Annotated in this window: 99 protein-coding genes and 4 pseudogenes (1 of these 103 cut by a window edge); 55 read left to right on the top strand and 48 right to left on the bottom strand. The window is 61.2% G+C overall.

Annotated elements, in window-relative coordinates; translation table 11 throughout:
• Together BSG20_RS12225 and BSG20_RS12220 are read right to left on the bottom strand one after the other, a co-directional pair.
• On the bottom strand, window positions 1-493 hold the beginning of the coding sequence (locus BSG20_RS12225) for an ABC transporter substrate-binding protein (RefSeq protein ID WP_072375481.1). 668 nt of this gene lie to the left of the window's left edge; the window shows 493 of its 1,161 coding nt (coding positions 1-493); it begins with the start codon at window positions 491-493; its stop codon lies beyond the left edge, outside the window.
• Window positions 494-624: 131 nt separating this feature from the next.
• Window positions 625-1,533, bottom strand: a complete 909-nt coding sequence (locus BSG20_RS12220; RefSeq protein WP_024314917.1) for a LysR family transcriptional regulator — start codon at window positions 1,531-1,533, stop codon at window positions 625-627.
• Window positions 1,534-1,714: 181 nt separating this feature from the next.
• On the opposite strand from BSG20_RS12220, the gene BSG20_RS12215 reads away from it, so the two are divergent.
• Entirely contained in the window at window positions 1,715-2,437 is a 723-nt protein-coding gene (locus BSG20_RS12215) for a hypothetical protein (RefSeq protein ID WP_072375669.1), read from the top strand.
• A gap of 67 nt (window positions 2,438-2,504) precedes the next feature.
• Here BSG20_RS12215 and lysS read toward each other — a convergent pair whose 3' ends face one another.
• The 3 genes from lysS to BSG20_RS12200 all read right to left on the bottom strand — a co-directional run bounded on the left by lysS (window position 2,505) and on the right by BSG20_RS12200 (window position 7,476).
• Window positions 2,505-4,049 carry a lysine--tRNA ligase gene (lysS, locus tag BSG20_RS12210; protein ID WP_072375477.1) on the bottom strand — a complete coding sequence of 515 codons (1,545 nt, stop codon included), beginning with the start codon at window positions 4,047-4,049 and terminating at the stop codon, window positions 2,505-2,507.
• Between the two features lie 11 nt (window positions 4,050-4,060).
• Window positions 4,061-5,518 carry a glutamate--tRNA ligase gene (gene gltX / locus BSG20_RS12205; protein ID WP_072375475.1) on the bottom strand — a complete coding sequence of 486 codons (1,458 nt, stop codon included), beginning with the start codon at window positions 5,516-5,518 and terminating at the stop codon, window positions 4,061-4,063.
• A 188-nt stretch (window positions 5,519-5,706) separates the two neighbouring features.
• Entirely contained in the window at window positions 5,707-7,476 is a 1,770-nt protein-coding gene (locus BSG20_RS12200; RefSeq protein WP_072375472.1) for an SLC13 family permease, read from the bottom strand.
• A 203-nt stretch (window positions 7,477-7,679) separates the two neighbouring features.
• Here BSG20_RS12200 and BSG20_RS37340 point away from each other — a divergent pair, with 203 nt between their 5' ends.
• Window positions 7,680-8,111, top strand: a complete 432-nt coding sequence (locus BSG20_RS37340; protein ID WP_244541318.1) for a hypothetical protein — start codon at window positions 7,680-7,682, stop codon at window positions 8,109-8,111.
• Here BSG20_RS37340 and BSG20_RS12190 read toward each other — a convergent pair.
• Window positions 8,058-8,612, bottom strand: a complete 555-nt coding sequence (locus BSG20_RS12190) for a TetR/AcrR family transcriptional regulator (protein WP_072375469.1) — start codon at window positions 8,610-8,612, stop codon at window positions 8,058-8,060. The genes BSG20_RS37340 and BSG20_RS12190 overlap by 54 nt on opposite strands.
• Before the next feature lie 113 nt (window positions 8,613-8,725).
• On the opposite strand from BSG20_RS12190, the gene BSG20_RS12185 reads away from it, so the two are divergent.
• Window positions 8,726-9,760 (top strand): aldo/keto reductase, encoded by a 1,035-nt coding sequence (locus BSG20_RS12185; RefSeq protein ID WP_072375466.1) that lies wholly within the window; start codon window positions 8,726-8,728, stop codon window positions 9,758-9,760.
• Window positions 9,761-9,818: 58 nt separating this feature from the next.
• Here BSG20_RS12185 and BSG20_RS12180 read toward each other — a convergent pair whose 3' ends face one another.
• Window positions 9,819-10,577, bottom strand: a complete 759-nt coding sequence (locus BSG20_RS12180) for a bestrophin-like domain (protein WP_072375463.1) — start codon at window positions 10,575-10,577, stop codon at window positions 9,819-9,821.
• A 135-nt stretch (window positions 10,578-10,712) separates the two neighbouring features.
• On the opposite strand from BSG20_RS12180, the gene BSG20_RS12175 reads away from it, so the two are divergent.
• Window positions 10,713-11,261 carry a glutathione peroxidase gene (locus BSG20_RS12175; protein ID WP_072375661.1) on the top strand — a complete coding sequence of 183 codons (549 nt, stop codon included), beginning with the start codon at window positions 10,713-10,715 and terminating at the stop codon, window positions 11,259-11,261.
• A gap of 28 nt (window positions 11,262-11,289) precedes the next feature.
• Here BSG20_RS12175 and BSG20_RS12170 read toward each other — a convergent pair whose 3' ends face one another.
• Window positions 11,290-11,946 carry a TetR/AcrR family transcriptional regulator gene (locus tag BSG20_RS12170; RefSeq protein WP_072375460.1) on the bottom strand — a complete coding sequence of 219 codons (657 nt, stop codon included), beginning with the start codon at window positions 11,944-11,946 and terminating at the stop codon, window positions 11,290-11,292.
• A 122-nt stretch (window positions 11,947-12,068) separates the two neighbouring features.
• Between BSG20_RS12170 and BSG20_RS12165 the strand changes: the two genes are divergently transcribed.
• Together BSG20_RS12165 and BSG20_RS12160 are read left to right on the top strand one after the other, a co-directional pair.
• Entirely contained in the window at window positions 12,069-13,271 is a 1,203-nt protein-coding gene (locus BSG20_RS12165) for an HlyD family secretion protein (RefSeq protein WP_072375457.1), read from the top strand.
• 24 nt (window positions 13,272-13,295) lie between these two features.
• The gene (locus BSG20_RS12160) at window positions 13,296-14,867 is read left to right on the top strand and encodes a DHA2 family efflux MFS transporter permease subunit (RefSeq protein ID WP_072375454.1); all 1,572 of its coding nucleotides are present in this window, start codon (window positions 13,296-13,298) and stop codon (window positions 14,865-14,867) included.
• Window positions 14,868-14,912: 45 nt separating this feature from the next.
• Here the strand turns inward: BSG20_RS12160 and BSG20_RS12155 are convergent, their stop codons facing one another.
• On the bottom strand, window positions 14,913-15,758 hold the full coding sequence (locus BSG20_RS12155; protein ID WP_072375659.1) for an AraC family transcriptional regulator: 846 nt from the start codon (window positions 15,756-15,758) through the stop codon (window positions 14,913-14,915).
• A gap of 74 nt (window positions 15,759-15,832) precedes the next feature.
• Here BSG20_RS12155 and BSG20_RS12150 point away from each other — a divergent pair, with 74 nt between their 5' ends.
• Window positions 15,833-16,762 (top strand): phytanoyl-CoA dioxygenase family protein, encoded by a 930-nt coding sequence (locus BSG20_RS12150; protein ID WP_072375657.1) that lies wholly within the window; start codon window positions 15,833-15,835, stop codon window positions 16,760-16,762.
• Between the two features lie 31 nt (window positions 16,763-16,793).
• Here the strand turns inward: BSG20_RS12150 and BSG20_RS12145 are convergent, their stop codons facing one another.
• From BSG20_RS12145 to BSG20_RS12135, 3 genes are all read right to left on the bottom strand, one after another.
• Window positions 16,794-17,543 (bottom strand): TerC family protein, encoded by a 750-nt coding sequence (locus BSG20_RS12145; protein ID WP_072375451.1) that lies wholly within the window; start codon window positions 17,541-17,543, stop codon window positions 16,794-16,796.
• Window positions 17,544-17,645: 102 nt separating this feature from the next.
• Complete coding sequence (locus BSG20_RS12140) at window positions 17,646-18,485, bottom strand: GyrI-like domain-containing protein (RefSeq protein ID WP_072375448.1); 840 nt, start codon at window positions 18,483-18,485, stop codon at window positions 17,646-17,648.
• Between the two features lie 106 nt (window positions 18,486-18,591).
• On the bottom strand, window positions 18,592-19,263 hold the full coding sequence (locus BSG20_RS12135) for a TetR/AcrR family transcriptional regulator (RefSeq protein WP_072375445.1): 672 nt from the start codon (window positions 19,261-19,263) through the stop codon (window positions 18,592-18,594).
• Between the two features lie 155 nt (window positions 19,264-19,418).
• Between BSG20_RS12135 and BSG20_RS12130 the strand changes: the two genes are divergently transcribed.
• From BSG20_RS12130 to BSG20_RS12095, 8 genes and pseudogenes are all read left to right on the top strand, one after another.
• Window positions 19,419-20,615, top strand: a complete 1,197-nt coding sequence (locus BSG20_RS12130; RefSeq protein ID WP_072375443.1) for an HlyD family secretion protein — start codon at window positions 19,419-19,421, stop codon at window positions 20,613-20,615.
• 22 nt (window positions 20,616-20,637) lie between these two features.
• Entirely contained in the window at window positions 20,638-22,230 is a 1,593-nt protein-coding gene (locus tag BSG20_RS12125; RefSeq protein WP_072375440.1) for a DHA2 family efflux MFS transporter permease subunit, read from the top strand.
• A 192-nt stretch (window positions 22,231-22,422) separates the two neighbouring features.
• Window positions 22,423-23,448: a LacI family DNA-binding transcriptional regulator gene (locus tag BSG20_RS12120; protein WP_072375437.1), complete on the top strand. Its 1,026-nt coding sequence runs from the start codon at window positions 22,423-22,425 to the stop codon at window positions 23,446-23,448.
• Window positions 23,449-23,466: 18 nt separating this feature from the next.
• Window positions 23,467-24,921, top strand: a complete 1,455-nt coding sequence (gene xylB / locus BSG20_RS12115) for a xylulokinase (protein WP_072375434.1) — start codon at window positions 23,467-23,469, stop codon at window positions 24,919-24,921.
• Window positions 24,922-24,958: 37 nt separating this feature from the next.
• The gene (gene xylA, locus BSG20_RS12110) at window positions 24,959-26,269 is read left to right on the top strand and encodes a xylose isomerase (protein WP_072375431.1); all 1,311 of its coding nucleotides are present in this window, start codon (window positions 24,959-24,961) and stop codon (window positions 26,267-26,269) included.
• A 261-nt stretch (window positions 26,270-26,530) separates the two neighbouring features.
• Window positions 26,531-26,722: pseudogene (locus BSG20_RS12105) on the top strand (IS110 family transposase); the annotation flags it as partial.
• A 184-nt stretch (window positions 26,723-26,906) separates the two neighbouring features.
• Window positions 26,907-27,125, top strand: a complete 219-nt coding sequence (locus BSG20_RS12100; protein WP_072375425.1) for a hypothetical protein — start codon at window positions 26,907-26,909, stop codon at window positions 27,123-27,125.
• 128 nt (window positions 27,126-27,253) lie between these two features.
• Window positions 27,254-27,724, top strand: coding sequence for a cupin domain-containing protein (locus BSG20_RS12095; RefSeq protein ID WP_072375421.1), 471 nt, complete (start codon window positions 27,254-27,256; stop codon window positions 27,722-27,724).
• A 101-nt stretch (window positions 27,725-27,825) separates the two neighbouring features.
• Here the strand turns inward: BSG20_RS12095 and BSG20_RS12090 are convergent, their stop codons facing one another.
• A complete protein-coding gene (locus BSG20_RS12090) occupies window positions 27,826-28,857 on the bottom strand; it encodes a LacI family DNA-binding transcriptional regulator (RefSeq protein ID WP_024314894.1) in 1,032 nt (343 codons plus the stop codon).
• 170 nt (window positions 28,858-29,027) lie between these two features.
• Between BSG20_RS12090 and BSG20_RS12085 the strand changes: the two genes are divergently transcribed.
• The 3 genes from BSG20_RS12085 to BSG20_RS12075 all read left to right on the top strand — a co-directional run bounded on the left by BSG20_RS12085 (window position 29,028) and on the right by BSG20_RS12075 (window position 32,672).
• On the top strand, window positions 29,028-30,551 hold the full coding sequence (locus tag BSG20_RS12085) for a sugar ABC transporter ATP-binding protein (RefSeq protein ID WP_072375418.1): 1,524 nt from the start codon (window positions 29,028-29,030) through the stop codon (window positions 30,549-30,551).
• A gap of 81 nt (window positions 30,552-30,632) precedes the next feature.
• Window positions 30,633-31,637 carry an ABC transporter permease gene (locus BSG20_RS12080; protein WP_024314892.1) on the top strand — a complete coding sequence of 335 codons (1,005 nt, stop codon included), beginning with the start codon at window positions 30,633-30,635 and terminating at the stop codon, window positions 31,635-31,637.
• Window positions 31,638-31,724: 87 nt separating this feature from the next.
• A complete protein-coding gene (locus tag BSG20_RS12075; protein ID WP_072375415.1) occupies window positions 31,725-32,672 on the top strand; it encodes a substrate-binding domain-containing protein in 948 nt (315 codons plus the stop codon).
• Window positions 32,673-32,736: 64 nt separating this feature from the next.
• Here BSG20_RS12075 and BSG20_RS12070 read toward each other — a convergent pair whose 3' ends face one another.
• Window positions 32,737-34,515 carry an adenylate/guanylate cyclase domain-containing protein gene (locus BSG20_RS12070; protein ID WP_072375412.1) on the bottom strand — a complete coding sequence of 593 codons (1,779 nt, stop codon included), beginning with the start codon at window positions 34,513-34,515 and terminating at the stop codon, window positions 32,737-32,739.
• Window positions 34,516-34,807: 292 nt separating this feature from the next.
• Here BSG20_RS12070 and BSG20_RS12065 point away from each other — a divergent pair, with 292 nt between their 5' ends.
• The 4 genes from BSG20_RS12065 (at window position 34,808) to BSG20_RS12050 (ending at window position 38,146) form a co-directional block, all read left to right on the top strand.
• Window positions 34,808-35,860 (top strand): sugar phosphate isomerase/epimerase family protein, encoded by a 1,053-nt coding sequence (locus BSG20_RS12065; protein WP_024314889.1) that lies wholly within the window; start codon window positions 34,808-34,810, stop codon window positions 35,858-35,860.
• A gap of 97 nt (window positions 35,861-35,957) precedes the next feature.
• The gene (locus BSG20_RS12060; RefSeq protein WP_072375409.1) at window positions 35,958-37,145 is read left to right on the top strand and encodes a Gfo/Idh/MocA family protein; all 1,188 of its coding nucleotides are present in this window, start codon (window positions 35,958-35,960) and stop codon (window positions 37,143-37,145) included.
• A gap of 125 nt (window positions 37,146-37,270) precedes the next feature.
• Window positions 37,271-37,654, top strand: a complete 384-nt coding sequence (locus BSG20_RS12055) for a hypothetical protein (RefSeq protein WP_072375406.1) — start codon at window positions 37,271-37,273, stop codon at window positions 37,652-37,654.
• Window positions 37,655-37,921: 267 nt separating this feature from the next.
• Window positions 37,922-38,146, top strand: coding sequence for a hypothetical protein (locus BSG20_RS12050; RefSeq protein WP_072375403.1), 225 nt, complete (start codon window positions 37,922-37,924; stop codon window positions 38,144-38,146).
• Window positions 38,147-38,244: 98 nt separating this feature from the next.
• Here BSG20_RS12050 and BSG20_RS36420 read toward each other — a convergent pair whose 3' ends face one another.
• Window positions 38,245-38,430, bottom strand: coding sequence for a hypothetical protein (locus tag BSG20_RS36420; protein WP_167371560.1), 186 nt, complete (start codon window positions 38,428-38,430; stop codon window positions 38,245-38,247).
• On the opposite strand from BSG20_RS36420, the gene BSG20_RS12040 reads away from it, so the two are divergent.
• A complete protein-coding gene (locus BSG20_RS12040) occupies window positions 38,429-40,030 on the top strand; it encodes an ABC-F family ATP-binding cassette domain-containing protein (RefSeq protein WP_072375398.1) in 1,602 nt (533 codons plus the stop codon). The two genes, BSG20_RS36420 and BSG20_RS12040, sit on opposite strands and share 2 nt — an antisense overlap.
• Window positions 40,031-40,108: 78 nt before the next feature.
• Here BSG20_RS12040 and BSG20_RS12035 read toward each other — a convergent pair whose 3' ends face one another.
• Window positions 40,109-40,837: an esterase family protein gene (locus tag BSG20_RS12035; protein WP_072375395.1), complete on the bottom strand. Its 729-nt coding sequence runs from the start codon at window positions 40,835-40,837 to the stop codon at window positions 40,109-40,111.
• Window positions 40,834-41,799, bottom strand: a complete 966-nt coding sequence (locus BSG20_RS12030; protein WP_072375392.1) for an acetylxylan esterase — start codon at window positions 41,797-41,799, stop codon at window positions 40,834-40,836. The genes BSG20_RS12035 and BSG20_RS12030 overlap by 4 nt, the downstream gene beginning before the upstream one ends.
• A gap of 319 nt (window positions 41,800-42,118) precedes the next feature.
• Here BSG20_RS12030 and BSG20_RS12020 point away from each other — a divergent pair, with 319 nt between their 5' ends.
• On the top strand, window positions 42,119-44,329 hold the full coding sequence (locus BSG20_RS12020; RefSeq protein ID WP_072375386.1) for a putative bifunctional diguanylate cyclase/phosphodiesterase: 2,211 nt from the start codon (window positions 42,119-42,121) through the stop codon (window positions 44,327-44,329).
• 24 nt (window positions 44,330-44,353) lie between these two features.
• Here BSG20_RS12020 and trhO read toward each other — a convergent pair whose 3' ends face one another.
• From trhO to BSG20_RS12005, 3 genes and pseudogenes are all read right to left on the bottom strand, one after another.
• Window positions 44,354-45,295 (bottom strand): oxygen-dependent tRNA uridine(34) hydroxylase TrhO, encoded by a 942-nt coding sequence (trhO, locus tag BSG20_RS12015; RefSeq protein WP_072375383.1) that lies wholly within the window; start codon window positions 45,293-45,295, stop codon window positions 44,354-44,356.
• A gap of 46 nt (window positions 45,296-45,341) precedes the next feature.
• Window positions 45,342-46,248 (bottom strand): annotated as a pseudogene (locus BSG20_RS12010) (CHAD domain-containing protein).
• Window positions 46,226-46,714 carry a CYTH domain-containing protein gene (locus BSG20_RS12005; protein ID WP_072375380.1) on the bottom strand — a complete coding sequence of 163 codons (489 nt, stop codon included), beginning with the start codon at window positions 46,712-46,714 and terminating at the stop codon, window positions 46,226-46,228. The pseudogene BSG20_RS12010 and the gene BSG20_RS12005 overlap by 23 nt, the downstream one beginning before the upstream one ends.
• Window positions 46,715-46,870: 156 nt before the next feature.
• On the opposite strand from BSG20_RS12005, the gene BSG20_RS12000 reads away from it, so the two are divergent.
• The 4 genes from BSG20_RS12000 to BSG20_RS11985 all read left to right on the top strand — a co-directional run bounded on the left by BSG20_RS12000 (window position 46,871) and on the right by BSG20_RS11985 (window position 49,305).
• Entirely contained in the window at window positions 46,871-47,509 is a 639-nt protein-coding gene (locus BSG20_RS12000; RefSeq protein ID WP_072375377.1) for a 2-dehydro-3-deoxy-phosphogluconate aldolase, read from the top strand.
• Between the two features lie 109 nt (window positions 47,510-47,618).
• Window positions 47,619-48,329, top strand: coding sequence for a tellurite resistance TerB family protein (locus tag BSG20_RS11995; protein WP_072375375.1), 711 nt, complete (start codon window positions 47,619-47,621; stop codon window positions 48,327-48,329).
• 71 nt (window positions 48,330-48,400) lie between these two features.
• Window positions 48,401-49,093, top strand: a complete 693-nt coding sequence (locus tag BSG20_RS11990; protein ID WP_072375372.1) for a GNAT family N-acetyltransferase — start codon at window positions 48,401-48,403, stop codon at window positions 49,091-49,093.
• Window positions 49,090-49,305, top strand: a complete 216-nt coding sequence (locus BSG20_RS11985) for a hypothetical protein (protein ID WP_072375369.1) — start codon at window positions 49,090-49,092, stop codon at window positions 49,303-49,305. Before BSG20_RS11990 ends, BSG20_RS11985 begins: the two co-directional genes overlap by 4 nt.
• A 7-nt stretch (window positions 49,306-49,312) precedes the next feature.
• Here the strand turns inward: BSG20_RS11985 and BSG20_RS11980 are convergent, their stop codons facing one another.
• From BSG20_RS11980 to BSG20_RS11970, 3 genes are all read right to left on the bottom strand, one after another.
• A complete protein-coding gene (locus tag BSG20_RS11980) occupies window positions 49,313-50,392 on the bottom strand; it encodes a nickel/cobalt transporter (protein WP_072375366.1) in 1,080 nt (359 codons plus the stop codon).
• Entirely contained in the window at window positions 50,386-51,027 is a 642-nt protein-coding gene (locus tag BSG20_RS11975) for a DUF1007 family protein (protein ID WP_072375364.1), read from the bottom strand. Before BSG20_RS11975 ends, BSG20_RS11980 begins: the two co-directional genes overlap by 7 nt.
• Window positions 51,028-51,115: 88 nt before the next feature.
• The gene (locus BSG20_RS11970; RefSeq protein WP_072375361.1) at window positions 51,116-52,009 is read right to left on the bottom strand and encodes a LysR family transcriptional regulator; all 894 of its coding nucleotides are present in this window, start codon (window positions 52,007-52,009) and stop codon (window positions 51,116-51,118) included.
• Window positions 52,010-52,578: 569 nt separating this feature from the next.
• On the opposite strand from BSG20_RS11970, the gene odc2 reads away from it, so the two are divergent.
• The 4 genes and pseudogenes from odc2 to BSG20_RS11950 all read left to right on the top strand — a co-directional run bounded on the left by odc2 (window position 52,579) and on the right by BSG20_RS11950 (window position 56,667).
• Entirely contained in the window at window positions 52,579-53,712 is a 1,134-nt protein-coding gene (odc2, locus tag BSG20_RS11965; RefSeq protein WP_072375358.1) for an ornithine/lysine decarboxylase, read from the top strand.
• Window positions 53,713-53,855: 143 nt separating this feature from the next.
• Window positions 53,856-54,446, top strand: coding sequence for a GNAT family N-acetyltransferase (locus BSG20_RS11960; protein WP_072375355.1), 591 nt, complete (start codon window positions 53,856-53,858; stop codon window positions 54,444-54,446).
• Window positions 54,447-55,479: 1,033 nt separating this feature from the next.
• Window positions 55,480-55,569 (top strand): annotated as a pseudogene (locus tag BSG20_RS38620) (DUF6719 family protein); the annotation flags it as partial.
• Between the two features lie 87 nt (window positions 55,570-55,656).
• Window positions 55,657-56,667 (top strand): serine hydrolase domain-containing protein, encoded by a 1,011-nt coding sequence (locus tag BSG20_RS11950; protein WP_072375352.1) that lies wholly within the window; start codon window positions 55,657-55,659, stop codon window positions 56,665-56,667.
• Window positions 56,668-57,220: 553 nt separating this feature from the next.
• Here BSG20_RS11950 and BSG20_RS11940 read toward each other — a convergent pair.
• The 3 genes from BSG20_RS11940 to BSG20_RS11930 all read right to left on the bottom strand — a co-directional run bounded on the left by BSG20_RS11940 (window position 57,221) and on the right by BSG20_RS11930 (window position 60,237).
• Window positions 57,221-58,210 carry a WD40 repeat domain-containing protein gene (locus BSG20_RS11940; RefSeq protein WP_072375655.1) on the bottom strand — a complete coding sequence of 330 codons (990 nt, stop codon included), beginning with the start codon at window positions 58,208-58,210 and terminating at the stop codon, window positions 57,221-57,223.
• Window positions 58,210-59,322, bottom strand: a complete 1,113-nt coding sequence (locus BSG20_RS11935; RefSeq protein WP_072375347.1) for a CobW family GTP-binding protein — start codon at window positions 59,320-59,322, stop codon at window positions 58,210-58,212. Before BSG20_RS11935 ends, BSG20_RS11940 begins: the two co-directional genes overlap by 1 nt.
• A 123-nt stretch (window positions 59,323-59,445) precedes the next feature.
• A complete protein-coding gene (locus tag BSG20_RS11930) occupies window positions 59,446-60,237 on the bottom strand; it encodes a creatininase family protein (protein WP_072375344.1) in 792 nt (263 codons plus the stop codon).
• Window positions 60,238-60,350: 113 nt separating this feature from the next.
• Between BSG20_RS11930 and BSG20_RS11925 the strand changes: the two genes are divergently transcribed.
• The 3 genes from BSG20_RS11925 (at window position 60,351) to BSG20_RS11915 (ending at window position 63,033) form a co-directional block, all read left to right on the top strand.
• Complete coding sequence (locus BSG20_RS11925; protein WP_072375341.1) at window positions 60,351-60,923, top strand: MarR family winged helix-turn-helix transcriptional regulator; 573 nt, start codon at window positions 60,351-60,353, stop codon at window positions 60,921-60,923.
• Window positions 60,924-61,042: 119 nt separating this feature from the next.
• On the top strand, window positions 61,043-62,065 hold the full coding sequence (locus BSG20_RS11920) for a LacI family DNA-binding transcriptional regulator (protein ID WP_072375338.1): 1,023 nt from the start codon (window positions 61,043-61,045) through the stop codon (window positions 62,063-62,065).
• Between the two features lie 20 nt (window positions 62,066-62,085).
• A complete protein-coding gene (locus BSG20_RS11915) occupies window positions 62,086-63,033 on the top strand; it encodes a 2-hydroxyacid dehydrogenase (RefSeq protein WP_072375335.1) in 948 nt (315 codons plus the stop codon).
• A gap of 55 nt (window positions 63,034-63,088) precedes the next feature.
• Here the strand turns inward: BSG20_RS11915 and BSG20_RS11910 are convergent, their stop codons facing one another.
• On the bottom strand, window positions 63,089-63,460 hold the full coding sequence (locus BSG20_RS11910; protein ID WP_072375332.1) for a COG4315 family predicted lipoprotein: 372 nt from the start codon (window positions 63,458-63,460) through the stop codon (window positions 63,089-63,091).
• Window positions 63,461-63,719: 259 nt separating this feature from the next.
• Between BSG20_RS11910 and BSG20_RS11900 the strand changes: the two genes are divergently transcribed.
• Both BSG20_RS11900 and BSG20_RS11890 read left to right on the top strand, forming a co-directional pair.
• A complete protein-coding gene (locus BSG20_RS11900; protein ID WP_072375326.1) occupies window positions 63,720-64,625 on the top strand; it encodes an adenylate/guanylate cyclase domain-containing protein in 906 nt (301 codons plus the stop codon).
• A gap of 353 nt (window positions 64,626-64,978) precedes the next feature.
• Window positions 64,979-66,019 (top strand): fatty acid desaturase, encoded by a 1,041-nt coding sequence (locus tag BSG20_RS11890; RefSeq protein ID WP_177309835.1) that lies wholly within the window; start codon window positions 64,979-64,981, stop codon window positions 66,017-66,019.
• 229 nt (window positions 66,020-66,248) lie between these two features.
• Here the strand turns inward: BSG20_RS11890 and BSG20_RS11885 are convergent, their stop codons facing one another.
• Window positions 66,249-67,028, bottom strand: a complete 780-nt coding sequence (locus BSG20_RS11885; protein WP_072375320.1) for a gamma-glutamyl-gamma-aminobutyrate hydrolase family protein — start codon at window positions 67,026-67,028, stop codon at window positions 66,249-66,251.
• Between the two features lie 295 nt (window positions 67,029-67,323).
• Between BSG20_RS11885 and BSG20_RS11880 the strand changes: the two genes are divergently transcribed.
• Window positions 67,324-68,433 carry a TRAP transporter substrate-binding protein gene (locus tag BSG20_RS11880; protein WP_037119584.1) on the top strand — a complete coding sequence of 370 codons (1,110 nt, stop codon included), beginning with the start codon at window positions 67,324-67,326 and terminating at the stop codon, window positions 68,431-68,433.
• A gap of 54 nt (window positions 68,434-68,487) precedes the next feature.
• On the opposite strand, the gene BSG20_RS11875 is transcribed toward BSG20_RS11880, so the two are convergent.
• A complete protein-coding gene (locus BSG20_RS11875) occupies window positions 68,488-70,029 on the bottom strand; it encodes a TRAP transporter large permease (RefSeq protein WP_072375317.1) in 1,542 nt (513 codons plus the stop codon).
• Window positions 70,030-70,050: 21 nt separating this feature from the next.
• The gene (locus BSG20_RS11870; RefSeq protein ID WP_072375314.1) at window positions 70,051-70,590 is read right to left on the bottom strand and encodes a TRAP transporter small permease subunit; all 540 of its coding nucleotides are present in this window, start codon (window positions 70,588-70,590) and stop codon (window positions 70,051-70,053) included.
• 328 nt (window positions 70,591-70,918) lie between these two features.
• On the opposite strand from BSG20_RS11870, the gene BSG20_RS11865 reads away from it, so the two are divergent.
• The 6 genes from BSG20_RS11865 to BSG20_RS11840 all read left to right on the top strand — a co-directional run bounded on the left by BSG20_RS11865 (window position 70,919) and on the right by BSG20_RS11840 (window position 77,569).
• Window positions 70,919-73,222 (top strand): putative bifunctional diguanylate cyclase/phosphodiesterase, encoded by a 2,304-nt coding sequence (locus BSG20_RS11865; protein ID WP_072375312.1) that lies wholly within the window; start codon window positions 70,919-70,921, stop codon window positions 73,220-73,222.
• Between the two features lie 204 nt (window positions 73,223-73,426).
• On the top strand, window positions 73,427-74,125 hold the full coding sequence (locus BSG20_RS11860) for an N-acyl amino acid synthase FeeM domain-containing protein (protein ID WP_244541317.1): 699 nt from the start codon (window positions 73,427-73,429) through the stop codon (window positions 74,123-74,125).
• A gap of 179 nt (window positions 74,126-74,304) precedes the next feature.
• Entirely contained in the window at window positions 74,305-74,529 is a 225-nt protein-coding gene (locus BSG20_RS11855; protein WP_072375306.1) for an aa3-type cytochrome c oxidase subunit IV, read from the top strand.
• 91 nt (window positions 74,530-74,620) lie between these two features.
• Entirely contained in the window at window positions 74,621-75,769 is a 1,149-nt protein-coding gene (locus BSG20_RS11850; RefSeq protein ID WP_072375303.1) for a Re/Si-specific NAD(P)(+) transhydrogenase subunit alpha, read from the top strand.
• Window positions 75,769-76,167: a proton-translocating transhydrogenase family protein gene (locus tag BSG20_RS11845; RefSeq protein ID WP_024315862.1), complete on the top strand. Its 399-nt coding sequence runs from the start codon at window positions 75,769-75,771 to the stop codon at window positions 76,165-76,167. Before BSG20_RS11850 ends, BSG20_RS11845 begins: the two co-directional genes overlap by 1 nt.
• 7 nt (window positions 76,168-76,174) lie before the next feature.
• Complete coding sequence (locus tag BSG20_RS11840) at window positions 76,175-77,569, top strand: NAD(P)(+) transhydrogenase (Re/Si-specific) subunit beta (protein WP_072375300.1); 1,395 nt, start codon at window positions 76,175-76,177, stop codon at window positions 77,567-77,569.
• A gap of 153 nt (window positions 77,570-77,722) precedes the next feature.
• On the opposite strand, the gene BSG20_RS11835 is transcribed toward BSG20_RS11840, so the two are convergent.
• From BSG20_RS11835 to rpsU (BSG20_RS11815), 5 genes are all read right to left on the bottom strand, one after another.
• On the bottom strand, window positions 77,723-78,205 hold the full coding sequence (locus tag BSG20_RS11835; RefSeq protein WP_072375297.1) for a DUF992 domain-containing protein: 483 nt from the start codon (window positions 78,203-78,205) through the stop codon (window positions 77,723-77,725).
• A 61-nt stretch (window positions 78,206-78,266) separates the two neighbouring features.
• Window positions 78,267-79,925 (bottom strand): sensor histidine kinase, encoded by a 1,659-nt coding sequence (locus BSG20_RS11830; RefSeq protein ID WP_072375294.1) that lies wholly within the window; start codon window positions 79,923-79,925, stop codon window positions 78,267-78,269.
• A gap of 222 nt (window positions 79,926-80,147) precedes the next feature.
• Window positions 80,148-81,212, bottom strand: coding sequence for an NAD(P)/FAD-dependent oxidoreductase (locus BSG20_RS11825; protein WP_072375292.1), 1,065 nt, complete (start codon window positions 81,210-81,212; stop codon window positions 80,148-80,150).
• 24 nt (window positions 81,213-81,236) lie between these two features.
• Complete coding sequence (locus tag BSG20_RS11820) at window positions 81,237-82,100, bottom strand: tetratricopeptide repeat protein (RefSeq protein WP_024315866.1); 864 nt, start codon at window positions 82,098-82,100, stop codon at window positions 81,237-81,239.
• Between the two features lie 136 nt (window positions 82,101-82,236).
• Complete coding sequence (gene rpsU, locus BSG20_RS11815) at window positions 82,237-82,449, bottom strand: 30S ribosomal protein S21 (RefSeq protein ID WP_037119559.1); 213 nt, start codon at window positions 82,447-82,449, stop codon at window positions 82,237-82,239.
• A 446-nt stretch (window positions 82,450-82,895) separates the two neighbouring features.
• Between rpsU (BSG20_RS11815) and BSG20_RS11810 the strand changes: the two genes are divergently transcribed.
• From BSG20_RS11810 to BSG20_RS11765, 9 genes are all read left to right on the top strand, one after another.
• Window positions 82,896-83,105, top strand: a complete 210-nt coding sequence (locus tag BSG20_RS11810) for a cold-shock protein (protein WP_024315867.1) — start codon at window positions 82,896-82,898, stop codon at window positions 83,103-83,105.
• A gap of 454 nt (window positions 83,106-83,559) precedes the next feature.
• On the top strand, window positions 83,560-83,799 hold the full coding sequence (rpsU, locus tag BSG20_RS11800; RefSeq protein ID WP_007527643.1) for a 30S ribosomal protein S21: 240 nt from the start codon (window positions 83,560-83,562) through the stop codon (window positions 83,797-83,799).
• 45 nt (window positions 83,800-83,844) lie between these two features.
• Window positions 83,845-84,072, top strand: coding sequence for a hypothetical protein (locus tag BSG20_RS11795; RefSeq protein ID WP_072375286.1), 228 nt, complete (start codon window positions 83,845-83,847; stop codon window positions 84,070-84,072).
• Window positions 84,073-84,746: 674 nt separating this feature from the next.
• A complete protein-coding gene (locus BSG20_RS11790) occupies window positions 84,747-86,000 on the top strand; it encodes a sarcosine oxidase subunit beta family protein (protein ID WP_024315871.1) in 1,254 nt (417 codons plus the stop codon).
• Between the two features lie 12 nt (window positions 86,001-86,012).
• Window positions 86,013-86,354 carry a sarcosine oxidase subunit delta gene (locus tag BSG20_RS11785; protein WP_072375283.1) on the top strand — a complete coding sequence of 114 codons (342 nt, stop codon included), beginning with the start codon at window positions 86,013-86,015 and terminating at the stop codon, window positions 86,352-86,354.
• A complete protein-coding gene (locus tag BSG20_RS11780; protein WP_072375280.1) occupies window positions 86,351-89,344 on the top strand; it encodes a sarcosine oxidase subunit alpha in 2,994 nt (997 codons plus the stop codon). Before BSG20_RS11785 ends, BSG20_RS11780 begins: the two co-directional genes overlap by 4 nt.
• Window positions 89,337-89,885, top strand: coding sequence for a sarcosine oxidase subunit gamma family protein (gene soxG, locus BSG20_RS11775; RefSeq protein ID WP_072375278.1), 549 nt, complete (start codon window positions 89,337-89,339; stop codon window positions 89,883-89,885). Before BSG20_RS11780 ends, soxG begins: the two co-directional genes overlap by 8 nt.
• A gap of 154 nt (window positions 89,886-90,039) precedes the next feature.
• Window positions 90,040-90,435: a VOC family protein gene (locus BSG20_RS11770; RefSeq protein WP_024315875.1), complete on the top strand. Its 396-nt coding sequence runs from the start codon at window positions 90,040-90,042 to the stop codon at window positions 90,433-90,435.
• Between the two features lie 106 nt (window positions 90,436-90,541).
• Window positions 90,542-91,675 (top strand): zinc-dependent alcohol dehydrogenase family protein, encoded by a 1,134-nt coding sequence (locus BSG20_RS11765; protein ID WP_072375275.1) that lies wholly within the window; start codon window positions 90,542-90,544, stop codon window positions 91,673-91,675.
• On the opposite strand, the gene BSG20_RS11760 is transcribed toward BSG20_RS11765, so the two are convergent.
• The 13 genes from BSG20_RS11760 to BSG20_RS11700 form a co-directional block, all read right to left on the bottom strand.
• Window positions 91,672-92,157: a MaoC family dehydratase gene (locus tag BSG20_RS11760; RefSeq protein WP_072375273.1), complete on the bottom strand. Its 486-nt coding sequence runs from the start codon at window positions 92,155-92,157 to the stop codon at window positions 91,672-91,674. The genes BSG20_RS11765 and BSG20_RS11760 overlap by 4 nt on opposite strands.
• An 87-nt stretch (window positions 92,158-92,244) precedes the next feature.
• Complete coding sequence (gene glgX, locus BSG20_RS11755) at window positions 92,245-94,212, bottom strand: glycogen debranching protein GlgX (RefSeq protein WP_072375270.1); 1,968 nt, start codon at window positions 94,210-94,212, stop codon at window positions 92,245-92,247.
• A gap of 8 nt (window positions 94,213-94,220) precedes the next feature.
• On the bottom strand, window positions 94,221-95,852 hold the full coding sequence (locus BSG20_RS11750) for an alpha-D-glucose phosphate-specific phosphoglucomutase (RefSeq protein ID WP_072375267.1): 1,632 nt from the start codon (window positions 95,850-95,852) through the stop codon (window positions 94,221-94,223).
• A 6-nt stretch (window positions 95,853-95,858) separates the two neighbouring features.
• The gene (gene glgA, locus BSG20_RS11745; protein WP_072375264.1) at window positions 95,859-97,301 is read right to left on the bottom strand and encodes a glycogen synthase GlgA; all 1,443 of its coding nucleotides are present in this window, start codon (window positions 97,299-97,301) and stop codon (window positions 95,859-95,861) included.
• A gap of 3 nt (window positions 97,302-97,304) precedes the next feature.
• Window positions 97,305-98,567 (bottom strand): glucose-1-phosphate adenylyltransferase, encoded by a 1,263-nt coding sequence (gene glgC, locus BSG20_RS11740; protein WP_072375262.1) that lies wholly within the window; start codon window positions 98,565-98,567, stop codon window positions 97,305-97,307.
• Between the two features lie 20 nt (window positions 98,568-98,587).
• Window positions 98,588-100,795 carry a 1,4-alpha-glucan branching protein GlgB gene (gene glgB / locus BSG20_RS11735; RefSeq protein ID WP_072375259.1) on the bottom strand — a complete coding sequence of 736 codons (2,208 nt, stop codon included), beginning with the start codon at window positions 100,793-100,795 and terminating at the stop codon, window positions 98,588-98,590.
• Window positions 100,792-103,254: a glycogen/starch/alpha-glucan phosphorylase gene (locus BSG20_RS11730; RefSeq protein WP_072375256.1), complete on the bottom strand. Its 2,463-nt coding sequence runs from the start codon at window positions 103,252-103,254 to the stop codon at window positions 100,792-100,794. Before BSG20_RS11730 ends, glgB begins: the two co-directional genes overlap by 4 nt.
• 270 nt (window positions 103,255-103,524) lie before the next feature.
• Window positions 103,525-104,760 (bottom strand): TadE/TadG family type IV pilus assembly protein, encoded by a 1,236-nt coding sequence (locus BSG20_RS11725; RefSeq protein ID WP_420884115.1) that lies wholly within the window; start codon window positions 104,758-104,760, stop codon window positions 103,525-103,527.
• A gap of 168 nt (window positions 104,761-104,928) precedes the next feature.
• Window positions 104,929-105,816, bottom strand: a complete 888-nt coding sequence (locus tag BSG20_RS11720; protein ID WP_072375250.1) for a transglutaminase family protein — start codon at window positions 105,814-105,816, stop codon at window positions 104,929-104,931.
• Complete coding sequence (locus tag BSG20_RS11715) at window positions 105,813-108,230, bottom strand: circularly permuted type 2 ATP-grasp protein (protein WP_072375247.1); 2,418 nt, start codon at window positions 108,228-108,230, stop codon at window positions 105,813-105,815. The genes BSG20_RS11720 and BSG20_RS11715 overlap by 4 nt, the downstream gene beginning before the upstream one ends.
• Window positions 108,231-108,243: 13 nt before the next feature.
• A complete protein-coding gene (locus BSG20_RS11710) occupies window positions 108,244-111,564 on the bottom strand; it encodes a transglutaminase family protein (protein ID WP_072375244.1) in 3,321 nt (1,106 codons plus the stop codon).
• 111 nt (window positions 111,565-111,675) lie between these two features.
• Window positions 111,676-113,058, bottom strand: coding sequence for a sensor histidine kinase (locus BSG20_RS11705; RefSeq protein ID WP_072375241.1), 1,383 nt, complete (start codon window positions 113,056-113,058; stop codon window positions 111,676-111,678).
• Window positions 113,055-113,732 carry a response regulator gene (locus BSG20_RS11700; RefSeq protein WP_072375238.1) on the bottom strand — a complete coding sequence of 226 codons (678 nt, stop codon included), beginning with the start codon at window positions 113,730-113,732 and terminating at the stop codon, window positions 113,055-113,057. The genes BSG20_RS11705 and BSG20_RS11700 overlap by 4 nt, the downstream gene beginning before the upstream one ends.
• Window positions 113,733-113,869: 137 nt before the next feature.
• Between BSG20_RS11700 and BSG20_RS11695 the strand changes: the two genes are divergently transcribed.
• Both BSG20_RS11695 and BSG20_RS37335 read left to right on the top strand, forming a co-directional pair.
• Complete coding sequence (locus tag BSG20_RS11695) at window positions 113,870-114,268, top strand: MerR family transcriptional regulator (protein ID WP_093041134.1); 399 nt, start codon at window positions 113,870-113,872, stop codon at window positions 114,266-114,268.
• 36 nt (window positions 114,269-114,304) lie between these two features.
• Window positions 114,305-114,571: pseudogene (locus BSG20_RS37335) on the top strand (IS110 family RNA-guided transposase); the annotation flags it as partial.

The raw sequence follows: 114,571 nt of genomic DNA, 5'->3' as shown, positions 1-114,571 counted from the left end.
AGCTGGTCGGTGCCTTCCCCTTGAAGGCATCGGTGTTATACATCAGCACGTTCGGCCCCCAAAGGTAGGGAACGCCGTAGTGGACGTCGTTGACCGTGTACCAGGGGCCCTTCTGCAGGCGCGGATCGACGTTCTTGAAGCTCGGGATGAGGTCGGTATTGATCGGCTGCACACGCTTGCCGGCGATCAGGCGAAGCGATGCGTCGCCGGAGGCAGTGACGAGATCGAAGCCGCCTTCGTTCATCAGCGAGACCATTTCGTCAGAGGTCGCCGCCGTCTTGACGGAAACCTTGCAGCCGGTTTCCTTCTCGAAGGCAGTGACCCAGTCGTAGCTCTTGTCGCTTTCGCCACGCTCGATGTAACCCGCCCAGGCTACGATGCTGACCGCACCCTCACCGTTGCCCAGCGCCTTCAGCGGCTCTGCGGCGGCAACCTGCGTCACGAAGCTCAGGCTCGCGAGGGCAGCGGTGCACGATTTCAGAAGATATTTCATCGTCTGTCTCCCGGTTGTGCCACTTTTCGTGGCGTTATGTTCCCGGTTGAAAAGGTGCGACGAATTTTCCGGTTTCGCAAATTCATTTATCAGAAAGCCGATATCGGAATTTCCGATATCGTAACGAATCGTCAGCGAGGCCGGCCGGATCGCAGCGCTTCGGCGATGCCGACGAAGTCGCGCGCGGCTTGCGGCAGACTGGAGCCCTTGCGCCAGACCATGCCGACCTGGACGACCGGCAGCGAGCCGGACACGTCGCGGCTCTCGATGCGATCGCCTTCCAGCGACCAAGGGCGATAGACGAGATCGGGTAGCAGCGCCACGCCGGCGCCGGTGGCGACCAGACTGCGGACCGCTTCCACGGAGCGGGTGCGGAAGGCAACATGCGGACGCGCGCCGAGCGCCGACAGCAGCTTGCCGGTGTTTTCCTCGATTTCGTCGACAGTCAGCATAATCAGCGGTTCGCGGGCGATGTCGGCGACGGAAATGATGTCGGCAGAGACGAGCGGATGGCCCATGGGCAGCCACAGCCGGTAGGGCGAGGTTTCCAGGATTTCCGCCTGCAGGGCCATGCGGTCGCGCAGGTTGGAGATGACCATGACCGCCACATCCAACTCGCCGCCGACCAGCAGGTGTTCAAGATAGCCGCCATTGTCCTCGATGGCACTGACTTCGACGCCCGGGCAGGCGCGGCGATAGCGCGCCAGGAGATCGGAGAGGACATAGCCGGCGACGAGCGAGGTGACGCCGATGTTAAGCGTTCCGGAAATCTCGTTCTGCTTGCCGGAAAAGCTGGTGCGAGCATCTGTGACGCTCGCCAGGATCTTCGTCGCATGGCGCAGGAACTGGTGGCCGTTGTGGGTGATCGTCAGGCCGCGTGGATGGCGTTCGAAAAGCTCGACGCCGAGGTCGGTTTCCAGCTCCTTCAGGGCTTCCGTAACCGAGGATTGCGAGATCGAAAGGTTCTGCGCGGCACGCGTCACGGAGCCCTGTTCGGCGACGGCAACGAAATACTGAATCTGGCGAAGGGTGAAGGCCATGCGCCGTTAGAGCATGGCCGCAAGGACGTTGGCAAGCATCGGGAAAGCTTGGACCTTTTTTGGTGCTAATCCCATACTGGCGCAAACTTGGAGGGCTCGTTTAAGTATTCAGAAACGTCATTTCTCTAGCGTTGAAACCACTCGTATTGCGTTGGAGCTTGTCAATGGCGGAGCAGTTGGCGTGAAGGCCCTACTGCGCATCTTCCGGCCTTCCCGGAAATTGGTGTTTATCATCGCTGGCGTCGCCCTTCTCGGGGGCGTCTCCGGCGGTGCCGCGCTTTTTATCGGCAAACACAGGATCCTTGGCCTTTCCGCGGAAACAATGAATGGTCTCTCCTGCACCGACGTCAATCTCGTCACCATCAAGAAGCAGGACCGGGTCTGGGTCCGCAAATATATCAAGACCGAGCCGACCGATGGCATGACGCGGGTCAAGACCGCGCTTCGGGTGGCCAAGGCGATCTACGATGCGCAGAAGCCTGATCTGGTGCAGGTCGTCGTCCTCGATACCAATGGGCCGACGCTGCGATCCGACATTCGCGGCCGGGCGATCGGCGCCGACGTCGTCTACATACCGCATCCCGACGCCGTTCTCGAAAGCGCGCAGGCCAGGACCTACACGGCCCGCTATTACGACGGGTCGGCTGCCGCCAACGGGCTGTTCTTCGGCGAACGCGTCGATTTGCCCGAAGACGAAATCACCGCCCTGAACGCATCCTTCAAGGAATACTCCGACTGTATCGATCCGATCGCCGTCGCTGCCACGAAGGGTGGCGAAGGCGAGAGCAAGGGCGAGAAGGCGGAAGAGGGGAAGGAAGAAAAGCCGGCCGAGGGCGGCGGGCATGGTGCAACGCCTGCTGAACAACCTGCGGCCGAAGAAGCGGCACCGGCTGCCGGTCACTGACGGTTCGAAAGAAAAAGGCGGCGAGCCCATCGGGCGGCCGCCTTTTCTCTATTCAACTGTGCCTGTTTCAGTCAGCCTTGCTACGGCGAGCCGGAAAAAGGATGACGTCGCGGATCGACGGGGCGTTGGTCAAGAGCATGATCAGGCGGTCGACGCCGATACCGAGGCCGCCGGCCGGCGGCATGCCCTGGTCGATCGCATCGAGGAATTCGTCGTCCAGCTGCTTTTCCTTTTCACCGCGGGCATGTGCCTGCTCCAGCTGCTCGACCATGCGGCGGCGCTGCTCTTCCGGATCGTTGAGCTCCGAGAAGGCGTTGCCGAGTTCCCAGGCGTTGCAGTAGGTCTCGAAGCGCTCGACGAGGCGCGGCTCGCCCGGCACTTCCTTGGCAAAGGGCGAGATGTCCTTCGGGAAATGCGTGACATGCGATGGCTGAATGAGCGTCGCCTCGACCTTCTCCTCGAAGATGAAGGCAAGGCATTCGCCCCAGGTCCAGTCCTTCTCGACCGGAAAGCCGGCAGCCTTGGCGGCAGCGCGAGCTTCCTCGTCGGTCTTGAGGCTGAGGAAGTCGATGCCGGTCACTTGCTTGACGGCGTCGGGCATCGGTACACGCTTGAACGGGCCCTTGAACGAGATCGTCTTGTCACCGAAGGGGAACTCCGTCGTCCCGTGGATCGATAGCGCCAGGCTTTCGAACAGCCGCTCGACGAGGTCCATGATGTCCTCGTAGTCGGCATAGGCCCAGTAGCACTCCATCATGGTGAATTCAGGATTGTGCCGGGTCGAGACGCCTTCATTGCGGAAGTTGCGGTTGATCTCGAACACCTTGTCGGTAAGGCCCGAAACCAGCGTGCGCTTCAAGAACAGCTCCGGCGCGATGCGCAGGTACATGTCGAGCTTCAGCGTGTTGTGGTGCGTCTTGAACGGCTCGGCGGTGGCACCGCCATAGACGGAGTGCAGCATCGGTGTTTCGACTTCCATGAAGCCGTCATTTTCCATGAAGCGACGGATGCCGGAGACAATCTTCGAACGCTGCTGAAAGCGCAGTTTCGACTCTTCGTTGGTCATGATGTCGAGGTGGCGCTTGCGATAGCGCGCCTCGATGTCGGTGAGGCCATGCCACTTCTCAGGCATCGGCAGCAGCGACTTGGTCAGCATTTCGATCTTCTGGGCGTTGATCGTGAGTTCGCCGCGCTTGGTGCGACGCACGAGGCCGGTGACGCCGATGATGTCGCCGATGTCGATCATCGGCAGCAGGGCGCGGGCGTCTTCCGGCGTGGTGTCCTTGTGGCTGAAGATCTGAATCTTGCCGCCGGCATCATGGATATCCATGAACATGCCGGAGTTGCGCGAGGAATAGACGCGGCCGGCAACGGTCACGATGTCCTGCGTCTCGACGTCGGCTTCGAGGTCCTTGTACTTCTCGACCAACTCCGCATTGGTGATGGTGCGGTGGAAATGCGCCGGATAGACGTCGCCGATCTGCTCGCGCAGCAGCTCGAGCTTCTGGGCGCGCACTTGAGTGACGTCTGAAGATAAGCCAGTGGATTTGAGCGTATCATCTTGTTCGATGACGTTTTCCGTTGCTGTGGGCTTTTCGTTTTTATCAGTCATGTTTCTAGCCTTCAGTTCTTCGGGCCGACGAGTGACGCCACGGCCTGCGACGCCAGTTTCAACCGCTGACGCACGACCGAGCGGCCGAGGATCGCCATCGAGTCAAATAGCGGCAGCGAGCGCGACGAGCCGGAGACGGCGACGAAGAGCGGCGCCACGACGACCTTCAGCTTCTTGCCCATGCGATCGGCAATAGCGCGCAGTTCGGCCTCGATGGTCTCGACGTTCCATTCGAGGATCTTTTCGAGGTCCGGCTGGACGGTGTTGAGGATCTCGAGGATCTCTTCCGGCGGCGACTTGATCTTGGCGAAGGCCGACGGGTCGAGACCGAGATCGGACTTCAGCAGGAAGCCTGCGAGATCGGGAAGTTCGCCGAGCTTGGAGATACGCGACTGCGACAGGCGCAGGCCGGCCTTCAGCCTATCGTTTTCCATCGCCCAATCAAGCACGCGGGTCTGGAATTCTTCTTCCGACAGCTTCTCACGGATCCAGCGACCGTTCAGCCAATCGAGCTTCTGGATGTCGAAGATCGCGCCGGCCTTGGAAAGGTTGTCCGGATCGAATTTCTCGGAGAGCTCGTCCATCGTCAGCAGCTCTTCGCCTTCGGCGATCTGCACGAAGAAAAGGCCGAGGAAGTTCATCAGCGCTTCGGGGATGTAGCCGAGAGCGGAGTAGTAGGAGATCGAGGTCGGGTTCTTGCGCTTTGACAGCTTCGACTTGTCGGCATTGCGCATCAGCGACAGGTGCATGAAGACCGGTGCTTCCCAGTCGAAGTAGCGATAAAGCAGGATGTGTTTCGGCACCGAGGCCAGCCACTCTTCGCCGCGAGCGACGTGGGTGATCTTCATCAGGTGGTCGTCGATGACGTTCGCCATGTGATAGGTGGGCATGCCGTCGCCCTTGATCAGCACCTGCATGTCGACCGAGTCCCACGGAATGCTGACATCGCCGTAGACGCCGTCGGTGAAGTCGCAGGACCCTTCCGCCGGGATCTTCATGCGGATGACGGAGCTTTCGCCAGCTGTCATCTTGGAGGTAACTTCCTCGGCGGTGAGCTTCAGGCAGAGACCATCATATTTCGGCGCCTTGCCGGCGGCGCGCTGCTCTTCGCGCATCTTTTCCAGCCGCTGGGGCGTGCAGAAACAGCGGAAGGCATGGCCTTTGTCCAACAGCTCCTGGCCGTAGGGCGTGTAGATTTCCTTGCGGTCCGATTGGCGGTAGGGACCATAGGGACCGCCGACGTCCGGGCCTTCCTTCCACTCGAGCCCGCACCATTTCAGCGCGTCCAGCACCTTCTTTTCGAATTCCGGGGTCGAGCGCGTCGCATCGGTGTCTTCGATGCGCAGGATGAACTCGCCGCCGTTCTTCTTGGCGAAAAGATAGTTGAAGAGAGCGATGTAAGCAGTGCCGACATGCGGCTCGCCGGTCGGCGAGGGAGCAATGCGGACGCGGACGCCGGAAGCTGTCATTTTATGTGCCCGTCAAATGATGCCGGACGGCTTTCTTGAGAAAGCGACGTTCGGCCGGAAAGAATGCAGATAACTGGATCAGGAAACCGGCCGGAAAAGGGCACTGCCCCTGTTCGTCGCCGATTGCCCATTTGGCTGGCCTTAAGGCCATATTCGACCGCGCGCGTCAAGGAAAATGGGCAATAGCGTCAGTGAACTGGCCAGACATGGAGCAGTGCGGGCACGCTGACGAGGACGATGATGAAGGACAACGGCAGGCCGAGGCGGGGGTAATCGCTGAAGCGATAACCGCCGGGCCCGAAAACCAGCGTGTTGCACTGATGGCCGATCGGCGTCAGGAAATCGCAACCGGCGCCGATGGCGACCGCCATCAGGAAGGCCTCGGGTCTATAGCCGAGTGCTTGGGCAAAGCTCGCCGCAATCGGCGCCATGACCAGGACCGTCGCCGCATTGTTGAGAAACGGTGTCACCGCCATGGCGGTGATGAGGATCAGCGCCAATGCGCCGAAGGGCGGCATCTGGGCCGCAAAGTGCCCGAGCCATCCGGCGATCAGATCGCTGCCACCGGACGTTCGCAGTGTGTCGGAGACAGGGATCAAAGCTGCAAGCATGATCAGGATCGGTCCGTCCACGGCCTTGTAGACCTCGGCGAGCGGAATCGCCCGGAAGACGACCATCGCCAGTGCGGCGCAGAAGAAGGCGACCGAGACCGGGACCATTCCGGCTGCCGTCACGGCCATCGCGGCCGCGAGGATCAGCAGCGGCACATAGGCCCTGCGCGGCGTGCCAAGCATGATGTCGCGCTGCGCCAAAGGAAGGCAGGAGAATTCCTGCAGGAAGGCCGGCAGGTTTCGGCGGCTGCCCTGCAAAACAAGAACATCGCCGGCGCGCAGTGTCACTTCGCTCAGCCGCTCCGTCAGCCGGTGGCCATGGCGGCTGACGGCAAGCAGGTTGATCCGACGGCGGTTCCACAGTGAGAGCTGGCGTGCAGACCAGCCGATCAACATGGATTCCGATGAGATGACCGCTTCGATTGAGGTCACGTCTCCTTCGGCTTTTGCTTCGGGAATCGGCTTGCCGGAAAGCTTGAGCTTGGCATTGGAAACGACGCGGTCCAGCGCTTCCGGGCGTCCCTCCAGCAGGATTGTATCTCCTGCCTTTAGAAGGATGTCAGGGAATGGCGAGAGACGCGAATGTCCGCGCAGGATCGCAGTTGCGACCACTTCTCCATCGCCGAGCTGCAGGATCCCGTTCAGCTCCTTGCCTTCAAAGCTCGAGCCCTCCACCACGGTTGCTTCGGAGAAGTAGTTCTTGAAATCCAGCGCTTCCTCCAGCGACGGATTCTCGTTCTGCCGCTCGGGAACGAGCCGGTGGAAGAAAATCAGGAAGACGATTCCGACCAGAGTGAGCGTCGCGCCGACGGGCGTAAAGTCGAACATGGTGAACGGCGCCCCGGTAATTTCGCCGCGAAGGCGCGAGACCACGATGTTCGGCGAGGTGCCGATCTGGGTCATCAGCCCGCCGAGAAGGGCAGCAAAGCTCATGGGCATCAGGTAGAGCGATGGCGATCTCCCGGTTTTGCGGGCAAACTGGAAAGCGACCGGGATCATGATCGCAAGTGCGCCGATGTTCTTGATGAAGGCGGAAAGAACCGCGACGACAATAAGAAGCAGGGCAAGCTGCGCATGCAGCTTGTTCAGGTTGGGGAAGAAGCGCTTGATCGTCGTATCGACGATTCCCGAGCGCGCGACGCCGGCGCTGACGATGAGCGCACTGCCGACGATGATGACGATGTCATCGCTGAAACCCGAAAATGCCTTGTCGAAAGGGACGATGCCGACCGCCACCGCCAGGACGAGAGAACAACAGGCGACCACGTCATAGCGGAACCGATCCCAGATGAAGACTGCCATCATCAGGCCGATGACGCCAAAGGCGAGGATCTGATGCGTTGTCATGCTCTTCCGGAAACAGAGACTGGGCGGCAGAAAACTCCTGAAGGATAACTGTGCCGCGCCGGCGGCTATTCAATCCCGCTGCGCCAGCAAAACTCTCTGCGTGCAAGTGGGCGCCGTGGTCCGTCGTCCAGGACGCGGGACGATGGCCGTCAAGACGCGAATGTCCCATCGATGGAGGTCATCTCGAGTTAAACCGCTCTCAAGTGTTGGCCCCGACGGACTGGGCGACTACTACAGCAAAGTTTTACCGCCGGGCGTGCCGCCTTGATCGGCGGCAATGTCCCGGTTCGCTGCGCCGCGACCCTTTCGAAAAGGCCCAGCACGATTCCAATACTTATAACGACTGGTTCCTCGACCGTGCCTTCGTCCTTGTGCCGATCCAGGGGTTGGCGGCGCAGTTGACGACCATGAAGGAGTATCCGCCACGTCAGATGCCTGGCTCGTTCAACCTCGGCAAGATCGAGGAGGGGTTCAGACAGTCTGGCGGCAATGGACCGCAACCATCGCCGGCGATCGCCCCCTCCGGCCATGGCCGATGGCCGGTGATGGTTCAGCGGCTTGAGCACCGCCCACCGCAAGGGCTAACGATTGCTGCCGATTATGCGGATCGTTTCTGCGAGGATCTCGTCGGATAATGCCTCGTCATCGACCGCGCGTGCCATGACGAGGGCGCCGACGAGGCTTGAGAGATCGGCAATCGCCTTGCCGCGATCAGCCTTGCCGCCGGTTTTTTCCTGCAGTGCCTCGACCTGTCCTATGCGCTTCCTGATGTAGCTGGCGATTACACCGCGCTTGCCGCTTGGCAGACGCGCAAGTTCGGGGCCGAGCGACGCCACCGTGCAGCCATTCTCGGTTTCGTCTCGATGCGCCTTTGACAGGTAGGTCTCTGCGAGGGCCGCGAGCGAGGGGTAATCCTGCTCCGATCTCAGGCTTTCGTCCATGGCGTGGCTCAGGGCCTCCGCGGCGAGGTCGCCCTTCGATTTGAAGTGGCCGTAGAAGCCGCCATGCGTCAGTCCGGCGCCCTTCATGACGTCGTCGACGCCGACGGCATGAATCCCCTTCTCGCGAAACAGCTTGCCGGCCGTGTCGATGATCCGCTGGCGGTTTTGATTTGCCTGTTCCTTGGTCGGGCGCATGTTAGGCTCTCATGATTTACGCTTGACAAGTTATATGACGTCCGTCATTTAAATGCAAACGAATGACGATCGTCATTTAAAAATAGATGAAGGACACAAGAAGGGCGATGACAATGCGTTATAGAATCTTTGGCCGGACAGGCCTTCGCGTCTCCAGCATGGCGCTCGGTACCGGCAACTTCGGAACCGGCTGGGGTTACGGGTCGAGCCGCGAAGATGCCAAGGCGATGTTCGACGGCTATCGCGCCGCCGGCGGTAATTTTCTCGACACAGCGGACCAGTACCAATTCGGTCAATCGGAAACGATGCTCGGCGATTTCATCCAAAGCGATCGCGACGATGTCATCGTGGCCACCAAGTACTCCCTTGGCGACACCCATGGCGCGGGGCTGCACCGCACCGGCAATAGCCGCAAGGCCATGGTCCAGTCCGTCGAGGCAAGCCTGAAACGGCTTCGCACCGATCGCATCGATCTTCTCTGGGCGCATATGCCCGACGCGGTGACGCCGATCGATGAGATCATGCGCGGCTTCGATGACCTCGTCCGATCGGGCAAGATTCTCTACGCAGGCCTTTCCGACTTTCCTGCCTGGCGAGCGGCAACCGGGGCCACCCTTGCAGAGCTTCGCGGCTGGGCGCCGCTTTCGGCCCTGCAGCTCGAATACAGCCTCGTCGAGCGCACCGCCGAGCGTGAACTGCTTCCGATGGCGGCAGCCTTTGGGCTTGGCGCCGTTGGCTGGTCGCCGCTTGGCGGCGGACTGCTCACCGGCAAGTATCGCAAGGGAGAGACCGGCCGGCAGCAGGGCCTCGGCGTCGTCATTCACGCGGAGAGCGATGCGCGCAAGACCGCAGCCGTCGACACTCTGATTGCCATTGCAGAGGAAACCGGAATGTCCGCCGGCCAGATCGCCATCGCATGGGTGCTGCACAAGGACACGCTGCCGATCATCGGCCCCCGCACACCTGCTCAGCTGTCCGACAACCTCGCAGCGCTCGACGTGAAGCTTACTGACGAACACGTCCGGCGGCTGGATGACGCGAGTGCCATTCCGCTTGGTTTTCCCCATGATGTCGTCGCCCGCAGCCGCGATACGCTCGCCGGCGCCAAGGCCGATCTCATCGCGTGGCCAGCGGTTGCGGTTCGCTGAGCCTGATGAGGCGTCGCGCCGTGCTGTCTGTTCTCGATGGCGCGGCGATCGGGCGCTGCTACTGTTGAAGCTCAGCCAGCGCCCTGCGGAGAGGCGTGTCGGAAATCTGGATCCAGCCCGCGAACGGAACATCCATGTCGAGCACGACGAAGATCGATAAGGATATCAGCAGCGCAGATATGAAGAACATCAGCACAACGATGACGTTCCTGGGCGCGCGATAGCCGAAGCTGGCAAAAATCAGCGTCAGCCATGCCGTCAACATCGTGATGAGCGGCCGGGGGATGACGCCCTCCGACTGTTCGACGATGATCCAGCGCTGCTCGACGATCCTTTGATACTGCTGGCGGGCGTCGTTCCACAGCACAACATGCCCCGGGTTGGATGGTGCGATCAGCGCAAGACTGTCGCCGACCGCGTTGAGAGCAAGCTCGCTCGTGCGGTCGCTTTTAACCAACGGATCCGGCGCCCGAACTGGATTGCTAAGGGCGTTTTCGACGTAGTTTTCCAGACGCTTGCGGGTTTCGTTGGCCTCCAGGCCGTAGGTGCGCAATGTCCGGTCAAGAAGGATGATCTGCGTCGCGAAGGCGTGAACGTTCTTGTCAATCTCGGCGAAGGTGTTCTTTGAGGAATTGATCATCAGGCCGAAGACGAGCGAGGTCATGACGACGAAGATGTTGGCGACCAGCCGGACGACGGTGTTCGTTTCGTCCTGGCGGTGATGGACCGGCAGCTTCGAATAGGTCAGCATCGTTCCGATCGAGGCTGTCATGAGCAAGGCGAAGACAACGACCGCCACCAGCAATTCCAGCACCATCTTCCGTCGCGCCCTCCCGTGCTCTCGGGGCAAACTAGCTGTTTTAATTGATTTTGCCAGTGGACTGCGTTTGCCCGCTGGACAAACGTCTGGGTGGGTATAGCTTCCGCAGCGAAATTCATGCTGGAGATGGCGATGACTGATATTTTGAATGTACCCTTGAAGCTGGCTGATGGTCGCGAGACGACATTGAACGATCACCGTGGCAAGGTGATGCTGGTCGTCAATGTCGCCTCCAAATGTGGTCTGACCGTCCAGTATGAAGGGCTTGAGAAGCTCTATGAGGACAAGCGCGAGCGCGGCTTCGTGATTGCCGCCTTTCCGGCAAACAATTTCAAGGGGCAGGAGCCTGGCACGGATGCCGAGATCGTCGAATTCTGCACCCTGACCTACGACGTGAAATTCCCGATCTTCTCGAAGATCTCGGTAAAGGGCGAGGACAAACATCCGCTTTACCAACTGCTGACAGCCGCTGCCGGTACTGCCATTGGCGACGGTCCGATGCGGGAGCGGCTGCGCAACAACGGCCTGGCGAGCGGCGACAACAGTGAAATCCTCTGGAATTTCGAAAAGTTCCTGGTCGGTCGCGACGGCAAGGTGGTTGCGCGGTTTGCGCCTGATGTCACCGCCGAGGATCAGCGGCTGGTCTCGGCGATCGACAAGGAGCTTGCAAGGACCGCCTGACGCCGGTCTTCGCGCTTAGGCGCGGCTTCTATGCCGGAACGACTGCCGCACCGTTCATAAACAGATCTGCGCACATTTTTGCCCGCGCGGCGATCTCCTCGATCCCGGGGGCCGGCTGCTGGCGCAACATTGCGGCGCGCTGGGGCTCCATGGCCATCATGCCGCGCAGCATCCCGCAGGCGGCATGCGGGTCGGCGAGGGCGATGACGCCGCGATCGACCTGCTTGCGCAGCCATCCCTCCATCAGCGCATTCGTTCGGACGATGGCGTTTTCATAGAACGAAGCCGCGATCTCGGGGAAGCGGTCGGACTCGCCGATCACAAGGCGCATCATCGTGATGGTGTCTTCGGAGAGCGTCAGCATGCCGTAGGCCATCAGCATCCGCTCCAGCCCCTGGCGCAGATCAGCCGCCGCAAGCGTGGTCGGGTCGAGGGCCAACAGAAAGCGGCCGATGCGATCGGAAATCAGATCCGAGAAGAGGTCGGCTTTTGTTGGAAAGAGCCGGTAGAGCGTCTTCGTCGAGACGCCGGCTTCCTGCGCGATCGCCGCGATGCTCGCCGTCGCATATCCATTCTCGTGAAACTGCTTGTTCGCAGCCTCGATGATGACGCTCCTGGTGTCCTCGTCGCACCGCGCCTGCGGTCTGCCACGGGGCCTTCTCTCGATCTTGTGATTTGGGACCATCACGATTTTCCAAATTCATGTTGACATCGATTTTATAGAGCATATTTTGGAAAACGTCAATTTTCCTTTTTATGCATCAGGCGCCGCAGCCCTCCCGACGGCGGCCATGATCGGAGAAAACAATGACCGCCCAGAAGCTGCATGCTCTGAACAACAACAGCGCCCCGACCACTGAACCGGTGATAGAGGCGGCCCCGGAAACGCTTGAGGCCGGCAGGCCACTGCAAGCGGAGGCGCCACGCACTGCCGCCAAGGCGCCGCCGCAATCGCGCGAGCGCCCGGGTCGGTCGCTGCTGCTTGGCGCGGCGGCCCTCGCGATCGTGGCCGCGGGCGCCTATTACGGGCACGATTACTGGACGGTCGGTCGCTTCCATGTGTCGACCGATGACGCCTATGTAAAGGCGGATAACAGCACGATCGCGCCCAAGGTCTCTGGCTATCTGGCCGAGGTGCTTGTCAATGACAATCAGCCGGTGAAGGCGGGCCAGCCGCTTGCGCGGATCGATGATCGCGATTTCCAGACGGCGCTCGACCAGGCAAAAGCCGACGTTTCCGCCGCTGCGGCCACGCTCAATGCCAAGCAGGCGGCCCTCGCTATCCAGCAATCGACGATCGCTGCCGCCCGTGCCACCGTCGAGGTCGACGAGGCCAACGAGACGTTCGCCGAGCAGAACAACAAGCGCTATTCGAGCCTTGCCACCAACGGCTACGCCCCGGTCCAGACCGCCCAGCAGGCGGCCTCGCAGATCGCCGCGGCACAGGCAACGATCGCGCGCGACAGCGCAGCGCTCGATGCGGCCGGAAAACAGGTCGATCTTCTGAACGCTGAGCTTGCTCAGGCAAAAGCTGCTCTGGCCCGCAGCCAGGCCGTCGAGCGTCAGGCCGAGCTTAATCTCTCCTATGCCACGATCGTGGCACCGGTTGACGGCACCGTCGGCAACCGCACGCTGCGCGTCGGTCAGTACGTTCAAGCAGGTACGCAGTTGATGTCGGTCGTCCCGACGAATGCGGCCTATGTGATTGCGAACTATAAGGAAACGCAGCTGACCGACGTGCATGCCGGCCAGCCGGTCGACATCGAAGTCGATACCTTCCCCGGCCGCACATATCACGGTCATGTCGACAGCATAGCGCCGGCCAGCGGCCAGGAGTTTGCGTTACTGCCACCTGATAACGCCACCGGAAATTTCACGAAGGTCGTGCAGCGTATCCCGGTCAAGATCGTACTCGACGGCAATGGTGCCGCCAGCGGCGACCTTCGTCCTGGCATGTCGGTGCAACCGAGCATCGACACCAAGGCCGTCAACGCGACCCATGGGGCCTGATGGGCAGAAGATGAGGATCTTGTCATGTCTACCACAATTGCTGTCTCCCAGCCGCGTGCCAGCATGAAGGATTGGATTGCCGTACTTGCCGGCATGATCGGCGCATTCATGGCAATCCTCAACATCCAGATCACCAATGCTTCCCTCCTCGACATCGAGGGCGGCATCGGCACAGGCGTCGACAATGGTGCCTGGATTTCAACCTCGTATCTGATCGGCGAGATCGTCGTCATTCCGCTGACGGCGTATTTCAGCAGCGTCTTTTCCTTCCGCCGCTACATTCTCGTCAATTCGGTTCTCTTCCCGATCTTTTCGATTGCCTGTGCGTTCGCCCATGATCTCGGGACGATGATTCTGTTGCGCGGGCTGCAGGGATTTGCCGGCGGCGTGCTGATCCCGATGGCTTTCACCATGGTCTTGACCAAGCTGCCGAAGGTACAGCAGCCGCGCGGCCTGGCGCTCTTTGCCCTATCCGTTACCTTCGCTCCGGCCATCGGCCCCACGATCGGCGGCTTTCTCACCGAAAATTACGGCTGGCAGACCATCTTCTTCATCAACGCCGTTCCAAGCGCCGTCATGGCGATCGCGCTTGCCTTGACGCTCGAGAAGCAGCCGATGCAGCTCCACCTGCTGAAGGAGGGCGACTGGGCTGGCATTTTTACCATGGCAATCGGCCTTTCTGCCCTGCAGACCGTGCTTGAGGAGGGCAACAAAGAGGATTGGTTCTCCTCGCCTTTCATCGTCAAGCTCAGCATCGTGGCTGTTGTCTTCCTCGTCACTTTCGTTTGGATCGAACTGACGGTTGAAAAACCCCTGGTGAAGCTGCGTCTTTTGAAACAGCGCAATTTCGGTATCGGCGTTGCAGTCAATGTGCTCGTCGGCGTCGCCCTGTTTGGCACTGTCTACATCCTCCCGCAGTATCTGGGTCAGGTGCAGAGGTACAACGCCGAGCAGATCGGCAATGTGCTGGCCTGGACCGGATTGCCGCAACTGCTCCTCATCCCGCTGGTCCCACTGCTGATGAAGCGCTTCGACGCCCGCTATATCGGCTTCCTCGGCATTTCGATCTTCGCGATCAGCTGTTTCATGAACATCACGCTGTCGGCAGACAACGCCGGTGATCAGTTCTGGATTCCGAATATCGTGCGCGCCATAGGCCAGGCCCTTGTCCTGACCCCGATCACCGCCATCACGACGGCCGGCATCGCGGCGTCGGATGCTGCGGCTGCATCGGGCTTGACGAACATGCTGCGCAACCTCGGCGGCGCCGTTGGCACGGCATCGCTTGGTACGATCCTGACGAAGCGCGAGCAGTTCCATTCGAATATCATCGGTCAGTCTGTGACGCTTGCCCGCGACGAGGTTCGCGACCGCCTCAGCCAAACGACGAATTATTTCCTGGCGCACGGGGTCTCAGACCCGGCGGTCGCCAGCAAGAAAGCCATCGTCGTCCTGGGCCAAATCGTCAAGCGCCAGGCGCTCATTCTTGGCTTCAGCGACACTTTCGCCGTCATCGGAGTGGTGCTTGCCATCGCCGCGTTCGCGCTGTTGCTCACCCGGAAGTCGCAGGCAGGTGGTGGTGCCGGAGCGCACTGAGCCCGCCACTCGTCACATTGCGAAGACCGGTTGATACGGCTGCGCTCACAATCTGCAGTGCTGGCGGCGAAACTCGCTTGGCGAACAGTGTTCGCGATCGTGAAACATTCGGGAAAAGTAGAATGCGTCGTCAATGCCGACGGCATTCGAAATCGCCTCGATCGAGAGATCGGATGTCGCCAGCAACTGCTTGGCCCGATCGATGCGAAGGCGCTGCTGGAAGGCCTTCGGTGAGAGGCCGATGGCCGCCTGGAAACGCCGCCGCAACGTTGCCGGCGACATGCCGAATTCCTGCGCGAGGGACTGCATGTCCGTCGGCTCGAATGCGCGACGCTGCAGGGTCTCGATCACCAACTCAACGTTTACGTCGCCGGCATCGTTCCTGCGCGTGGTTGCCTGGCGGGCGCCTTGGACGGCGATGCGGTGAAGCGTCGCTGCTGCCGATGCAAGGCTGAGCGGATCGCCTGCTGCAAAGTCCGAATGAAGCGCGCTGAAGAGATGCTGCATCTCGCGAAGATTGTGCAGCCGCACCAGCGGAGCTGCCGCCGATATCAGCCGCTGACGGATCAGGTCTGCCGTCAGCGTTCCCTCGAAGAGAGCCCATCGTTCCTCCCAGCTCTCTCCGTTGGTCGGGCCATAGGAATGCAATGTGCCGGCGGGCAGCCAGAAGAGCGATGGCCCACGGATCTCCTGAACACCTGCCTTCACCGTCTGCAAGGTGCCATGCCCGGCTTCCACGAGAACGACGGCGTGCATCGGCAGGCGGCGGTCGGCGATACGTGTTCCAATGCGTTGCCGGCCGAACCCCGTGACGGCGAGCGCCGTGCCGCCGGCAGAGGGTGAGCGATAGAGCGCGATCGGCGTTTCATGATGAGCGAAAAATCCAGTCATTCTTTCCATCCATGGCAAGTCTGCTTTCTTTCCTCCAGATTTTCCAACGTCTATTCGCTTTGGGAGTGATCGAAATGTCAAGTCTTGCTCTGGATCGCAAGCCCGGTCAGCCGGCGACCGACCTGGGCGCTAACGGGAAGGTCCTTTCGACTGCGGCGAACCGCTTGGGTGGGCTCGTGCCGACGGATCCGTCGATCGGCGTGGAGGCGATCCGCAGGCTTTATCACGAAAACGGCTATGTCTGGTTGAAGCGCTTTCTCGATCCCGAAGCGGTGAATGCGTTTCGCGGCTGGGTTTTCTCGCATCTGGCACGCGGCGGGCTCGTCGCACCCGGCTCCGATCCGATGCTCGGGCTATCGGCCGGCACGGGCTTAGACAAAGGCCAGGTCGATCGCATTCTGATGTCGCTCGTCCGCTCGGTCGCCTTTGAGGGTTTTTGCGCGCAGGCGCGGCTTGCGGGGTTCATGGACGAGTTCCTTTGCGGAATCTCCTACCTGCACAAGCGCAAGATCATGCGTTTCACCCAGCCCGGCACAGCGACGGCAACCCCCGCGCATTACGATCTCGTCTATCTGCGGGGCGGCACCAACCGGCTGGTGACCGCCTGGATTCCAATCGGCGATACGCCGGTCGACATGGGCGGGCTCGTCTATCTTGAGGGATCGCATGCCCTCGGCGTGCGGATGGAAGAGGAATTTTCCAGGAAGAGCCTCGACCTGTCGGCAGAGGAAAGGATCAGTGCATTCAACCGCAACATGACCGAGGGCGGCTGGGTTTCGAAGGACCTCCCCGAGATGGCGGAGCGCTTCAATACGCGCTGGCTGGTCGCCGACTACGAGGCCGGCGACGTCGTATTGCACAGTCCTTACATGATCCACGCCTCGACCACGAACCAAAGCGCCTCGAACCGGATCAGGCTATCGACGGACGTCCGTTATCAGAACGTCGATGACGAGATCGACGCGCGGTGGGGCAATCATTGGAGCCTGGGGGACATGCTTTAGGGCGCGGCCCGCAGCCGCGCCGTTTGGTGGTTCAGTGGCCGCCTTGCTTTTTCCGCTGGCGAGCATTGCGGGCGAACATGTTGAGCACCTCCACCAACGCCGAGAAGGCCATCGCAGCGTAGACGTAGCCCTTCGGCACGTGGAAGCCCATGCCCTCGGCGATCAGGGTCGTGCCGATCATCATCAGGAAGGCAAGGGCCAGCATGACGATGGTTGGGTTCTTCTCGATGAAATTCGCAAGCGGCGTGGCGGCGACCAGCATCACGGTCACTGCCGCAATCACGGCGACGACCATGATCGGCAAATGCGGTGTCATGCCGACGGCGGTGATGATGCTGTCGACCGAGAAGACGAGGTCCAGCAGCAGGATCTGACCAATGGCGGCTGCAAAGCCGGCCGTCGCTGCCGTGCCAATGAAATCCTCGTTCTGATCGACCGGATCGACGTTGTGGTGAATTTCCTTCGTCGCTTTCCACAAGAGGAAGAGACCGCCGGCGATGAGGATGATGTCCTTCCAGGAGAAGCCGTGGCCGAACAGTTCGAAGATCGGTGCCGTCAGCTTTACGATCCAGGCAATGGTGCCGAGGAGGGCAAGTCGCATCACAAGGGCGAGGCCAATGCCCACCTGGCGTGCTTTCTCGCGATGCTCGGGCGGCAGCTTGTTGGTGAGAATAGAAATGAAGATGAGGTTGTCGATCCCGAGGACCACTTCCATCACCACGAGGGTGACGAGGGCCACCCAGGCGGCCGGGTCCTGAACGAGCATCATGATGTCTTGCATTGGCGTATATCCCCTTGCGCCACATAGATTTGACGCTCGCAATGTACGGACGCAGCCTGCCTTGGCAAGCGCGCAAGGGGATATACGAAAGCCAGACGCCTTTTATTCCCTGATGGGAATCCAGATTTCCGTCAGGCCCATGCCGGTATAGGGGTCGAAGCGCTCGTCGTAGCGCTCGAACATGTCGGGCATGTTGCCGAATTGAATGCCGGAGTTCGGCATCCAGTTCCCGAAAATCTGATGCATCGTTGCGGGAATGCCAGAGACATGGCCGCGATGAGCAAAGACCGCGTAGCGCTGGCCGGGTATCTTTAGCGTGGTAAAGCCGTCCGGCAGGTCGCTGCTGTCATCGATTGCCACTGCCGCCATGTAGCGGAACGTCTCGGCCTCGCCCTCGATATGCGTGCAGACGCCATAGGCGACATTGCCGATCTGGCCGGGAATGTTGCCGAAATGAACATTGAATTTTTGCCACAGTGAGGGGATCGCGGCGTTGCCACCGTAGGGATATGTCTCCTGCAAACCGGCGAAGAGCATCGGCGGCAGGGTTTCGAAGCGCGGCGGTTCGAGTTCGGGAAGACGGGCGGGGTCCATGCGGATCGGCTCCAGAAGTGCGAGGTTGCGCGTGTGCCCCTGCTTGCGGACGGCCTCAGGTGTTAGACCGAACTGATCGCGAAAGGCACGGGTGAATGCCTCGTGCGAGCCGTAACCCGCGTCGAGAGCAACCTCGAGAATGTTGGCCGGTTGATCGAGCAGCGTCCGTGCCGCACCGCTCAGGCGGCGGGCGCGGATATAGCTGCTGATCGAATGCCCGGTGACAAGCCCGAAGACGCGCGAAAGGTGGTAGCGCGAAAGCCCGGCAACGTCCGAAATCTCTTGCAGAGTGATGTCGTTGCCGAAATGACTTTCGATAAACCAGATCGCTCGTCCGACGGCGCTCATTCCTTCTCCCTTGGCTGCACGCCTTTCATAGCGAAAGGCAGTACGTCGCGTTTGATCCGGGTTGCGGAATTCTGGCGCCGACGGAGGAAGAAATCAAAGGGCGGGTTCAGGACTGCTTCTTGGCGCCATAGGCTGCCGTGAAGACGCGGATGGCGCCATTGACCACGCGATCCATCTCCTCGCGCGGAGGAGGGGCGTCCATGTCGCCGAACAGGCGCAGCTTGAAGAAACTTCCACCGCAGAGTTCCAGGAATTGCCGGGCGGCAAGCTCGATGTCGTCGATCTCGAAACGGCCAGCCTCGACCTGGCTCGTCAGGAAATCCTTCAACACCGTCCGGATGTTCTCCGGGCCGGTGAAAAAACGCTGACAGAGGTGCGGCATGCGGTCGCGTACACCGATGACCGTGCGCATTGCATTGATGACCTTATCCTCGGTCAGGTGGCTGACAAAGGTCATGCCGAAGTCGTGCAACGCGACGTCGGGATCATTGGATTTCTTGAGAGTATTGCGCACGCTGGCGACGAAGGCCGCTCGCTCGCTCTCCATCATCGCGGTGAAGAGCTCTTCCTTGTTGGCGAAGTAGACGTAGAGCGTTCCCTTTGAAACTCCGGCCTCGCGCGTTACATCGTTCATGCTCGCGGCATCGAAGCCAAGTTTCATGAAAACGCGTCGGGCGCCGTCGAGAATTTGTTTGCGCTTGGCAGGGTCTTCGCCTGCAGCCCACCGGCCGCCAGTCGAGGGAGAGTCGTCCACGCGCGTATCGGAAAGCTCTGTCATCGCTCCTTAACCATATCCGCATCAGCGAATTTTTCGTTAATAAAACCGAACCAACCGGTTCGATATATCTTGATATGAATGGAAAAAGGTTCTATGTCAACTGAACCGAACCGTTCAGTTCGATTAAATTCCACTCGATTTACCGGTAGCCGCCCATGTCGTCCAGTCCAAAAGCCAATGTTGCCCGCATCGTCAGCGAGCCTGCTGATGCCGAGGGCAAGGCTCAGGAAGCCGCAGTCCCCACCGCGGAAGCACCGCGCGCGCCGCAAGCTCCTGCTGAGACGCAGGCCGTTCCCGCAGAGAAGAAGAAAAAGCGCAGTCTCGCTCTGCCGATCATTGGCCTTGCGCTGCTCGCAGGCGCTGCCTGGTACGGCTACGATTGGTGGACGACGGGCCGTTTCCTGGTCTCGACCGATGACGCCTATATCGGAGGCGACATCGCGACGATCTCGCCGAAAGTCACAGGCTACGTCGCCAAGGTGAATGTCGTTGCCAACCAGAAAATCAAGGCAGGCGACGTCTTGGCATCGCTCGACGACGGCGACTACAAGCTCGCCCTCGATCAGGCGATGGCGTCCCTTGATACCGAAAAGCTCTCGCTGCAGCGCATCGACGCGCAGATCGCCGGTGGACAGGCAAGCCTTGATCAGGCCAAAGCCCAGAAGACCGCCTTGGAAGCCACTGTTCGCGGTGCACAGATCACGCAGACCCGTGCCGCAGAACTGCAATCCAAGTCTGTCGGCACCACCGCCAACCTCGACGCTGCGAACATCGCGCTCGATCAGGCAAAGGCGAACCTCATCGGTGGCGATGCGGCGATCGCATCCGCGGAGGCAAACATCACGCTCCTGCAGGCGCAGCGCCGCGAAGCTGAGGGCACGATCCGCCAGCTCGAGCTTTCGCGCGACAAGGCTGCCCGTGACCTCTCCTTCACGGTTTTGAAGGCGCCTTATGACGGCGTCGTCGGCAACCGTTCCGTCCAGGAAGGCGATCTTGTGTCGCCCGGCCAGCGTCTGATGGCGCTCGTCCCGGTCCGCCAGCTCTTCATCGACGCGAATTTCAAGGAAACGCAGATCCAGCATTTGGTTCCGGGCTCGAAGGTTAACGTCCACGTCGATGCCTATGACGATCGCCCGATCGTCGGCACGGTCGAATCGATCTCGCCGGCATCCGGCTCCGTCTTCTCGCTGCTGCCCCCGGAAAATGCGACGGGCAACTTCACGAAGATTATCCAGCGCGTGCCGGTTCGCATCTCGCTGCCGCAGGACGCCCTCGATAGCGGCCGCCTGCGTGCTGGCCTCAGCGTTGTCGTTGATGTCGACACGCGCACAGCGCCGGACGCCGCCAAGTAATATCGTCTGACGAGGTAGCCCCATGGCCGCGAGCGCAACAATTGGAACCGTTCCGGTCACTCCGGCTGCCACGGATCATATGGATCCCCGCAAGCTCATCGCGTTCTTCGCGATGGTGCTCGGCATGTTCATGTCGATCCTCGACATTCAGATCGTGTCGGCGTCGCTTGCCGAAATCCAGGCGGGCCTCAGCGCCGGTTCGGACGAGATCGGCTGGGTGCAGACATCTTACCTGATCGCTGAAGTCATCATGATTCCGCTGTCGGGTACGCTCGCACGCATCGTCTCGACGCGATATCTGTTTGCCGCCTCGGCTGCGGGGTTCACCATGGCGAGCGCGCTTTGTGCGACGGCGACCAACATCGACCAGATGATCGTCTACCGCGCCATTCAGGGCTTCATCGGCGGCGGCATGATCCCGTCGGTCTTTGCGGCCGCATTCACGATCTTCCCGCCCTCCAAGCGTAGCATCGTGTCGCCGATCATCGGCCTGATCGCCACGCTTGCCCCGACGATCGGCCCGACCGTCGGCGGTTATCTCAGCCATGCCTTCTCCTGGCACTGGCTGTTTCTGGTCAATATCGTGCCCGGTATCATCGTGACGATCGTCACCTGGAACTTCATCGATTTCGACAAGCCGGAATTCTCGCTGATCAAGAAGTTCGATTGGTGGGGATTGCTCTCCATGGGCATGTTCCTCGGCGCGCTGGAATATGTACTGGAAGAAGGCAATTCGAACGACTGGTTCAACGACACCCACATCACCATGGGTGCCGTCGCCTCGGCGATCGGTTGCGTCGTGTTCTTCTACCGGGCATTCAAGGTGGACTTCCCGGTCGTCGATCTCAGGGCCTTCAGCAACCGAAACTTTGCCGTCGGCTCGCTGTTTTCCTTCGTCATGGGTATAGGCCTCTACGGACTGACCTACATCTATCCGCTCTATCTCGGGCGCATCCGAGGCTACGATTCGCTGATGATCGGCGAGACGATGTTCGTGTCGGGTCTCGCGATGTTTTTCACCGCGCCGATCGCCGGCAAGCTGTCGACCAAGATGGACCTCAGGCTGATGATGGTGCTGGGCTTCATAAGCTTTGCTGCCGGCACCTACATCATGACCGGCATGACCACGGACTGGGATTTCTACGAGCTGTTCATTCCGCAAATCCTGCGCGGGTTCGGGCTGATGATGTGCATGGTGCCGATCAACAATATCGCTCTCGGCACGATGGCGCCGGCGCGTATGCGCGGCGCATCCGGTCTCTTCAACCTGACGCGTAACCTCGGCGGCGCCGTGGGGCTTGCCGTGATCAACACGGTGCTGACGAACCGGCAGGACGTGCACTATCAGCGGATCCGCGAGGGTCTGGACTGGGGCAATCCGATGGCGCTCGATCAGATCAAGAACATGACGTCGAACTATGATGCCTATGGCATGGATGGGGCGGTGGTCGCGATCAAGCAGATGGTCGGTCTGGTAACGAAGCAGGCCATGGTGATGTCGTTCGCCGATATCTTTATGTTGCTGACCGTGCTGTTCCTCGCCATGATCGTCGGCATTGTGCTGATCGACAAACCCGCTCCGCAGGGCGGCGGCGGGGGTGGCGGCGGCCACTGATTTCTCCGATGAATGCATTGTGACGCCGGCCTTGGAACCAAGCCGGCGTTGTTGCATTTTTCCTTCCACGCCATCGCACATCACGCTTCAAGCCGTGAAAAATTACCGGCTGATCTTCGATAGAAAAATGTGCTTGCAGATTTTGATTTACGTACATCAAATTTGGAGCTAAAGGTCTCGTCAGGAGGAGAGATGAGACCTACAGTTCACGATATCGCTGCTGCGGCAGGTGTCAGTCTGGCAACCGTCGACCGGGTCTTGAACCAGCGACCGGGCGTGCGCCATGTGACGCGCGAGAAGGTCGAGAATGCCATTCGCGAGATCGGTTACATCAGGGATGTCGCTGCTGCCAACCTCGCCAAGGGCCGCACTTATCCGCTCGTCTTCATCCTGCCGGCCAGCGACAATTCCTTCATGCACAGGCTGAACGCCGAGGTGCGTGCGGCTGCCGCGCGTTCGTCCGTGGAGCGAACGAATATTCGCACCCTCGAGGTGCCAGCCTTCGATCCTGGCGCGCTCGTGAAGGTTCTGGATGAGCTTGGCGAGGAGCGGCCTTCGGGAATCGCCCTTGTAGCCACCGATGCGCCTGAAGTGCGCGACGCCGTCGACCGGCTGGTGAAGGACGGCATTCCCGTCGTGACGCTGGTTTCGGATCTCACCGGCTCGCAGCGCCATCACTATGCCGGTGTCGACAATATTGCAGCCGGTCGCACGGCCGCGCGGCTGCTTGGGCGTTTCCTCGGCGGTGCCAGGGGCGAGATCGCGGTGCTCGCCGGCTCGATGCTGGTGCGTGACCATCGCGAACGCCTCGAGGGTTTCGCCGCCGTTATAGCGGCGGAGTTTCCATCGCTCTCGATCCTGCCTGTCATCGAGGGGCGCGACGATCCGGAGATGGCCCATATGCTGGTGGCAGATGCGCTGTCGAAGAACAGCGGCATCATCGGCATCTACAGCCTCGGTGCCGGCAATCGCGGCCTGATCAAGGCGCTGAAGGAAAAGGCGATCGATCGCTCGCTGACAGTCATTGCCCATGAGCTGACGGCGCATACACGCGCCGCGCTCCTTGATGGAACGATCGACGCAATTCTGAACCAGGATGCGGGTCATGAGGTTCGCAGCGCCATCCGCGTCCTCAAGGCGAAGGCGGACGGACTTTCCGTGATCGACGCGCAGGAGCGCATCCGCCTCGACATATTCCTGCAAGACAATCTGCCGTAACGGCAAGGGGAGAAACACATGTATCTTGGTCTCGATCTCGGAACCTCCGGCGTCAAAGCCATGCTGATCGACGGCGATCAGAAGATCATCGGTTCGGCCAACGGCGCGCTCGATGTCTCGCGTCCGCATTCGGGCTGGTCGGAGCAGGAGCCGTCGCACTGGATCCGTGCCACCGAAGAAGCCGTTGCCGGCCTGAAGGCAAAGCATCCGAAGGAACTCGCCGCCGTCAAGGGCATCGGCCTCTCCGGCCAGATGCACGGCGCGACGCTGCTCGATGCCAACGACAAGGTGCTGCGCCCCTGCATTCTCTGGAACGATACCCGCTCCTACGTCGAAGCGGCAGCGCTCGATTCCGATCCGCGGTTCCGCAAGCTGACCGGCAACATCGTTTTCCCCGGCTTTACCGCGCCGAAGCTTGCCTGGGTCGCCAAGCATGAGCCCGAAATCTTCGCCAAGGTCGCCAAGGTGCTGCTGCCGAAGGACTACCTGCGTCTCTGGCTGACCGGTGAGCACATCTCCGAAATGTCGGACTCGGCAGGCACCGCCTGGCTCGATACCGGCAAGCGCAAATGGTCATCGGAGCTTCTTGCAGTCACCGGCCTCGATGAAAAGCAGATGCCTCATCTGATCGAAGGAACGGAGCAGGGTGGCACGCTTCGCAGCGAGCTGGCCGGCAAGTGGGGTATGTTGGAAAGCGTCGTCGTTGCCGGGGGCGCAGGTGATAACGCAGCTTCGGCCTGTGGCATGGGTACGGTCAGCGATGGCGCTGCCTTCGTGTCGCTCGGGACCTCGGGCGTTCTTTTTGCCGCCAATGCCGCCTATCTGCCGAAGCCGGAAAGCGCCGTGCATGCCTTCTGCCACGCACTGCCTGATACCTGGCACCAGATGGGCGTCATCCTGTCGGCGACGGATGCGCTGAACTGGCATTCCGGTGTCACCGGCAAGTCGGCGGCGGATCTGACCGCCGAACTTGGCGAAACGCTGAAGGCGCCATCGGGTGTTACCTTCCTTCCCTATCTCTCGGGCGAGCGCACGCCGCACAACGACGCCGTCATTCGTGGGGCCTTTATCGGCCTCGAGCACGAGAGCAGCCGCGTGGTGCTGACCCAAGCCGTGCTGGAAGGCGTCTCCTTCGCCATCCGCGACAATCTCGAAGCACTGCGCTCGGCTGGCACGGATATTTCCCGCGTCACCGCGATCGGTGGCGGCTCTCGCTCGCGCTACTGGTTGGCCTCGATCGCCACGGCGCTCGGCGTGCCGGTCGACCTGCCGGCGGACGGCGACTTCGGCGCCGCTTTCGGCGCCGCGCGTCTCGGCCTGATCGCCGCGACCAGCACCGATCCGGTTGCCGTCTGCACACCGCCGAAGACGGCCGGCACGATTGAGCCAGTCGCGGCTCTCAGCGGCGCCTACGAGGATGCCTACAAGCGTTACCGCGCTCTCTACCCGGCGATCAAGTCGCTGCAGCACTGAACCCAGAACAACAATCTCAAACCCGAGGAGACACGAGATGAGCACCGGATTTTTCGGCGACATCCAGAAGATCAAGTATGAAGGCCCGGACAGCACCAATCCGCTGGCCTTCCGCCATTACGACAAGGACGAAGTCGTCCTCGGCAAGCGCATGGAAGACCATCTGCGCTTTGCCGTTGCCTACTGGCACACCTTCACCTGGCCGGGCGGCGACCCCTTCGGCGGCCAGACCTTCCTGCGCCCATGGTTCGAAGACACGATGCAGGCTGCGAAGCTGAAGGCTGACGTCGCGTTTGAGTTCTTCTCGCTGCTTGGCGCTCCGTACTACTGCTTCCACGATGCCGACGTGCGTCCGGAAGGCAAGAACTTCGCCGAGAACACGAAGAACCTCAACGAGATCGTCGACTACTTCGCCGAGAAGCAGGCCGCGACCGGCACCAAGCTGCTCTGGGGCACGGCGAACCTCTTCTCCAACCGTCGCTTCATGTCGGGTGCCGCGACCAATCCGGATCCGGACGTTTTCGCCTTCTCCGCGGCGACGGTGAAGACCTGCATGGACGCCACGCAGAAGCTCGGCGGCGAAAACTACGTGCTGTGGGGCGGCCGCGAAGGTTACGAGACGCTGCTCAACACCGACCTGAAGCGCGAACTCGACCAACTCGGCCGCTTCCTCAACCTCGTCGTCGAATACAAGCACAAGATCGGCTACAAGGGCACGATCCTGATCGAGCCCAAGCCGCAGGAGCCGACCAAGCACCAGTACGACTACGACGTCGCGACCGTCTACGGCTTCCTGAAGAGGAACGGCCTCGAGAATGAAGTGAAGGTCAATATCGAGCAGGGCCACGCGATCCTCGCCGGCCATTCCTTCGAGCACGAGCTGGCACTTGCCAACGCGCTCGGCATCTTCGGCTCGATCGACATGAACCGCAACGACTATCAGTCCGGCTGGGATACCGACCAGTTCCCGAACAATGTTCCGGAAATGGCACTGGCCTACTATCACGTTCTGGCCGGCGGCGGCTTCAAGACCGGTGGTACGAACTTCGATGCCAAGCTGCGTCGCCAGTCGCTGGACCCGGCAGATCTCCTGATCGGCCACGTCGGCGGCATGGATTGCTGCGCCCGCGGCCTGAAGGCTGCCGCCAAGATGATCGAGGATAAGGCGCTCTCCCAGCCGTTGGAAGACCGCTACGCCGGCTGGGGCACGGCGGAAGGCCAGAAGCTCATCCGCGGCGAATACTCGCTGGAGCAGATCGCCGAGTGGGTCGAAAGCAAGGACATCAACCCGCAGCCGAAGTCCGGTAAGCAGGAACTGCTCGAAAACATCGTCAACCGTTACGTCTGATCGGCGGTTGATTGTGGAGGAGAGGGCCGGGGAGCGAAAGCTTCCCGGCTTATACATTGAGAGGCCGGACATCGGATATGATGTTCCGGCCTCGTTTGTCATTGGGTGGTTGCAACACCTCAATGGCGATGCGCAAAGCGGTTGATTCTTGCCCCGCCTGAACTTTCGTTCGGAAAAAAGCAGAAGCCTTTGCCGCATTTCGAGGCTTCGTCGAACCGTTGAGAGAGCTTCGCGCTCGCGTATAAGGGAGACTAGCGCCTCATGTCCTATACTGGCCGTTTTGTCGGCATCGACATATCAAAATCGTCCTTCGACATCTGCATTCTTCCCGAGCAGCAGTCGCTGACCTTTGCCAACACGGCTGCGGGCATCGCCGCGTTCATCGCGTTCCTGGCCCCAGTCGAGGGGATCGAGCGGCTGATCCTCGAGCGGCCGGAAGCGGGAGAGCGATTGGCGTTTAAAGACAGCCGATAATGGTTGACCGCTTACGCCGACCGCGATGGGTGAGTCTGACTGGGGCGCCTACCTCGTTTGCGAGCACCCGCAGTGGTCGTTACAGAAATCGGCCGATCATCATGGCTTGCGCAGCACGCGCTGACGAGCGTAGACCGGTTTCCTGCAAACAGGAGGCCGATACATGGGCGACAGCGAACGTGATTGGACTGCCCTCGTGCAGTCAGTCGCCGACAGCCCCAAGCGCGACAACAGCGCCTATCACAAAGCAATGGCCGAGGCCCGGCACGCGTTTGATGCAGCCGAGGCTGCTCTTGGCGGGCCGGTCCAGGTCAAGACGAAAACGAAGATGAAGCGAAGCGGCGAATACGTCGTGAAATGGATTTTCAAGCGGGTGAAATGACTTGCCGACATTCGATCGGATGACCGAGGAGCGCTTGCTTAGAGATGGTCCGCGGACGTATTCTTCGCATTCGCGAGCCTGCCCCAGCGTGCAGCCGAGGTGAAAGGCCCGGCGAGAGGGAGGATATCATGAAAATCGCATCGATATTCGCAGTCGGTTGGATTGGATTCTGCGGGACCACAGCCTTTGCCTTGGCCGAGGATGCGCACGCAATATTCGCTCCCGGCGATGTCAAGTGGATCGAGGCTCCCAAAACGCTTCCTGCCGGAGCCCAAGCGGCGGTCTTGTTCGGCAATCCCACCAAGAAGGGCTTGTTTGCCCTTCGGCTCAAATTGCCGCCGGGCTATACGATCCCACCGCACACGCATCCTGGCTATGAAGTGGTCACCGTCATATCCGGGGCTGCCAAAATTGGCATGGGCAAAACCGCCGATCGGAGCGCCACGAAGGCACTGCCCGCGGGCAGTTTCTTTGCCTTGCCGCCGGGCACGGCGCATTTCGTCTATTTCGACGATGAGACTGTCGTCCAAATCAACACCAACGGCCCGTGGAGCATTAAGTACGTCAACCCGGCGGACGATCCTCAAAAGTCGCAGTAGCCAATAGCAGTTGCGGCACGAAGGCCAACCGCTCCCGCCGCCCCCAAGCGTGGCGGGACGTCCATGTCGGTGTCGGGTGGCTAAAACATCTGTTAGCGGCCTCAGCGCTTCGTCCATCGCCGCGACGGTGCGCCCACTGAATTGCGCACCACAAGGTCCGGGCGCAGCAGGATTTCGGTCTCCGCCGGCTGGCCGTCGGACAGGAATTCCAAGAGGAGCGCCATGGCCTGCTTGCCGATCGCTGTTCGCGGCTGGCGGATGGTGGTGAGCGGCGGCGACATGAAAACAGCCTGTGGCACGTCGTCGAAGCCGGTCACGGAGAAGTCCTTCGGAATGTCGTAGCCGCGGGCGCCGAGACCGATCATCACGCCGATCGCTGTCTGGTCGTTCACACACATGAAGGCCGTCGGCAGCGTGTCGCGCATGAACAATTGCTCGACGGCGTGGCGGCCGCTTTCAAGCGTTCCGTCGCCTTCGAGCACGATGCGCTTGTCGGGCGCAACGCCTGCCGCATCGAGCCCTGCGTCATAACCCTCGCGACGTCTGGCGTAGGCGAGACGGGTGCGCGAATCGCCGATGAAGGCGATCTTGCGATGTCCCTCGGCAAGCAGCAGGTCGACTGCCTTTCTGGCCCCCTCCACATCGTCGACGCCGACATAGGGGATGCCGCCGTTGAAGACCGGCTCGAAGACGCCAACGCTTGGCGGCAGGCGGGCGGTCATGGTCTGATGACCGAAAGGCAGAATGCCGGTAAAGAGAATCAGACCGGCGGCCTGGTTGGAATTCAGGAACTTCAGATATTCAAGGCCGCGCTGCGCATCATTTTGCGTATGGCCGATCAGAACACCGTAACCATGGGCGCGCGCTTCGTTCTCGAGGCCGACGAGAATGTTGGAAAAATTCGGGTCGCCGATGTCGGGGGCCACCACGAGAATCATGTTCGACCGGCCGAGCCGCAGGCTCCGCGCCATGGCGTTGGTGGTGTAACCGGTGATGGCGATCGCCTGGTTGACCTTCAGCCGCGTCGAGTTGGCGACCTTCTCCGGCATGTGGATCGCCCGCGACACCGTCGCGATCGAAACCTCGGCGATCCGAGCGACGTCTTCTATGGTTGCGGGCGTGGAATTCGACACTGCGTCCTGCCTTGGGATGCCTTCGCCGCGACACTACACAGACTTGTCGAGAGGTCAAACGCCGGAGCCGGCAGATCTGTGTGTAACGATGATGTAAACCTTTACATGCGTCGTGTAAAGGTTTACATATGGCGTCCAGCGGATGGGAGCCGCAGGGAGGAAGCCAGTCAATGAGTGTGGATTCTGTCGACGCCGCGCCTGTGGTGTTGTCCGCGCGGCGCATCTGCAAGTCGTTCAGCGGCGTGCAAGTTCTCTTTAGTGTCAACTTCGATCTGCGCGCCGGCGAAATCCATGCTCTCATGGGCGAAAACGGCGCCGGTAAATCGACTTTGGTCAAGGTCATGTCCGGCTTCGAGCAGCCGAGTTCGGGGGAGATATTGCTCGACGGTGAGCCCGTCGTGCTGCCGGCCAACGGTGCGGCGGAAGCGCTCGGCATCGTTCTCATCCACCAGGAATTCAATCTCGCCGAACATCTGACCGTCACCGAGAGTCTCTATCTCGGTCGCGAAGTCACGCGTTTCGGCATCCTTGACCGCAAACACATGCGCGCCGAGACCCGCAAGGCGCTCGATCTTCTTGGTTCGCATGTCGACGAGAATGCCATAATCGGCACATTGTCGATCGCTGACAAGCAGATGGTTGAAATCGCCAAGGCAATCAGTCGCGATGCCCGGGTCGTCATCATGGACGAGCCGACGGCCGTGCTGTCGCGCGAAGAGACGAACTTCCTGTTCCGGCAGGTGCGCAAGCTGCGCGACAAGGGGACGAGCTTCATCTTCGTATCGCATAAGCTCGACGAGGTGATGGAGATCACCGACCGGGTGACCGTGTTGCGCGATGGGCAGTGGGTCAAGACGGCGCCGACCGCAATGCTCGACGGCGAATCCATCGCCCAGCTGATGGTCGGGCGCGAGCTTTCAAGCCTCTATCCGACCAAGGTCGAGCCCAACGTCGACGAGGAAATCGTCCTCCGGGTCCAAGGGGTTTCGACGGCATATGTACAGGATGCGAGCTTCGAGGTCCGCAAGGGTGAGATCATCGGATTTTCCGGCATGATCGGGTCCGGTCGCACGGAGCTGATGGAGGCGATCGCCGGGTTGCGCGCCCGCGCATCCGGCGAGGTCGTCATTCGCGGCGAGACCGTGCTTTCGGGCGATGTGCATGCCGCCAACCGCGCCGGGCTTGCCTACATGACAAAGGATCGCAAGTCGAAGGGTCTTCTCCTGCGTTCCGGCATGATGACCAATCTGACGCTTCAGTCACTCGGCCAGCATTCGCGGCACGGCTATCTCAGCCCGAGCAGTGAGGCAAAGGCGCTTGCCACGGCGCGGCGACGTTTCGATATCCGCGTGCGCGACACCAATATCGTCGCCGGTCGCATGTCGGGTGGCAATCAGCAGAAGCTGCTGCTTGCCAAGGTCATGGAGACCGAGCCTGAGATCATCATCATCGACGAGCCGACACGCGGCATCGATGTCGGCACCAAGCAGCAGATCTATCATTTTATCTCGGCGCTGGCGCGCGACGGTCGATCGATCATCGTCGTCTCTTCGGAGATGCCTGAGGTGATCGGCCTCTGCACCCGGGTCGCCGTGATGCGAGAGGGGCGCATTGTCGGCGTGCTCGAGGGCGAAGAGATCTCCGAGCAGGAGATCATGCGCTATGCAGCCGGATTGAAGAAGAAAGCCGCCTGATGCTGGCGGAGAGGCGGCTGCGCTCAGCGGGCCGCGCAGGTATGATGCCCATCTAATTTGGGGCGGGAGGTCGGTTTGGAGATGAGTGTGAACGAGGAGACCAGGGAAATCAGGCGTCGCCCCTGGCGTGATATCGATCTGCGGGCGGTTGCGCCCTTTGCAGCCCTGATATTGCTCTTGATCGTGGGGGCGATGGTCAACCCGAACTTCATCGGCATCACGAACCTTGCAAATGTCGCGACGCGCTGTGCCTTCATCGCCATCATTGCTGTCGGCGCCACCTTCGTCATCTCGGCGGGGGACCTCGATCTTTCTGTTGGTTCTATGGTGGCTTTCGTCGCCAGCCTGATGATCCTGTTGATGAATTCCGGCGTGATTGCCGATCCGACGTTGATGCTGGTCGCCGCCGTCCTGTTTACGCTTGTTGCCGGCGCGCTCTGCGGGCTTGCCAATGGTCTGATTACCACCGTCGGCAGGATCGAGCCATTTATCGCCACGCTCGGCACCATGGGTATTTATCGCGGCCTGACGACTTGGTTGTCGCAGGGCGGGGCGATTACGCTACGCTCGCCCGATATTCAGACGCTCTACCGTCCGGCCTATTTCGGCAGCATTCTCGGAGTGCCGGTGCCGATTGTCGTGATCCTGGCCGTGACGGCCGTTGCAGCCTTCATCCTTTACCGCACGCGTTACGGTCGCCATGTCGTCGCCGTCGGCTCGAACAGCGATGTCGCGCGCTATTCCGGCATTGCAGTCAATCGCGTGCGCACTATCGCCTTCGTCATCCAGGGGCTCTGCGTGGCGATCGCCGTGCTGCTCTACGTGCCGCGCCTCGGCTCAACCTCGGCAACGACAGGTATTCTGTGGGAGCTACAGGCCATCACTGCTGTCGTCGTCGGCGGCACGGCGCTCAAGGGTGGTGCCGGCCGTGTCTGGGGTACGATCTGCGGCGCCTTCATTCTCGAACTCGTCGGCAACATCATGCTGCTGTCGAACTTCATCAGCGAATATCTCATCGGTGCAATCCAGGGTGCGATCATCATCATCGCCATGCTGGTACAGCGCTCGCTGGTCCGCAAATCATAGCGGATAGGCTCCAGGAATTGGCCGGGATCACAGGGCGTCCGGTTGACGGGTAGGAAAAGTCCCTGACGTTTATTGGGAGGAAATAGAATGCGCAAACTCATGTTGGGTCTTGCGGTTGCGGCCGTCACGCTGGCGGGTACCGCATACGCACAGGACAAGAAGTTCACCATCGGTGTGTCCATTCCGGCCGCCGACCATGGCTGGACCTCAGGCGTCGTGTTCCATGCCGAACGCATCGCCAAGAAACTGATGGAAGAGCATCCGGGCCTGAATGTCATCGTCAAGACCTCGCCGGACGCTGCCAGCCAGGCCAACGCCGTACAAGATCTTGACACGCAGGGCATCGATGCACTCGTCATCCTGCCGTCGGATCCCGATCCGCTCGTCAACGCCATCAAGGAAGTCAAGGCCAAGGGCAAGTACGTTGCTCTTGTCGACAGAGCTCCATCGACCAACGATGACTCCGTCCGCGACCTTTACGTTGCTGGCAACAATCCGGCGCTCGGTGAAGTCGCCGGCAAGTACATCGCTTCTCAGACGCCGGATGCCGAAGTGGTCGTCATCCGCGGTCTGCCGATCCCGATCGATCAGCAGCGCCAGGACGGCTTCGACAAGGGCATTGCCGGCTCCAAGGTCAAGGTTCTCGACCGCCAGTACGGCAACTGGAACCGCGACGATGCCTTCAAGGTCATGCAGGACTACCTGACGAAGTATCCGAAGATCGACGTGGTCTGGTGCCAGGATGACGACATGGCTGTCGGCGTGCTGCAGGCGATCGAGCAGGCCAAGCGTACCGACATCAAGTATGTCGTCGCCGGCGCCGGCTCCAAGGATATGGTCAAGAAGGTCATGGACGGTGACAAGATGATCCCGGTTGACGTTCTCTATCCACCGGCAATGGTCGGCACGGCAATGGAACTGACGGCCGCTGGTCTCTACGACCAGGTGCCGGTTCGCGGCACCTTCGTCCTCGACGCGACCCTCGTCACGAAGGACAACGCCAAGGACTTCTACTTCCCGGATTCTCCGTTCTGATCTGAAAAGCCTAGTGCGGCGCCCGTTCGACAGGACGGGCGCCTTTCTTTGATGGTGTCGCTTGCTAGCCGGGTAGGCCGGCGCTGGCGAGATCGGCGATGAAGCGGTTTATGAAGGCTTCGGTCATCACCGGATTGTCGCCGAAATAGAATTCCCGCCGGGCGTCGGCGCAGTTCATTCCCGGCCTGAAGCGATGAAGCCTGAAAATCGCTTCTCGAGCCGCGTCCGTTTCACCTTGCCTTCCGAGGGTCGCAACCAGAACGATCGCCGGCCAGAAGGTGGCATTCGGTGAGCGGAGCGATGCGCGCGCTGCCTTGGCCGCTTCCGCCATGTCGCCCAATTGATAGTTCGCGATGGCGAGAACGTTATGGAAGGTCCAAAGATGCGGATCGCGAGGACTGAGCCGGAACGCTTCCTTGATCTCGGCAATGCCTTCCGCGGGCCGCTCGACGTAGCAAAGTACCTGGCCGAGCGCGAAGTGAGCTTGCGCGAAACTCTGATCCAGTTGCAAGGCGTTATGCAGATGCGCAATTCCCGCCTCCGTCGCCCCGTCAAGCGCAAGCGCTCTGCCCAAGGCGAGGTGCGCGGCGGGTTCCTTCTGGTCCAGTCCGATCGCCCGTTCGGCAAGCTCGATCGCCTCGCAGATGCGCTCACCACGCTCGTCAAGGGGGCCGTACCAGCCGAGCTGAATGTGAACGTAGGCCAAGCGGGCCTTTGCCTGCGCGAACGTCGGATCAATACTGATCGCCTGTTCGAAAAGCGCCTTCGCCGTCTTCAGTTCGTCAAGCGTGAATCGGTAGAGATGCCAGAGACCCTTCAGGTAAATCTCCCAGGCGTCCATGTCGAGCACGGCGCGGCCGCGAAGAGCGGCGAACTCGATGGAGCCCAGTTCCGGCTCGATCGTTCCGGTGATTTCGGAGGCGAGCTGGTCCTGGACTTCGAAGATATCCGCCAGCGTTCGGTCGTAGCGTTCCGCCCAGAGCAGCGTGCCATCCGTGCCGCTCAGCAATTGCGCGGTGATGCGAACGCGATCGGCGGCGCGGCGCACGCTGCCTTCGAGCACGTATTTGACACCAAGATCCTCGGCGACCTGTTGTGCATTGGCCTTCCGACCCTTGTAGCTGAAGGAGGAATTGCGGGCGGCGACCAGCAGCCAGCGACAGCGCGCCAGCGTGGCGATCAGCTCGTCCGTGAAGCCGTCCGAGAAATGCTCCTGTTCCTCGATGCTCGACATGTTGCTGAAGGGCAGCACGGCAATCGAGGGGCGATTGCGCACGGGCCACGCGGCTTCTTCCTTCCACTCGGACGGCGGTGGTCGCTGTTCATCATCTTCCGGCGTCCAACGCCAGACACGGATCGGTCGCTCGATGTTCTTGAGCCTGCGGTTGCCGAAATCGATTGCCCGGAAGTCAAGCTTCGACCGGATCTGGTCATTGACCTGCTGGGAGACGCAGATCCCACCTGGAGGCGCCAGAGCCTGCAGGCTTGCGGCGACGTTCACGCCGTCGCCGAAGATGTCGTCGTCCTCGACGAGCACGTCGTCGACATGGATGCCGATCCGCCACACCATGCGTCGATCCGGCTCGATGGCCTCGTTGCGCTGAAGCAATGCTGTTTGAATTTCCATGGCGCAGCCGATAGCATCGACGACGCTTGCAAATTCGGCCAGCGTGCCGTCGCCGACAAATTTGACGACCCGTCCGTGATGCCTGCCGATGCTGGGGACGATGACTTCGCTGTTGTGCGCTTTCAGCTTCGCGAACGTGCCGGTTTCGTCAAGGCCCATCAGCCGGGAAAAGCCGACAACATCCGCATCCAAGATTGCTGCCAGACGCCGCGTCATGCGCCAACCTCCTGGTCCAAAGACAGTAGCACGGCACGGCGCGATGTCTACCGCCGCCGGCCGCGGCAGGTGCTCGGATCGCAGCCAGGTGGTACAGTCGCGACGTGGTGGACAGGAGAAATGCGGTACGTACATCTTGCGGCCGGAGACACGCCGTGATTAAGTCAGCCGCCTTTGATTTACGCCCGTTGGGGCAAATTTGCAGTTTCGCCGAAATCGGCTTGCAGACTGCAAATCGCGTGCTAGAACACTGCCAGAAACGTTTACGGTCATCTTTTAGGGAGGAATTGACATGAAAACGATCAAGGGTCCGGGCCTTTTCCTTGGACAGTTCGCGGGCGATGCCGCGCCGTTCAACTCGTGGGATTCGATCACCAAATGGGCGGCCGACATCGGCTACAAGGGCGTGCAGGTTCCGACCTGGGCGGGCCAGCTGATCGACCTCAAGAAGGCGGCTTCCTCGAAGGATTATTGCGACGAGTTCGCTGGCAAGGCGCGCGAAAACGGCGTCGAAGTTACCGAGCTTTCCACCCACCTTCAGGGCCAGCTCGTGGCCGTTCACCCAGCCTATGACGAAGCCTTCGACGGTTTTGCCGCACCTGAGGTGCGCGGCAATCCGAAGGCGCGCCAGGAATGGGCTGTCGAACAGGTGAAGATGGCGCTGACGGCCTCGAAGCATCTCGGCATCAAGGCGCACGCGACCTTCTCCGGCGCGCTTGCCTGGCCGTTCGTCTACCCGTGGCCGCAGCGCCCTGCCGGCCTCGTCGAAACAGCGTTCGACGAGCTTGCCCGCCGCTGGAAGCCGATCCTCGACCATGCCGACGAGAACGGCGTCGACGTCTGCTACGAAATCCATCCCGGGGAAGACCTGCACGACGGCATCACCTACGAGATGTTCCTGGAGCGCGTCGGCAACCATCCGCGCGCCAACATGCTCTACGATCCGTCGCACTACGTCCTGCAGTGCCTCGACTATCTCGACAACATCGACATCTACAAAGACCGCATCAAGATGTTCCACGTCAAGGACGCGGAGTTCAACCCGACTGGCCGACAGGGCGTCTATGGCGGTTACCAGGGCTGGGTCGAACGTGCCGGTCGCTTCCGTTCGCTCGGCGACGGTCAGGTCGATTTCGGCGCGGTCTTCTCGAAGATGACGGCCAACAACTTCGACGGCTGGGCCGTGGTCGAGTGGGAATGCGCGCTGAAGCATCCTGAGGACGGCGCGCGCGAAGGCGCCGAGTTCGTCAAGGCGCACATCATCCGCGTTACGGAAAAGGCGTTTGATGATTTTGCATCGGGCGGTACGGACCAGGCGGCCAACCGCCGCATGCTCGGTCTCTAAGACACCCGCGCTTGTTAACGGGAAGGGCTGATTGGAACGCAGCAGGAAGGGGTCATCCCTTCCCAGCCCCGCCCCCCACGCATTTCAGGAGGAACCAATGGCAATTGAAGCATCTACAGAACCGGCGCGCGAACCGCGTATCCGCCTCGGCATGGTCGGCGGCGGCGCGGGCGCATTCATTGGCGCGGTCCACCGCATCGCTGCCCGCATCGACGACCAGTACGATCTGATCGCCGGCGCGCTGTCGTCGACGCCGGAAAAGGCGATGGCGTCCGGCCGCGACCTCGGCCTCGATCCGTCCCGCACCTATTCGAGCTACCGCGAGATGGCGATTCGCGAAGCGAAGCTGAAGAACGGCATTGAGGCCGTCTCGATCGTCACGCCGAACCACGTGCACTACGATGCCGCCAAGGAATTCCTGCGTCGTGGCATCCACGTCATCTGCGACAAGCCGCTGACATCGAACCTTGCCGACGCCAAGAAGCTGAAGAAGGTAGCCGACGAGAGCGATGCGCTCTTCATCCTGACCCATAACTATACCGGCTACCCGATGGTCCGTCAGGCCCGCGAGATGATCGCCAACGGCGAGCTTGGCGATATCCGCATCGTCCAGGCCGAATATCCGCAGGACTGGCTGACGGAAGCCGTCGAGCAGACTGGCGCCAAGCAGGCCGTCTGGCGCACCGACCCGGCACAGTCGGGAGCGGGCGGCTCGACCGGTGACATCGGCACGCATGCCTATAACCTCGCATCCTTCGTTTCCGGCCTCGAACTCGACAGCCTCGCCGCCGATCTCGACAGCTTCGTCGAAGGTCGTCGCCTCGACGACAACGCCCATGTGATGCTGCGCTTCAAGGCGGAGGGCAACGAAAAGCCGGCCAAGGGCATGCTCTGGTGCAGCCAAGTGGCGCCCGGTCATGAAAACGGCCTGAAGGTCCGCGTCTATGGCACCAAGGGTGGCTTGGAGTGGGTCCAGGCGGATCCGAACTATCTCTGGTTCACGCCGTTCGGTGAGCAAAAGCGTTTGATCACCCGCAACGGCGCCGGTTCCGGCCCGGCCGCTGCCCGCGTTTCACGCATTCCCTCCGGTCATCCGGAAGGTTACCTTGAAGCCTTTGCGACGATCTACACGGAAGCCGCCCATGCCATCAACGCCCACAAGAAGGGCAAGGCCGTGGACAAGGCTGTCGTTTACCCGACCGTCGATGACGGCGTGAAGGGCGTTGCCTTCGTTGAGGCCTGCGTGGCTTCCTCGAAGAAGAACGGTGGTTGGGTCAAGGTCTGATCCTCACTCCGCCAGGCTGAATGATACAACTATTGAGCGCGCTTCTTACAATATTAGGGAGGGCGCTCATTGTCGTTTAACAATGTTGTGGCAGAAATAAGCGCAGCCAGATGGAGAGGCGTCCGATGAAATCTTCCGCTAGAGGTCTGACCTGCGCATTCGCGCTCGCCGCCTTTCCCGCGTTGTCGCAGGAAGTCCCCAATCGCATGCCGAACTTCTATGCCGGCCAGCGTGTCCCCGGCACGGTGAACGTGCAGACGACGGTCTCCCTGTCGGTGCCGGTCGAGGCCGGGCAGGAAACTGGCGAGCAGATCAAGGCCGCCCAGAAAGGGTTCTACCTGATGGCGGGCGGGCAGTGCGATCTCATTCTGCAGACGCTGGCGGAGAGCTGCCAGATCACCAATCTCACGAGCAGCGCGGATCTCAATCGCGGTTCGCGTAACGACATCGTCGTGCGGGGCACCGTGACGATGGCGGTGAAGCTCAAGGATAGCCAGCAGAAGCCGTAACCGCTCCTCGGCATTGTGGTCGAAGCGGCAAATCTGCCGCCTTGAGCCGACCGCCCCATTAGGCCGCGGCCTGCTGGCGCTTGGTCAATGCATCGATGCTCAAGGCGCCGCCGAAGGGTCTCTATCGTGAAACGAATCGATTCAGGGCCCGTTGCTTCACATTGCGATTCCTGACCGTCGTCATAATCGGACTTGCGCTGATCGCCCCTGCCGCGCACCGCCTTGTGCTGCGGAAACAAAATCGGACTGCCGAAAGCGGATTACTTTGTGGTGCAGCAGATCTATCGCGATTGGTGGATCGTCAGCCTTTTCCTGCCGTTAGAGTGGCTCGCCAATCTCGGGAACGCCATAGCGGTTAGAGACGACAGGACGGCGATGGTGCTTTCGATCGCGGCGGCGGTGCTATTGGCGCTCAACGTCATTATCCTTTGGCCTTTCACGCAGCCAGCAAACGCCGGCCACGCAGCATTGGACCGTTCAGCCTCACAATAGGCAAGCGCTGCGCACCTGATGGGAGTACTCGCACGCAGTCAATGCGGCGGTAATCCGCATTCTGCTGCGGTCGCCGCGTCGATCCGCACATAGCGACGTTACTCCTGTTCGATGGAACGGTTTGGATCGGCAAGGGCAGCTGCAGCGGCAGGTCTTCCCTTGATTTCAGCGTCCTGCCTGCCTAGATTGCGATCGTCGCCAACACCAACAGGATGTGTGCAGCAATGGATTTCACCTCGATCGCAACGCCAGTTCGCCTTGCCATTCGGGAGTCCTTTATCCATGCCTGCATCCATTACCCTGTCCAATCTTTCGTGGTCCACGCCTGACGGGCGCGCGCTTCTTTCCAATCTCGACCTAAGTTTCGGCGCCGAGCGAACCGGCCTCGTCGGCCGCAATGGCGTCGGCAAGACGACGCTTCTGAAGCTCGTCGCCGGCGAGTTGCCGCCGCAATCCGGAAGCAGCGCCTTCGGCGGGCGGCTCGGCTTCCTGCGCCAGGCGGTGCAGGTGGAGGAGAGTGCGACGGTTGCCGATTTCTTCGGGGCCAGCGATGCGCTGGCCATCCTGCGCCGTGCCGAGGTCGGCGAGGCGACTGCCGAGGAGATCGCCTCGGCGGATTGGACCATCGAGACACGCATAGCCACGGCACTGGAGCGTATCGGGCTCGACGCCCAGCCGGAAACCCTGCTCGCCTCGCTATCGGGCGGGCAGCGGACGCGCGTCAGTCTCGCTGCGCTTATCTTCTCCGAGCCCGATTTCCTCATCCTCGACGAGCCGACCAATAATCTCGATCGCGACGGGCGCGAGGCTGTCATCGCATTGCTGGCCAGCTGGCGTGCCGGTGCTGTGGTCGTCAGCCACGATCGCGAACTGCTGGAGACCATGGATGCGATCATCGAGATTACCGCGCTCGGCGCCCGGCGATACGGCGGAAACTGGAGCGCGTTCCAGGAGCGCAAGGCCATTGAACTGGCTGCCGCCGCGCACGATCTCGCAGACGCCGAAAGGCGCCTCACCGATGTCGTCCGCAGCGCCCAGGTCACGGCGGAGCGGCAGGCACGCAGCGATCGCGCCGGGCGCAAGAAGGCGGCAAGGGGGGATATGCCCCGCATCGTCGCCGGCGGCCTCCAGCGGCGGGCGGAAAATACCAGCGGCAACAAGGTTCGCCGCGGCGAAAAGCGCCGCGAGGAAGCGATGGAGGAGGCGTCAGCGGCGCGGGAGCAGATCGAGATCCTTCAGCACTTCTCGGCCCAGCTTGCGTCGACGGGACTGCCGTCGGGCCGGGACGTCCTTAGGCTGGATGGCGTCACCGCCGGCTATCAGCCGGGTGAGCCCATCGTCCGAAACCTCTCTTTCGGCATCACCGGTCCTGATCGCGTGGCGATCGCCGGGCCGAATGGCTCGGGCAAGACGACGCTGCTCGCGTTGATTTCAGGCACACTGCAGCCATGGTCCGGTACGGTATCCGTCATGACCGGCTTTTCGCTGTTCGATCAGAGCGTCAGCCTGCTCGATCGAGCGCTGTCGATCCGCGAGAATTTCCGCAATCTCAATCCGCGAGCGAACGAAAATGCCTGCCGCGCGGCGCTGGCGCGTTTCATGTTCCGGGCAGACGCCGCTCTGCAGCAGGTCTCGACGCTCTCCGGCGGGCAGCTGTTGCGTGCCGGCCTCGCCTGCGTGCTCGGCGGCGCAAAGCCGCCGCCGCTCCTGATCCTCGACGAGCCGACCAACCATCTCGACATCGATTCCATTGCTGCCGTGGAGGCCGGCTTGCAGGCCTACGACGGCGCGCTGCTTGTCGTTAGTCACGACGAGGTGTTTCTGGAGAATATCGGCGTTGCAAGACGGCTTCAGCTACCTCTTGGCGAAGAGATCATTCTGTAAACGGCAGAGGAGAAGGTCTGAGAGGGCTCGGGGGCGTCTTCGGCGAAGCCCGCCAGGGCGTCCACGCCGCACTGAGGGTCAGATATAAAGCGCTGCCATCTTCCGCCAGGCGCCGGCACGATGGGCTCGCCCTTCCCAGACGTGTAGATGGTGGCCGACCTGCTTTTCGGAAAGCAGCCGGCTGAGGTAGTGATTGTTGTCGAGAAAGGGATCGGCTTCGCCGATCGTCAGAACGATCTCGAGTTGGCGCAACTTCTCCAGCTGGAAGCCGCCATCAAGCCCCGGCAGGAAGTGCGTCGGAGTGTGGAAATAGACTGTATTGTCGTAGTAGCCGTCGAACAGATCGCCGAAGGATTCGACCTTGATTGTCAGATCGTAGCGACCGGAAAAGGCGACGAGTTTGCGAAACAAATGCGGATGGCGAAAGACCAGACTGGCGGCCTGGAAGGCGCCGAGGCTGCAGCCATGCACGATGGTGCAATCATGCGCATTCCTCGAAGCCATCAGCGGCAGGACTTCATTCAGGATATAGTCTTCGAAGGCTGCATGGCGGTGAATGCGCTCGGCTGGATGCCGATCGAAGCCGTAGAAGGTCTCGGCGGCCAGCCCCTCGATGCAATAGAGCTGGAGTTGGCCAGCCTCCAGCTTGCCGGCAAGGCTTTCAACAAGGCCGAGCCTTTCATATTCCCAGAAGCGTCCCTCGCGCGTGGGAAACATCAACACCTTGGCGCCGGCATGGCCGAACACGAGCAGTTCCATGTCGCGATGCAAGCGCGGACTATGCCAGCGCAAATATTCTCGGTTCATAACACCTTGAAAAAACGCCGGACCTTTTCACGGAGAAGCGCATTCTGTTCTGTGCTACCAGGATAGTCGAAGTGCCCGGCATCGAGGATGAAGGTTTCATTATATTTTGATGTCGGCAAAGCATTCGCCACCGCAAACTGGCAGGGCGGTGCGACGGCAGGGTCGAACAGCGCGACAACAGCAAGCATCGGCACCTTGATCCGGATTGCGGCACTTGCCGCATCGAACATGCGCAGGACCTCGAGCACGCTTCCATGAGTCTTCTGGTAGGTCTGGACGGAAGCGGCGCTGCCGACGGTCGGCAGTGTCAGCCATCGCTCTCGGTCGCCAAAGGTCGGAACGACGAGGTGGCCGCGATTGATGCGAAGATCGAATGGCATCGCCAAGGCGCCGATGCCGCCGCCGAAGCTGACGCCGCTATAGCCGATGTGACCGGCAAGCCATGGATAGAGCGACAAAAGCGTCGAAACGGCAAGCCAGAGGTCATCGACGCAGCCGCCGATGATGTAGTCCTCGGGCTTGTCGATATCCTGGAGAACATGCCCCGATGCATCCGGCGGGATTGCTGGATGGGGGCTGAGCGACAGGCCGCGAAAGCAGGGAAAGAGGACCGCCGCGTCTTCGACGGGCAGATCGAAATCCGGTGCGTCGCGGCCACCATAGCCGTGACCCACCACCAGCCCGCGGCGCACCGGCCGGTCGCGCGGCAAAAGCAGCCAGCCGCCGATCCTGATCCCGCCGGTCGAGGTGTAGACGATGTCGAGAACCTGCCAATCGGGATGCGTCAGCTTGCTGATCCGGAGCACCGGCTGCGGGTCCGTCGCGATCGCCCTTTTGTATCGGGTCTGCCAAAACGGGTCGAAGCCGGGCGGCGCCTGAGGTGGCACGATCGCCTGAAGGTCGGGGAGCTTCATGCCGTAGGTCGGGTCGAAGGCAAATGGGTGTGTTACGGGAATGCCCATGCAAGGGTTGTTTCGCGAAAAGACGCGCAATGCAAGGCAATGACTTTGGCAGCGCGCGGAACGGCGCGGAAGGCGCGACTGAAACGTTACAGCGCTGTCATTTCCACTCTGTACAACATCAGTCCGCTTGGGCTAAACCGCCTTCGAAACCAAAAGAACGGGATTTCCATGATCGATCCGAAGACCCTTGCTGCCCGCTTCCCGGGCGATTTCACCTTTTCTAGCGCTCTTGCAAAATCGCGATGATTAATCGTTACATCGATCTTTAACCGTTTTTTGAGCCCTTGGCTGGCAGACTTCCGTGATCGGGGAGCAGCGAATGCAGGCAATTTTCGGGGGTAGCAAAAAAGTCTCGGGCTTCGGTCGTCATGCGACCGTCGCTGGCGTGCTTTTTTCCTTTGCAATTGTCGTCGCGATCGTCACCGTCATGGTGCTGAGCGCGCTCGAACGCGTTGCAGACCGATCGAATGTGCTGGACGACGAGCGCTCGCGGGAAACCATGTCCGGCGCCCTCAAGACCTTCGAAATGCAATTGAGCGCGACGCTCAACGATTACGCAGCCTGGGATGATGCCGCAGCGAACGTCTATGCGGCCGATGGCATGGCCTGGACGATCAGCAACTACGGCGAGATGTCGGTCAACAGTTCTCTCTTCGACATGGCGATCGTGATCGATGACGAGAAGAAGCCGATCATGGTTTATCGGCAAGGCAAACCGATGGACGGCGCGCTGGATGATTTCTTCTCCCCGTCGCTCTGGACGCTCTTCGACAAAGTGAATGCGGCGGGGCCGCAGGATAATCCCGAGGCGACGGGCTTCGTTAACACGAAGGCCGGTATAGCAGTCGTCGGTGTGGCGCTGGTACGCGAGAAATCCGGTGCGCTCGACGTCAAGGCAGGAAAGCATCGCTATCTCATCTTCGCGCGACATCTCAGCACCGACAAAGTTGCCGAGCTTGGTGCGACCTATGTCATCGACGGATTGAAGCTGGTCGCTCCGGATTTCCAAGCTCCCTATTCGGTGGCGATCGCTGACGCGCAAGCGGTCATTCTCGGCAAGCTCGTCTGGGTGTCGCGGGCGCCCGGCGATATCGGCTATGGCGAAGTTCGTCCGATGGTCGTCAAGGCGCTTGGACTTGTTGGCCTGTTCTTCGTCGTTCTGCTCATCATTGGCTGGCTGGCGCTACGGCGCCTCAAGGCAGAAGAAATCAATGCCCGGGAGGAAGCAAACCGCGATCGGCTGAGCGGCCTGCTGAACCGCGATGGGCTTGGATCCGCCATCGACATATTCGTTGCCGAAGCGGCGCAAACACGCCGCAACGTGCTCATCCTTTATCTCGATCTCGACGGTTTCAAGGAAGTCAATGACGCTTATGGCCATGGCACCGGCGACCAGCTGATCCGCGCTGTCGCCGCCGGTCTCAACGTGCTCATTCCGGAGGGCGCCGTTCTCGCACGTATCGGCGGCGATGAATTCGCCATCGCCTTTGTTTCCGAAAGCGAGCACGCCGTTGCCCTGCAGCTATCCGAGCAGATACTGGACTTCCTGGCAGAGCCGCTGGAGATTGGCCGACGCGTCGTCGTCATTGGCGCGAGCATCGGTATTGCCATGTCGGAAGGCGGCATGATCGACCGCGAAGAGCTGGTGCGTCGGGCCGATCTTGCCATGTACAAGGCCAAGGAAGCTGGCCGTGCACGCATGACGCTTTACGATCCGGCGATGGACGCAGACCGCGGAGAGCGCAATGCGCTGGAACTCGATTTGCGGATGGCGATCGAAGGCGGCGACCTGCAGATTGCCTATCAGCCGCTGATCGATGCAGCGACCCATGAAATGACCGGTGTCGAAGCATTGGTGCGATGGAACCGCCCGGGACACGGTCCGGTCTCGCCCGAAGTATTTATCCCTATCGCGGAAACCAGCGGGCTTATCGAGGCGCTGGGGCTTTTCGTTCTGCGCAAGGCCTGCGAAACCGCCAAGCAATGGCCGGAACTGCGTATCTCGGTGAATGTTTCTCCCGGGCAGTTCCGCAACCCGGCCTTTGCCGACTATGTCCGTTACGTGCTGAAGCAGACGGAGATCGAGGCAAAACGTGTGACGCTTGAAGTCACCGAAGGCTATATGATCCAGAACCCACAGCGAACCCGGCAGGCGATCGAGCGGCTGAAGGCGCTGGGCGTCAAAGTGGCGCTCGATGATTTCGGCTCGGGCTTCTCCTCCATCGGCTATTTGCGCCAGTTCGGCTTCGATCGCATCAAGATCGACCGCTCGTTGGTCATGGATATCCTCGAAAGCGATCGTCAGCGCGAGATGCTGCAGGCGACAGTGGCGCTTGCCCGCTCGCTCGACATTCCGGTCACTGCCGAGGGCATCGAGACTGAGGAACAGGCCATTGCGGTGCGGCTCTTCGGCTGTGATACGCTACAGGGCTACTTCTTTGGCCGGCCGATGCCGGCCGATCAGATCACCGAGCGGCTGATGCAGGCGCGCGCGGCGAAGGTCACCACCCGCCGTACCAATGCCGCCTGAAAACAGGTCGGCCGACGTCGCGCTTTAGCTTCCGATGTGCTTCTGCCCGCGCTTCTTGGCGAGCGCAATCTGGTGTTGCCGCTGGCGGTAGCGCAGGCGGTCGTCTTCGCTGCGCGTGTGGTAGCAGTTGCTACAGGAGACGCCTTCCTCATAGTAAGGTGAGGTGATCTCCTCGGCCATGATCGGATTGCGGCAGGCGTGGCAGAGCTTATGTTCGCCTTCCTTCAGGCCGTGCTCGACCGACACTCGTTCGTCGAAGACGAAGCAGGCGCCGTCCCAGAGGCTTTCTTCGCGCGGGATTTCCTCGAGATATTTCAGAATGCCGCCCTTGAGATGGTAGACCTCGTCGAAACCTTGCTCTTTCATGAAGGCGGTTGCCTTCTCGCAGCGGATGCCGCCGGTGCAATACATGGCGATTTTGGGCTTGTTGTGCAGGCCGGTATTGTCGCGCACCCAGTCCGGAAATTCGCGGAAGGTCTTCGTCTTCGGGTCAACAGCGCCACGGAAGATACCGATCGCCGTCTCGTAGTCGTTGCGCGTATCGATGACGATCGTGTCCGGATCGGAGATCAGAGCATTCCAGTCCTGCGGTGCCACATAGGTGCCGACCACCTTGTTGGGGTCGATGTTGTCGACGCCCATGGTGACGATCTCTTTCTTGAGCTTCACCTTCATGCGAACGAAGGGCATCTTCGATGCGCGGCTTTCCTTGTGCTCGAGCGCGGCAAATTCCGGCTGGGCACGCAGATAGGCAAGCACCATCTGAATGCCCGCATCCGGGCCGGCGACCGTACCGTTGATCCCCTCATGCGCCAGAAGCAGCGTACCCTTCACGCCATTTTCTTCGCAAAGCGCCTGCAGCGGCTCGCGCAGGCTGTCGAAGCGCGGCACCGAAACGAAATGGTAGAGAGCCGCAACGAGGAAGGGGCTCGTCGCAGACGTCGGTTGTGTGAGCGTGTCTGTCATGCGGCTGCAAATACAGCTTTCGGGTCTTCTGCGCAATTGGGGCGTTTTACCTCACCTGAGCCCGCCACAGCAACTCGATCCGATCCGCTTCCTCTTGCGGATCATCGGCGAAGACGTCCTCTGCCCGTTCCAACGCCGCATGTCGGTCCTCCTGCTGGCGGAAGATGATCGCATCTAGCAGATGTGCGAGGTCGTCGGCATTTGAAAAATGTTGCGGCTCGGCCTCCACCAGTGCGCAGAGCACGTCGAGGTCGTGGATATGGCCGAGCAGATCGATCAGGCTGCTCGTCACCTCGTATTTCGCCTTCATCGCCGTTGGCTAGAGCGGTCGAAGCAGCCGTTGGTATGCCCGGGAGTCCTGTGCCCGTTTGCGCAATGTGTGAAAGGTTTCCGCCGAGGCTTCGGCCTGGCAATGCTCGATGGCTTTCCTCGCCTTCAACATTGTCCTGCGCCAGCCCTCGGCGACAAGCCGCGCATTCCGACGCGGGCCGCCGTTGAAGTGGACCTCTTCCACCGCTGCAATGGCGTCCCTCAGCACCCCCGGCGCTTCGGTGAGCTTCCTGTCGATATCCGCCTCGGCATCGGCCATGTGGTCGCGCCGGCTTTCCAGTGCCGCGACAATGCGGCCAGTGCTTTTGCCTCTCTGGCGTCGCGGGCTTTTTCCTTGAGGTAGGCGACGGTCTCGATCAGCGCTGTCGCGTCTCGGATCGCCGACGGGGACTTTGCCACATCACGAAGCCGAGCGTTCTCGCGCTCGCAAAACTCCGGCACTTCGCTGGCCACGAGGCGGTAAAGGGAGCGCAGGCGCTTCAGGTTCTTGCGAAAGGCGTGGATCGCCTCGTGCTTGCCGTCAGGCCTCTCTTTAAGCGTGTGGATCGCATGAGAGAGCTGGCCGCCAGCGGCCTTCCTGAACTCGCGGTGAAACTGGGGTCAGGCCGTATGCGAAAGGGCATGCCGGTCGCGCTCGTATTCAGTGGCAAGCGCCTGGTTTGAATAGCGGAAATCGCCTGTCACCTCGCGGCCGATCCATGAAGGCAGCGCCGGGTTGTCGCTCTCCGAGCGCATTTCCACTTCGGCGATCACCAAGCCACGATGCTGTCCGGCAAACACGTCGACCTCCCAGACGAAACCGCCGTGGGGGACGCGATAACGTGTCTTCTCGATGATAATGCCGATCGCGTCATCGAGCAGTTGTTCGGCGTCGGCGACGGGGATATCGTATTCGAATTCCTCGCGGGTCATCGTGCTGCGGCCGATCTTGACCGTCAGCCGTGCCTTCATACTGTCGAGCACCCGCACGCGCACGGAGCGATCATCCATCGAGGCGATATAGCCTTGTTTTAAAACGGATTTCGTCTCGGCTCCAGAGCGCCAGGCATCGCTGTGCACCAGAAACTTCCGCTCGATTTCTTTCGCCATTTCCGGTGAACCTTGTGTGACGATTTAATTACGCTAGCCTAATTTTATCGCCATGGGTACCCATTCTATTCCAAAGATCGGTTTCGGCTCGACAAAGCTTACCCTTGGGGTTATTTCGGGTCCCGAATTCAATCGGTTCAAAAGGATCACGCGGCCATGGGCGAGAAGACAGAAAAGCTCCTTTCCATCCTGACACTCCAGCCAGTTGTCCCGGTCCTGATCGTCGATGACGTCAAGTCTGCCGTCTTGCTGGCACGCGCTCTTGTCGCAGGTGGTCTGAAGGCAATCGAGATTACCATGCGCACGTCGGCCGCACTCGATGCTGTCCGCGCCGTTGCCGACGAGGTCGAAGGCGCCGAGGTCGGTGCCGGAACCATCCTCAATGCCGCTCATTGGGACGCCGCGATCGCTGCCGGCTCGAGGTTCATCGTCAGCCCGGGCGCGACGCAGGAACTGCTCGATGCCGCGCGCAGTTCGTCCGTTCCCCTGCTGCCGGGCGCTGCGACCGCAAGCGAAGTCATGGCGCTGCGCGAAGAAGGCTATCAGGTGCTGAAGTTCTTCCCGGCGGAGCAGGCCGGCGGCGCTGCCTATCTCAAGGCGCTGTCCTCGCCGTTCGCCGGCACCGTTTTCTGCCCGACCGGCGGCATCTCGCTGAAGAATGCGATGGACTACCTGTCGCTGCCGAACGTCATCTGCGTTGGCGGCTCCTGGGTTGCGCCGAAGGAACTGATCGCCGCTGGCGATTGGGCCGGCATCACCAAGCTCGCGTCGGAAGCGGCAGCGTTGAAGGGTTGATTTCGGGGCAGACCCATCATTCGATGCAGGTGGATTTCCCGCCTGGATTTGTATTTCCGTCGCCAATACCTATCTCCCATCTGGCCTCTAGACAGGGAGATGATGAGGAATGTTCGACGCGAAGAAGCTTCTTGAGCAGTTCTTGGGTTCGCAGGTGCCGGGTGTCGGCGGTTCTGTCCGGGACCGGGCGGGTGACGCGGTCCAGATGGCCAAGGACAATCCGTGGAAAGCCGGCGCGCTCGCAACCGCGCTTCTGGGAACCAAGACCGGCCGCAGCATTGCCGGCAATGCACTGACCATCGGCGGTCTCGCCGCAATCGCCGGCCTCGGCTATCAGGCCTACAGGAATTACCAGGCGGGGCAGGCGCCGGCGACGCCGTCCGACGCGCCGCCGCCGAAGACGGCCGTGCTGCCACCGCCCGCCGAGTCCGGGTTCGGCGCCGCTTCGCCCGCTCAGAGCAACGAATTCGTGCTCGTTCTAGTCCGCGCCATGATCGCGGCGGCGAAGGCAGATGGCCACGTCGATGATGGCGAACGCGCGCTCATTCTCGACAAGGTCAGGGCCGCCGATGTGAGCGGCGAGGCAGCCGCCTTCATCGAACGGGAGCTGTCGCAGCCGACGGATATCGATGCGCTGGTCGCAGCCGCAGTCACCGAGGAGCAGCGGGTGGAACTCTACACCGCCTCGCGCCTGACCATCGAGCCGGATTCGCGCGCCGAGCGCGGCTACCTCGATCTGCTGGCCGGCCGCCTCGGCCTTCCCGATGCGCTGGTCGATCACATCGAGGCGACGGTTTCCTCCGCCAAGGTCAGTTTGTAAAGGGCATCCTCCGGCCAGTTGCCTTTCCCGGGCGGCTGGCCTAAGCCATGGCTCCTTATCTGGAGGAGCGCATGCGCGATCTATCGAATTTCAAGGGTTGCCCGGCACCACGGCCGGTAACCCTCAAGGGCCGTTTCGTCACCGTTGAACCCTATGTCCGCGAGCAGCATCTGCAGGCCTTGTGGGATGGACTGGGTGGCATGCCTATCAACCCGCTTCTGCGCTATTTCGCCCAGCCCGACTTCACCGGCATGGAGGATTTCGCCAACTGGCTTCATTCGGTCGCAAAATCGGGCTGGCTGACGCACATCTTCCGTGACAACAGCTCCGGCAAGATCGTCGGCATGGCGAACTACATGCGGGCAGATCCGGCCAATGGCGTAATCGAGGTCGGCGGCGTTGCGCACGGTCCCGACATGAAGCGCTCGCCGCTCTCCACGGAAGTCCATTACCTCATGGCCAAGCATATCTTCGAGGCGCTCGGCTACCGGCGCTACGAGTGGAAATGCGACAATCTGAACGAGGCAAGCAAAACGACCGCGGCCCGCTACGGCTTCACCTTCGAAGGCGTGTTCCGACAGCATATGATCTCCAAGGGCCGCAACCGCGATACCGCGTGGTTTTCGATGATCGATTCCGAGTGGCCCGTCTTGAACGCCGCGTTCGAGGCCTGGCTGTCGCCTGACAATTTCGATTCGGACGGCAAACAGAAGCGCCGACTGGAGGATATCCGCGCCGGGATCAGCAAGGAGCAGGCGGTATGACGGATCCGAAATCGGAAAGCCGGTCGCAGGCGATTGCCGCGGCCGTCATCCTCGTGGCGGCAGGCCTCGTGCTCTATTTCATGCCGACCATCGTTCTCAAACTCGGCAGCTACTCGCCTTATCTGGCGGCTGCCGTCGGCGCCTGCCTGGTTTTTGCTTTCTTTGTCGTCTTCTGGCTAAGGGCGCGATACCAGCGCGGCCGCGGCAAGTAACGCTTCCCTAACCCTGCAGCGAGGCGCCGAGCAGCAGCGCGCCCATGGCAATCACGAGCAGCGCGCCGAGAATTTCGATCGCATTCCCGATCCAGATCGAAGCGGCAGAGCCGCGGCCGGCAAACCGCATCGCGGTGCTTTTGGCGGTGACGGCAAGCGTCGCCAGGATCGCGACTGTTATGGCGGTGCCAAACGACATGGCGATCACCGACAGCACGCCGCCGAGATAGAGGCCGTTCAGCAGCGAGAAGGTCATGACCAGCAGCGCGCCGGAGCAGGGACGCAGGCCGACCGCGATGATGGCCGACCAGGCTTCCCGGATATTAAAGTTCTCCGCGCCGAGCAGGGACGGGTCGGGCATGTGCGATTGCCCGCAGGTCTCGCAGGCCATGCCCGCAATGAACTTGTGCCCGGTTTTGAGCGCTTGCGCCTCGCCCAAGGCGTAGCTTGCCCCCTGCTTCTGTGCCTCGTTGTCCCTCCAGTCCAACATCATGCTGACGGGTCCGGAGGACGTTGCCATGACTTCGCGGCGCGGCATGCCGGCGACGATCGCGCGCAGCTTGCGAAACAGCAGCCAGCAACCGAAGAGGACGACCATGATGAAGCTCGCGATCTCCATCGCCTGTGTCGCTGCGGTCAGGGTAATGCCGGTGCCGCGCAACACCAACCATGCCCCGCCGACGAGCGTGATCGCCACGAGCCCTTGTAAGAAGGCGGACACGAAGGAGATCGACACGCCGCGTTTCAACTCGATTTCGTTCGCGATCATGTAGGAGGAAATGACAGCCTTGCCGTGTCCGGGACCGGCGGCATGGAAGACGCCATAGGCGAAGGAGAGGCCAATCAGTGTCCAGAGATGCCAGGTGTCATCCCGCATGGCTTTGAGCGCGCCGGTCAGCGCGCGGTAGAAGGCTTGCTGTTGCGCATTGACGTAAAGGAGAATGGGCGCGAGCGGACCGCCGGTCGGCTGGAAGCTTGGCTCCGACGTGCCGATGCCGAGCGGCGATTGCGCATGCGCGACCGCTATGCCCGCGATGAGCGCGAGCGCTACACCCAGGGCAAGCGGTCGAAGCCGGTGCCTCAGCATGTCACATCCAGCCGCGTCGCAAAAAGCTTCGACATGTTCGTCCCCGTCGGGTCGCTGAAGAAGGCGTCGGTCAAGGACTGCTTGTTCTCGGCGATCACCTGGTCCGCATCGGGGCGGACGACCTGGTGTTTGCAGCTTTTGAAGCTGTCTCCGACCAGGACCAGCTCGTTATCGCTCGGAAAGTCGATCGACGTGTAGAGCGTCGGGTCGTAGACGCCGAAAGTCAGGCGGCCCTTGAGCGGCATTTTTTCCGCCGGCTTGACCGCGAAGAACATCAGGAGCTGGCCCTGCTTGTAGTCCACATGGATCAGATCGGGCTTCTCGACCTTGATGTTCTTACCGTTCATCGTGAGGTTCATGTAGTAGTCATAGTCGACCAGCGAATCCCGCACCGTCTTACCGACCTCGGCCAGCTCGTTCGGATCGAGCTTCAGGTCGGTGTTCTTGTCGAAATCCAACACGACGGATGAAGAGAAGACCTCGTCGAAACGCCAGACGTTGCGCAGTTCGGCAACATTGCCGTCATCGTCGGCGACGACCTCCAACCGTGCCTCGACGAACACGTGCGGGTGCGCAAGGGCGGCGGCTGGCAGGAGCGACAGCAGCGACGCCATCAGGAATGTCGATTTCTTCATGCGTGCTCTTACTGCGGGATCCCATTGTTCATCTGAGTCCTTGCCAGTAAATGGGACGGAATTGGGACCGGCTGCGTCGACAAGGTGGTCAGGGGTGCTTCCTGAACCAATTGTGAAGATAGTCGACGAAGATTCGCACCTTGGCCGGCAGATAACGGCGGTGCGGGTAGACGGCATAGATGCCGCGATCGGTCGGAATGTAGTCGTTGAAGAGCGTCACCAGCTCGCCGTCTTCGATCGGCTTGCGGGCGATGAAATCGGGGATCAACGCAACGCCGATGCCGGCAAGGGCGGCGCGCAGCGTCGCATGGGGGCTGTTGACTTCCATGGGTCCGGTGACGGCAACCGCGAAGGAACTATTGTCCGGATTGTAGAAACGGATGCTGCCCTGGCTGCGCGCGTTGGTGTCGATGATGAAGGGGACGTTGGCGAGGTCAGACGGGTGGGCGAGCTCGGGATGGCGTTCGACGAAGTCGGGCGTTGCGCAAAGATGGACGCGGAAATCCGAAATCTTGCGGGCGATCATGCCGGAGTCCTCGAGCTTGGTCACGCGGATCGCGACGTCGAAGCCTTCCTCGATGAGATCGACGAACCTGTCGTCGGCCGCGATATCGAGGGCGAGATCGGGGTTTTCCTTGGCGAAATCGATCAACGACTGCCCGACATCGGCATCGACGAAGGTGCGCGGCACCGAGACTTTCAGCCGGCCCTTCAGCTGCGCGTTGTTCTCGCGCACGAGATCGGCAAGGTTGTCGATTTCTTTGAGGATGTCGGAAGCGGTACGATAGTAGGTGTGCCCGGCTTCGGTCATAGAGAACTGGCGGGTCGTGCGGTTCAACAGCAAGGCGCCGAGTTCGTCCTCCAATTCACGCACATATTTGGACAGCAGCGCCTTGGAACGGCCGGTGCGCCGCGCCGCGGCCGAAAAGCCTTCTGCTTCAACGACATCGATGAAGGCGCGGATGCGGGTGAGGGTGTCCATGGCTGTTGTCTCCGAGCGCGTCGAACCGGGAGTCAAATCAATCGCTTGCCTGCCGTTTCACCACGTTGAACAAATTGCGGTGTATTGTTCAAATATTTTCTGCCGGGAGATGCGAAAAAACCGCTTGATTATGACGGCGAATATTCCTATCTCGTCTTCAGCCCAAAGTCGCACGTGCCCATGGGTGTCCGCCGAACCCTCGAATTGGTGAGGAAATCGGTAAGGTACCTGGAATTAACCCCTCCAGTCGCTATTCCGGCCAACCGGAAAATGCGAGGACGCCTGAAGCAACGACGGTGCGGGCCTTTTTGTTCTCTCCCTGCTTTCCATCAGCGGGGGTTACTGAAGAGGCACACCTTCATTGCCGGAAGTGCGGTTGGGATTCTCCCTCCAATCCATGGCAGACAAAGCCGGATCCATGTCGCTTAAGCGGCGTTGATTCATCATTCGCGCGATCCAAGCGCTTGCTAAGGTTCCGGGGTCTCCACCGGCTGGTTCCTATGCGAGTGATTGGTTGCCCTTTGTCCTCCGGGTTTTCCCGGAGCTCTGGAATTGGAAGAGGGATTGATATGACCACTCAGCGCATCCGCGACTTTCTCGCAACCCGACGTCCCGATGGTCCCTGCCTCGTGGTCGACCTCGACGTCGTGCGCGACAACTTCTCTGCTTTCCGTCATGCGATGCCGGACAGCGCGATCTACTATGCCGTCAAGGCGAACCCGGCTCCTGAAGTCCTGAAGCTGCTCGCCAACATGGGTTCCAACTTCGATTGCGCGTCTGTCGCTGAAATCGAAATGGCGCTCAACGCCGGTGCGACGGCTGCCCGTATTTCCTACGGCAACACGATCAAGAAGGAACGCGACGTTGCCCGTGCGCATGCGCTCGGCGTCAGCCTCTTTGCGGTCGACAGCCACGAGGAAGTCGAGAAGATCTCGCGTGCTGCTCCCGGCTCCCGCGTGTTCTGCCGCGTTCTGACGGATGGCGAAGGCGCGGAGTGGCCGCTGTCGCGCAAGTTCGGCTGCGTGCCGCAGATGGCTGTCGACGTTCTCGTCTACGCTCATCAGCTCGGTCTCGAGTCCTACGGCGTGTCGTTCCATGTTGGTTCGCAGATGACCAAGGTCGATGCCTGGGATTCGGCTCTGGCCGATGCCAAGCGCGTCTTCGTCCAGCTGGCCAAGCAAGGCATCCACCTGCAGATGGTCAACATGGGCGGCGGCTTCCCGACCAAGTATCTGCGCGATGTTCCATCGGCGGAAGCTTACGGTCGTGCAATCTACCAGAGCCTGCGCAATCACTTCGGCAACCAGCTTCCGAAGACGATCATCGAGCCGGGCCGCGGCATGGTCGGCAATGCCGGTGTCATCAAGACGGAGGTCGTGCTGATCTCGAAGAAGTCGGACAACGACGCTGCCCGCTGGGTGTTCCTCGACATCGGCAAGTTCGGCGGGCTCGCCGAAACGATGGACGAAGCCATTCGTTACCCGATCCGCACCGAACGTGACGGCGACGAAATGGACCCTTGCGTGATTGCCGGCCCGACCTGCGACTCGGCCGACGTGCTGTACGAAAAGAATCTCTATCCGCTGCCGATCTCCCTATCGATCGGCGACGAGATCCTGATCGAAGGCACCGGCGCCTACACGACCACCTATTCGGCGGTCGCGTTCAATGGCTTCGAGCCGCTGAAGGCCTACGTTATCTAGCACATGACCCCTCAGATCTTCTGATCTGAGGAAAGCCTCATGGGCCGAGAATCGACTTTGCCTGCCCCGTAGCCAGCCGGAGCGGCACCCTCACAATTCATATCAATCGCCGCTCATAACGGTTTTGGGTACGGGAGGCCACGATGGCCGCTGTTCTTGAATCTGTCCGCGCATACTTTGCGCCGTCTGTCTTCACCATCGACGCCGAAAATCCCGGCGATGTCGTGGCTCGCGAGAATTTGCTCGATCGCGCCATGGGTCCGAACCGCCGCAAGAAGTCCTCGGAGAAGATCCGCCGCGGCCGCGTTCCGGCAGACGGTCTGGCGCTGGTTGCGCGCGATCGCGATGGCCATGTGATCGGCACCGTGCGTCTGTGGAACGTCGAGGCCGGCGTCAATGCTGAGGGCACGCCGATCGATGCGCTGCTGCTCGGACCGCTGGCGGTCGTTTCCAGCTTCGAAGGCAAGGGCGTCGGCTCGGCATTGATGCGGGCTGCCGTTCTGGAAGCCAAGAACCGCGGGCACGGGGCGATCCTTCTTGTCGGCGATGCCCCCTACTATGAGCGTTTCGGCTTCTTTGCCGAGAAGGCTCAACATCTCGTCATGCCAGGGCCTTTCGAACGCTCCCGCTTTCTGGCGCTGGCGTTGATCGAGGGCTGGCTTGATGGCGCGGCCGGCATGATCGTCCCCTCGGGACGCATGCTGGCCACCGCGCCGGTCCGCAGGGCGGCGTAATCGGCATGGCCTCTCCCCGAAAGGGGAGGGGCTTTTTTGTTGTCCCGTTTTTCCGGAAATCAAGTTTAGGAGCGCCGGAAGACCCGGCGAACGCGTAGCCTAAACTTTTACGACTGCTTGCCCCCTTAGGCTTCAATCATTTGACGACGCTTGCGTCGATGAATTGAGTTCCGGCAGTCTGAACGACATTTTCAGGTATAGCGGCGATGAAGAACATCGTGAAAGCATAAACCGCGAATATAGTCGCTGCGGCAGTGGCCCTTAGAATCATTCATGCACTCCTATTCTCAGGAGTTCAATGTGGGCTCAAAACGTGGCTTTCCAAAGAGTTTTCTGAACGCCAGATGAACAAAAAACCGTGAGAGCAAAAATTAATGATATTTTAGCAACACCTGAGTTTCGCCCTTGGGAGCCAGAATTCCCGGTTTGTTCCCATGAATATGCAATAATTTCAATCATATAGATGAAAGTTTAGGCAGACGTTTTCCACTCCTGCCACAGGTTGTTATTCGATTGCCCGGTCAACGGGCAGGGAGCCGGGTTCATGAACCGGTCCGCCTTCCGTTCATATTTCGGCGCTCGCTGATGGTTGCCAAGGCTGGGTCGGATGCCGTCAGAGTTGATGATCCATCGGGGAACCGGGCTTCGGGAGACGCTCCTGCCGATCGTGAAAACCCGGAAAGCCGGTGCGATCGGGCAGGCGATGCAGCCTGACATCCCACTCCAATATCCTATCGCCTGCCCATTCCCGTCAGCCAAACAGTTGCGAAGCAAGCTTCGCGCGGCGCGTTGGGGCGCCTGCGCGATGCCGGCTTACGCCTTTCGGATTCGTTGCGTCGACCTTCATTCTGTAAGATTGTAAATTAGCAATGCGATATATGAAGGCGCGCAAATGACACGTTCAACTTTGATCCTGGTGTGCATTTCATTGCTTTTCGCGATTTCCAGTGTTGCACCGGCAAGCGCCGAGATCCAGACCGTCACATCCAAGCCAACCGTGGAGTCGCTAGCGCCCGGCTAATCAGTACTCTTTGACGACAAGAGGTGTCCGAGCGGAATGATCGCCAAGTTCACCAAGGCGCAGAAACGAACCTCCATGAAACGTAGCTGCGTTCATCGGTGACGGCATGGCGATCATAAACTTTCACGTCCGCGTGAGCCGCGCGGGGCGGGCGATGACTTTGCGGTGCGCCGACGCTAGCTCAGCGGGATGATCACGCGCCTCGTTTTCTTCGTCGTTCTTGTGCTGTCCCCATTCGCTGCCACCGCCCAGCAGGAAAACGGGCGGACGACAGCTCTCCTGGAGAGCTTGTCTTCACGCGAGGATCTAAAGCCGCTTAAGACGGTGATCGTCGCCAGGGATGGGCGGACTGTGGCGGAGCAAGGCTATCGCGGCCACACAGCGACCGAATCCGTCAACATCAAGTCCGCGTCCGAATCGATCATCTCGAGCCTCGTCGGTATTGCCATCGAAAGGAAATTGCTCGAAGGGCCGGAGCAGAAGATCGCTCCCATCCTGAGAAACGATCTGCCCGCCCATCCCGATCCGCGGCTCAACGAGGTTACTATCGGCGACCTGCTCTCTATGCAGGCAGGACTTGGTCGGCTGTCTGGTCCCAACTACGGCCGCTGGATCTCCTCCCGCAACTGGGTGCGTTTCGCGCTTGCTCAGCCCTTCGCCGACGAGCCCGGCGGTCAGATGCTTTACTCGACCGCTTCCACTCACCTTCTCTCGGCGATCCTGACAAAGGTTGGCGGGAAATCGACGTTGGCTCTGGCTCGCGAATGGCTCGGGCCTGTCGACGGTTTCCGAATCGGCGCCTGGGAGCGCGACCCGCAGGGCATCTATCTCGGCGGCAACCAGATGGCGATGACGGCGCGCTCGCTGCTGGCTTTCGGCGAACTCTACCGCAACGGCGGCAAGACCGCTGGCGGCGCGCAGGTGGTGCCGGCGGACTGGATCGCGCAGTCGTGGCAGCACCGCACCAATTCCCGCTTCTCCGGCGACGACTATGGCTACGGCTGGTTCTCGCGGCAAATCGGCGGCGAAGAGGTCCACTTCGCCTGGGGTTACGGCGGCCAGATGCTCTACATCGTGCCCTCATTTGGCATGACGGTCGTGATGACATCGGACGAGAGCGGCCCATCCGCGCGCACCGGCTATCGCGATGCGCTGCATCGGCTTCTGGCCGAGATTATTGCAGCCAGTCGCGCAACCTGATGAGCGATTTCGGCACATCAAAAAAAGCAAGCGACCTGTAAAATTGAAATTCAATAGCGCGGTTCTAAGTGCGCCAGCCATAGGTTGGAGAGTGCCCGGAAATGATGCTGGACCTGAGAACGATCTACGTCGTTTCGGCCATGAGATGTCTGGTCCTGGGCAGCGTGCATCTCGCGGCGCATCGGAGCGGCCGCTCTGGACGCTGGCCGGCCTGGTGGGGTGTCAGTAATCTCCTCATCGGTATCGGCTCCTTCCGCGTCTCCCTGCGCGATCTCCCTCGACGCCGGCAACGTCTTGACGATCGCAGGCTACCTCCTGACGTTCTTTGCCGTTCGTGTCTTCGCCGAGCGGCCGGTCGGCAAGCGCTACTGTGTGCTTGCCATCGCCTGCATCAGCCTGCCCGTTCTGATGTCCACGGGAGATCCCGCCGCGGTATCGGCCCGCATCCTCGATGTTCAACCGTGTGCTGCCTCTGTGATCTTGCAATCCTGCGGGAAGGCCTCGCCATTCACCGGCGCGAGAAGCTGTTCTCTGGACGGCGCGCTCTTGCTGCCTAAGCCGCGATATCGACCACGCCGCAATCGCCGGCTTCGGACGCGAAGGCCAGCAGCTTGCCGTTCTTGCTCCAGCTCATTGAGGTGATCGCGCCTTTGCCGGGACGGCGCAGCAGCGCTTCCTTGCTGTCGGCAACGCGGACGGCGAGGATCATGCCGTCGATGAAGCCGATGGCGAGAATGTCTTCGACGGGGTGGAACCTCACTGACGTCGCCATGATGTTGGCGCGGGTACCGAGTTCGAGCGGCGCCTTGCCCATCGGGCCGTCCTTGCCATGGAACGGCCAGACGATCGCGGCCGGCGCGCCCGAGGAGGCAAGCCACTTGCCCTTCGCCGACCAGGAGAGTGATTTCACCTTTGCAGGATAGCCGGTCATGCGCATGTGCCGGGTCTCGGCGCCGGCCTTGCTGTCGAGCTTCCAGCCGTGCAGCGCGTTCTCCTGCATCATGGTGACGAGGAAGTTGCCATCCGGCGAGAAAGTCACGCCGGTGTGGGCGCCCTTCCATTCGAGATCGACCGGTTTGGCGGCTGTGCCGACCCAATGTAGCGACACGCCATTATAGCGCGCAGCGGCAATGCGCATGCCCTTCGGGGCAAAGGCGAGGCCTTCGACTGTGCGCTCTTCGGTAAATTCCTTGGTCGTGCCGTCTGCGAGACGGACGAACGCACTCTTGCCGTAGGAATAGGCGACGGCACCCTGAGGACCGGCGGCAAGCTGCGAAATCCACTTGCGCGGTGCGCTGGCAAGCTCGGTCACGCCGGCGTCAGCCGCCATGCGCAGCACCTTGCCGTCCTCGCCGCCGGATATCAGGCTCTCGCTGTAGGGATCTCTGATGCAGCTCAGCATGCCCTGATGGGCCTCCGTGACCTTCTCTCCACCATCGAGGCGGTGGAAGGTGCCGGCGGCATTGGCGAAGAAAGGGGTGTCACCTAAAAATTCGACGGCCAGGATATGGCCGTCGAGATCAAACGGGGCAACTGTCGGCATCAGGCTGCCGCCTCGCACGCCTTAAAGGAGGCTTCGAGCTTTTCGCTGTCGAGTTCGCGGCCGATGAAGACGAGACGGGTCTCATGCTTCTCACCGTCCCTCCACGGACGCTGGTGATCGCCTTCGACGATCATGTGGACGCCCTGCACGACATAGCGTTCGGGATCGTCCTTGAAGGCGATGATGCCCTTGAGGCGCAGGATGTTCGGCCCCTGCGTCTGCGTCACCTTCTGGATCCAGGGGAAGAAGCGCTCGGGGTTCATTTCGCCGCCGCGCAGCGAGACCGACTGCACCGTCACGTCGTGGATTGGCGACATGGCGCCATGATGATGGTGGTCATGGTCATGGTCATGGTCGTGGTGATGGTCATGATCGTGGTCGTGATCATGCGCGTGGTGATGGTGGTCGTGATCGCAATCCGGACCACAGACGTGGTCGTCGTGGTCATGATCGAGGAAGTGCGGATCGTTCTCCAACGCGCGCTCCAGATTGAAGGCACCCTGATCGAGAACGCGGGCGAGATCGACGCCGGAACGGCTGGTCTTGTAGACGCGAGCCGATGGGTTGATCGCTTGCACGATGTCTTCGATCTGCGCCAGCTCTTCGGGCGTCACTAGGTCGGTCTTGTTGATCAGGACGACGTCGGCAAAGGCGATCTGGTCTTCCGCCTCGCGGCTATCCTTCAGGCGCAGGGGCAGGTGCTTGGCGTCGACGAGGGCGACGACGGCGTCGAGTTCCGTCTTGGCGCGCACGTCGTCATCCATGAAGAAGGTCTGGGCGACCGGCACCGGATCCGCAAGGCCCGTCGTTTCGACGATGATGCCGTCGAAGCGGCCGGGGCGGCGCATCAGGCCTTCGACGACGCGGATCAGATCGCCGCGCACCGTGCAGCAGACGCAGCCATTGTTCATTTCATAGATCTCTTCGTCGGATTCGACGATGAGGTCGTTGTCGATGCCGATCTCGCCGAATTCGTTGACGATGACCGCATATTTCTTGCCGTGGTTCTCCGACAGGATACGGTTGAGCAAGGTCGTCTTGCCGGCGCCGAGGTAGCCGGTCAGAACGGTAACGGGGATTGGCTTCTGCTGGGTGGAGATCGCGTCGGTCATGAGAACCTCGAGAGATGGCGCCCGGGGGCGGGGCTAAGAATTCGTCGGTCTCATATAAGGAGTTGCGAGCGGCAGTTCAAAGGGTTTTGTATGTTATAAGATCACATCGCAAGGGCGATGGTTTCAGCCAAGCTGTGTTGCATCGAACGCGTCAACGTCCTCGAGCAGTTCCACCAGGCCTTTTACGGAATGTGCGATCAGTGCCTCGCCTTTCTGCGCCGTTGCGAGTGCTGCGTTGCCCGCGACGCCTAACGGGCTCAGGTCGGGCATCTTCCATCCGAAGGCGTGCGGGCCGTAGGCGCGCAGATGTTTGAAGCGGGCAGCAAAATCAGACTGGCGGGAAGGGAAGTCAGCGGCCTTGCTCATATCGACCCTATCAGGGTGAAGCGCCAGCATGACGGAGGTCTCGATGTCCCCGCCGTGGATGTCGATCGCCTTCGCCTCGGGCGAAATGGTGTCAGGCGGAACACCGAAGCGTGTCCAGCTGGTCGCGACGGCAAGCATGTTGAAACGGACGCGGGCCTCCGTTGCAACGATCGTCATCAGCGGCGAGTTGCCGCCATGCGCGTTCAGCATCACCAGCTTGCGAATGCCCAGGTCGGAGAGCTTTCGGGCAATGCCCAGCCAGTGCTCGACGGCGTCGCCGTATGTCAGCGTTTGCGTACCGCTCGCGTCCATGTGCTCGATCGAGTAGCCGATCTCCTCCGTTGGCAGGAAAGTCACCGGCAGGGCAGCGGGAAGGGTGGCCTTAAGCCGGGCAACGATACCCTTGGCGATCAGCGTGTCAGTCTCGAAGGGCAGGTGAGGGCCGTGCTGCTCATGCGCGCCAAGTGGCAGAACAGCGATCCACTCGCGGCGGTCTTTGGGCGTCAGGTTCGGATCGTTATCCTCGAAGTCGCGAGAAGGCTCCGTCATCCGGCTAAGACCTCTTGTTTATGACGAAATGATGCGCAATGTCATAACGCAGCATTCTCAATGCTTAGCGCATAAGCCCTTAAACCGAAATCGATTTAGGGGCGATGATATGAATGTTCCGGCTCGCTTGCAGGGCGAGAGATGCGCAACGCAGCAAAGTCAAAGGGATGGCGATGGGGAAGAAGCACAAGGATGGAAAGAGGCAGAAATCCAAAAAGAAGGACCAGACCGAATATACGGTCGTCGATCTTTCGCCGGCTTTGACGCAGGCGGCCCGGTCGATGCGCACCGTCTTGTCGCGCAACCTCCTCGAAAGCGGCCTCTATGCCGGCCAAGACGGCGTGATCGTTTTGCTTGCGGAAAGTGACGGCATGACCGCCGGCGGACTGGCGCAGAAGCTCGGGGTCAAGGCGCCGACCATGACGCGCACGATCGGGCGCATGGAAGCGCAAGGCTTCCTCGAGCGCAAGGCGGACGCCGAAGATGCGCGCCTGACGAAAGTCTATCTGACCGAACTCGGCCGCGGCAGCGTCAAGGCAATCGAGATGGCCTCTTCGGCCTGCGACCGGATGGCAACCCAGGAGTTTTCCGAGAAGGAAATTCGCAACCTTGTCCGTCTGTTGAAGGCAATCGACGGCAACTTGCAGTCCGCTGCCATTCCTCTCGATGAGCCTGAGGAAATCTGACAGATTTGTGAAATTACGAATTGCCTCGCTGCGTTTAATCTTTTAATTAAACATTTTAATAACGCTCGACTCTTCTAATTGTCGGGCGCGTAGAAACCGCGCGTTGCTGGGGAGGACACGTGGCTCAGAAGATCAAGCTTTCGACGATCGCCGAAACGCTCGGCATTTCAACAGCAACCGTATCTCTTGCCTTACGCGACAGCCCGCTGGTGGCTGGCGCCACCCGCGACAAAATCAAGGAACAGGCGCGCGCGCTCGGCTATATCTACAACCGCCGTGCCGCCAGCCTGCGCACGTCTCGCTCCGGCATCATCGGTGTCGTCGTGCACGACATCATGAACCCGTTCTACGGTGAAATCCTGAAGGCAATCGAAAGCGAGCTCGATCGCAGCCGGCACACTTTCATTCTGTCGAATCATTACGATTCGGTCGAAAAGCAGCGCACCTTCATCGAAACGCTGCTGCAGCTTGGCGGCGACGGCGTCATCATGTCGCCGGCGATCGGCACACCGCAAGAGGACATGCAGCTTGCCGAAGACAATGGTATGCCGGCGATCCTGGTTGCCCGCTCGTTGGACGGATTGGACCTTCCGACCTATCGCGGTGACGACAGCTACGGCATTTCGCTTGCCACCAACCACCTGATCGGGCTTGGCCATCGCTCGATCGCCATGATCGGCGGCACCGACCAGACCTCGACGGGACGCGATCGCTACCAGGGTTACGTCAACGCGCTGCGCAAAGCCGGCATCGATGTCGATCCGGGCCTGCGCATTCCCGGCCCGCGCTCGATGCAGGGCGGCTTCGAAGCGGCGGTGCATTTCCTGTCGCTTCCGCAAAAGCCGACGGCTGCCGTCTGCTGGAATGACCTCGTCGCGATCGGCCTGATGAACGGCATCGCCCGCGCGGGTCTCGTCCCGGGCAAGGATATCTCCGTCACCGGCTACGACGATCTCGAGGAAGCGTCGATATCGATGCCGGCGCTGACGACTGTCTGGAATGGCCAGGCCGAAGTCGGACGCCTTGCCGCCCGCGCGCTTCTCGATCGCCTGGCCGGCAGCCACGAGCCTGACGGTCTCCATCTGATCAAGCCGGAGATGCGTATCCGCCAGTCGACGAGCCCCTACCGACCGCGCCCGTGAGCAAGCCAAGAGGAAATGCCATGTCCCGCATCGCTGTTCTCGTTCCCGGGAAGGTACACGAACGCGTCCTGACGCGCCTGCGGGAGAGCTTCGATGTTATCGAAGCCGATCCGGTGGCGCTCGATGCGGAGGCTGCAGGGAGAATTCGCGGCGTCGCCGTCTCGGGCACCTTCAACGCCGCCGCGATCGACAGCCTTCCGAATGTCGAGCTCATCTCCAGCTTCGGCGTCGGCTATGACGGCGTCAATGCAAAGCACGCGGCCACCAAGGGCGTCATCGTCACGAACACGCCCGACGTGCTGAATGACGAAGTCGCCGATACGGCGATCGGACTGCTGCTCAACACGATTCGCGAGCTTCCGCGTGCCGAGAACTGGCTGCGTGCCGGCAATTGGAAACCCGGACAGAACTATCCGCTGTCGCGCTTTTCCCTGAAGGGCCGGCATGTCGGCATCTATGGTCTTGGCCGCATCGGCCAGGAGATCGCCAAGCGCCTGGAGCCGTTCAAGGTGAAGATCAGCTACCACACCCGCACGCGCCATGCCGATGCGCCATATGGCTACTACCCGTCGCTGAAGGACCTTGCCGAGGCGGTCGATACGCTGATTTCCATTGTTCCGAAAACGCCGCAAACGCACAAGACGATCAATGCGGAAATCCTGTCGGCGTTGGGACCAAACGGGGTCTTCATCAATGTCGGACGCGGCTGGACGGTCGACGAGGATGCGCTTGCGGCGGCCCTGAAGTCTGGAACAATCGGCGCTGCCGGCCTCGACGTCTTCTACGACGAGCCTGATGTGCCGGCCTCCCTGCTCGATCTGCCGAACGCAGTGCTTCTGCCGCACCTTGCATCGGGCTCGGTGCCCACACGCAACGCGATGGCGGACCTGGTGGTCGACAACCTGATCGGGTGGTTCCAAAATGGCAAGCCGATGACACCGGTGCCGGAAACGCCGGTCAAGGCGTAACTGCGACGGAGCGGGCGCGATTGCGGATGCGCGCCCGTCCAAATTGGCCGCTCAGCTATTTGGCGACATGCCACACGCCACCCACGCCATCGCCTTTCATGTCGCCTGCCATCTTGTCGTCGACAAACATGTAGAGCGGCTTGCCTTCATAGGCCCACATTTCCTTGCCGTCCGCGGCCTTGACCAGCGTCCACTCGCCTTCCGCCTTGGCCTTGGCGGCGGCATGGAAGGCTGGCCATTTCTTCAGGCAGGCCTTGTCGCAGTTCGATTTGTCCTTGGCATCCTTGTCGAAGGTATAAAGGGTCATGCCCTTTTCAGTTGCCAGGATCTTGCCCATCTTCGTATCGACCATTTTGGCCGGCTCGGCTGCAAATGCCGGAAGCGCGGTCGCGGCCAGCACGCCTAATGAGACCAGCAGCGTTTTCATGATTTTCCTCCCACTCGGGAGTGCCGGCGAAATGCCGGTAGTGCCCGATATGCCTCATGGAAACGTTCTATCGGCAAAGCTGTTCCGCGGTCTTCCTGCCGCGGCAGAATGTCGCGACCGGTGGGCGACACCGATGAAGGGACGTGAGCGGGAGGTTTTTCGGCAACGTTTGTTCGCGTCAATTTACATCAATCACAATCGCGCATATTCATTTCGCTTCTCGAACGGCCTTACGTTGATTGGGTAAAAGCGAGACATCATGAACGAAACTCGGCGCAAGCTGACCACCATCTTCTCCGCTGACGTGCAGGACTACACGCGGCTGATGGGGGCCGACGAGGAAGGCACGCTTGCGATGCTGAAACGCTCGCGGGAGGCGATGTCGGGCCTGATCGTCGCGCATGGCGGCCGGGTGATCAATACCTGGGGCGACGGTCTGATTGCCGAATTCCCGAGCGTGGTCGAGGCGGTGCGGGCTGCCGTCGATGTTCAGAACGAACTTGCAGGGATGAATACAGCCCGGCCTGCGGACGGGCGGATGCTGTTTCGGATCGGCATTAATCTCGGCGATGTAATCGCCGAGGGCGATGACATCTATGGCGATGGCGTCAACATTGCCGCCAGGCTTCAGGCCTCGGCTGTCGCCGGCGGCATCGTAATTTCCAATACGGTCTACGACCAGGTCCGCAACAAGGTCGCCGTCGGCTTCGATTTCCTGGGACCGCTCGCGGTCAAGAACGTCGCCGAGGCTGTGCCGAGCTACGCCGTCAGGATCGGCGAAGGCGTGGATAGTTCATCGCAGCGGCCCGTGAGCGCCGTGCCGGCGGGGACCGTCTCCACGCCAGACGCAGGCCCGCGGAGCACGAAAGCGCGAAAGATGGGCGCTCTCTACGCAGTGGCTTCGGCCGCATTGGTGGTGATCAACCTTCTATCATGGCAGGGCGTTTTCTGGGCGGTCTGGCCGATTCTTGCTTTTGCCTTTGTAGCGGCGATGACCTGGGTTCGCAGGCAGAACCGCATCGACCGACGCATCGCCGCTCTTGCCGTTGTCGGACTGGGCATTGTCGCCATCAACCTTCTGTCGTGGCATGGAACATTCTGGGCGATATGGCCGCTTCTCGGCATCGCTGTTGCGGCCGGTATTCGATGGGCAATGCGCAGCTAGCACCGGCGATGGGCGCTTTGAGCGGCGGCTGGAATACATCTTCCGGTTCATCCACCAACTAGAATTCCATCTTTTCCGATCTCATTTTCCGGCGTGTCGTAGATGGAGATTGTTATTTTCTGTGATTTTTTCTCCAGATTATATTTCTGGGCGCTTCTATCAACCGATGGCAATCGCTGCTATCTAGGCCGCATTACGCTGCGCCGCAGAAAGATCCTCATGACATACCCCCCGCTTCGCGACCGCGTCGTCATTCGATGCGTCGAAAATGAAACCCAATGCAAGGGCAGGATTTTTGCCGTCGCAATAGCCCTCGCCTTCTCGGAATTCATTGCTGTTCGCGGAATTGTTCTTTGATTGAGTCCCTTCAGCGCGACCTAAGCCCACCCCTTTCCGACGAAAAGGCTTGGCTCAAGATCCTCGCCAAATATCGCCAGCCGCATCTCAGACGCAGCGTTTTCGAACTTGCGGTAACGGCCATTCCATTTGCGTTTTGCTGGGCTGGCGCCTTGGCAGCGGTTCACTACGGCTTCTGGGCCGGGCTGATACTGATTGTTCCCGCAGCCGCTTTTCTGCTTCGCTTGTTTATGATCCAGCACGATTGCGGCCACGGCTCTTTCTTTGCGCGTCGGCGCGTCGACGATTGGACGGGCCGCGTGATCGGTGTCCTCACACTTACGCCCTATGACTATTGGCGCCGGGCGCATGCGGAGCATCATGCCTTGGCGGGAAATCTCGAGGGTCGCGGCGTTGGCGATATAACAACGCTGACGGTGTCGGAGTATAACGGCCGCTCCTGGCCCGGTCGGCTTAACTACCGCCTGTACAGGCATCCGGCAGTCATGTTCGGCATCGGCCCGGCATGGCTGTTCCTGTTCAAGCAACGGCTACCTTTTGGCATGATGCGATCCGGTTCCTTGCCCTGGATATCCACCATGGCGACAAATCTGGCGATCGCGATTATCTCCGCGACATTGATGTGGACAATCGGAATCCTGCCCTTCCTGCTGGTGCATCTGCCCATCGCCCTACTGGCGGCAACCGCGGGCATCTGGCTCTTCTATGTGCAACATCAGTTTGAGGAAACCCATTGGTCAAGAGAACCGGAATGGCAATTTCCACATGCGGCCCTTCATGGTGCATCGCATTACGACCTGCCGCTGGCGCTTCGCTGGATCACTGGCAACATCGGGATCCACCACGTTCACCACCTGTCGAGCAGGGTACCCTATTACAGGCTTCCGGAAGTGTTGAGAGACCACCCAGCATTGGCCGGTCTTGGCCGCATCACCATGATGGAGAGCCTGCGTTGTGTAAAACTGGTCCTGTGGGATGAGCAAAGCCGACGCCTGATCTCGTTTCGCGATGCCGCGAAGCTGCGGCACGCACAGTAGTCTTGTCAGTCAAAACCGCAATGTGCCGTTCGGAGCGGATCGGCCTTTTGGATAGTTGAAGGTGATATGACTGTAGACGAAGTCGCAGGTACCATTGCATCTCTACGACGCAGCCAACAACAGTTGGCGCCTGCGTCCTCGGTCGCCGCTCCTTGACCCATTGGAGAACAATATCGGCCGACAGCAGTCGCCCGTTCGGGGCCAAGCGACATACGCTCATGACTGCCCTTCAGGCAAGCGCCTCATTCTCGGCCTTGGACAGCTTGCCGCTCGCATAGGCTCTCACCGCATCGCCGAAGGCCGTGAAGATCTGGTTCGAAGGCTTGTCGGTCTCGGCCCAGTATTCCGGGTGCCATTGGACGCCAACTGCAAAGGCTGGAGCATCGATCACCGAGACTGCCTCGATCGTGCCATCCTCGGCGACCGCCTCTACCTTTAGGCGCGGAGCCGTCTTGGCGATGGCCTGGCGATGCAAAGAGTTCACCTTGATCTCGCCCGGGCCGACGATGCCGGCAATGCAGGAGCCCTCTTTGACGAAGACGCTCTGGCGGATTGCGTACATACCGTCGCGGTCGACATCCGCCGGCTTGCGGTGGTCCCATATGCCCGGCTGGTCCTGGATCTCGCTCGCGAGTGTGCCGCCCAGTGCGACGTTGAGCTCCTGGATGCCGCGGCAGATTGCCAGCAGCGGAATGGCGCGGTCGATGGCGCGGCGGATCAGCGGCAGGCTCGTGGCGTCACGCGCGATATCGAAAGGCCCGTCGGCGTCGGTCGCCGTTGCGCCGTAGTAAGACGGATGGACGTTGCTGGCCGAACCCGAGACGAGAACACCGTCGACGCGGTCCAGAATCGCGTCCGTGCCGTAGCCTTCCTCGAAGGCTGGAATGATGAAGGCCATGACCCCGGCGGCGTTCAACGCAGCGCGCACATATTGATGCTGGACGGCGTGCCAGCTGGCGCCGTCGAAGGTGCGGATATCGGCAGGAACGGCGACGATCGGCTTCGTCATTTTCACCCCGGTCGGAAGATGCAGTCATTATTGTGAGAGCCGAGAATGGCTTGGAAGTCAACGTCTCGGCGCAATCACGGGCGGAATTGCGGCATTGTCGGCCCGTGGCTCCGGCCTGTCTTGCCTAACTCGCTGATTTTGATGCAAATGCGCTTGACGCCATATTGCCGTCGTGATGCCAAAGACTAATGGCACGGTGCTTGAAACACGGTTGCCACCGTGCTTAGCTTCCAGCTATTGCTGCGGGCAGAGATGAGGGTTCGCCTCGCAGTACCATCTATACGGGAGGTTTTTGATGGATCGTCGTTCATTCATGAAGAAGGCAGGAACCGCAGGCGCCGGTGCGGTCGCTGCTGCCGGTGCGCTGGCGGCACCCGCCATTGCACAAGAGAACCCTAAGATTTCCTGGCGCATGACGTCGTCATTCCCCAAGAGCCTCGATACGATCTATGGTGCGGCAGACGATATCTCCAAGCACCTTGCCGCGGCGACCGACGGCAATTTCACCATCCAGCCGTTTGCGGCAGGCGAAATCATTCCGGGGCTGCAGGCCGCCGATGCCGTCAGTGCCGGCACGGTCGAGGCAGCGCACACCTGCTCCTATTATTTCGTCGGCAAGGATCCGACCTACGCGATCGGTACGGCAATCCCGTTCGGTCTCAACGGACGCCTCACCAATGCCTGGTTCTACGAAGGCAATGGCAACAAGCTGATGAACGAGTTCTACGCCACGCAGGGCATTTACGGCCTGCCGGCGGGTAATACGGGTGCCCAGATGGGCGGCTGGTTCCGCAAGGAAATCAATACGCTCGATGACCTGAAGGGCGTCAAGATGCGTATTGCCGGTCTTGCCGGCCAGGTCATCAGCAAGGTCGGTGTTATTCCGCAGCAGATTGCCGGCGGCGACATCTATCCGGCCCTCGAAAAGGGCACGATCGATGCCTCCGAGTTCGTCGGCCCCTATGACGACCTGAAGCTCGGCCTGCACAAGGTTGCGAAGTACTACTACTATCCCGGCTGGTGGGAAGGCGGTCCGACGGTTCACGCCTTCTTCAACCTGGAAAAGTGGAACAGCCTGCCGAAGCACTATCAGGCGGCGCTGACAGATGCCTGCGCCTTTGCCAACACCAACATGATGGCAAAGTACGACGTGAAGAACCCGCCGGCGCTGAAGCAGCTGGTATCGGAGGGCGCGACGCTGCGTCCCTTCAGCCAGGACATCTTGGAAGCCTGCTTCCAGGCGGCCCTCGGCATCTATGCCGAGATTTCCGCATCGAACCCGTATTTCAAGAGGATCTATGAGGATCAGACCGCGTTCAAGCGCGATGCCTACCTCTGGGCGCAGCTGTCGGAATACACGTTCGATACGTTCATGATGATCCAGCAGCGCGCCGGCAAAATCTGATCGCTGGCCAACCCCGACAAGAAGAAGCCCCGGATTTCGATCCGGGGCTTTTTTTCAGTTGATCTTAGGTGGCTGGCTGAGATCCGTTGCCGGCGGCGCAGGCGTTGCGGGTGCAGGCGGCTGGCCGGGCAGGCCATTCATCGGCGGCAAGGTCAGTCCGGGCATTTGCGGTGAGCCACCCCCGGGCGCGCCCAATGGTGGCAGCGAGAAGCCATTGCCGCCGAAGCCCGGCACTTCGATCTTGATCGAACTCGGATCGACCTTCGGTCCCTTGTCCAGCCAGTAGGTCACCGATTGCGGCCAGAAGATCACGATCGCCACGAGGATCAGCTGCATACAGACCCAGGGCACGGCGCCCATGTAGATATCCGACGTCTTGACGCTGCGATCGGCAATCGAACGCAGGTAGAAGAGCGCGAAGCCGAAGGGAGGATGCATGAAGCTCGTCTGCATGTTCACGCAGATCAGCACGCCAAACCAGATCAGGTCGATGCCGAGTGCCGAAGCCACCGGCGCCAGCATCGGAATGACGATGAAGGCGATCTCGAAGAAATCGAGGAAGAAGGCCAGCACGAAGATGAAGATATTGGCGAAGATCAGGAAGCCGACCGGGCCTCCGGGGATGCCCGACAGCATGTGCTCGATCCAGCGTGAGCCGTCCATGCCCTGGAAGACAAGGCTGAAGCAGGTCGAACCGATCAGGATCATCACCACCATCGAGGTGATGTGCATGGTGGAACGCATCGCTTCCTGCATCAGCGGCCAGGTGAGGCGGCGATGCATGGCGGCAAGCACCATGGCGCCGACGACGCCGAGCGCGCCGGCTTCGGTGGGCGTCGCGAGCCCCATGAAGATCGTGCCGAGGACAAGGAAGATCAGCACGATCGACGGCACCATCCCTGACAGTACCCTCATGAGCAGCGCCCAGTTGAAATCGCCGCGGACTTCCTTCGGCAGCGGCGGCATGGCGGCCGGCTTCAAGAACGACAGGATCAGGATGTAGCCCATGAAGATCGCCACCTGCAGGATCGAGGGGCCGATGGCGCCGAGATACATGTCGCCGACCGATTTGCCGAGCTGGTCGGCAAGCACGACCAGCACGAGCGATGGCGGAATGACCTGGGTTATGGTGCCGGAGGCGGCGATGACGCCGGTGGCGAGCCTCGGGCTGTAGCCGTAACGCAGCATGATGGGCAGCGAGATGACGCCCATGGTGATGACGGAGGCGGCCACCGTGCCGGTGATGGCGCCGAGCACGGCGCCGACCAGGATCACTGCATAGGCAAGGCCGCCCGGAATTCTGCCGAACAGCTTGCCCGTTCCCTCCAGCAGATCTTCGGCCAGGCCGCAGCGCTCCAAAATAGCGCCCATGAAGGTGAAGAAGGGGATGGCAAGCAGCAGGTCGTTGGAGACGATCCCGAAGAAACGCAGCGGCAGGGCCTGCAGGAACGCTTCGCTGAAATGGCCCGTGGCGATGCCAATAATGCCGAAGAACAGGCCGACGGCGGCCAGCGAAAAGGCGACCGGAAAGCCGTAGAGCATGAAGAGAATCATACCCACGAACATGGCCGGCGGAATGATGCCGAAATCAAACAATGGTGTTCCTCCGGGCCCGGGCTACTGCAGCGGCTTTTCGTATTTCGTATCGATCAGGATGTAGCCGGTGAGGGCGGCAATCCTCTTGATCAACTCCGAGAGACCTTGAAGGGTCAGCAGCCCGAAGCCGAGGAAGAGAACGAGCTTGACCGGCCAGCGGATCAGGCCGCCGGCATTGGCCGAGACCTCATGCTGCAGGTAGGAGGACAGGAAGAAGGGCCAGCAGAGCCAGGTCAGGAAGAGGCAGGCCGGGATCAGGAAAACGACAAGGCCGATGACGTCGATCCAGATCCTCGCCTTGTCGGAGACTGCGCCATAGATCAGGTCGACGCGCACGTGCTCGTTCATGCGCAGCGTATGAGCTGCACCCAGCACGACGATGAAGGCGAAGAGATACCATTGGATCTCGAGCCAGCCATTTGAGCTGTAATTGAAAGAATAGCGGATCAGTGCATTGGCGGCGCTGATCAGACAGCACAACAGCACCATGTATTCGGACAGTTTGCCCATGAATTGGCTGACCGCGTCGATCAGCCGGCTGACGGTCAACAAAGCCGGCATGCCTTCCCCCTGTTATGTCGCGCGTTTTTATGCGCCTTTTATCTTTCCACCGGTTTAGACCACGGTTTTTCAAATTGAAAGATTAAAGGGGGCGTGTTGGAATATAGTCGTATAAAGCGCATGCGACACGCTTGGCGTCAATGCGGGGCGCACAGACAACCTCAGGATAGGCGTGATGCCGCGAAAACTTCACCGAATGGCTGCATAAGTCATTGCAAACGCTAAAATTCATCCCAGGGTTTTGGAAAATTCGACAAAATGTATCGATTACCCGAAATCAATTTTTAAAGGGTTGCGGTTAAGGTTTCGCCGCACAGGGAAAGTATGGATGAAGCCACATAACCCGAACAGGGTCCCTACCGACGTTTATCTGTCGTTTGTCAGTTCCCTCTTCGGGAATCGCATGACACTCGTCGCGGGTGTCATCGTGCATGTGGTTGCCTTCCTCGCCGTAGCCCTGAAAACCAGTTCTCCGTTCTATGTCGCCCTTTCGGTAGGTTTCCTTGCCGTTTTCGCCGGCCGGATGGTTACCTTCCGCATGTTCGACAAGGTCGACAAGCGGACGCTGTCGCGCGAGCAGATCGAACATTGGGAAACCGTCTATGTCATCGGCGCTGCCTCCACGGCGGCGATCCTTGGCATCGGCAGCGGCTATGCCATCTTCATCCTGCAGGATCCGTTCGCCGAGCTCGCCTGCATCGCGGTCACCATGGCGTCGATGGTCTCCGTCGTCGGCCGAAATTACGGATCGCAAAAGGCGATCGACCTGCAGACACTGGCCTGCTGTCTGCCGATGATCATCTGCAGCCTGATGGCGCTCGACTTCTATCGCGCGATCCTGTCGGCCTTCCTCATTCCGTTTGGCCTGACGACGCGGGCAATGGCGAATGGCGTGCGCGAGTTCCTGTATGAGAACGTCATTGCGCGTCGCCAGATCTCGATGATCGCCGACCGCTTCGACACGGCACTCAACAACATGCCGCACGGTCTGGTGATGGTCGATCCGGAAAACCGTATCCAGGTCATCAACCGCAAGGCCTGCGACCTTCTGAAGATTGGCGATCCGGAGCGGCTGAAGGAACGCGACCTCGGCGCGGTGTTGCGCTACGGTGCCCGCTACAGCTTCATGGATTCCACCCAGCCGGAGCTGATCCTGCGGCAGATGACGCATGTCGCCGAGGGCAAGCTTTCGCGCACGCTGATTCACTTTCCAGAAGATCTGTCCCTGGAGTTTTCGGCAAGCCGCCGCGCCGATGGCGGCGCCGTCTTGATTTTCGAAGACGTCTCGAGCCGCGTGAAGGCCGAGCAGAAGATCCTGCACATGGTTCGCTTCGATGCGCTGACCGGTCTGCCGAACCGCGAATACTTCAGCCACCTCGTGCAGGACTACCTGACCAAGTACCAGAAGAAGCGCGGCCCTGTCGCCTTCATGGTTCTCGATATCGATGAGTTCAAACATGTCAACGACATGCGCGGCCACATTACCGGCGACCGCCTGCTCTGCGCCATCGCAAGCCGCATCGCCAAGCAGGCGGGCAAGGCCATCGTCGGCCGCTTGATGGGCGACCAGTTCATTCTCTTCTTCCCGCATGCAAAGGACATGGCCGCGCTCGACGCGGAGATCCACCGCTTCCATGAGAGCATTCAGGGCAACTACGAAGCCGATGACGTCACCTTCCTCGTTTCGCTGAGCGCCGGCTTTGCGATCCTCGAAAGCGATGCCTTCGCGATGGAGGAGTGGAGCATCAAGGCCGATCTCGCGCTCTTCGAAAGCAAGTCGAAGCAGCGCGGCGGAATTGCCGGCTTCGAACGCGAGATGGACGGGCGCTATATCGAGCAGCAAAAGCTCAAGGCGGATCTGCGCGAAGCGATCGGCAACCAGGGTCTCAGCGTCGCCTACCAGCCGATGTTCAAGGCGGACGGAACGCGCATCGAATGCGCCGAGGCGCTGGCGCGTTGGGTCCATCCAGAAAAGGGCGCGATCCCGCCGGATGTCTTCATTCGCATTGCCGAAGAGATGGGCATCATCTCCGAGATCACCCGCTTCATCCTCATGAAGGCATGCAAGGACTGCATGAATTGGCCGGATCATATCGCCGTCTCGGTCAACCTGTCGGCGCGCGATCTGCGCGACGCGGATATTCTTGCCGTCGTTTCCGAGGCGCTCGAGGCATCGCGTCTCGAACCTGCGCGGCTGCATCTCGAAATTACGGAAAGCTGCCTGATCGATGAGCCGGCCGCGGTGCGCGCGATCCTCGCCGAACTGAGGGCACGCGGGATCACGATCGCCATCGACGACTTCGGCACCGGCTTCTCCAGCCTCAGCTATCTCGACACGCTGCCGCTCGACATCGTGAAGATCGACCGCTCGTTCCTGCGCAACATCGTCGAGGACGGGCGTCGGCTCAAGCTGCTGCGTGGCACCGTCAACCTGGCGCGCGAACTCGGTCTGAAGATCGTCACTGAAGGTGTTGAGACCACCGAGCAACTGGCCTTGCTCAACAAGTATCGCGCCACCGATCTCGTGCAGGGCTACGTTTTCTCGCCGGCAGTTCCGGCGCAGAACATCGCCATCCTCTCCCAAAGCCTCAGCCGTCGTACGGCGCCGCGTCGCCGCCCGAAAGTTGCGTAAGCTCGACCGTTTTCTCGGCTGAAGGTTCTTCACGCAAACGCCGCGCCATTAACCTTAACAATTCAAATATAACGCAAGTTCTCGTATCATTCTTGCCCTTCCGCCGGTTCCATATGATTAATGCTTCGTTAACAGGCGGACCGGGTAACTATGGTAGACAACCCTTTAAAGACGAGTGATTTCAGCAGCAAACTTCTCGAAATAATGGACCACGTCGAATACCGCCGCGTCGAAAGCGGCGAGGATATGGAAGAGGTGGAGCGCCTGCGCTACAAGGCCTACAAGGCCCGTGAAGTGCTTCCGGTTGCCGCCAAAAGCATGATCGATGAGGCCGATTTCGACAGTCAGGCGTATGTTTTCGGACTGTACTATTATGAACAGCTCGTCAGCACGATTCGCATCCATCACGTGACGCCCGACCATCGTGTCTCACAATCGGGCGGTATCTTTCCGGCGGAAATGGACGCGTTTCTGGATGCCGGGCTCAGCCTGATCGATCCGGCGCGCTTTGCCGCGGATCCGGAACTCAGCACGGAAATGCCGTGGATCCCTTATCTGACGCTGCGTCCGAACATCGTCGCCGCGGCGCATTTTCGCGCGGACCGTGTGATGCAGCACGTGCGCCCGGCGCATGCAGCCTTCTACAAGCGGGTCTTCTACGCCGACACCGTCGTCGCAAGCCGCATGACGGAGACCTACGGCTTCGATCTGACGTTGATGGCGACCAATGTCATCGAGGTCGGCCGAAAGCTCCTGACGCGCTATCCCTTCTTCATCTCCAGCGCCAGCGAACAGCGCATGATGTTCTCGCGCACGCCCAATGACACGCTACCGCCCCTTACCATCATACCGACGGCACGTTTCATGGCTGAAGGCGATCTCGGAACCGATCTTCCGCTGTGAGGCCATCCGCTTGAATTTGGCTGAGAATGCCGCCTGCCTGCGGCATTCTCTTGCATTGCGCTTTATCAAAGCTTTGTGTAATCCCTCTGCAGGGAAATTTCCTCGCGGATCGAGGGAATCACGGCAGTCGAACGGCCGCATTGCTTTATTGGCCGGGAAGTTTGAGGGAGACGATATTCATGGCTGAGCATCACACAGGACCTGCCGAAGTTGGCGCGCCGATGGACTATGAGGAGCATGAGCAGACCTACAGCATGTTCCTCGCCGCGGCGAAGTACGGCACGCTGTTCCTTGTCGCTCTCCTGCTTGGCATGGCCGCTGGCTTCTTCACTGGTGCCGGTTTCCTTGGCGGCCTCGTCGTCCTGTTGATCGTCTTTGTCGCTGGCCTCGTCCTGCTGCGCTAAGCGCGGCGCGGCTTTTCCAAAGCTTTGACTGAATGTTCGGGCTGAGCAGGCAAGACCTGCGGCAGGCTGGCTGACCCGGAGGAGGGGGCGGTTGGGCAACGTTGTTTTTGTGGCGAAGGAAATCACGGGGGATGAGACGCGTGTCGCTGCGTCCGTCGAAACCGTAAAGAAGATGATAGGGCTTGGGCTCGACGTCGTCGTCGAGGCGGGAGCGGGGGCAAAGTCGAAAATTCCGGATGCGGAGTTCGAAGCGGTCGGCGCGCGGATCGGTTCGGTGGGCGCTGCGGCGACAGCCGATGTCGTGCTAAAAGTCCGCCGCCCAACGGAACAAGATATCGGCGGCTACAAGAGCGGTGCGATCGTCATTGCGGTCATGGATCCCTACGGCAATGACGAGGCGCTCGCCGCCATGGCCAAGGCCGGGCTCTCCAGCTTCGCCATGGAGCTGATGCCGCGCATCACCCGCGCGCAGTCGATGGACGTTCTTTCCTCGCAGGCAAACCTCGCAGGCTACCAGGCCGTCATCGAAGCAGCGGCGGTTTATGACCGTGCCATGCCGATGATGATGACGGCAGCCGGCACCGTTCCGGCAGCCAAGGTGTTCGTCATGGGCGCAGGTGTTGCCGGGTTGCAGGCGATCGCCACGGCCCGCCGTCTCGGCGCCGCCGTTTCGGCGACCGACGTTCGTCCGGCGGCAAAGGAGCAGGTTGCGTCCTTGGGCGCGAAGTTCATCGCCGTCGAGGATGAAGAGTTCAAGGCGGCGGAGACCGCCGGCGGCTACGCCAAGGAGATGTCCAAGGAGTATCAGGCAAAGCAGGCAGCCCTCGTGGCTGAGCATATCGCCAAGCAGGACATCGTCATCACCACGGCCCTGATCCCCGGGCGCCCGGCACCGAAGCTCGTCTCGCGCGAAATGCTGAAGTCGATGAAGCCGGGTGCGGTTGCCGTCGACCTTGCCGTCGAGCGCGGCGGCAATATCGAGGGCGTCAAGCCCGGCAAGGTGGCCGACGTCGACGGCGTGCGCGTCATCGGCTTCCCGAATATGGCCGGCAGGATCGCTGCCAGTGCCTCCCAGCTCTACGCCAAGAACCTCGTCACCTTCCTTGAGACCATGGTCAACAAGGAAACGAAGACGATCGCCCTCAATCTCGAGGACGAACTAATCAAGGCGACGATGCTGACGCATGCGGGCAATGTCGTGCATCCGGCATTTGGCGGTGCGAAGAAGGGGGACAACTGATGGCTGGTGAAGCAATGGACAAGGCGCTGGAGCAGCTGAATCAGGCCGTGAATGCCGTGGCGGCCGCTGCCGCGCATGCGCCCGAGGCGGCAAGTGCTGCAACCGGCGGCGCGATCGATCCCTTCGTGTTCCAGTTCGCGATCTTCGTGCTGGCGATCTTTGTCGGCTACTACGTCGTCTGGTCGGTAACGCCGGCGTTGCACACGCCGCTGATGGCCGTCACCAACGCGATCTCCTCGGTCATCGTCGTCGGCGCGCTTCTGGCGGTCGGCATCTCGACCAGCGGGCTTGCGACCGGCTTCGGCTTCATCGCTCTCGTCCTCGTCTCCGTGAACATCTTTGGCGGCTTCCTTGTCACCCAGCGCATGCTGGCGATGTACAAGAAGAAGGACAAGTGAGGAGCGCATGACCAGTATCGCAGCCTTCCTCTACCTCGTCTCCGGTGTGCTCTTCATCCTGGCATTGCGCGGCCTTTCCCACCCGGCCAGCAGCCGCAAGGGCAATCTCTACGGCATGATCGGTATGGGAATCGCCATCCTCACTACGCTGACGCTGGCAACGCCCTCGTTCGGTGGCCTGGTGCTGATCATCCTCGGTCTTGCCATCGGCGGCGGTGCGGGCGCCTATATCGCCCGCGTGATCCCGATGACCTCGATGCCGCAACTTGTTGCCGGTTTCCACTCTCTGGTCGGCCTTGCGGCCGTGCTGGTGGCGGCCTCGGCGCTCTACACGCCGTCTTCCTTCGGCATCGGCAATATCGGCGAGATCCACACCGAGGCGCGGATCGAAATGGCGCTTGGCGTCGCCATCGGTGCGCTGACCTTCACCGGCTCGATCATCGCCTTCCTGAAGCTTGACGGGCGCATGTCGGGCAAGCCGATCATGCTGCCCTTCCGGCATCTGATCAACATTGCCCTTTTGGTGTTGATCGTGCTGTTCATCGTCGGCCTCGCCGCAACGGAAAGCCATTTCGATTTCTGGGCTGTCGTCGCCCTGTCGCTGGCGCTCGGCGTCCTGCTGATCGTGCCGATCGGCGGCGCCGACATGCCGGTGGTCGTGTCGATGCTGAACTCCTATTCGGGATGGGCGGCGGCCGGCATCGGCTTCACGCTCGGCAACCTGGCGCTGATCATCACCGGTGCGCTCGTCGGCTCATCCGGTGCGATCCTGTCCTACATCATGTGCAAGGGCATGAACCGCTCGTTCATCTCGGTCATTCTCGGAGGCTTCGGCGGCGAGACGGTGGCGGGCAGCGCGGACAATTCGGACAAGACCGTCAAGCTCGGTTCGGCAGAGGATGCAGCCTATCTGATGGCGAACGCCTCGAAGGTCATTATCGTGCCAGGCTACGGCATGGCGGTGGCGCAGGCGCAGCATGCACTTCGCGAAATGGTCGACAATCTGAAGAAGAACGGTGTCGAGGTAAAATACGCGATCCATCCGGTCGCCGGCCGCATGCCGGGTCACATGAACGTGCTGCTTGCCGAAGCGAACGTGCCCTACGATGAGGTTTTCGAGCTCGAGGACATCAATTCGGAATTCGCGCAGGCCGATGTCGCCTATGTCATCGGCGCCAATGACGTCACCAATCCGGCGGCGCGCGACGACAAGACCTCGCCAATCTACGGCATGCCAATCCTCGACGTCGACAAGGCGAAGACCTGCCTCTTCGTGAAGCGTTCGCTCGGCTCCGGCTATGCCGGCATCGACAATACGCTGTTTTACAAGGACGGCACGATGATGCTGCTCGGCGATGCCAAGAAGGTCACCGAAGAAATCAACAAGGCGATCAATCACTGAGGCGTCGCCAGATTGCTTGATATTCCCGGGCCGTTCGATGGGTCAATCGCATCATCGCTACGCTGATGATGATTTTCGGCCTGACGGATCATTCCGCCTGATAGGGAAAGGAGAGAGGCAACTCGCCCCTCTCCTCCTCGGCGCTACCTGCAATCAGGTGGCAGCCGGCGCCAGCGTCAGTTTCTCCACGCCGAGCGCGAGGTTCAGGCCTTCCTGAGCCTGCACGTTCAGTGGCTGGAGCATGAAGGATTGGTTTGTACCGCCGGCGATAACCTTGGCTCCCGCACCCGCGCCGAAGCTCGCATCGGCGCCTATGCCGTAATACTCACCGGCCAGCGCGTATTCTGGAATATCGGTTCCGGTCTTGGCCAGGACCTGCCATATCATGACAGTCTTGCCCGTCTGGCCGACATCCAGTCCGAATTTCTGGATTGTTCCGGCATAGACGACCTTCGGGCCTCCTTGCGCCGGCGTGTAGGTGCAGAGTAGGTTCTTCCGCGAGGTGACGATCAGTCCCTGACCGCCCTGTGATCCGCAGACGAGCTGACCGAGCGTGATGTAATTTGCGGCACTTGCCGGGTTTGCGATGGCGGCTACCGCGGCCGCCGCCGCGGCAATCATCGTTTCCCTGAACATGGTCTTCTCCTTTTCGAGTAGCCTGTCCGAAACGAACGTTCAGCGGGATTGTTCCCGTGACCTATGCGCGCTCCAAGGTGCGGCGAGGGGCCGTCAACGACCAATAAAAGCCTTCCGGCCGGAAGTCGATTTCGACGGTGCCACCAAAAGCGGCGGCGGCGTGGTTCTTGATGATGGTCGTACCAAAGCCTGAGTTCTCTGGCGGGTGGGCGGGCGGACCGTCACGCTCCTCCCAGGTGAAACGAAGCATGGGTTCGCTCCGCTCTTTGTCTCGCACGTCCTGCCAGCTCAGCAGAACACGGCCGTGCGGCACGGAAAGGGCACCGTATTTCACCGAGTTCGTTGCCAGCTCATGCAGAACGAGGCCGAGGTTTTGCACCACCTCGGGCCTCAGCGTGAAATCCTTCCCCGCTATATCGACCTGCTCGGCAGCTTGTGGAAAGCTCTTGAAGTGGATGTCGATCACCCGCCGCAGCGATGCGCCCGCCCATTGCTCGCTGGTGAGCAGATCGATCGAGCGGGAGAGGCCCTCGAGGCGATCGGCAACCGCTGCCTGGTATGCCTCGACGCTGTCGGCGCGCTTGGCGACCTGGCGCATCATCGCCTGTACCAGGGTCAGCAGGTTCTTGGTGCGGTGCACCAGCTCGTTCATCACGAAATGCAGGCGATCTTCGGTCTGGCTCCGGTCGAAAGATGCGTTGGAGAGCGCGACCGCAACCTGGTTGGCTTCGATGACGCTGGTCTCGATCGGCGCCACGATGTGGCCTTCGCCCATGCGAATGGCCATGTCGGCGATCGAGCGGATTGTCGTGCGGACCTGGCGCGCCACCACATAGGCAGCCAGAATTGCGAGAAGCATCAGCGCCAAGCCACCTATGACCAGAAAGCGCCATGTCGTCAGGATAGAAGCCTGCGCCGTGGCGACTGGCCCCCATATCACAGCCTTCCAGGACCAGCCCGGAATCTGCGCATAGCCCAGCATTGCCTTCGGCAGGACCTGTCTATCCTCGTAGACCCCGCTGGAATCGACCAGTGAGGGTAGAATGCTCGGATTGAAAGGTTGGCCGAAGCCGATATTCGTGGCGCCGGCGGAGGCGACCATGTGGCCGCTCTGATCGATGACAGCTGCAGACCAATCGTTCGGCAGGCCTTCAGTCGTGACAAGCTTCGCAAGGTCCCTGGCGTTCTGCGTTATGATCAGCGCCCTGACCTTGCCCGCCTGCAGTGGCATGGTAACGTTGTAGACGAATTCACCGCTCGTTCGCCCCATGAACACATCCGAGGCTTCGATTCGGCCCGACTTGATGGCCGCTTCGACAGCCGGCAGGTTCCCCGCCTTCCCGAGGAGCTCGCCGTAGTTCCGGCGGGTGTTCAGGAGCTGCTGGCCGCTCTCGTCGACGGCAATGACATAAAGCGTATCTGCCCGCAGAGATGTTTCAGTGCGGGCGTGGAACGACGCGAAGTCGTTGCTCTCCAATTCCGGCGAGTTCGAGAGCAGCCTTAAAGTTGTAGCCATGTCCTGAAGCTGGCGATCGATGGACCGGGCGAGTGCGGTGGCATCCTGGGCTGTTTCCCGCTTCAGAATCGAGCGCTGGTTGTCTTCGAGTTGCGCCAGCAGAAGTGCCACGAGAGTGAAAATCGGCAAGGCCGTGGCAACTGCCATCGCGATCAGGTAAGTCCCGATCGACGCCTTCGGAAAGAAGCGTAAGCGGCCTCTCATGAGCGTGTACTTCGCTGGGTAACGCAGCCGAAACCGCCGGTGCGCCCGCCGCTTACAGGCATGAAAGCAAAAAACTGGACCACTGCAATTGCCTTCAACGCGCCCCCGGCTCTCCTGATAGCCTGCTATCGAAACCACGACATGTTAGGGACAGGTGTTGCTGCTTGCAACACACTAAAACATGTCGTCCGGCAATTCGCAAATTTTTGTTCGACCGTGGTGTCAGCCGAATCTTCCGAGGCGGAAGGACGTGAGAGATGGATCTGCATCGCCCGAAAGAATCTCGTTAGACGCGAGTAGACCGACAAGCGGCGCGAGTGTCACCCCGGAGTGCATCACGGCAATATAAAGGCCGTTCTGGCCGCAATTGCCGATGATCGGGAAGCCGTCCTTGGGTGTCGGACGGTAGCCGACGGTGAAGAACTCCATGCTCAGCCGGTCGCTCTCCGTCAGGCTTTCCTTCATCTTCGCAAAGAGTAGCGCGGCAGTGGCGTGCTGGTCGGCGCCGGGATCGGTGCCGCCGAAATCCGAGCCCGCGATGATGCGGCCGTCGGCCGTTTGGCGCATATGCAGATCGGCTGCCATGACCAGGCCGTTCAGCCGCCTTTCGAAAGGACGCGAGTGAACGATCAGCCCGGGCGGCGCTTCCAAGGGGAGTGTGACGCCGACAGCGGCGGCAAGCGGCGTGCTGCCGGCGCCGGCAGCCAGGACAATGTGATCGGCCTCGATAATGCCTGCCGATGAGACGACGCCGGCAATCCGATCGCCGCTGCGAATAAGGCCGTCGACAGCGGCGTTGACGAATTTCGCGCCCCTGGTTTCCGCGTCGGCAAGCAGCAGCCGCGCGGCTGCGGCCGGCTCGACCGCACCTTCCTCCGAGACCGACAGCGCGAAATCGGGAACATGTGCCAGGTAAGGCTCGCGCGCTGCAATTGCTGCGCTGTCGAGCCGTTCAATGTCATAGCCCCACGAATGGTGCTCGACGGCAAACGCCTCAAGCCGATCGGGTGGCAGATCCCAGCAGATGCCGCCGCACCAGGAAAGCGGCAGTCCGGGGAGCTCGCGGGCCAAGCGCTTCCATTCGGTCATGGAACGGCGGCGAAAGTGAAAATAGAATTCCGGGTTGCCCCAGCTCGCATTGATCCAGGCAAAGGAATTGGGTGTGGCCACACCGCCTGTGTCCTCGGCTACCACGGTAACGGCGGCGCCGTCACGCGTCAGGTGCCAGGCGATCGAGGCACCGACAATGCCGGAGCCGACGACGACCACATGCTGTTTCGCTGCCATCGTCGGTCTCCTGCCTGTAATGCCTTAGCCAGTTGTCGCAGCGCCCACGCGAGCAAGACCGTCCTTTGCCGGCTGGTACTTCGCATCCAGGCCGATCGCGTGACGGTAGGAACGCGCAGCCTTGTCCTTTTCGCCGCGGCGCTCATAGACCAGCGCCTGGTTGGCCCAGGATTCGGCAATGTTGCCGTTGAGCTCGATCGCGTGGTTGAAGTCGGCAAACGCGTTGTCGTCGTCGTTCAGCGCGATGTAGGAGATGCCGCGGCCGTTATAGGGTTCCGGCGCGTTCGGCGAAAGCGAGATCGCCTTCGAGAAGTCGTCGATCGCCTTGTCCTGCTGATTGCGCTTCTGATAGATCAGACCGCGATTGTGATAGGCGCGGCCATCGGTCGTGCCGTTCTGGATCGCCTTGTCGAAGTCGTTGAAGGCGGCATCGTCCTGACCGGCGGCGCGGTAGACGTTGCCGCGGCCGATCAGCGCCACGTCGTAGTTCGGATTGATCTGCAGGGCGGTGTTGTAGTCCTGAATCGCCTGCTGTTGCTGGCCCATGTTGCGGTAGACCAGCGCGCGGTTGGCGTAGGCCTGATAGAAACGCGGGTTGAGCTGCAGCGCCGTATTGAAGTCGTTTAACCCCTGGCGAAAGTCGCCGCCACGGCCATAAGCGGAGCCACGGACGTTGTAGCCTTCCGGATCCTTCGGATTGGCATTGATGACAGATGTCAGCGAGGCGATGTTTTCCTGTGAACCCTGCGCTTTGTCGATGCGAATGACAGCATCGGACGTGTTGCTTGTCGTGCAGCCAGCAAGGCCTAGCGCGGTGACGATTGCGAAAACCGGTAGAACAGCGATTTTCGGCGAACGCAAAGAGCGGGTCTTGGTGATGTCAGCCATGCGGGCTCGTTTTCCCCCGGTGCAGCCGGTCCGTTTCAAGGACGGGCAAGCTTTAGCAGCAAATTAAAAAGGCGGTGGCGAATAGATCGCCCCCGCCAACATGCATCTGAAAACGTCGAAATAACGACAGCTACGCTTAGCGTGCGACGATACCTTCGCGCTGGGCCCGCTTGCGAGCCAGCTTGCGAACACGACGAACGGCTTCGGCCTTTTCGCGAGCGCGCTTCTGCGACGGCTTTTCGTAGTAGTCGCGCATCTTCATTTCGCGGAAAATACCTTCGCGCTGCATCTTCTTCTTGAGAGCGCGGAGAGCCTGATCGACATTGTTATCGCGGACAAGTACCTGCACGAGAATCACGTTCCTTTGGTTTGGTTGGTCCCGGCGTCGGCAAGGCGCCAGAGGCAAAAAATATACGGTTCGCGCGGCCGGAGCCTTGCGATTGAGGTTGCGGATAGCAGAATGGCGGGTGGAAGTCCATATGCTCTCGCGGTTCTTGCCGTAAAAAACCGTGTCTTGTCCCTCTCGGCGCCGGTTTGTTGAGCCCTCAAAAGGCTGCCATTCAGCATAACCGGGTATCCCTGAAGCACCGCCGATCAGCGTTGCGCGATCCGCCCGAACCCAAATAGCCTGCTTCTTTCCCTTGTTTATTCCGCCGTTTGCGATATATGTAGGCCATCGACTGTTGGTTGTGACCTTTGTCAAAGAGCGCGAAGCTCCGTCAGATTTCCTCTCAAAATCGATCTTAGCCTTGTGAATAAACGCATGGCAGTAACGACTATTGAAAGGAGATCGTTATGAATTCAGGTACCGTTAAGTGGTTCAACAGCACCAAGGGCTTCGGCTTCATTCAGCCGGACGACGGCAGCACGGACGTTTTCGTTCACATTTCTGCCGTTGAACGCGCTGGCTTGGGCAATCTGTCCGACGGCCAGAAGATCAGCTATGATCTCGTTCGCGACAAGAAGTCCGGCAAGAATTCTGCTGACAACCTGCGCGTAGCTTAATTCTCATTCGGCCCGGCTGACCACGGATGTACTGGCAGCTGAGAGCTGATGGCGAAGGTCGGGGTTAAACCCGGCCTTTTATGCTTTTGACGATCAAGACAGTTCGGTGAACCAAATGGCACGAATTCCAACATACGCTGTCGGCGACAGTATCGTTCTGAAAGACGGTTTCGTCCGTACCGAAGAGGCGAGCAGGACTTGTATAATCGCGGCGATTCTCCCGTCTGACGGCAGTCGCCCGCAGTATCGGGTTCGATTCGACACCGAAAACTTCGATCGGCGGATTCTTGAGAGCGATATCGACGTGAACCAGTCGGCATCCCCGACGCCGAGAGTTGACGCCGCTGCGGATATCCGGGGCGGATCCTGGTTGAAAACTTCAAGCATCAGGGTGCGGAAGTAGTTTCCACTCTGACCAACCGGCAAACGAGTTTGCCGCATGAAAGGAAAGATTTTGCAGGTTCTCGTTCGAGACAACAATGTCGACCAGGCGCTCCGCGTCCTGAAGAAGAAGATGCAGCGTGAAGGTCTGTTCCGCGAGTTCAAGGCGCGCAGCGCTTATGAAAAGCCGTCCGAGAAGCGTGTCCGCGAAAAGGCCGAGGCGGTTCGCCGTCAGCGCAAGCTTGCACGCAAGAAGCTTCAGCGTGAAGGTCTCCTTCCGGCTCCGAAGAAGGCAGTCCGTCCGGCCCGCTGAACTGCCATCTGGCAGACTCCTTCTAGATAGAGAGAGAGAGAGCAGATGACTTCAAAAGACGAACTCTTCAATCCGGCTAAGCTCTCACCGCGCGACAAGGCGGCCGTCACCGACACGACGGCGAGGGCAATCGTTACGGCAGAAGCCGCCGCTCGCGAAAAGAAGACGGAAAAGCTGAGGGCGCTGCGCATGCAGCAGGAGGCCGATGCACCACCGGCCGCCGCCCCTGTCAAGAAGCGACGGACTGCGCGCAAGTCGGCTTCGTCCTCCTGAACAGCCCCCGCGCCTAGTGCGCGAGGGCTTTTTATTTGTTTGATGGAAAAGAGCCTGCCTAGGCTTTCAGTGGCCATGTTTGACCGGACTGGTCGAGGCAGGCCCGTGGAAGCATCACTGCGCCGTGATCTGTTGGAGCCCGGGCCCATTTCTACGGCGGGCGGGTTCCATTTCCCTGTCAGGGCTTCTGCTTTCGGCCGGTAAAGACGGCATCGACGCCGACCGCTGCCGCTTCCTCCTTTGTTAGAGCGTCCTCCCAATGACCCCACAGCAGGCTCCGCATGCCGTGTCGGTCTGTTCCAATTGATGCCAAGTCGGACGTATCTTCCTATATGCGTGCCGACGTCTGGCTTATGAATGTTGCCACTGCTGCCCACGCTTGACCCTCAGCGCGCAAAGAGCGCTCGCGGAGCGCGTGGACTATGCGCTCAAAAATTGTAAGTGCACACATGCTGAAATACGAGGGATGGCGCGGCCGGAAGCCGCGACAGGCCGGTCCGACGTTTTTCGCCGGTGTTTGCTCTGCTTCGAATAGAACACCCGATCTCATTCATTCTTGCTGTGTGTCAAAACAAAAGCCGCTTCGCGTCGCAAAAGAAACGTTGTGCCGCTTTTGGATTTGCGATTTGTATGGCCGACGAGAAGGGACCTTTCCCCGAAGGAGATGAAGGCGGATGCGCAGATACTCGGTTTTTGCCGTGGCACGGGAGGCCCTGAGAGGCCACAAGGGCTGGGACAAGCAATGGGCTTCGCCCGAGCCGCGCGCCGAATACGACGTCATCATCATCGGCGGTGGCGGACATGGCCTGGGTGCGGCTTATTATCTCGCCAAGGAGCACGGCATCACCAATGTCGCAGTGCTCGAAAAGGGCTGGCTCGGCGGCGGTAATACGGGTCGCAACACGACCATCATCCGCTCGAACTATCTCTATGAAGAGAGCATGCACATCTACGAGCATTCGATGAAGCTCTGGGAAAACCTGTCGCAGGATCTCAACTACAATGTGATGTATTCGCCGCGCGGCGTGATGATGCTGTCGCACAATGTGCACGACCAGCAATCCTTCAAGCGGCATATCCATGCCAACCGCCTCTACGGCATCGACAACGAGTGGCTGACGCCGGAGCAGGCCAAGGCCTATTGTCCGCCGCTCGATATCTCCGCCAGCGCCCGCTATCCGATCAACGGCGCTGCGCTGCAGCGCCGCGGCGGCACGGCGCGTCATGATGCGGTTGCCTGGGGCTATGCCCGTGCCGCCTCCGATCGCGGCGTCCACATCATCCAGAACTGCGAAGTGACCGGCATCCGCCGCAGCCCGGACGGGCGCGTCACCGGCGTCGAGACGAGTCGCGGCTTCATCGGCGCCAAGAAGGTCGGCGTTTCGGCGGCCGGCCACACCACGACGGTCATGAAGATGGCAGACGTGCGCGTGCCGCTGCAATCGAGCCCGCTGCAGGCGCTGGTCTCAGAACCGCTGAAGCCGATCTTCCCCTGCGTGGTCATGTCGAACACGGTACATGCCTATATCTCGCAGTCCGACAAGGGCGAGCTCGTCATCGGCGCCGGCACCGATCAGTACAATTCCTACAGCCAGACCGGCGGGTTGCAGATCATCACCCATACGCTCGATGCCATCTGCGAGCTGTTCCCGATGTTCCGCCGTGTCAAGATGATGCGCCAGTGGGGTGGTATCGTCGACAACACGCCGGACCGTTCGGCGATCCAGTCAAAGACGCCGGTTCCGGGGCTCTACGTCAACTGCGGCTGGGGAACTGGCGGCTTCAAGGCGACCCCAGGCTCGGCCAATCTCTTCGCGCATCTGATCGCTCGCGACGAGGTGCACAAATTCAATGCTGGCCTGACGCTGGACCGTTTCCGCACCGGCCGTCTGATCGACGAAGCCGCCGCTGCTGCCGTCGCGCACTGACACGAGGACATCATGCTTCTTATCTACTGCCCATACTGTCAGGAAGAGCGCTCCGAGCTCGAATTTCGCGGCGCCGGCGATGCTCACATCGCCCGCCCCGCCGACATCGCCTCGATCTCCGACGAGGCGTTCGAGGAATATTTCTTCCTGCGCGACAACCCGAAGGGCCTGATCTTCGAACGCTGGCGTCACCAGCATGGATGCGGCCGTTTCTTCAACGCGGCGCGTGACACGATCAGCGACAAGTTCATCAGGACCTACAAGGCAGGCGAGCCGAAGCCGGAGATCGGCGCAGCCGCCGTTCCGCATGCTCCCGTCGAGACCTACGAAGCGCTCGAAGGAGAGGCACAATGAGCGGCACGAACCGTATTGCAGGCAAGGGTCGCCTGACGCCTGCCAGAACCGCCCGCTTCACCTTCGACGGCAAGAGCTACACGGCGCTGGAAGGCGATACCGTCGCCTCGGCGCTGATCGCCAACAACATCCATCTTGTCGGCCGCTCATTCAAGTATCATCGCCCACGCGGCATCCTGTCTGCCGGTGCCGAAGAGCCGAACGCGCTGATCGACGTTGCGCGCGATAGCGCCCGCAAGCAGCCGAACGTGCGTGCTACGGTGCAGGAAGTCTTCGACGGCATGATCGTCGAATCGCAGAACCGCTTCCCGTCGCTTTCCTTCGATATCGGCGGCATCAACAACCTGATGTCGCCCTTCTTCGCGGCCGGCTTCTACTACAAGACCTTCATGTGGCCGAAGGCGGCATGGAAGCATGTCTACGAACCGATGATCCGCCGTGCCGCCGGTCTCGGCGTCGCCCCGAAGGAAGCGGATCCTGATCACTATGCCAGCCGCTATGCGCATTGCGACGTGCTGGTGGTGGGTGCCGGCGTTGCCGGTCTTTCAGCCGCCCTTGCTGCGGCTCATGCCGGTGCCAAGGTCATTCTGTGCGACGAGCAGGCGGAGGTCGGCGGTGCGCTGCGTTACGACAGCGGCGTCAAGATCGACGGTCTCGACGGCTATGAGTGGGCGCAGAAGACGGTTGCCAGCCTGAAGGCGATGGACAATGTGCAGGTTCTCACCCGCACCACCGCCTTCGGCTACTACAACCACAACTTCGTCGGTCTCGCCGAACGCGTCACCGACCATGTCGCAAACCCGGGCCGCCACCTGCCGCGCGAGCGTCTGTGGCAGCTGCGCGCCAAGCGCGTCATCCTCGCCAACGGCGCGATCGAGCGCCACATGGTATTCCCGAACAACGATCGTCCGGGCATCATGCTGGCCTCGGCCGCGCGCATGTATCTCAATCAGTACGGCGTTGCTGTCGGCCAGAAGCTCGGCGTCTACACCGCGCACGACTCTGCCTACGAGGCTGCGTTCGACTTGAAGCGTGCCGGTGTCGAGATCGCCGCGATCGTCGATGTCAGGCAGGCGCCGGGTGGCGAGGTTCTTGCCCAAGCCCGTTCGCTCGGCATCGACGTTCTCGCCGGCCAGTCCGTGGTCAACACCTCGGGCAAGCTGCGCATCTCCTCGATGACCGTTGCCCGCAACGGCGGCGGCTCGCCGCGCAAAATCGCGGTCGATGCGCTCTTGGTGTCTGCCGGCTGGACGCCATCGGTGCATCTGTTCTCGCAGTCGCGCGGCAAGGTGGCCTTCGAACCGGAAACCCAGCGTTTCCTGCCCGGCACCTATGCACAGGATTGCCTCTCCGTCGGCGCCTGCAACGGCACCGACGATTTGCAGCAGACGATCGAAGAGTCGCTTGCCGCCGGCGAGCTGATGGCGCAGGCCGCAGGCAAGTCCTCGGGTGGCAAGATCAGCCTGTCGTCGCAGCAGGCGCATCAGTGGACCGGCGGCATGATCGGCGCTGCCGAAGGTGCGGGCCCGGAGACCAGCGCCAAGGCGTTCATCGATTTCCAGCACGACGTCTGCGCCAAGGATATCCGCCTTGCCGTGCGAGAGGGCATGCACTCGATCGAGCATATCAAGCGCTTCACCACGAACGGCATGGCGTCGGATCAAGGCAAGCTCTCCAACATGCACGGCCTGGCGATCGCTGCCGAAATGCTCGGCAAGGAGATCCCGCAGGTCGGTCTCACGACGTTCCGCGCGCCCTATACGCCTGTCACCTATGGCACGCTGGTCGCCCATTCGCGCGGCGAGCTGTTCGACCCGACGCGCAAGACGCCGCTGCACGAGTGGGAACAAGCCCATGGCGCGGTGTTCGAGGATGTCGGCAACTGGAAGCGTGCGTGGTTTTATCCGCGTCCCGGCGAGACGATGCATCAGGCGGTTGCCCGCGAATGCAAGACGGCGCGCGATGTCGCCGGCGTGTTCGATGCCTCGACGCTCGGCAAGATCGAGATCGTCGGCCCGGACGCCGCCGCGTTCATGAACCTGATATACACCAATGCCTGGGATACGCTGAAGCCCGGCAAGTGCCGCTATGGCATCATGACCCGCGAAGACGGCTTCGTTTATGACGACGGCGTCGTCGGGCGTCTGGCCGACGATCGTTTTCACGTAACGACGACGACGGGCGGTGCGCCGCGCGTCCTCCACCACATGGAAGACTATCTGCAGACGGAATTCCCGCACCTCAAGGTGTGGCTGACCTCGGTGACGGAACAGTGGGCCGTCATCGCCGTGCAGGGTCCGAAGGCCCGTGAGATCATCGCGCCACTGGTGGAAGGCGTCGATATATCGAACGAAGCCTTCCCGCATATGAGCGTTGCCGAGTGCACGGTCATGGGTGTGCCGGCGCGTCTCTTCCGCGTGTCGTTCACCGGTGAAGTCGGCTTCGAGATCAACGTGCCGGCCGATTACGGTCAGTCGGTGCTGGAAGCGGTCTGGGCCAATGCCGAGCCGCTCGGCGCCTGCGTCTACGGCACCGAGACGATGCACGTTCTTCGTGCCGAGAAGGGCTACATCATCGTCGGTCAGGACACGGACGGAACCGTGACGCCCGACGATGCCGGTCTTTCCTGGGCCGTCTCCAAAAAGAAGACGGATTTCGTCGGCATTCGCGGGCTGAAGCGGCCGGATCTGGTGAAGGAAGGCCGCAAGCAGCTGGTCGGTCTCGTCACCAAGGATCCGAAGCTCGTGCTCGAAGAGGGCGCGCAGATCGTCGCCAATCCGAACGAGCCAAAGCCGATGACGATGCTCGGCCACGTCACCTCGTCCTATTGGTCCGAAAATCTCGGCAAGTCGATCGCTTTCGCGCTGGTCGCAGGTGGCCGCGCACGGATGGGCGAGACGCTCTACGTGCCGATGCCTGACAAGACGATCGCCGTAGAGGTGACTGATTTGGTGTTCTTTGACAAGGAAGGAGGCCGCATCAATGGCTGATACGGCAGTTCGCAAGTCGGTGCTTTCTGGTCGTCATGGGGGCTCGGCCACAGTACGGCTGACGCCGGCGCCGGCGGCAAGCCGCGTGGCGCTTCGCGCCCCGGCGGAATCGCTCAAAGCACTTTCCTCCGCCCTTGCCGTCACGGTCCCGGCTGCGCCGAAGACCTCTGGCCGCAAGGGGGGGCGTGCCGCCCTTTGGCTCGGCCCGGATGAATGGCTTGTTATCGACGAGTCCGGCGCCGACCTGATGGGTGCGCTCGCCAAATCGAGCGCGCTGCATTCGGCCACCGACGTCTCGCATCGCAACGTTGCGATCATCGTCTCCGGCCCCGGGGCGGAGGCGACGATCGCGGCCGGCTGCCCCCAGGATCTGTCGCTCGAGATCTTCCCCGTAGGCGCCTGCTCGCGCACGCTGTTCGGAAAGGCCGAGATCGTGCTCTTCCGCACCGAGGACGATACATTCCGGGTGGAGTGCTGGCGTTCGTTTGCGGATTTCGTATTCGGCCTGCTGGCCGAGGGCGCGGAAGACGCAGCGCACTAAGCGCCACCAATTTGGAACTCCCGATCGGGGACGGTGCTATTGTGCCGTCCTCACGTGGCTTCGAGTTGCAAGGCCGCCGTCATTCGTGTCATCATCCACCATCGCGTGCGGCCCGTGTTGGAGCGTAGTCGCAACGGTTGCGGGGGTGTCTTCGATGATGCTGCATCACGTCTCTATCGTTGCCACGGATCTGGCCCGATCGGTCGCCTTCTATCGCAATGTCTTCGGTCTGGAGCAGATCGAGAGGCCGCCCTTCAGCACGGACGGGGCGTGGTTTGCCTGCGGGGCGCTGCAGGTCCACATCATCATCAATCCGGCCGGGACCTTCCGGCGTGCGGCGACCATAGACACGGCCGACGGGCATTTCGCGTTCCGCACCGATGATTTCGAGGGATGTATTCGAGGGCTGATCGCAAAGGGCTTTCGGGAGGATGCGCCTGATGGCGATCCGTGGCGGTTGCGGCTTAGGCGCAATGGGCCGGCAGGCTTTCCACAAGCTTATCTCCTCGATCCCGATCGCAACATCATCGAAATCAACGGTGCTCCATAGGGATATCGTGGACGAGCAGGCGACACCGCTGCACACCTTAAAGTCCTGTTGCGGTTGGACTCTGTGAGCCGCTCGTGTGCTTAAAGCCGTCCCCGGGGAGGAGCTCATGAAGATACGCGCCGCGGTTTTACGCCGATCTCCGGTCGAGCCGCCATTCCAGGCGAGCAGGCCGCTGTCTATCGAGGATCTTGAGCTTGCGTCGCCCGGCAATGATGAAATTCTCGTCCGCATTGGTGCAGCCGGGCTCTGCCATTCCGATCTCTCCGTCATCAATGGCGACCGGCCGCGGCCAATGCCGATGGCGCTTGGACATGAAGCGGCGGGCACGGTCGAGGCGGTCGGGCCAGGCATTCACGATCTGGCGCCTGATGATCATGTCGTGATGAGCTTCATGCCGAGCTGCGGCCACTGCCTGCCTTGCGCGGAGGGACGCCCGGCGCTGTGCATAGCCGGGGCTGATGCCAACCGAAAAGGCACGCTGCTATCGGGCGCTCGCCGATTGATGTGCGAGGAAGTGCCGATCCATCATCATCTCGGTGTTTCGGGTTTTGCCACCCACGCCGTGGTCTCGCGCCATTCGGCCATCCGCATCGATCCCGATATTCCTTTCACCCACGCCGCGCTGTTTGGCTGCGCCGTGTTGACGGGCGTTGGCGCCGTGGTGAATACCTGCCGCGCGCAGCCGGGGCAGACGGTCGCCGTTGTTGGCCTGGGAGGTGTCGGATTGGCTGCGGTGCTCGGCGCGGTGGCGTCCGGGGCCGAGCGGGTTGTCGCGGTTGACCTTGCGCGTGACAAGCTCGAGATTGCCCTTTCGCTCGGCGCTACCGATGCCTTTCTCGCTAGTGATCTCGACGTGGTGGAGCAGATCCGCGAGGCAACCAAAGGCGGCGTCGACCACGCGCTCGAGATGGCCGGTGCCGTCAAGGCCTTCGATCTTGCTTACCGCATCACACGGCGCGGCGGCACGACGGCAACGGCAGGGCTTGCCAATCCGTCCAGCCAGTTTGCGATCCCCGCCGTCAGCCTGGTGGCCGAGGAGCGGCGCGTGCTCGGCAGTTATCTCGGCAGTTGCGTGCCGAGCCGCGACGTTCCGCGCTTTATCGGGCTCTACAGACGCGGGCGGCTGCCGGTTGACCGTTTGCTGTCGTCGACCGGTCCGCTGGAGGGGATCAACGCGGCATTCGATCGGCTCCATGCCGGCCAGGTTATCCGGCACGTCATCGATTTCGAAGGCGCCTAGACGTTTTCCGGCCGGTCCTTGGGGTCGAATTGGATGATCGTGATCCACTTGGCGGTCAGCGCCGGCTTCTTCTCGTTCTCGATCTCGATCGAGACGTCATAGCTCGTCATCAGCATGCCAGCGCCGCGGAAGCGGGCTTCGGCGAGGACAAAGTGGCCGCGGATGCGCGCGCCCGTTTTGACCGGCGAGAGGAAACGGACGTTCTCGAAGCCGTAATTGATGCCCATGGTCTGCTCGCGGACCTTCGGCAGGCTGTTGTAGTTCATCGCCGAGAGCAGCGAGAGGGTAAGAAAGCCGTGAGCGATGGTGCCGCCGAAGGGACTCGATGCGGCGCGCTCCGCGTCGACATGGATGAACTGATGGTCGTTGGTCGCGTGCGCAAACGCATCGATCATGGCCTGATCGACGACAATCCAGTCCGAGAGGCCGGTTTCAGTACCGACCAGCCCACGCACATCCGCGAGCGAAATTTCCTTGACCATTGATTCCTCATGAGAAAGCGGCAGCGCAAGCCTTACAATGGGATTGTGACGATTGCGACAAGGAATTGCAGGCAGGAGCCCGGCAGATCAACTTTCGAGATAGAAAGCGACCGAGCGGCGCGGCACGATGGCCGAAGTCGCGGATTTCTTCGACGCGTCGGGGGCAAGAAGTCGCCATGGGGACGAACCGGGCAACGCAAAGATTTCCTCGCCGCCCGAGCGATTGAAAAGCACGGCCAGCCGTGTCGCCTTGCTGCTTTCAGCGTCGCGCGTCGAAAGTACCATTCCGAGCGTGGAAAAGTTCGGCGTTTCCCACTCCTGCACGCTCATCGGCTGGCCGCAGGGCGATATCCATTCGACATCGCCGTTGCCGTTGAGGAACCCCATCTCCGCGAAGGCGGAGAAGCGCTTGCGCAGGCCGGAGATGAATGCGGTATGGGCGATAAGATCGTCGTCGAGCGCTGCCCAGTCGACCCAGGTGATCTCGTTGTCCTGGCAATAGGCATTGTTGTTGCCGCGCTGGGTGCGGCCGGCTTCGTCGCCCGCCGTTAGCATGATGCTGCCACGGGTGGCAAAGAGCGTGGCGAGCAGCGCCTTCAGGTCGTCACGGCGCTTGCGAATGATATCGGGGTAGCGGGTTTCGCCCTCGACGCCGTTGTTCCAGGTGTGGTTCTCGTTGTGGCCGTCGCGGTTTTGCTCGCCGTTCGCCTCGTTGTGCTTGCCGCTGTAGGACACGACATCCCTCAGCGTAAAGCCGTCATGGGCGGCGAAGAAATTGACACTTCGCGTCCCTGTCCCTGCGTTTTTGGAGAAAATATCGGAGGAGCCGGCAAGGGCAGTCGCGAGCGGGCCGGTCTTGTAGTCGTCGCCGCGCCAGTAGCATCTGACATCGTCGCGCACGCGGTCGTTCCATTCGAGGAAGGGTGCCGGGAAATTGCCGAGTTGATAGCCGCCGGGGCCGATGTCCCAGGGTTCGGCGATCATCACGCGGTCGGCCAGCACATCATCGGCGAGCATCGCCGTCAACGTTTTGCCGTGTGCCTCGAAGCCGTTTGCGGAACGGCCAAGGACGGGGGCGAGGTCGAAGCGGAAACCATCGATCCCGGCGCCGAGCACAAAGTGGCGCAGGCTGTCGATGATCAGCTGCCTGATATAGGGATGATCGCAAGCGACGGTGTTGCCCGTTCCGGTATCGTTGACCAATTCGCCTGGCCGGCCGGGCAGATGGCGATAGAAGGAGAGATTGTCGAGGCCACGCAGCGACAGCGTTGTGCCGAAGCGGTCGCTCTCGCCGGTATGATTGAAGACGAGATCGAGGATGACGGCGATGCCTTCCGCATGGAGCTTCGCAACGGTATCGCGCAGTTGCGCCATGCCGCCAGGGACAAGCCGCGGATCCAGCGCCATGAAGGCAATGGGGTTGTAGCCCCAGCCGTTTCTCAGCCCGAGCGGCGGCAGGTGACGCTCGTCGATCCAGGCGGTGATCGGCATGAGCTCGATGGCATCGACGCCGATACGCTTCAGATGCGCGATCACCGAGGGATGCGCCAAAGCTGCGACCGTGCCGCGCTCGGCTTCGGGAATATCCGGATGCAGCATCGTGAAGGGCCGCACCGCGACCTCGTAGATGAAGCCGCCCGACCTGAAGAGGGGCTTTGCCGGCTTCCCGCTGATGTCGCGGGTGACGATCGCCTTCGGCACGAGATGCTGCGTCTCGGCGCCGAAGGTGCCGAGCAGAGGATCATGGTGGAAGGGGCGATCGAGTTCCTTTGCGTAGGGATCGACCAGCAGCTTCGACGGGTCGAACCAAAGGCCACTGTCGGGTGCATAGACGCCGCCGGCGCGGTAGCCGTAGCGCGCGCCTTCCTTCAATCCGTCGACGAAGAGGCGATGGACGTGGTCATCGCCGCGTTCCATCGGCAGGCGGGTGAGTTCCTTGTCGTCGTCGCCGAACAGACACAACTCGATCTGTCCGGCATTGTGCGACCAGACGGCGAAATCAACGCCGGTCTCAAAGATGGTGGCCCCGCCTTGCCCGGATTTGTTCGCCGCCATGCTGCTCGTCAGGTAATCACGGAGGGAGCGTCGCGGCCCGTGCGGCTGCGAATATCGGCGATAGTCTCGGCGGCAACGATAAGATCGGCGAGCGCCTGCTGCGTCTCGATGTTGTGACGACTCGAATCCGGCTCGTACCGCTCGACGTAGACGCGCAGAGTTGCCCCCGATGTTCCCGTACCAGAGAGACGGAAGACCACGCGCGAGCCGCCTTCGAACAGGATACGAATGCCTTGATGCTCGCTGACCGACTTGTCGACCGGGTCGTGATAGGCAAAGTCGTCGGCCTTCTCGACCTTCAGCGGGCCGAAGCTCTTGCCCGGCAGCGAACCAAGCTGGCTGCGCAGGTTTGCCATCAGGCCATTTGCTGCGTCCGTGTCCACGCCTTCGTAGTCGTGGCGCGAATAGTAGTTGCGGCCATAGGTCTGCCAGTGCTGGGTGACGATGTCCTGAACGCTTTCGCCGCGGACGGCCAGAATGTTTAGCCAGAGCAGAACCGCCCATAGGCCGTCTTTCTCGCGCACGTGGTTGGAGCCGGTACCGGCGCTTTCCTCGCCGCAGATCGTCGCCATCCCGGCATCGAGCAGGTTGCCGAAGAACTTCCAGCCGGTCGGCGTCTCGTACATGCCGATGCCACGGCGCTCGGCGACGCGGTCAGCCGCACCTGATGTCGGCATGGAGCGGGCGATGCCGGCGAGACCGCCCGAATAACCGGGCGCGAGATTGGCGTTGGCCGCCAGGATCGCAAGGCTATCGGACGGCGTCACGAAGATGCCGCGGCCGATGATGAGGTTGCGGTCGCCGTCGCCATCGGATGCTGCGCCGAAATCGGGCGCATCGTCGCCCATCATCTCGTCGTAGAGTTCCTTGCAGTGAACCGGGTTCGGGTCGGGATGGTGGCCACCGAAATCGGGCAGCGGCATGAAATTGCGAACCGAGCCGGACGGGGCGCCAAGGCGGTTTTCGAAGATTTCCTTGGCATAAGGGCCGGTGACAGCGCTCATCGCATCGAAGGCGATGCGGAAGCCAAGGCTGATGAGGTTGCGGATGGCGCCGAAATCGAAAAGCTCTTCCATCAGAGCCGTATAGTCTTCGACCGAATCGAGCACCGAGAGAATCATGCCGCCGGGCAATTCGTCCTTGCCGATGCGGTCGAGGTTCACATCAGGGAAATCGGCGATCTTGTAGGCATCGATCACCTTCGTGCGCGCATAGATCGCATCGGTGATTTTCTCCGGCGCCGGCCCGCCGTTGTTGATATTGTACTTGATGCCGAAATCTTCGGTCGGACCGCCAGGATTGTGGCTGGCCGACAGAATGATGCCGCCGAAGGCCTTGTATTTGCGGATGATGTGGGAGGCTGCCGGGGTCGACAGGATGCCGCCCTTGCCGACGATCACCTTGCCGAAGCCATTGGCGGCGGCCATCTTGATCGCCTTCTGGATGACTTCCCGGTTGTAGTAGCGTCCGTCGCCGCCGATGACGAGGCACTTGCCCTGGAACCCTTCCAGCGAATCGAAGATCGACTGGATGAAGTTCTCGGCATAGTTCGGCTGCTGGAATACGGGGACCTTCTTTCGCAGGCCCGACGTGCCCGGTTTCTGGTCCTGATAGGGCGTAGTGGATACGGATTTTATCATTTTCTCTCACTTGCCTTTGGGGGCGAGGCTTGAATAGAGGGCAGCGTAGCGCTCGGCGCTCTTTTCCCACGAGACATCCGATTTCATGCCCTGCTTTTGCAATTGGGTCCAGACTTTTTGATCGGCGTAAAGATGTAGCGCTCGGCGGATGGCTTGCAACAGACCCGATGCCGTCACAGGCGAGAATTGTATCCCGGTTGCCACTTTCGCTGCAAGAGCGGCATGATTGGCGTCGATGACGGTGTCGTTCAACCCGCCGGTGCGGGCGACGATCGGCACGCATCCGTAGCGCAGGCCGTAAAGCTGCGTCAGGCCGCAGGGCTCGAAGCGCGAGGGGATGATGATGGCGTCGGAGCCGGCCTGCATGAGGTGCGACATCGGCTCGTTGTAGCCGATGGAGACGCCGATCCGCCCGGGGTGGCGGGCGGCGGCGGCGAGCAGCGAACCTTCGAGCGCCGCGTCTCCCGAACCAAGAATGGCAAGCTTGCCGCCCATGTCGACGATCTGATCGGCGGTGGCGGCGATGACGTCCATGCCCTTCTGCCAGGTGAGGCGGCTGATGATGCAGAAGATCGGCGCGTTGTCGTTGTGAAGCCCGAAGAACTCGGCGATCGAGGTGCGGTTTTCGACGCGGCTCTTCAGCGTGGTACCGTTGTAATGCGTGTGGACAACGGGATCGGTCGACGGGTTCCAGACGTCGGTATCGATGCCATTGACGATGCCGTGGAGCGAATCGATTCGGCTTGTGATGACGCCCTGGAGGCCCATGCCGAACTCGGGGGTCAGGATTTCGCCGGCATAGGAAGGGCTGACGGTGGTGATGGCGTGGGCGGTCTGCAGGCCACCCTTCAGAAAGCCGATATTGCCGTAATATTCGATGCTTTCCGTTGCGAAGGCATGCGGCGGCAAGCGAAGGCCGGGGAAGACATCGGCGCCGAACTGGCCCTGGAAAGCGATGTTGTGGATTGTCAACACGCTCGGCAATTCCGGCGTTGGGTAATAGCGCATGTAGACCGAGGTCATCGCTGACTGCCAATCATGCGTATGCACGAGGTCGGGCCGCCAGCCCGGCATCAATCCTGCGGCAATCTCGGCGCCGGCCAGAGACAATGCTGCAAAGCGACGCCAGTTGTCGGGATAGTCCCTGCCGGTTGCATCGAGATAGGGACCGCCCGCGCGATCGTAGTAGGCGGGCGCATCGAGCACGAGGATATCGATCCCCTCGTGCTCCACTTCCAGGACCGTCGCAGGCTCGCCGAGCAGATCATCGAACTGAAGCCGGGCGACGGGCTTGCGGATCGCCTTCATGACGGCTGGATAGCCGGGCATGAGGGTCTTGGTTTCGACGCCGAAACGCTTGAGGGCGATCGGCAGGGCACCCGCCACGTCGGCAAGGCCCCCTGTCTTGACGAGCGGGAAGACCTCGGACGAAACCGACAGAACTTTCATTTGTCAAAGATCCAGCTTGTCGATCATCGGCTGCGTGATGAGGCAAATTCCGCTCTCGGTGCGCCGGAACCGCTTGGCATCGAGTTCCGGGTCCTCGCCGACGACAAGGCCTTCCGGGATGACGACGCCGTGATCGATCACGACGTCCCTGAGTTGTGCGTGACGGCCGACCTTCACGCTCGGCAGGACGACCGCTCCCTCCAGCTTGGAATAGGAGTTGGCGCGCACACCGGTGAACAGAAGGCTCCTGTTGAGCGTCGCGCCCGATATGATGCAGTCGCCCGCCACGACGGACGAGGTCGCCGAGCCACGGCGGTCCTCGTCGTCATGGACGAATTTTGCCGGCGGCGAGATTTCTGCGTAGGTCCAGATCGGCCAGGACTTGTCGTAGATATCCAGTTCCGGAACGATCGCGGTGAGGTCGATGTTGGCCTGCCAATAGGCATCGATCGTCCCAACGTCGCGCCAATAGGGCTCGTGCTCGAAATCGGAGCGGACGCAGGATTGCGCGAAGCGGTGGGCGACGGCCTTACCGTTCTTGACGATGTAGGGGATGATGTCCTTGCCGAAGTCCTTGCTGGAGTTCGGGTCGGCGGCGTCGCGGCGCAACGCATCGATCAGGAACTTCGTGTGGAACACGTAAATGCCCATGGAGGCCAGTGCAAAATCCGGCTTGTCGGGAATGCCCGGCGGGTCGGCAGGCTTCTCGATGAAGTCGATGATCCAATCGTTCTGGTCGACATGCATGACGCCGAAACCGACGGCCTCCATGCGCGGCACTTCCAGGCAGCCGATCGTGACGTCGGCGCCCGAATCGACATGCTGCTGCAGCATGTATTCGTAGTCCATCTTGTAGACATGGTCGCCGGCAAGGATGACCATGTATTCGACGCCATAATCCTCGATGATGTCGATGTTCTGGTAGACGGCGTCGGCCGTGCCTTCATACCACTGCGTCTCGGAGACGCGCTGGGAGGCCGGCAGAATGTCGAAGCTCTCGTTTCGCTCGGGGCGGAAGAAGTTCCAGCCGCGCTGCATGTGGCGGATCAGCGAGTGCGCCTTGTACTGGGTGGCGACGCCGATGCGGCGGATGCCCGAGTTCAGGGCATTCGACAACGCGAAGTCGATGATGCGGGTCTTGCCGCCGAAGTAGACGGCCGGCTTGGCGCGGCGATCGGTGAGCTCCTTGAGGCGGCTTCCCCGACCGCCTGCGAGAACATAGGCCATTGCGTCGCGGGCAAGTGGCTGAACACGTTTTTCTACCATTTTTATCCTCCCACCAGTCTTCAGTTCTCAGGTTCAAGCATGATCGTCGCCAGAGGCGGCAAGGTGATCGATGCGGCGATGTTGCCGCCGGCATTGACGGCCTGAACGCGACCGCCATTGCCCTTGCCGCTGCCGCCGTAGATGTCGGCATCGGTATTCAGAATCTCGCGCCACCGCCCCTCGATCGGTAGGCGCACTGTGTAGTTCTCGCGATAAACCGGTGTCAGATTGCAGATCACGGCAACCGGCTTTTCGCCCGGCGCCTTGCGTAGCCAGGCGAAGACGGAATTCTCGTGGTCGTCGGCAATCAGCCATTCGAAGCCGTCGCCCTCGCAATCGCGCGCATGCAGCGCCGGCTTGCTGCGGTAGGTGAAGTTGAGGTCGCGCACCAGCCGGCGCATGCCCTCGTGCATACGATACTGCAGCAGGTTCCAGTCGAGCGATGTCGCCTCGTTCCACTCGCTCCACTGTGCAAATTCCTGACCCATGAACAGCAGCTTCTTGCCCGGATAGCCCCACATGAAGGCGTAGTAGGCACGCAGGTTGGCGAACTTTTGCCAATCGTCGCCAGGCATCTTGGCGATCAGCGAGCCCTTTCCATGCACCACCTCATCATGGGAGAGCGGCAGCACGAAGTTCTCCGAATAGGCGTAGAGCAGGCCGAAGGTCAGCTCGTTGTGATGATGTTTGCGGTGGATCGGCTCGCGGCTCATGTAGCTCAGCGTGTCGTGCATGAAGCCCATGTTCCACTTGAAGCCGAAGCCGAGGCCGCCTTCGTGAACCGGCTGCGAGACCTTCGGCCAGGACGTCGACTCCTCGGCGATGGTCATCACGCCGGGATGCTCGGCGTAGATGCGGGTGTTCATGTTCTGCAGGAAGCGAACGGCTTCCAGATTCTCGTTGCCGCCATACTCATTCGGAATCCATTCGCCGTGCTTGCGGGAATAGTCGAGATAGAGCATCGAGGCAACGGCATCGACGCGCAGGCCGTCGAGATGGAACTTCTCGGCCCAATAGAGCGCGTTGTTGACGAGGTAGGAAATGACTTCGGTGCGACCGAAATTGTAGATCGCGGTGTTCCAATCGGGATGGAAGCCCTTGCGCGGGTCTTCGTGCTCGTAGAGCGCCGTGCCGTCGAACCAGCCGAGACCGTGTTCGTCGGTCGGGAAATGGGCGGGCACCCAATCGAGGATGACGCCAAGGCCGACCTTGTGGCAGCCGTTGACGAAGCGGGCGAAACCCTCAGGCTCGCCGAAGCGGGCGGTAGGGGCATAGAGCCCGGTCGTCTGGTATCCCCAGGACGGATCATAGGGGTGCTCGGTAATGGGCAGGAACTCTATGTGAGTGAAGCCCATGTCGACGCAGTAGGGGATCAGCCGGGATGCCAACTCGTCCCAGGAGAGAAACGTGCTGTCGTCACGCCGCTGCCACGAACCGGCATGAACCTCGTAGATTGAAATCGGCTGACGACGCTTGTCGGTCTCACTCCAGTGCTTCAGATGCGCTTCGTCGTCCCATTCCTGCAGCAGTTCGGACGCCGCGACCGAGGCCGTCTTCGGGCGCAACTCGCTGCGACGGGCAAACGGATCGGCCTTCAACGGCAGCAGAACTCCGTCGTGGCCGCGAATTTCGAATTTGTAGGCGACGTCCGTCGCAACATCCGGGGCGAAGATCTCCCAGATACCGGCGCCGGAGCGGAAACGCATTACATGGCGGCGGCCGTCCCAGCCGTTGAAATCACCGACGACGGAGACACGCTGGGCATTCGGTGCCCAGACCGCGAAATGGATGCCCTGTGCGCCCTCGTGCTTGATCCAATGCGCACCCATCTTGTCGAAGAGGCGCAGGTGGGAACCCTCGCGCACGTAGTAGTCATCCATCGGTCCGAGGACCGGCCCGAAGCTGTAGGGGTCGGTCACGGCCCATTCGGCGTCGCCGCGCCGCGCGCGGTAGCGCACCGGCTGCAGCTTCGTCAACGAAACCTGTCCGGCGAAAAAGCCGTCCGGATGCTGCCGGCTCAGTTCTCCAATGACGCTGCCGTCGAGGGCCATCGCTGTTACCTCTTCGGCACCGGCAATGAAGCAGCGGGCGACATAGGCATCGCCCGATTTGTGAACGCCGAGAACGGCGAAAGGGTTGGAATGCGACCCTGCGAGGATTGCCGCTATTTCGTCTGCCGAAATCTCCCAGGGAAGTCTGACTTCAAGGGTGGCTTTCGGCGTTTTCATCCGGCTCTCCAGATTTCCTTGGCATATTGGCGTATCGTGCGGTCGGACGAGAACCAGCCCATCCGCGCCGTGTTGCAGATCGCCTTCGAATTCCACACGGATGGATCGGTCCAGAGCTGGTCGACATCGCGCTGGGCCTGGGCGTAGGCATCGAAATCGGCCGCCACCATGAACCAGTCATGGGCATAGATGCCCTCGATCAACGCCGAGTATCGGTTTCGGTCGTCGTGCGAGAAGACGCCGGAACTGATGGCCTGCAGGGCCTGGGACAGTTCGCGAGAGGCCTCGATGATGGCGCGGGGATTGTGTCCGTCGGCACGGGCCGCAGCGACCTCATCGGCGCGCAGGCCGAAGATGATGATGTTGTCCTCACCGACATGATCGCGCATCTCGACATTGGCGCCATCAAGCGTGCCGATTGTCAGCGCGCCGTTGAGGGCAAACTTCATGTTACCGGTACCCGATGCCTCCATCCCGGCCGTCGAGATCTGCTCGGAAAGGTCGGCAGCCGGCACCATGACCTCGGCCAGCGAGACGTTGTAGTTCGGTACGAACACGATCTTCAGCAGGCCGCGGACGGCCGGGTCGTTGTTGATCGTGCGGGCGACATCGTTGATCAGTTTGATGATCAGCTTAGCATTGTGATAGCTCGGCGCCGCCTTGCCGGCGAAGAGCTTGACGCGCGGTACCCAGTCCAACTCAGGATGCGAGCGGATCTGGTCATAAAGGGCGACGGCCTCGATGATGTTGAGCAACTGGCGCTTGTATTCGTGGATGCGCTTGATCTGGATATCGAACATCGCCGACGGATCGAGCTTGATGCCCATGCGGCTGGCGACAAGATTGGACAACGCCACCTTGTTGGCACGCTTCACCGCCGCAAACTTCTCCTGGAAGCTTGCATCGTTCGCGAACTTGTCAAGCGGCTTCAGCTTTTCGGCATCATCAAGGAAGTCGTCGCCGATCGCCTCGCGGATCAGCGAGGTCAGGCCGGGATTGCACTGCTGCAGCCAGCGGCGCGGCGTGATGCCGTTCGTCTTGTTGTTGATGCGGTCGGGATAAAGCTTGTGCAGGTCGGCAAAGACCGTGACCTTCATCAGGTCGGTGTGCAGCGCCGAGACGCCGTTGATCGAATGGGCGCCAACGAAGGCGAGATTGCCCATGCGCACCCGGCGTTCGCCGCTTTCCTCGATCAGCGAAATCGAGCGGATTTCCGTCTCGGAGAAAGTCTTGGTCTTGCGCGCTTCGACCAGCACCTTGGCGTTGATCGCGTAGATGATCTGCATGTGGCGCGGCAGCAGACGCTCGAAGAGCGGGATCGGCCAGCTTTCGAGCGCTTCAGGCAGGAGCGTGTGATTGGTGTAGCCGATCGTGCCGCGGGTGATGTCCCAGGCCTGGTCGAACTCCAGGCCATGCACGTCGCACAGCAGCCGCACGAGCTCGGCGACGGAGACGGCCGGGTGCGTATCATTCAGCTGGATCGCAACCTTGTCGGGCAGCGAGGTGAAGTCGTCATACTGCTGCAGATGACGGCGCAGGATGTCCTGCAGGGATGCGGAGGAGAAGAAGAACTCCTGGCGCAGGCGCAGCTCCTGGCCGGCAGCTGTCGCATCGGCCGGATAGAGGACACGCGTCAGGCTTTCCGCCTTGTTGCTTTCGCGCAGCGCGCCGATGTGATCCCCGGCGTTGAAGGCATCGAGCAGGATCGGGTCTATCGGCTGCGCCGACCAGAGACGCAGCGTGTTGACGCGCTTGCCCCGCCAGCCGACCACAGGCGTGTCGAAGGCTGCGGCAATGACACGCTCGGCCGGTTTCCACACGTAGCGGGGCTCGCCCTCGGGGTTGTTGACGACATCCACCGTGCCACCGAAGCCGATTTCGTAAGCGCTTTCGCGGCGCTCGAACTCCCAGGGGTTGCCGTGTGCCAGCCAGCTCTCCGGCAGCTCCACCTGCCAGCCGTCGGCAAGCTGCTGACGGAAGAGGCCGTGCACATAGCGGATGCCGTAGCCATAGGCAGGCACCTCGACGGTCGCCATGCTTTCCATGAAACAGGCGGCGAGACGACCGAGGCCGCCGTTGCCGAGCGCGGCGTCGGGCTCCAGGCCGGCGATGACGGAAACATCGACGCCGAGCGAGGCGAGCGCGTCGCGAACCTGTTCCATGAGACCGAGGTTCGAGACAGCATCGCGCATCAGGCGCCCAATGAGGAATTCGAGCGAGAGGTAGTAAACGCGCTTGTCGCCGGTCGCATAGACCCTGCGGGTCGATTCCATCCACTTGTCGATGATGCGGTCGCGCAGAACGAGGATCGTGGCAGTCAGCCAGTCATGGGGCTTGGCGACCTTCGCATCCTTGCCGATGCGATAGGTCAGGCGCTCGATGATTTCTTCGGCGAGAATTTCAGGCTTGGAACTGCGGGGGGCGGGGGAAGGGATGGTCGGCTTCGAAACGGTGTTCATCGTCAGTCCTCGCCAATTCTGTTTGGTTTCAGTACGTTATGCCAATTTCAATCGGTTTACCACGCACTAAAGACGCAGTTTATGCATCGTTACAACGCACTTGCAACAAGGGAATTACCCAAGCGAGAAAATTGACAGAGCTCGGTACCGGGCCGCGGAAAGGACTTGATCTCAATCGGTTTTCCGATTTTGATAGGCGCGTTTTTGAAACGAAAAGCCGCTCCGGTTGGTTCCGGAGCGGCTTATTTGTTGGGAAGCTGCGCGAAGAGATCAGTTGATCAAGCGTGTCTTCTGGTCGGAGGTCTTTGCGCCGATCTCCTTGAAGGCGGCGAGGAGATCGGACATGCTTTCTGCCTTGAAGTAGTGATTGTCGTCTGTCGCGCAATACTTCAACAGCGCCTGGCCATTCGTAGGCGCCATGAAGGCGACCGTGTAGATCTCAATGCCATCGCCCTTCGCTTTATCGCACGTGGCCCTCGTCAACGTGTCATATGAGCGGCCGCCTGACGCATCATTGTTGTTGTCGCCGTCCGTCATGAAGACAATATATTTCTTCGGCGTCTGGCCCGTTTTCGCGTGGTGCAGAGCGTTTTCGTTGTCGTTGCCGGCGTTGTTCTTCGCCATCAGCGAGCCATAGGCCATACTCACCGCGCCGCTGGAATTCGTGCCATTCGCCGCCGAGAGCGCGTTGACATAGGTCGTCACGGCACTGGTTCCCCAGGCGAGCGTGGTTTCCGGATAGGTGATGAGATCGTAGGAGACCGCACCGGTGCGGGAGTAGATGTGTGTTGGGTCAGCCTTGTCGAGCTCGGTCGTCAAGTTGCCGACCGCGAGCTTCAGGGCTTCTATCTTGGTGTAGTAGTTTGTGCGCGTGCCGGTGCACTTGTTCGTCCACTTGCCCTTGTCGTTCCAGTGGTAGTCGCAATTATACGTATATGATTCAGTTGGGGTAGCTGCGTTGGTGGTTGTCGTGTCGTCGCCCATCGAGCCCGATTTGTCGAGTGCGAGAAAGATCGAGACGGAACCCTGCTTCTCGGAGTAGCCGCTCGACGTCTGGCTTCCTGCGCCGATATTGGTGGTCTTGAAGCCGATGACCTGCGCCAGGCCGCTCAGGTCCATGCTGTAGGACGATGAGACGCTGACGCTGTAGCTTGTGCCACCGTTGGAGGTCGTCTTGGTCGCCGTGGCGGTCGTAGCATCCCTCAGCGCGGTCGTGTCGCCAATGAAGTTTGCCATCTGACCGGCAACGAAATCCTTGGCGAAGGCGGAGGCGGTCGTTGTGTCGATTTTCCCGTCAGCAAGGGCAGCGGCGGTGGCAAGCGCAGCTGCATCGGACGCTTCCTGCAACTGATGCTTGGCCATCGCAGCGTTCGTGATGTCGACCGCAAGCGCGCCTGCTCCAATCGTAACCGGCAGCAGAATTGCGCTTATGATCCCGAAATTGCCATGCCGGTCGTTCCGCAGCCGAGACAGGCTCGACTTCAGCGAATGCAAGGTGCTCATCATGTTCACCTGAGTTAGTGCCCCAATAATGGCTAACTCATGCGCCTCAATTCTTGAGGTCACCTTTATCAAGTCGTTAAGATTCTAACGGAATGTCACTTTCTTGTGCGCAGCCTCGGTGAGAACGCCTTCCCTGAGGCATGTGCTGCGCCAACACGCCTACCGGATCAATCATCCCAGCGGGATGACATCCACCGCCTGGACGGCGCGTTGGCCGCCGTAGCTTTTCAGTACGCCGATGACTGGCGCGACGTCGGCGTAGTCGCGGCCGTAGGCAACGACGATATGGTCCGTGCCAGCCGGGATATTGTTTGTCGGATCGAGTTCGACCCAGCCGATCGTTTCGCCGCACCAGACCCTGACCCAGGCGTGCATGGCGTCGGCGCCCTCCAGCCGTTCCTTGCCGGGAGGCGGAATGGTGCGCAGGAAGCCGGAGACATAGCCTGCCGGAATGCCGAGGCTGCGCAGCGCAAGGATCATGATATGGACGAAGTCCTGGCAGACGCCGCTCCTCAACTGGAAGGCTTCGAGCGGGGTGGTGTCCACAGTCGTCGCATCGGCGTCGTAGGTGAAATCCTGATGGATTTTGGCGCAGAGGGCAGTCGCAATCTGCAGCACGGTCAATGACGGTTCGGCGCAGGCTCTCGCATATTGCGAGATCGCGCGCGTTTCCAGCAGGCGGGGACTATTGCCGAGAAAATGGTGCGGAGCGTCAGGCTTCAGCGACCAGACACCCGCGACCTCGTCCGGAAGCTTCGCCAGCACGGGGGAGAAATCCGCCGCGATCGAATGGCTCTCCACCTGGACGCGGGCCTGCATCCGAATGTCCAGCTTCTCATGCGGCGCTCGCAGCATGAAGGAGGTTGCAGGATGTTCGAAGAAATCGATGAAGTGCGCCTGCTCGTCGGGCGTCGGCGAGACCTTGATCGAGCCGGCAATCAGCCGCTGGCGGTTCGGCAGCGACAATGGCATCAGCCGCATGATATGGCGCGCGCCGGAGGCCGGCGTGTCGTAAATGTAGCCCATGTGCAGCGAGAGGTCATAGAGCACGCGCGTCACCCGAGATATGTGCGGGCAAGAAGGTCGGACAGCAGTTCCAGCTCGCGTTCGAGGCGGCGATAGACGTCGACGCTCATCGTCTCCGGCGTCATCACCGCAAGGCCGGAGTGCAGACGCATCGCTTCGCGGTAGAAGGGCGACATCTGGCCGTTGACGAGCGCATTCGGCAGTTGTTCGACCTCACGGTGGATCTCATTCATCTGGAAGAGAATCGAGCGCGGGTTGAGCGGATCGAGCGCCAGAAGATCGGTCACCGTCAGGCGGGCGGTGTTGACGTTGTAGCGACGGCGATGGGTCATCACGCTGTCGCCGATTTCGAGCAGCATGTCGAGCGCCCCGTCCGGGGCGTCCGTACCCGACATGTGGCCGAGCAGACGCGTCATGTGCAGGCCGCGCTCGATATGGCGACCGAGCGAGAGAAAGCGCCAGCCGGTGAAGCGATACATGTTCTCGTGCACCAGACCGGCGAAGCCCGCGAGTTTGCGCAGCAGGATCGTCATGGCATGGCTGGCATCGTCGCCCGGCGAGATCGTGTCGTGGAAGCGGTGCGCGGTCTTGGCGAGATCGGTCAGCGCCAACCAGCCGTCCGGCGAGAAGCGGTCGCGGATGTTGCTGGCCGAATAGACGGCGCTGTCGATGTTGCGCAGCAGTGTGTTTGGCACCGCATCTTCGGTGTCGATGTCGACGGCGGCCAGATAGGCCGTCACGTCGGCCAGCAACGGCTGGCCCGGGTCGGCGGCCTCGGCAAAGCGGGCGTGCCAGGCGCGCAGGATGCGCAGCGCGCCTTCCGCGCGTTCGATGTAGCGGCCAAGCCAGAAAAGGTTGTCGGCTGCGCGGCTCGGCAGGCTGCCCGGCATGTTGCGGGTAAAGCTGCCTTCCGCGGGCAGCAACGTGTGGCGTTCCACCGGCCTGTCGCTGACGATCCACACGTCGGCGGCCGCACCGCCCGATTGCATGGCGATAGCCGAAACGTCATCGCTGCCGCCGATGCGGGCAAAGCCGCCGGGCATGATCTGCCAGCCATTGGCCGTGCGGGCAGCAAAGACGCGCAAGGACATCGGCCGCGGCGTGAGCTTGCCGTCAATCCAGGCCGGCGTCGTCGACAGCGTCACGACTTCTTGGCCGACGAGTTTTGCGCCGTCGGACTCCAGCCAATCGCCGATCGAGTCCTTGGCGGCGGCACGCAAGGTCGAGCCGAGCACGGATTCGCCGCTGTCGTCGAAGAAGGGCGCGCGCGAATAGGCCGGGCCGATCACCATCTTCTCGATGTTCTCAGCCACATGCCCGCGCTCATCCTTCTGACCGCACCACCACGTCGCGATCGACGGAAGCTTCAGTTCTTCGCCGAACAGCCGGCGACAGATCGTCGGCATGAAGGCAAGCAGCGCGCGTGTTTCGATGATGCCGCTGCCGAGCGCGTTGACGATTGTCACGCTTTCCGCCCGGAGGGCCTCGACGAGGCCGGGCGTGCCGATATGCGAATTCTGGTTCAGCTCCAGCGGGTCGGCATAGGCTGAATCGAGGCGGCGCCAGAGCACGGTAATCGGCTTCAAGCCGGAAACGGTGCGGACCATGACCTTGCCGTTGACGACGGTCAGGTCTTCGCCTTCGAGCAGCATGAAGCCAAGATAACGGGCGATGTAGGCGTGCTCGTAATAGGTTTCGTTGGCGGGACCTGGCGTCAGGACGGCGATGCGGTCGTCGCCGCTGTGCTTCATGCCTTGCAGCGAATCGCGGAATGCGCCGAAGAAAGAGGCCAGCCGATGCACCGGCGTTTCGGCGTAAATGTCGGAGAAAGCGCGGGTTGTCGCGACGCGGTTTTCGAGCGCAAAGCCTGCGCCTGATGGCGCCTGGGTGCGGTCGGCCAGCACCCACCAGTTGCCGTCGGGCCCGCGGCCGATCTCGAAAGCGCAAAAATGCAGGTAGTGGCCGCCAGCCGGGGTGATGCCGACGAGCGGACGCTGATACTCCGGATTGGCGGCGATCAGCGCGGGTGGCAGCACGCCTTGCGCGACGAGCCGGTTCTGGCCGTAGATGTCGGCCACGATCGCCTCCAGCAGGTCGGCGCGCTGCACCAGGCCAGCCGTGACCACCTCCCATTCGCGCGCATCGATCAAGACAGGCACATGCGAAAGCGGCCAGGAACGCTCGGCGCTGCCAGTGCTGCCATAGGCGCGATAGAAAACGCCGGCATCGCGCAGATAACGATCGGCGCGGGTGAAGCGCTCGGTCAGATCCTTTTCGGGCATGCTGCTGAGATGCGCGAAGAAGCGCTGCCAGACCGGCCGGATGGCGCCGTTGGTGTCGACCATTTCGTCGGCGACGCCAGGCAGGGGAGCATAGCCAAGTACCGCATCGTTGCCGGTGCGCTCGCGTGGCTCTTCCCTCAGTTCTAGCGTCGGTTTTTTGCCCATTTCACCCTAACGTCTAAATTCCCACCGGTCGTCGAAGATCCAGCGTTAGCGGGAATTCCGGCGACGCTGTTTCGGCGCGCGAGATATAACCGCCTGCCGTATGCCCCCACGGCTCGAATCGCGCCAGACGCCTTGCTTCCGCTTCGTTACCATTGACAGGGAAGGTGTCATAGCTACGCCCGCCGGGATGGGCAACATGATAGATGCAGCCGCCGATCGAACGCTTCGACCACGTATCATAAATGTCGAAGGTCAGCGGCGTGTTGACCGGCAGAAGCGGGTGCAATCCCGACGCCGGCTGCCAGGCCTTGAAGCGGACGCCGGCGACGGAGACGCCCGCCGTGCCGGTCGGCGTCAGCGGCACGGTGCGGCCGTTGCAGGTGACGGTGTAGCGCGAGGCATTGCTGGTCTCGAGGCGAACCTGCAGGCGCTCGACGGAGCTGTCGACATAGCGCACGGTGCCGCCGATCGCCCCTTCCTCGCCCATGACGTTCCAAGGTTCCAGCGCCTGGCGCAGTTCCAGCTTCGAGCCCTCGTATTCGACCTCGCCGCAGAAGGGGAAGCGGAATTCGAGCTGCGCCTTGAACCATTCGGGACGGACGTCGAAGCCGTTCTGCCTGAGATCGCCGAGCACGTCGAGGAAATCGGCCCAGACGAAGTGCGGCAGCATGAAGCGGTCGTGCAGCGTCGTTCCCCAGCGCACGAACCTGCCATCGGCAGGGTTCTGCCAGAAACGGGCGATCAGCGCGCGCACCATCAATTGCTGGGCAAGTGACATGCGGGCGTTTGGCGGCATTTCGAAACCGCGGAACTCGACGAGGCCGAGACGGCCGGTCGGGCCATCCGGGGAGAATAGCTTGTCGATACAGATTTCGGCGCGGTGGGTGTTGCCCGTCACATCGATCAGCGTGTTGCGAAACAGGCGGTCGGTGATCCATGGGAGCGGCGCCGCACCGTGGCCGGGCGCCGGGATCTGCGCAAGCGCCGTCTCCAGCTCGTAGAGGCTGTCGTGGCGGGCCTCGTCGATGCGCGGCGCCTGGCTGGTCGGGCCGATGAACATGCCTGAGAACAGGTAGGAGAGCGAGGGATGGCGCTGCCAGTGAAGCACCAGGCTCTTCAACAGGTCGGGACGGCGCAAGAACGGGCTGTCGCCTGGATTGGCGCCGCCGACGACCACGTGGTTGCCGCCGCCGGTGCCGGTGTGGCGACCGTCGATCATGAATTTGTCGGCGCCAAGCCGGGTCTGGCGCGCCTCCTCATAGACCGTCGTCGTGATGTCGACGCAGTCCTGCCAGTTGGAAGCGGGATGGATGTTGACCTCGATGACACCGGGGTCGGGGGCGACGCGGATGACGTTGATGCGCTCGTCATGCGGCGGCAAATAGCCTTCGATATGGACGGGCAGGCCGAGCTCGGCCGCGGCATTTTCAGCGGCGGCGATCAGTTCGAGATAATCCTCGATGCGCTCGACCGGCGGCATGAAGACGCAGAGCCTTCCGTCGCGCGGCTCGACCGAAATGGCGGTACGCACCGCGCCGCCGATTTCGCCGATCGTCTGCTCGACGCGGCTCTGGCTGCTGTCGTCGCTGTGGCGGGACGCTTCCGGCATGGCGCGGCCGGCGGGAACGAAGACCTCTGGCAGTGGCTGGCGAGGGATCGAGGGATCGGCTGGGTGGATATAGGGAAAGCGAGCCGGAGGGACATAGGGCAGCGTGCCGAGCGGCAGGCGATAGCCGACGGGGCTGTCGCCGGGCACGAGGAAGATCTTGCCGCGGCGGGTCTTCCACTTTTCGCTGACCCAGCGCTGGCCCGATGCCCTGGCGTTCCAGGCCTGAACCGGCAGAATGTAGCCGGTCGGCGTCGTCAGGCCGCGCTCGAAGACACGGGCGATGCGGCTGCGCTCTTCGGGGTCCTTCAGCTTGGAATTGGACGGATCAACATTTTCCGGCAGGCTGCCTTCCTTGATGATCCATTCGGCCGGATCCTCGTAGGCGGGAAGTACCATGTCGGTGTCGATCGCCAACTCGCGGGCGATCGCATTCAGCAGGTTGGAGGCGTCCTCGGCTTTGACACCGGTGTTCTTGCCTTCGCCGGCGATCAGCTCCGGGTTCTGCCAGATCGGCTTGCCGTCCTTGCGCCAGTAGAGCGAGAAGGTCCAGCGTGGCAGGCTTTCGCCCGGATACCACTTGCCCTGGCCGTAATGCAGAAAGCCGCCGGGGGCGAAGCGTTCGCGCAGCTTGCGGATCAGCTCGTCTGCCTTCTCGCGCTTGGTCGGGCCGACGGCGGCGGTGTTCCATTCCTCGGATTCGAAGTCGTCGATCGAGACGAAGGTCGGTTCGCCGCCCATGGTCAGACGAACGTCCTCGGCTTGAAGGATGCTATCGACCTTGGCGCCAAGTGCGTTGAGTTCGTCCCAGCTGTCGTCGGAGAAAGGCTTGGTGATACGCGGATGCTCGGCAACGCGCGACACCTTCATATCGAAGGCGAACTCGGTGTTGGCCTCGCCAAAGAGCGCACCGGAGATCGGGGCGGCGTTGCGATAGTGCGGGGTGGCGGCGAGCGGGATGTGGCTCTCCCCGGTCAGCAGCCCGGAGGTCGGGTCGAGGCCGACCCAGCCGGCGCCGGGCAGATAGACTTCGCACCAGGCATGCAGGTCGGTGAAATCGACCTCAGTGCCCGAGGGGCCGTCGAGCGCCTTCAGGTCTGGTGTCAGCTGGATCAGATAGCCGGAGACGAAGCGGGCGGCGAGCCCGAGATTGCGCAGGATTTCGACCAGCAGCCAGCTCGAATCGCGACAGGAGCCGAGGGCGAGCTTCAGCGTTTCCTCCGGCGTCTGGACGCCGGGCTCCATGCGGATGACGTATTCGATGTCTTCTTTCAGGCGGGCGTTGAGGCCGACGATGAAATCGATGGTGCGCACCGGCGTGCGGTCGATGCCGGAGACGTAAGCTGCCAGCGCCGGTGCCATCGGCTGCGGCTGCATGTAAATCTTCAGATCGTCCCTGATGTCGTCGGGATAGGAGAAGGGCCACGTCTCGGCGCTCTCTTCGATGAAGAAATCGAAGGGATTGTAGACCGTCATGTCGGCGACGAGGTCGACTTCGATCTTGAATTCGGTGACCGGGTCCGGAAACACGTACCGCGCAAGATAGTTGCCGTAGGGATCCTGCTGTAGATTCACGAAATGGTTGGACGGCGAGACCTTCAGCGCATGGCTGATCACCCGCGTCTTTGAATGCGAGGCCGGTTTCAGGCGGATGATCTGGGGTCCGAGGCGGACCGGCTTGTCGTATTTGTAGTGCGTCAGGTGATAGATGCTGGCTTTGATCGACATATCTTGCCTTATCTGGCGCCACATCTTCGTGCGGCATTTACTGTTCCCGGGCGTCAGTGTGTGCAATGCAGCGAAAGAATGCAAGGCGGTAAGGCCGAGCCGGCTAAGTCTTTAGGCAGCCTTCGCAAAGGTCACGGAGACTTTGAGGCCCTTGCGGTTCGCGCCAGGCTCCAGCGCCAGCGCCGCATTGAAGAGGCCGGCAATCTCCTCGACGATAGGCAGTCCGAGCCCGGCGCCCGGCGCACCCGAATCGCTGCCACGCGAAAAGCGCTGCCGGACGGTGGCCAGCTTGTCGGACGGGATGCCTGGTCCGTTATCTTCGACGTCGAGGCGGACAGTATCATCCGTCTCCGATATCCGAACCGTCACCTCTGCGCCGTTGCCGGCATAGGCGATTGCGTTTCCCGCGAGGTTGCGCAGTAGTTCGCCGATCAGAAGCGGCTCGGCGCGGACGAACGCAGGGCGGTCACCGTCGAATCCGAGATCGATGCCTGCCTCGGCGGCGGCCGGGATGAGCTCGCCGGTGATCTCCTGCGCGATGGCTGTCAGGTCGATGGAGGAGACCGTCAGCGCCTCCTTGGCCGTCGCCGCATCGATCTTCGCCATCAGCAACAATTGGGCGAGGATTCGTTCGGCGTGGGCGACGGCCTGGTCGCCTTTTAGGGCGGAGCCTTGCGCTTCGGCCAAGGTGCCGGCGCGGGCCGATAACGCGAGCTGCGTGCGGATAATCGCAAGCGGGGTGCGCAGCTGGTGGCTGGCGTTGCCGGTGAAGTTGCGAAGCGCATCGAGCGCCGACTCCAGACGCACCATGAAACCGTTTACCGTGTCGACCAGCGGCTGCACCTCACTCGGTACCGACTGTTCGATCGGGTGGAGGTCGTCGGGACTGCGCTCACCGATCGCGTCGCGCAGCTTGTAGAGGGGGCGCAGCGCAACGGTGACGGAGATCCAGACGATGACGGCGGCTCCTGCGATCATCAACGAGAGGCGGAGCGCGGAGCGGAAGAGGATGGCGCGGGCAAGCTGGCGGCGGGCAATCGTGGTTTCGGCGACGGTCACGGCGAAGGGCACTGAGCGGATGCCTGTCGAGGCCGAACGCTTGAGCGTTGCGACGCGGATCGGCTCGCCGCGGAAGGTATCGTCAGCGAAGGCGGCATTGTCGCCCACGGTTTCGGCAAGGACGGGAAGCGCCTGATAGCCCGTGATGAACTTCCCGGGCGGGCCGTCGACGCGGTAGAAGACGCGGTCCTGCGCGGCCGAGGTCAACATCTCCAGCGCGACATAGGGGATATCGACCTCGAGCGTGCCGTCCTCCGCAACGACGACGCGTTCTGCGATGGCAAGCGCGGAACCGGCCAGCACGCGATCCGATACGATGTTGGAGGTCTGCACGGCTTCGCGGTAGGTGTCGACCAGCGCGACCATGCCGATGATGGCGGTCGAGATCAGCAGCCAGAACAAGAGCCTTCGTCGGAGCGAATAGACCGTTGTCATGAGGCCTCGGGCAGCTTGTCGAGATAGTAGCCGATGCCACGCGCGGTCTTCACCGTGAGGCCGTAGGGCGACAGGCGCTTCCTCAGACGGCTGACATACTGCTCGATGGCATTGGCAGAAATGTCGTCGTCGAAAGCGGTCAGCGACTGAATGATCGCTTCCTTGGCGACGACCTTGCCGGCGCGCATGAAGAGGATCTCCAGAAGGCCGAGCTCGCGGGCGGGAATGTCCAATGGCGTCGAGCCGGCGGAGAAGGCGCGGGAGTTTAGATCAAGCGACACACCGCCGAAGCTGACCGTCGCCGAATGCAGACCGGCCTGCCGGCGTAGCAGAACCCGCACGCGCGCTTCGAATTCCGAAACATCGAAGGGCTTGATGAGGTAGTCGTCGGCGCCGAGATCGAGACCCTTGACGCGCTCTTCTGGCGCGCCGCGCGCCGTCAGGATAAGGACCGCCGACCGGTTCTGCCGGGCGCGCATGGCGCGCAGAACATCGAGGCCGTCCATCTCCGGCAGGTTCAGGTCGAGCACGACGAGATCGAAGGTCTCGGCTGCCGTCACGGCATTGGCAGAGGCGCCGTCATGCACGACATCGACGGCATGACCGGTGCCGCGCAGGATGGCCGAAAGCCCGTCGGCCAGCGCGATATTGTCCTCCACCAGTAGAATGCGCACGGATGTTCCCTTGGTTTTTGAAGAGGATACAGGCTGGTGCGGCCGATGTCACGAGGACGGGCGCGTCTCGTGATGGAGGAAAAACGTGCTTGAGCCGCCCCTTGGGTCATAGCCTATAAGGGGGCAATGGAGGTGCGATGACCGGACGAATCAACGAAAATCTCTGGCTGACGGCTGCCCAATGCGCCGAGCGGATGGGTCTTACGGTGCGGGCGCTGCGGCTCTATGAGGCGCGCGGTTTGATCAACCCGCGCCGGAAGAACTGGCGGTTGTACGGTCTTTCTGACATAGCGCGGTTGCATGAAATCCTGGCGCTGAAGCGCATGGGGCTAAGTCTCGCCCACATCACCCAATTGCTGGCGGGACGTGCGATCGATCTCGACCGGACGCTCGCCATGCAGCAGGCCGCCCTCGTCGCTTTACGCGACAGAGCCGAGGAGGGGCTCGCCCTCATTCGGGCATCGCGGCAGCGCATTGCAGGCGGCGAGCCGATCACCATCCACGACCTCATCAAGATAGCAAGGGAGGTGGCATGAAAGATGCCGCGCCCGTTGAGAGAACGGATCACTAGGATGCAGACGCTGATCGAGGGACAGTCACACTTCCAGCCTTTCGGCTTACCTTATTGGGGTTCACTAGATCTCAACAAGGGAGTTGGAAGCATGACTGCCTCTTATGATTACCATATCGGCGTGGACTACCACAAATCCTACAGTCACCTGGTGGTGCAGGACAGCAGCGGCAAGACGTTGCGCTCCGGCCGGGTGAAGAACGATCGCCAGTCGCTCGGTGGGTTTCTGGAACGCTACCGCGAGAACTCGCATGCCGTGGTCGAGGCC

Origin of the sequence: Rhizobium tibeticum (genome assembly GCF_900110205.1) — a bacterium.
In the GTDB taxonomy this organism is placed as follows: Bacteria; Pseudomonadota; Alphaproteobacteria; order Rhizobiales; family Rhizobiaceae; genus Rhizobium; species Rhizobium tibeticum.
This window is presented reverse-complemented; position numbering and strand designations above follow the sequence as displayed.

Bases quoted from the DNA above. Each gene is read 5' to 3' on its own strand.
- BSG20_RS12185 (WP_072375466.1), top strand. From the start codon at position 8,726: ATGCGTTATAGAATCTTTGGCCGGACAGGCCTTCGCGTCTCCAGCATG.
- BSG20_RS11820 (WP_024315866.1), bottom strand. From the start codon at position 82,100: ATGGCTGACATCACCAAGACCCGCTCTTTGCGTTCGCCGAAAATCGCT.
- glgC (WP_072375262.1), bottom strand. From the start codon at position 98,567: ATGGTAGAAAAACGTGTTCAGCCACTTGCCCGCGACGCAATGGCCTAT.
- BSG20_RS12065 (WP_024314889.1), top strand. From the start codon at position 34,808: ATGAAAACGATCAAGGGTCCGGGCCTTTTCCTTGGACAGTTCGCGGGC.
- BSG20_RS12180 (WP_072375463.1), bottom strand. From the start codon at position 10,577: ATGGTGCTGGAATTGCTGGTGGCGGTCGTTGTCTTCGCCTTGCTCATG.
- BSG20_RS12200 (WP_072375472.1), bottom strand. From the start codon at position 7,476: ATGACAACGCATCAGATCCTCGCCTTTGGCGTCATCGGCCTGATGATG.
- BSG20_RS11825 (WP_072375292.1), bottom strand. From the start codon at position 81,212: ATGGCAGCGAAACAGCATGTGGTCGTCGTCGGCTCCGGCATTGTCGGT.
- BSG20_RS12160 (WP_072375454.1), top strand. From the start codon at position 13,296: ATGTCTACCACAATTGCTGTCTCCCAGCCGCGTGCCAGCATGAAGGAT.
- trhO (WP_072375383.1), bottom strand. From the start codon at position 45,295: ATGACAGACACGCTCACACAACCGACGTCTGCGACGAGCCCCTTCCTC.
- BSG20_RS12095 (WP_072375421.1), top strand. From the start codon at position 27,254: ATGAAAATCGCATCGATATTCGCAGTCGGTTGGATTGGATTCTGCGGG.
- odc2 (WP_072375358.1), top strand. From the start codon at position 52,579: ATGACCACTCAGCGCATCCGCGACTTTCTCGCAACCCGACGTCCCGAT.
- BSG20_RS12125 (WP_072375440.1), top strand. From the start codon at position 20,638: ATGGCCGCGAGCGCAACAATTGGAACCGTTCCGGTCACTCCGGCTGCC.
- BSG20_RS11900 (WP_072375326.1), top strand. From the start codon at position 63,720: ATGAACGAAACTCGGCGCAAGCTGACCACCATCTTCTCCGCTGACGTG.
- BSG20_RS12035 (WP_072375395.1), bottom strand. From the start codon at position 40,837: ATGAACCGAGAATATTTGCGCTGGCATAGTCCGCGCTTGCATCGCGAC.
- BSG20_RS11835 (WP_072375297.1), bottom strand. From the start codon at position 78,205: ATGTTCAGGGAAACGATGATTGCCGCGGCGGCGGCCGCGGTAGCCGCC.
- BSG20_RS11990 (WP_072375372.1), top strand. From the start codon at position 48,401: ATGCGCGATCTATCGAATTTCAAGGGTTGCCCGGCACCACGGCCGGTA.
- BSG20_RS11865 (WP_072375312.1), top strand. From the start codon at position 70,919: ATGAAGCCACATAACCCGAACAGGGTCCCTACCGACGTTTATCTGTCG.
- BSG20_RS11715 (WP_072375247.1), bottom strand. From the start codon at position 108,230: ATGGGCAAAAAACCGACGCTAGAACTGAGGGAAGAGCCACGCGAGCGC.
- BSG20_RS12060 (WP_072375409.1), top strand. From the start codon at position 35,958: ATGGCAATTGAAGCATCTACAGAACCGGCGCGCGAACCGCGTATCCGC.
- BSG20_RS12075 (WP_072375415.1), top strand. From the start codon at position 31,725: ATGCGCAAACTCATGTTGGGTCTTGCGGTTGCGGCCGTCACGCTGGCG.
- BSG20_RS36420 (WP_167371560.1), bottom strand. From the start codon at position 38,430: ATGGATAAAGGACTCCCGAATGGCAAGGCGAACTGGCGTTGCGATCGA.
- xylB (WP_072375434.1), top strand. From the start codon at position 23,467: ATGTATCTTGGTCTCGATCTCGGAACCTCCGGCGTCAAAGCCATGCTG.
- glgB (WP_072375259.1), bottom strand. From the start codon at position 100,795: ATGAAAACGCCGAAAGCCACCCTTGAAGTCAGACTTCCCTGGGAGATT.
- BSG20_RS11855 (WP_072375306.1), top strand. From the start codon at position 74,305: ATGGCTGAGCATCACACAGGACCTGCCGAAGTTGGCGCGCCGATGGAC.
- BSG20_RS11705 (WP_072375241.1), bottom strand. From the start codon at position 113,058: ATGACAACGGTCTATTCGCTCCGACGAAGGCTCTTGTTCTGGCTGCTG.
- BSG20_RS11780 (WP_072375280.1), top strand. From the start codon at position 86,351: ATGAGCGGCACGAACCGTATTGCAGGCAAGGGTCGCCTGACGCCTGCC.
- BSG20_RS12190 (WP_072375469.1), bottom strand. From the start codon at position 8,612: ATGCGCCCGACCAAGGAACAGGCAAATCAAAACCGCCAGCGGATCATC.
- BSG20_RS11810 (WP_024315867.1), top strand. From the start codon at position 82,896: ATGAATTCAGGTACCGTTAAGTGGTTCAACAGCACCAAGGGCTTCGGC.
- BSG20_RS11940 (WP_072375655.1), bottom strand. From the start codon at position 58,210: ATGCCGACAGTTGCCCCGTTTGATCTCGACGGCCATATCCTGGCCGTC.
- BSG20_RS11985 (WP_072375369.1), top strand. From the start codon at position 49,090: ATGACGGATCCGAAATCGGAAAGCCGGTCGCAGGCGATTGCCGCGGCC.
- BSG20_RS12000 (WP_072375377.1), top strand. From the start codon at position 46,871: ATGGGCGAGAAGACAGAAAAGCTCCTTTCCATCCTGACACTCCAGCCA.
- BSG20_RS11760 (WP_072375273.1), bottom strand. From the start codon at position 92,157: ATGGTCAAGGAAATTTCGCTCGCGGATGTGCGTGGGCTGGTCGGTACT.
- BSG20_RS11765 (WP_072375275.1), top strand. From the start codon at position 90,542: ATGAAGATACGCGCCGCGGTTTTACGCCGATCTCCGGTCGAGCCGCCA.
- BSG20_RS11790 (WP_024315871.1), top strand. From the start codon at position 84,747: ATGCGCAGATACTCGGTTTTTGCCGTGGCACGGGAGGCCCTGAGAGGC.
- BSG20_RS12150 (WP_072375657.1), top strand. From the start codon at position 15,833: ATGTCAAGTCTTGCTCTGGATCGCAAGCCCGGTCAGCCGGCGACCGAC.
- BSG20_RS12135 (WP_072375445.1), bottom strand. From the start codon at position 19,263: ATGACAGAGCTTTCCGATACGCGCGTGGACGACTCTCCCTCGACTGGC.
- glgA (WP_072375264.1), bottom strand. From the start codon at position 97,301: ATGAAAGTTCTGTCGGTTTCGTCCGAGGTCTTCCCGCTCGTCAAGACA.
- BSG20_RS12165 (WP_072375457.1), top strand. From the start codon at position 12,069: ATGACCGCCCAGAAGCTGCATGCTCTGAACAACAACAGCGCCCCGACC.
- BSG20_RS11975 (WP_072375364.1), bottom strand. From the start codon at position 51,027: ATGAAGAAATCGACATTCCTGATGGCGTCGCTGCTGTCGCTCCTGCCA.
- BSG20_RS12170 (WP_072375460.1), bottom strand. From the start codon at position 11,946: ATGGTCCCAAATCACAAGATCGAGAGAAGGCCCCGTGGCAGACCGCAG.
- BSG20_RS12080 (WP_024314892.1), top strand. From the start codon at position 30,633: ATGAGTGTGAACGAGGAGACCAGGGAAATCAGGCGTCGCCCCTGGCGT.
- BSG20_RS11915 (WP_072375335.1), top strand. From the start codon at position 62,086: ATGTCCCGCATCGCTGTTCTCGTTCCCGGGAAGGTACACGAACGCGTC.
- BSG20_RS11845 (WP_024315862.1), top strand. From the start codon at position 75,769: ATGGCTGGTGAAGCAATGGACAAGGCGCTGGAGCAGCTGAATCAGGCC.
- BSG20_RS11930 (WP_072375344.1), bottom strand. From the start codon at position 60,237: ATGACGGAGCCTTCTCGCGACTTCGAGGATAACGATCCGAACCTGACG.
- BSG20_RS11725 (WP_420884115.1), bottom strand. From the start codon at position 104,760: ATGATGAGCACCTTGCATTCGCTGAAGTCGAGCCTGTCTCGGCTGCGG.
- BSG20_RS11730 (WP_072375256.1), bottom strand. From the start codon at position 103,254: ATGAACACCGTTTCGAAGCCGACCATCCCTTCCCCCGCCCCCCGCAGT.
- BSG20_RS11870 (WP_072375314.1), bottom strand. From the start codon at position 70,590: ATGCCGGCTTTGTTGACCGTCAGCCGGCTGATCGACGCGGTCAGCCAA.
- BSG20_RS12140 (WP_072375448.1), bottom strand. From the start codon at position 18,485: ATGAGCGCCGTCGGACGAGCGATCTGGTTTATCGAAAGTCATTTCGGC.
- BSG20_RS11935 (WP_072375347.1), bottom strand. From the start codon at position 59,322: ATGACCGACGCGATCTCCACCCAGCAGAAGCCAATCCCCGTTACCGTT.
- BSG20_RS12020 (WP_072375386.1), top strand. From the start codon at position 42,119: ATGCAGGCAATTTTCGGGGGTAGCAAAAAAGTCTCGGGCTTCGGTCGT.
- BSG20_RS11785 (WP_072375283.1), top strand. From the start codon at position 86,013: ATGCTTCTTATCTACTGCCCATACTGTCAGGAAGAGCGCTCCGAGCTC.
- BSG20_RS12175 (WP_072375661.1), top strand. From the start codon at position 10,713: ATGACTGATATTTTGAATGTACCCTTGAAGCTGGCTGATGGTCGCGAG.
- BSG20_RS12030 (WP_072375392.1), bottom strand. From the start codon at position 41,799: ATGGGCATTCCCGTAACACACCCATTTGCCTTCGACCCGACCTACGGC.
- BSG20_RS11840 (WP_072375300.1), top strand. From the start codon at position 76,175: ATGACCAGTATCGCAGCCTTCCTCTACCTCGTCTCCGGTGTGCTCTTC.
- BSG20_RS11710 (WP_072375244.1), bottom strand. From the start codon at position 111,564: ATGTCGATCAAAGCCAGCATCTATCACCTGACGCACTACAAATACGAC.
- BSG20_RS11925 (WP_072375341.1), top strand. From the start codon at position 60,351: ATGTTCCGGCTCGCTTGCAGGGCGAGAGATGCGCAACGCAGCAAAGTC.
- BSG20_RS11950 (WP_072375352.1), top strand. From the start codon at position 55,657: ATGATCACGCGCCTCGTTTTCTTCGTCGTTCTTGTGCTGTCCCCATTC.
- BSG20_RS11770 (WP_024315875.1), top strand. From the start codon at position 90,040: ATGATGCTGCATCACGTCTCTATCGTTGCCACGGATCTGGCCCGATCG.
- BSG20_RS12055 (WP_072375406.1), top strand. From the start codon at position 37,271: ATGAAATCTTCCGCTAGAGGTCTGACCTGCGCATTCGCGCTCGCCGCC.
- BSG20_RS12085 (WP_072375418.1), top strand. From the start codon at position 29,028: ATGAGTGTGGATTCTGTCGACGCCGCGCCTGTGGTGTTGTCCGCGCGG.
- BSG20_RS11795 (WP_072375286.1), top strand. From the start codon at position 83,845: ATGACTTCAAAAGACGAACTCTTCAATCCGGCTAAGCTCTCACCGCGC.
- BSG20_RS12145 (WP_072375451.1), bottom strand. From the start codon at position 17,543: ATGCAAGACATCATGATGCTCGTTCAGGACCCGGCCGCCTGGGTGGCC.
- BSG20_RS11750 (WP_072375267.1), bottom strand. From the start codon at position 95,852: ATGATAAAATCCGTATCCACTACGCCCTATCAGGACCAGAAACCGGGC.
- glgX (WP_072375270.1), bottom strand. From the start codon at position 94,212: ATGGCGGCGAACAAATCCGGGCAAGGCGGGGCCACCATCTTTGAGACC.
- BSG20_RS12005 (WP_072375380.1), bottom strand. From the start codon at position 46,714: ATGGCGAAAGAAATCGAGCGGAAGTTTCTGGTGCACAGCGATGCCTGG.
- BSG20_RS12130 (WP_072375443.1), top strand. From the start codon at position 19,419: ATGTCGTCCAGTCCAAAAGCCAATGTTGCCCGCATCGTCAGCGAGCCT.
- gltX (WP_072375475.1), bottom strand. From the start codon at position 5,518: ATGACAGCTTCCGGCGTCCGCGTCCGCATTGCTCCCTCGCCGACCGGC.
- BSG20_RS11995 (WP_072375375.1), top strand. From the start codon at position 47,619: ATGTTCGACGCGAAGAAGCTTCTTGAGCAGTTCTTGGGTTCGCAGGTG.
- BSG20_RS12120 (WP_072375437.1), top strand. From the start codon at position 22,423: ATGAGACCTACAGTTCACGATATCGCTGCTGCGGCAGGTGTCAGTCTG.
- BSG20_RS11860 (WP_244541317.1), top strand. From the start codon at position 73,427: ATGGACCACGTCGAATACCGCCGCGTCGAAAGCGGCGAGGATATGGAA.
- BSG20_RS12220 (WP_024314917.1), bottom strand. From the start codon at position 1,533: ATGGCCTTCACCCTTCGCCAGATTCAGTATTTCGTTGCCGTCGCCGAA.
- BSG20_RS11830 (WP_072375294.1), bottom strand. From the start codon at position 79,925: ATGAGAGGCCGCTTACGCTTCTTTCCGAAGGCGTCGATCGGGACTTAC.
- BSG20_RS12100 (WP_072375425.1), top strand. From the start codon at position 26,907: ATGGGCGACAGCGAACGTGATTGGACTGCCCTCGTGCAGTCAGTCGCC.
- BSG20_RS12070 (WP_072375412.1), bottom strand. From the start codon at position 34,515: ATGACGCGGCGTCTGGCAGCAATCTTGGATGCGGATGTTGTCGGCTTT.
- soxG (WP_072375278.1), top strand. From the start codon at position 89,337: ATGGCTGATACGGCAGTTCGCAAGTCGGTGCTTTCTGGTCGTCATGGG.
- lysS (WP_072375477.1), bottom strand. From the start codon at position 4,049: ATGACTGATAAAAACGAAAAGCCCACAGCAACGGAAAACGTCATCGAA.
- BSG20_RS12040 (WP_072375398.1), top strand. From the start codon at position 38,429: ATGCCTGCATCCATTACCCTGTCCAATCTTTCGTGGTCCACGCCTGAC.
- BSG20_RS11880 (WP_037119584.1), top strand. From the start codon at position 67,324: ATGGATCGTCGTTCATTCATGAAGAAGGCAGGAACCGCAGGCGCCGGT.
- BSG20_RS11970 (WP_072375361.1), bottom strand. From the start codon at position 52,009: ATGGACACCCTCACCCGCATCCGCGCCTTCATCGATGTCGTTGAAGCA.
- BSG20_RS11960 (WP_072375355.1), top strand. From the start codon at position 53,856: ATGGCCGCTGTTCTTGAATCTGTCCGCGCATACTTTGCGCCGTCTGTC.
- BSG20_RS11885 (WP_072375320.1), bottom strand. From the start codon at position 67,028: ATGACGAAGCCGATCGTCGCCGTTCCTGCCGATATCCGCACCTTCGAC.
- BSG20_RS11695 (WP_093041134.1), top strand. From the start codon at position 113,870: ATGACCGGACGAATCAACGAAAATCTCTGGCTGACGGCTGCCCAATGC.
- xylA (WP_072375431.1), top strand. From the start codon at position 24,959: ATGAGCACCGGATTTTTCGGCGACATCCAGAAGATCAAGTATGAAGGC.
- BSG20_RS11910 (WP_072375332.1), bottom strand. From the start codon at position 63,460: ATGAAAACGCTGCTGGTCTCATTAGGCGTGCTGGCCGCGACCGCGCTT.
- BSG20_RS11980 (WP_072375366.1), bottom strand. From the start codon at position 50,392: ATGCTGAGGCACCGGCTTCGACCGCTTGCCCTGGGTGTAGCGCTCGCG.
- BSG20_RS12155 (WP_072375659.1), bottom strand. From the start codon at position 15,758: ATGACTGGATTTTTCGCTCATCATGAAACGCCGATCGCGCTCTATCGC.